Genomic DNA, 113,087 nt, shown 5'->3' with positions numbered 1-113,087 from the left:
ACGAGGAGGGCGGTCGGGAGCGGCTCGGCCCACACGTCGCCGCCGGAGTGCTGATCAGCGCTACCGTTCATTGAACTTGTTCCCTGTCGTTGTGTGCCCTAATTAGTCGGTTGCCGCGCCGGATGCCAGCCTTCACGCTGCGTATCTGGTTCTCGAAATGCGGATGGCTGCGCCGGAAGGTCGGCCGGGCCCGCGGCAGCCCTCCGGACGCCCGGGGCGGGGGCAGGGGGCGGACATTCAATCGGCTCGCGAGCAGCGGTGCGGCCGGGACAGCAGGTTCCGGCGCGCAGCCTCGCCAATGGCAGGAAGGCCTAGGAACGTGTTGCGCGACCAGATCAACAATTCGCTGAAAGACGCCATGAAGGCGCAGGACAAGGTCCGGCTCGGCACGCTGCGCCTCGTCAACGCCGCCATCAAGGACCGCGACATCGACGCGCGCGGCCACGGCAAGGACCCGCTCTCCGACGACGAGCTGCTCGGCCTGCTGGCCAAGATGATCAAGCAGCGCGAGGAATCGGCCAAGGTCTACGAGGAGAACGGCCGCGCCGAGCTCGCCACGCAGGAGCGCGACGAGATCGCGGTCATCCAGAGCTTCCTGCCCAAGCAGCTCACCGAGGCCGAATCGCAGGCCGCCATCGCCGGCGTGATCGCCGAGATCGACGCGCACGGGCTCAAGGACATGGGCCGCACCATGGCGGCGCTGAAGGAGCGCTACACGGGCGTGATGGATTTCGCCAAGGCCAGCGGCACGGTGAAGACCCTGCTGACGGCGGGCTGACCTGTCCCGGCCGGAGCCGCCGGCCGGGCCGAATTTTCCCGCCGGAGCAACCGGCCGGGCCGAACCTTCCGAGCCTTCGTTCCAGCCGCGCGCCCGTCATGTCGTCCGCTTCCTCCCCCGATCCGCAGGCCCGCGCGGCCGATGGCGGCACGCCCGCCGGTGCCGCGCAGGCGTCGGCTACCGCGACCTTCACGTGTGCCGGATGCTGGCGCGGGGCGAAGGCGATCCTCGCCGTGCTGCCGCCGGTCTTCGTGTTCGGCGTCGCCTTCGGCATCGCCGCGCGCGGCCATGGGCTGGAGGGCTGGCTGGCGGCGCTGATGAGCGCCATCGTCTATGCCGGCGCCTCGCAGTTCGCCGTGCTCGACCTGTGGAAGACGCCGATACCGTGGCTGCCGCTGCTGGTGGCCACCTTCGCCATCAACGCCCGACATATCCTGCTCGGCGCCTCGCTGCGCGGGTTGTGCCGCGGCCTGCCGGCCTGGAAGGTCTACGGCGCGATGACGCTGCTGAGCGACCTCAACTGGGCGGCGTTGATCGCGGCCGAGCGGCGCGGCGAGCGCGACCTCGGCTATCTCCTCGGCGGCGGCCTGATGATGTGGTTCACCTGGGTCGGGTCGACCATCATCGGGGCCGTGGCCGGCGGGCTGACCCTCGACGACGTGAAGAACTACGCGCTCGACCTCGTGCTGGTGACCTTCTTTGCCACCACGCTGGTGGGGCTGCGGCGCGGGCGGATCGACGATCTGCCGTGGCTGGTCGCCGGCCTCGCCGCGATGGCGGCGGTGTGGTTCCTGCCGCCGAACTGGCACGTGCTGGTGGGTGGGCTCGCGGGCGGGCTCGCCGGGCTGGTGCGCGACGAGATGAAGCGGGCATGATGAGGCGGGCATGAGCACCACCGACGCGCTGCTCGTCGTCTTCGCCATGGCCCTCGTCACCTACGGCACGCGGGCCGGCGGCATCTTCGCGGTCGGCTTCGTGCCGATGTCGGCGCGGGTGGAGGCGTTCCTGCGCTATCTCGCCGGCTCGGTGCTGGTGGCGCTGGTGGTGCCGGCGACGGTGCGCGGCGGCACCGAGGCCTATGTCGCGGTCGGCGTCGCCATTCTCGGCACGCTGGTCCTGCGCAAGGCGCTGCCCGCCATCGCGCTCGGCATCCTCGCCGCCGCGCTGTGGCGCGCCTATATGGGCGCGACCTGACGCGGCGGCACTAAAGAGACGGCTATTCGGGCAGGCGCTGTTCGTACTCCTCGCGGTAGCGGACGACGAGCGGCCAGAAGGAGGGGCGCTCGCCCTCGCCCAGCTCGCTTTCCAGCAGGGCAAGGTGCGAGTGCCAGCCGCCGGCGACGCCGAGCAGGGTGCTGCGGCGGGCAAGGCGGGTATGGGTGACGGTGAGCAGCACCCGCTCGCCGCGCGGGGAGAGCTCGAAGGTGACTTCCGATTCGGAGGGCGAACCGGCCTCCCAGGTGAAGCGCAGCAGCCGGTTCGGCTCGCAGGCGAGCACCACGCCCGGATTGCGGATTTCGCCGGCATGGCAGGCGAAGCGCTCCGGCGGCGGCACGTTGCCGCCCAGCTCGGCATTGCGGAAGACGAGATCGACCGCGCCGCCGGTCCTCAGCTCCATCGGTCCGTCGGCGAGCCAGAGGCGGCGCTTTTCCGGTTCGGTGAGATAGGCCCAGACCCGCTCGACCGGGCCGGGCAGAAGGCGCTCGAAGCGCAGCGTGTCGGCGGCCTCGCGGGTGGCGTAGCCGTTGGCGGGGTGGGAAGTGGTATTATGGGTGTTGGCGTTCACGTGTCGTCTCCCTTGGTTTTGACGGGAAGCACGGGATCGGGATCGGGTTGGCGCAGCAGCGCGTCGAGGGCGTCGAGCCGCTCGGTCCAGAAGCGCTGGTAGAAGCTGAGCCATTGATGGGCCTCGGCGAGGCGGTCGGGCTGGAGCCGGCACAGATGCTGCCGGCCCTTTATCTGGCGGATCACCAGCCCGGCGGCTTCCAGCGACTTGATGTGCTTGGAGGCGCCGGCCAGCGACATGGCGAAGGGCTCGGCAAGCTCGCTCACCGTGCGCTCGCCGCTGGCGAGATGGTTCAGCATGGCCCGCCGCGTCGGATCGGCGAGGGCGTGGAAGACGTGATCGAGCCGGCTCGCGGCGACGTGGGCTACATGTTCAACCATGTGGTTTAATATTCATCGGCCCCGGCGAATGTCAACCATTTGGTTGAGCATCTCGCGATTTTTCCGCCGGTGGATTGCGGGGATTGCGGGATCGCCGTCCGTGCGCCACATCGGCGGCGGCGCGTCATCAAACGGCCTGCCTCTTGCCTGCTAGAAGGGGCATCCGACCGGAGAACCGATTCCGACATGCGCTTCCCGCCCTCGTTCCTCGACGAGATACGCGCCCGCCTCCCGGTCTCGGAGGTGGTGGGAAAACGCGTGCAGCTGAAGAAGCAGGGGCGCGAGTGGCGCGGGCTGTCGCCCTTCAACCCCGAGAAGACGCCTTCCTTCTACGTCAACGACCAGAAGGGCTTCTATCACTGCTTCTCCTCCGGCAAGCACGGCGACCAGTTCGACTTCCTGATGGATGTCGAGGGGCTGCCCTTCCCGGAGGCGGTGGAGCGCCTCGCCTCGCTGGCGGGCCTGCCCATGCCGGTGCAGTCGCGCGAGGAGGAACAGCGCGAGAGCCGACGCAAGACGCTGCACGAGGTGATGGAGCTCGCCGCCAAATATTTCGAGGCGGTGCTGCAGAACCGCGCCGGCGCCAAGGGGCGCGGCTATCTCGCCGATCGCGGGCTGGGCCCGGCGACGCAGGCGCGCTTCCGCCTCGGCTACGCCCTGCCCGAGCGCTTCGCGCTGAAGGAGGCGCTCGGCTCCAAGGGCGTGCCGGTCGAGGACATGATCGAGGCCGGGCTGCTGGTGCATGGCGAAGACATCGCCATTCCCTATGACCGCTTCCGCGACCGCGTGATGTTCCCCATCACCGACCTGCGCGGGCGGGTGGTCGCCTTTGGCGGGCGCGCGCTGGAGAAGGAGGTCTCGGCCAAGTACCTCAACTCGCCGGAGACCTCGCTCTTCCACAAGGGCTCGCTGCTCTACAACGGCTTCAACGCCCGCGCCGCCGCCCATAACGGCGCCACCGTCATCGCGGCGGAGGGCTATGTCGACGTCATCGCGCTGGTCGAGGCGGGCTTTGCCGGTGCGGTCGCCCCGCTCGGCACGGCGCTGACCGAGGAGCAGCTCGCACTGCTGTGGAAAATGGCGCCTGAGCCGGTGCTGCTGTTCGACGGCGACAAGGCCGGCCGGCGCGCCGCCTGGCGGGCGATGGATCTCGCTCTGCCCCACCTCAAGCCGGGCGTGAGTCTCTCCTTCGGCCTGCTGCCCGAGGGGCAGGACCCGGACGACCTCGTGCGTGCCGGCGGGCGCGAGGCGGTCGACGCGGTGCTCCAGCAGGCCCGCCCGCTCGCCGATGTGCTGTGGTCGCGCGAGATCGAGAGCGCCAGCGTCGACACGCCCGAGCGCCGCGCCGCGCTGGAGGCGCGCATCGGCGAGATCGTGCGCGTCATCGCCGACGAGACGGTGCGCAAGCATTACCGCGCCGAGCTGATGGACCGCTTCCGCCGCCTGTTCGCCCCCGCCATCGTGAATGGCGAGGGCGGCCGGCGCGGTGAATGGCAGGGTGGGCAGGGCTACGGCACCAAGGGGTTCGGCACCAAGGGGTTCGGCGCGCAGGGGCGCGGCGGCGGTTTTGCGGCGCGCGGCGGGCGCCGGCAGGCGCCGGGTCGGCCGGGCGCCGGGGTGCCGGCCGGCGAGGCGATGCGGCATTCGGCGCTGGTGCGCGGGGCGGCGAGCGAGATCCCGCGCAACGAGGCGCTGCTGCTCTTCGCGCTGATCAACCACCCCTGGCTCATCGACCGCTGCGCCGAGGAACTGGCCGGCCTGTCGTTCCAGAACCGGGAGGCGGCGGAACTGCGCCGCGCGCTCATCGACGCCCATATGGAAGGCGAGACCGAGGACGCCACGCATCTCGCCGCCCGGCTGGAGGCGCAGGGCTTCGCCCCGCTTGCCGCGCGCCTCGCCCGCGCCGCCATCGCCCGGCACGACTGGCCCGCCTTCGCCGATGCCGCGCCGGCCGATGTCGAGCTGTGGTGGCACCAGCGGATGGTCTTGCACCGGCGCGGCCACGCCCTATCTAGTGAGCTTAAGGAAGCCGAGAAACGCCTCGCCGAGGAGCCCACCGAGATGAACTGGGCACGCTTTCTCGATGTACAAAGTCAGCTCGCGGCACTTGACGGAACTGAAGCTTTGGTAGAGGGGTTCGGCGCTGCGTCGGGTCGCCCGGCGCGGTCGATGTAGAGGTCCCTGGGTCGCCCGCCCGCGCATGTCCATCATGTGTGGGGCGTGTGGCCCCGTTTGCGTCTCTCCACCGCCGTGGCGGGATGCGGGGTTGAACGATCGAAGGACGGCGCCGCAAGGACGCCGTCGCACGCCGGGGCGGTCGGTCGCCCGGCGCTTGAGGAGCACACGCATGGCGAAGCAGGCAGCGGAAGCGACGGAAGCCCCCGAGAAGGATGGCGACACCCCGGATAGCCCGTTGCTCGACCTTTCGGACGCCGCCGTCCGGAAGATGATCAAGCTCGCCAAGAAGCGCGGCTATGTGACCTATGACGAGCTGAACGAGGTTCTGCCCTCCGACCAGAACACCTCGGACCAGATCGAGGACATCTACGCGATGCTCAACGAGATGGGCATCAACGTCGTCGAGGCCGAGGAGGCGGAAGCCGAGGCCGAAGGCGAGGAAAGTGCCGGCGCCGAGGCGGCCGAGGATGAGGAAGAGGCCGGCGGCGAGATCGCCGAGGCCTCTCCGCGCGCTGTCGTGCGTTCGGAGACCAAGTCCGAGCCGGGCGAGCGCACCGACGATCCGGTGCGCATGTATCTGCGCGAGATGGGCTCGGTCGAGCTGCTCTCCCGCGAGGGCGAAATCGCCATCGCCAAGCGCATTGAGGCCGGCCGCGAGGCGATGATCGCCGGCCTGTGCGAGAGCCCGCTGACCTTCCAGGCCATCATCATCTGGCGCGACGAGCTGGTGGAGGGCAAGGTCCTCCTGCGCGACATCATCGACCTCGAGGCGACCTATGCCGGTCCCGAGGCGAAGAACGGCCCCATCGTCGAGGGCGGCTCGCTGGCGCCCGACGGCGAGGAGGAGCGCGAGCCCACCATCGGCGAGACCATCGCCGACGACGAGGACGACATGGAGAACTCCCTGTCGCTCGCCGCCATGGAGGCCGAGATCAAGCCGAAGGTCCTGGAGACCTTCGACCGCATCGCCGACGCCTACAAGAAGCTGCGCCGCCTGCAGGACCAGAACGTCGAGTCCAAGCTCAAGAACGAGAGCCTGTCGCCCTCGCAGGACCGCAAGTACAAGAGCCTGAAGGACACGCTGATCGGCGACGTGAAGTCGCTGTCGCTCAATCAGGCGCGCATCGACAACCTCGTCGAGCAGCTCTACGACATCAACAAGCGCCTCGTGTCGCTTGAGGGCCGGCTGATGCGCCTGGGCGAGAGCTTCGGCGTCGCCCGCGAGGACTTTCTCAAGCAGTATCAGGGCTCGGAGCTCGATCCGAAGTGGATCGCGCGCGTCAAGAACCTGACCTCGCGCGGCTGGAAGGGCTTCGTCGGGCAGGAGCTCGACGCCATCAAGGACCTGCGTTCCGAGATCCACGCGCTGGCCACCGAGACCGGGCTGGAGATCCAGGAATTCCGCAAGATCGTCCAGATGGTGCAGAAGGGCGAGCGCGAGGCCCGGCAGGCGAAGAAGGAAATGGTGGAGGCGAATTTGCGCCTCGTCATCTCCATCGCCAAGAAGTACACAAACCGCGGCCTGCAGTTCCTGGACCTGATCCAGGAAGGCAACATCGGCCTGATGAAGGCGGTCGACAAGTTCGAGTACCGCCGGGGCTACAAGTTCTCGACTTACGCTACATGGTGGATCCGTCAGGCGATCACCCGTTCGATCGCCGATCAGGCCCGCACCATCCGCATCCCGGTGCACATGATCGAGACGATCAACAAGATCGTGCGCACCTCGCGCCAGATGCTGCACGAGATCGGCCGCGAGCCGACCCCGGAGGAACTGGCCGAGAAGCTCGGCATGCCGCTGGAGAAGGTGCGCAAGGTCCTCAAGATCGCCAAGGAGCCGATCTCGCTGGAGACGCCCATCGGCGACGAGGAAGACAGCCATCTCGGCGACTTCATCGAGGACAAGAACGCGATCCTGCCGATCGACGCGGCGATCCAGAGCAATCTGCGCGAGACGACGACCCGCGTGCTGGCCTCGCTCACCCCGCGTGAAGAGCGCGTGCTGCGCATGCGCTTCGGCATCGGCATGAACACTGACCACACGCTGGAAGAGGTCGGCCAGCAGTTCTCGGTGACGCGCGAGCGCATCCGCCAGATCGAGGCCAAGGCGCTGCGCAAGCTCAAGCACCCCAGCCGCAGCCGCAAGTTGCGGAGCTTCCTGGACAACTGACGGCGGGCTCCTCTGCGCAAGCCATTTCGAACGGCGCCGGCCTCAGGGTCGGCGCCGTTTTTCGTTGTGCCGCAACGGGTGGCGGCGTTAGGCTGTCGCGATGCAGCCTTGACGAGCGGGTATTTCTGTATTCAACTAAAGGTTGAATGCAGGGGGCTGCCATGAATCCGTTCGTCGTGCTCGCCGGTACGCTTTTTCCTGAAATCCTCAAGCTCGTGCTCGGCCCGAAATCGGCCGGCATCACCGATGCCGTCGCGAAGGCGGTTCAGCAGATCACGGGTGCCTCGACGCCCGAGCAGGCGCAGGCGCAGATCATCGCCAATCCCGTAGTCGCCAACGATCTGAAGCTGGAGCTTGCCCGCATCGCCGCGCAGGGCGAGGAGGACCGCCGGCAGGCCGAGCTGGAGGAGCTGCGCCTCACCATCGAGCGCGAGAGCCGCGCCGCCGCCGAGGCGATGGCGCATCGCGAGCGCGACGACAAGGACCGCGGCGACGCCCGCAACATGTTCCTGACGCTCGCCAGCGCCCGCAACCCGCTCGCCTGGGCGCCGGTGGTCATCTCCCTCGTCATCGTCGCCGGCTTCTTCTGGATCCTGTGGGTGCTGATCCAGCCGGTACCTGCCGGCGTGACGTCGCCCTTCGCGCATGACGGGCCGCTGCTGCAGATCATCAACATCGTCATCGGCGGCCTTGTCGCCGCCTTCGCCACGGTGGTGAGCTATCATCTGGGCTCGTCCGCCTCCTCGCGGGCGAAGGACACGGCCTCCTTCCAGCTTCAGGAGCGCCTCGCCGACCAGACGCAGGAGGCCATTCGCACGCAACGGACCGAGGGCGGGGAATCCCGGCAGGGCGGGCCGGCGCGCAAGCCGCCGACGCCGGAGCCGCCCAAGGCGGCGAAGTTCCAGCGCTGCGCCGATATTGTGCTGGCGGCGGAGGGTGGCTTCGTCAACCACCCCAAGGACCCGGGCGGGGCGACCAATTTCGGTATCACCCTCGCGACGCTGCGCGACTGGCGCGACACCGATGTGAGCGTCGAGGACGTGCGCAACCTGACCGTCGAGGAGGCGCGCGAGATCTACCGGGTGCGCTACTGGAATCCGCTCAATTGCGACGCCCTGCCGCCGGGCGTCGATCTCGTGGTCTATGATTTCGGCGTGAACGCCGGCACGGGGCGTTCGGCCCGCACGCTGCAGACCGTCGTCGGCGCCAAGGTTGACGGCGCCGTCGGCCCGGTCACGCTGGCGGCGGTCGCCACGCGCGATCCCGCCGAGCTGATCCGCCGCTTCTCGGAGCGCCGGCTCGACTTCTACCGCTCGCTTCCCACCTGGGACACCTTCGGCAAGGGCTGGAGCAACCGCACCAGTTCCGTCGAGAAGGAGGCAATCCGCATGGCCGGCGATCTCAGCCGGGCGGCGTGACGCCGCCCGCCGCTCAGCCGAGGCTCGGGCTCACTCGCCGGGCAGCGGGTGGTTCGTCCGGCGGGTCGCCTTGGTGCTGACGTCGACATAGGCGAGCACCAGCGCGAAGCCGCCGAAGGCGGCGAGGGTGGCGGCGACGAAGATCACGGTTTCGGTCGGCATGGCGTTCCTCCTCAAATGGTGAGGGGAGGCTAGTGCCGGCGCGGCCCTCTGCCCTTGCGGTATGTCAAGGCGGGGGGCCGCAGAGGCTGGCGCGCCGTCAGGGCGTCGAGACCGCCTGGTCGATCAGCAGCGCGAAGCCGACCAGCAGCAGGAAGCCGAGGAAGAGTAGGCCGAACAGCACCAGCGAGATGCGCCGGGCGAGCGCCGAGACGCGGGTGAGGCCGATGGCCCCGGTGATCATCGAGGCGATGAGGAAGATGACGGCGTATTTCAGCATGACCCGCTCCTGTTGCCCCGCTTCAACCGCCGGGAGGCGCGGAAGTTTCCGGTAATCGCGTCGGGGCCGTCATCGAGCACCGGTATTCGCGTCAGGCGCCGTCGGAGCGCCCGTCCTGCTCGGCCGGGAAGTCCGGATCGCCGGCGGACCCGCCGTCCTTGTCACCGTCCTTGCCGCTTTCCGGCGCGCCGCTACCGGCTTCCGGGCGCGTCTTGCCCACGGGCAACGGCGGCGCCGGGCGCGGCTGCGGCTTGACCGGCGGGGCGGGCCGGCGCCAGCGGCGGAAGCGCGACACCGGGCCGAGTTCGGGCTCCGGGCGCGGCACGGTGCCGGTCGCCGCCGAGGCCATCGGTTCGCTCGACGTCTCGACGCTGCGCCCCTTCTCGTGCCGGCACAGGCGCCACACCACGAAGACCAGCAGCACCGCGAAGGCGCCGGCGGTGAAGAAGAACAGCGCCCCAGGCCCGTATTGCTGCATGGCGAGCGAGGCGAGCGAGGGGCCGACCACCGAGCCGATGCCGTAGAGCAGCAGCAGGCCGGCCGCCGTCTCCACCGCGTCGGAAGGCGGCGTGCGGTCATAGGCATGGGCGGCGGCCAGCGAATAGGCCGGCAGCGACAGGGCGCCGTAGAACAGGCCGAGCACGCTCAGCCCGACTAGATCGAACTGCAGCGCCCCGAGCGCGAGCCCCGACAGCAGGCCGCCGACCGACAGCGCGGCAAGGATGCGCCGCCGGTCCATGCGGTCCGACAGGAAGCCGATCGGCCACTGCGCCAGTGCGCCGGCGACCACCACGGCGCTCATGAAGGTGGCGGCGCCGTCGGCGGTCAGCCCGCGCCCGATGCCGAAGATCGGCCCAAGCGACCACAGCGAGCCGTTGGTGAGCCCGATCACAAAACAGCCGACCATCGCCACCGGCGCGGCGCGGAACAGCCGCACGGGCCGGATGCGCGCGGTCTCGATGGGCGCGGGCTGGCCGGCCGAGGTGATCGCCACCGGTAAAGTGGCGAGCGAGAACAGGATGGCGGCGAGCGAGAACAGCTCGAAGCCGCGCACCGGGTAGAGCGTGATCATCATCTGGCCGGCGGTCAGCGCGGCATAGTCGACCATGACATAGGCGCTCATGACGAAGCCGCGCGTCTGGTTGGTCGCGCGGTCGTTCAGCCAGCTCTCGATGACGAGGTAGAGCCCGGCGAAGCAGAAGCCGGTGATGGCGCGCAGAACGAACCAGACGATGGGGTCGATGAACACCGGATGGGCGATCATCGTCGCCACCACGCCGGAGGTCAGCGCGGCGAAGGCGCGTATGTGGCCCGAGCGGCGCACCAGGTGCGGCACGGCGAGGCAGCCCGCCACGAAGCCGAGATAATAGGACGAGCCGAGCAGGCCCAGATTGATGGCGCTGAAGCCCTCGAAGGCGCCGCGCAGCGGCAGCAGCGTGTTCTGCAGGCCGCTTCCCGTCACCAGGAAGAACACGCCGAGAAGCAGCGCGGCGACGGGTCCGAGGGTCTTGGACATCGATGCACCCGGCAGGTCGGCGAGGAAGGGATTTTTGCGCCGCGGAATCGAGCTTCCGCCGAGAGTCGGTTAACCTTGAACGGCGGTTCTGTCGAGACGGGGATTGGTATGGTCGAGGCCACGGTGAAACTGACGTCGGATTTCTTCAAGGCGGAGGTCGCCGCGCTCGGCGCCGAACTGGTCCGGCTGACGGACAAGGAGGGTCGCGAGCTGCTGTGGAACGGCGATCCCGTCTTCTGGACCGGCCGCGCGCCGGTGCTGTTTCCCATCGTCGGCCGGCTGCCGGGCGATGAGCTCGTGCATGAGGGCGTTGGCTATCCGATGGCGCAGCACGGCTTCGCGCGCCGGAGGATGTTCGAGCTGGAAGCGCACACCTCCTCCTCCGCCAGCTTCGTGCTGCGGGCGGATGAGGAGACGCGCCGGCAGTACCCGTTCGACTTCGTGCTGCGCGTCACCTACACGCTGGTGGAGGCGACGCTTACCGTGGAAGCGACGGTGGAGAACCCCGGCGCCGTGCCGCTGCCGGCGAGCGTCGGCTTCCATCCGGCCTTCCGCTGGCCGCTGCCCTATGGCGGCACGCGTGCCGATCATCAGCTCATCTTCGAGAAGGCCGAGACGGCGCCGATTCACCGCCCGGTCGGCGGCCTGCTCTCGACCGCCACCGAGGCCAATCCGGCGGTCGACACCATCGTCGAGCCGACCGATGCGATGTTCGCGCGCGACGCGCTGATCTTCCTCGACCTGCGCTCGCACCATCTGCGCTACGGCGTGCCGGGCGAGCCGGGGCTGGAGGTCGATTTCCCCGGCATGCCGCATCTGGGCCTCTGGTCGAAGCCCGGCGCGCCCTTCCTGTGCATCGAGCCATGGGCGGGCTATGCGACGCCGGAACAGGCGCCGGCCGAGTTCACGCAAAAGCCGGGCCTCAGCCACATCCAGCCCGGCGGTTCGAAGAGCTTCGGCTTCTCGCTGCGCTGGCTGCCGGATATCGGGCGCTAGCCGGCGCCGTCCGGCAGGCGCTGGCGGGCGGCGCGCAGCGCCACGGCCTGCGCGGCCGGCACCACGCGGTCGCGCCCGCCGCGCTTGGCCTCGTAGAGCGCGGCGTCGGCATCGGCGATCAGCGCGTTGATGTCGATGGCCGGTCCCTGCGCCGTCGCGACGCCGATGCTCGTGGTCAGCTGGCCGGTCTGCGGGTGGGAGAGGCCGCATTCGGCGAGCTCCTCGCGGATGCGCTCGCCCACGGCGACGGCGCCTTCCGCGTCCGCGCCCGCCAGGATGAGGGCGAACTCCTCGCCGCCATAACGGCAGCCGGTGTCATCCCGGCGGGCGGCGGCGCGCAGCACCCGCCCGAAGCCGCGCAGCGCCTCGTCGCCGGCCTGATGCCCGAGGGTGTCGTTGAGCGCCTTGAAGCGGTCGAGGTCGAGCAGCAGCAGCGAGAGCGGCTCGCCGGTGCGCTGGCAGCGGGCGCCCGCGCGCAGCAGCTCCTCGTCGAAGGCGCGTCGGTTGGCGAGGCCGGTCAGCGGATCGAGGCGGCTGAGCCGCGAGAGCTCGCTGTTGAGCGTGCGCAGCTCCAGCTCGTCGATGGCGATGGCCGCCAGCGCCTCCAGCGGCGCGATGTCGAAGCCGCTGGCGTCGCCCGCCTCCTCGCGCATGATGCAGAGCGTGCCGACCACGAGATCGGGCGCCAGCTTGATCGGCACGCCGGCATAGAAGTGAAGCGTGAGATAGGGCAGGGCGGGATGGCCAGCGAAGCGCTCGTCGCTGTGGAGGTCGCCGACCACGAGCGGCTCGCCGGAAGAGACCACGCTCTGGCACACCGTCTTGGGGCGTTCGGCGACCGGCGCAATGGCCTCCGATGTCACCGACTTCATCCACTGATGGGCGCCGTCGACGAAGCCCATAAAGGCGACGTCCGCGTCATAGATGTGCTGCGCCAGCCAGGTCAGCCGGTCGAAACGCTCCTCGCGCGGTGTGTCCATGATCCCGCAGGCGGTCAGCGCGGCAAGCCGCGCGGCCTCGTTCGCGGGAGCTTCGGGAATGCGCCACATGTCTATCCCTCACGGTCGCGCGCGTTGCGCGGCTCAGCCGCGGCGGGCCTCGCCCAGAAGGTCGGACGGACCGTCGAACTGGTCAACAGCATTCACAAGCTCATGAATGAAAGTCTCGCACCATCTGTGGATCGTGTTGGTGCGCACCTTCTCCCAATTGGCCTGCCAGCGCTCGCGCCGCTCCTCGATCGGCATGGAAAGCGCGGCATGGGCGGCTTCGGCCATGCCCTCGACATCGTAGGGATTGACCAGCACAGCCCCGGAAAGCTCGTCCGCCGCCCCGGCGAAGCGCGAGAGAATGAGCACGCCGGGATCGTCGGGGTTCTGCGCGGCGACGTATTCCTTGGCGACGAGATTCATGCCGTCGCGCAGCGGCGTCACCAGCCCGAGCCGGGCATTGCGGTAGATCGCCGCCAGCGTCGCCCGCTGGAACGGCCGGTTGAGGTAGCGCAGCGGCACCCAGTCGAACTCGGCATATTCGCCGTTGATCGCGCCGGCCAGCTCCTCCAGCTCGCGGCGCAGCGCGCGATATTCCGCGACCTCGCCGCGCGAGACGGGCGCGATCTGCATCATCGTCACCTTCGAGCGATGCTCGGGGTAGCGGTTGAGCAGTTCGCCGAAGGCGGCCAGCTTGCTCGGCAGGCCCTTGGAATAGTCGAGCCGGTCCACGCCGACGGCGAGCTGGCGGCCGCCGAGGCTGGCGGCGAGGCGTTGCTCCTCCTCGCTGCCGACGGAGGCCTGCGCGTCCGTCACGAAGGCGTCGGCGTCGATGCCGATGGGAAAGGCGGCGATGCGGAAGCGCCGCTCGCGCAGCCCCACCACGCCGCCCGGCGCGATCCAGCCGCGCGCCTCGGAGGAGATGTAAGTCAGCAGGGCGCGCACGTCCTGCTCGGTCTGCAGCCCGACCAGATCGTAATGCGACAGGTCGTTCACCAGCGCGGCATGCGAGGGCAGGCTGAGGAACACTTCCGGCGTCGGCCACGGTATGTGGTGGAAATAGCCGATGCGCCCGCCGAAGCCGAGCTTGCGCAGCTCCGCCGCCAGCGGGATGAAATGATAGTCGTGCACCCAGACGATGTCGTCCGGCCGCAGCATGGGAAAGAGCGCGCGAGCGAAATGCTCGTTCACCCGGCGATAGCCTTCCCATTCGGCGCGGCGGAAGGAAAGGGCGCCGAGCCGGTAATGGCAGAGCGGCCACAGCGAGCCGTTGGCGTAGCCGGCGTAATGGGCGCGCTGGTCGTCCGGGTCGAGGGTCAGCAGCGCGTAGGTCACACGCCCGGAGCGGAACACTTTCGGCGTGTCGGGCGGGTTGACCTGCGTCTCGCCGCTCCAGCCGAACCACAGCCCGCCATGCGTGCCCAGCGCCTCGCGCAGCGCGACCGCGAGCCCGCCCGCCTTCGCGGCACGCTCGCGCGGCGACGCCACCCGGTTCGAAACGATTACGAGCCTCGCCAGAACGCTTCCTCCCATGTCTTGGACAGCCGCATCGCCGTGTCGATCAGGCCGACCATGGAATAGGTCTGCGGAATGTTGCCCCACAGTTCGAGGGTGCGGTTGTCGATGTCCTCGGACAGAAGGCCCGCCTCGTTGCGCCGGGCCAGCAGGCTGGTGAACATCTCGCGCGCCTCCTCGCGCCGGCCGATCAGGTCGAGCGCGCCGGCGTACCAGAAGGAGCAGATGGTGAAGGAGGTCTCGGGCACGCCGAAATCGTCCTCGCCGGCGTAGCGCATCAGATAGCCGTTGCGCTTCAGCTCGCGGCCGATGGTTTCCACCGTCGCGACATAGCGCGGGTCGTCCGGCCGCACGAAGCCGAGCTCGGCGAGCAGCAGCAGGCTGGCGTCCAGCTGCCCCTCTTCCTGCGCGTCGACGAAGCTGCCCATCTCCTCGTTCCAGGCGAAGGCGAGGATGCGGGTGCGGATCTCGTTGGCCTGTTCGGACCAGAAGGCGGTGCGCTCGGGGATGTCGAGCACGCGGGCGATGCGCGAGAGCCGGTCGCAGGCGGCCCAGCTCATCACCGCCGAGAAGGTGTGGACGCGGCGTCGGCCGCGCAGCTCCCAGAGACCGGCATCGGGCTCGAAGGCGAACTCCACCGCCCGCGCCCCGACGCGCTCCAGCAGTTCGAACAGCGCGCGGTCGCCGCGGCCGGGCAGCCGCTCGTCGAAGAACATCTGCGCCGCGGCCAGCACGACGTGGCCGTAGCCGTCATTCTGCACCTGCTCGGCCGCCTGATTGCCCACCCGCACCGGCCCCATGCCCTGGAAGCCGGGCAGGGCGGTGGCGAAATGCTCCTCCAGCGGGGCGCCCGGCACGATGGAATAGACCGGCGCCAGCCGGCCCGAGGGCTCGGCGGCGATCACCGTGGTGAGGTAGCGGATATAGTCCTCCATGGTGCGCGTGGCGCCGAGCAGGTTCAGCGCCCGCACCGTGAAGTAGGAATCGCGCAGCCAGCAGTGCCGGTAGTCCCAGTTGCGGATCGAGTGCGGCGCCTCGGGGATGGAGGTGGTGAGCGCGGCGACGATGCCGCCGGTCTCCTCATAGGCGCACAGCTTCAGCGAGATGGCGGCGCGGATCACCGCGTCCTGCCACTCATAGGGAATGGAGAGGTAGCGCACCCACTCGGCCCAGTAGTCGCGGGTCTTCTCCTCGAAGCCGCGCGCCGTGTCGGCGAGGCTGGAGGCGAAGGGCTCGTCCGGCCCGAGCACGAGAGTCGCCGCCTTGCTGAGCACGAAGGGGCGTTCCTCGGTGACGTAGACGATGGGCAGGTCGGTGGTGGCGCGCAGCGTGAAATCGTCGCCGGAAAAGCGCATGTGGTTGGAGCCGCGCACCGGCTTGGGGCGTTGCTGGCCCCAGCCGAAATGCGGGCGCAGCCGCACGGTGACGCGGCAGGTGCCGGCGATCGGCTCGATCCGGCGCACCAGCATGGCCGGCCGGTAGATGCGGTCGTAGAGCTTGAAGCGCGGCGCGAAGTCGACCACCCGCAGCTTGCCGCCCTGATCGTCCTCCAGCACCGTCTCGACGATGGCGGAGTTGCGCTGGTAGCGCCGCGTCGCCTTCACCTGACCTTCGAGGCGCACCTCGAAGAAGCCGGCCTCCGGCTCCGTGCCGCCGAGCAGCGAGGAGAAGACCGGATCGCCGTCTATGCGCGGCCAGCAGCACCAGGCGATGCGGCCGTTGGCGTCGATCAGGGCGGCGATGGTGCCGTTGCCGATGGCGGCGAGGTCGAGGGAGGAACTCACGGGGCCACGCTCTCCAGACGGTGGGGAATGCGTTCCAGCCAGTCGCGCACCTGCGCGGGGCCGGCGAGATGGAAATCGGCCTGCCCGGTGGCGCGCGGGCCGACCGCGACGGCGAGCCCGCCGGCGGCACGGGCGGCGCGAAAGCCGTCCTCGTCCGTCACGTCGTCGCCGAGGAACACCGGCCGGCGCCCGGTGAACAGGGCCGTGCGCATGAACTGGTCGACGGCGGTACCCTTGTCGTGGCCGCCCTGGCGCACCTCGATGACGAAGCGGCCCTTGAGGAACTCGACCGAGCCGTCCAGCCCGCTGCCGAGATCGACCACCTTCTGCATGATCTCCTCGCCGAATTGCGGCACGGCGCGGAAATGCACCGCCAGCGACAGCGGCTTGTGCTCGACGAAGACACCCGGCCAGCTGGCCAGCACCTCGACGAGGGCCTCTTCCAGCGGACGGCGCCATTTCGGCATGGGAATGGGAACGGCCGGCGTGTCGGGCGCGAGGCGTATCTCGGCGCCGTGCTGGCCGGAGGCGGCGAGCCGCGCAGGTGCAAAGCGGCGGTCCATCCAGTCGATGGTGCGCCCGGAGACCAGCGCCACCGCGCCGTCCAGCGCGAGCTGGAGGCGGGTCAGCAGATCCGGCAGATCGTCGGGAATGCTCACGCCCTCGGGGTGGTCGGCGTGGTCGATCAGCGTGCCGTCGATATCGAGGAACAGGGCCCAGTCGGGTTCGGGCAGCGGCCGGAGGCCGTCCGCCGATGCGGTTGGTGTGCTCGCCATTCTCTCGGTATACCCGCGCCGTTTCGTGTTATTGAGGTAATAAGGTAGGCAATGGCGCCGGAGCCTCCGGTGCCCCGGTATCGTCACGCCGTCAACGCGCGACCTCCTATGGCGTTCCGTTACCCCTCGGGAAATTCTCTCGCGCGGGCGAAAGCGGGCGCCGCCGCAGGTGCCTTAGCGCGGAACGAGGCGGGCTTCCGGCTGGCACAGCCGCGCGGTGTTTCCTCCCTCCAGCTTGGCGGCATAGAGCGCCTGGTCGGCCTCCTCGATGAGCGCCGCGCGCACCGCCTCGGGCGAAAGGGCGGGAGGCTGCGCCGCTGTGCGGGCCGGCAGGCCGGCGACCCCGATGCTCAGCGTGAGCAGGCCGCCGGGGCTTCCCTCATGCGCGATGGCCAGCGCCGCCACCGCGCGCTGTATGTTGGCCGCGACCTTCATCGCTCCGTCCGCGTCGGTGTCGGGTAGCAGGACGAGGAACTCCTCCCCGCCATAGCGTGCCACCATGTCGCCCGGCCGCGTCGCGGCGCCCAGCATGGCCTGCGCCACCGCCCGCAGCGCCTCGTCGCCACCGAGATGGCCGTAATGGTCGTTATATTTCTTGAAGCGGTCGACATCGACCATCAGCACGCAGAGCGGAGTGCCCTCGCGCTGGCTGCGGGCGATCTCCCAGGGCAGCAGCTCCTCCAGCGCGTGGCGGTTCCACAGACCGGTCAGCGCGTCGGTGCGCGCCGCCTCGGTCAGCTTGTGGTTGGCTTCGCTCAGATGCCGGTTGGCGTGTTCGAGCTGGGTTTCCAGCAGCTTGCGCTCGGTGATGTCGACCAGCACGACATGGATGGCGAAGGGCGTCCCGCCCTCGGCGTGGCGCACGGGGCGCGAGGCGACGATGTAGAACCGGCCGGCGGCGGCGAACTCGTGATTGGGCACGTTGCGGCCGGCGTCGAAGGCGTCGAAGTCGCGCGCAATGTGGGCGTCGGCCAGCGCGCCGAAATGGTCGGCCGCGCGGTCGCCGACGAGCTGGCCGGCCGGGACGCCGACGAGCGCGGCGAGTTCCTCGTTCACCAGCAGGTAGCGCCCGTCGCGCCCGATGACGCAGGTGGGCACGGGGAAATTGGCATAAAGCTCGCGCAGTTCGCGGTCGGAAAGGGCGGAGAGCATGAGGCGGCCTTGCGGGGGGCGGTCAATAGCCGGCAAGCTTGCGCGGATGGCTCCCCGATTGCACTGCGTAATACCACTAGAGCGGTTTTGACCTGACGGAACACGGCGCTTCCGGGCGGCCAGCGGCCTTGCCGCCCCACGGTGCAGCGGCTACATAGCCTCCAATCTCACACCGCATCGCGACCCGGTTGGAAAGCCGCCCCGGCACGCGCGCTCGCGCAGGAACTGGCACGCAGGATTCGCACATGGCCTCTTATCAGTACGTCTACCACATGCACGGCATGACCAAGGCCTATCCGGGCGGCAAGAAGGTGCTGGAGAACGTCCACCTGTCCTTCTACCCGGATGCCAAGATCGGCATTCTCGGGCCCAACGGCTCGGGCAAGTCCACCCTGCTCAAGATCATGGCCGGCATGGACAAGGATTTCTCGGGCGAAGCCTGGGTCGCGGAAGGCGCGCGCGTGGGCTACCTGCCGCAGGAGCCGCTGCTCGACCCGACGCTCTCCGTGCGCGAGAACGTGATGCTCGGCGTCGCCAAGCAGAAGGCGATCCTCGACCGCTACAACGAGCTCGCCATGAACTATTCGGACGAGACCGCGGACGAGATGACCGCGCTGCAGGACGAGATCGAAGGCCAGGGCTTGTGGGATCTCGACAGCAAGGTCGATCAGGCGATGGACGCGCTCGGCTGCCCGGAAGAGGGCTCGGACGTCTCCAAGCTCTCGGGCGGCGAGCGCCGCCGCGTCGCGCTGTGCCAGCTGCTGCTCTCGCAGCCGGAACTGCTGCTGCTCGACGAGCCGACCAACCACCTCGACGCCGAGACCACCAACTGGCTCGAAGGCCATCTGCGCAATTATCCGGGCGCGATCCTGATCGTCACCCATGACCGCTACTTCCTCGACAATGTGACCGGCTGGATTCTCGAACTCGACCGCGGTCGCGGCATTCCCTATGAGGGCAACTATTCCTCGTGGCTGGCGCAGAAGGCCAAGCGCATGGCGCAGGAAAACCGTGAGGACGAGGCCCGCCAGCGCGCGATCGCCTCCGAGGCGGAGTGGATGGGGGCCTCCCCGAAGGCCCGTCAGGCCAAGAACAAGGCGCGTATCCAGCGCTATGACGAGCTGGTGAAGAAGGCGTCCGAGAAGGCGCCGACCACCGCGCAGATCGTCATTCCGGTGTCGGAGCGGCTCGGCAACAACGTCATCGAGTTCAACGGACTCGGCAAGTCGTTCGGCGACAAGCTGCTGATCGACGACCTCTCCTTCAAGCTGCCGCCGGGCGGCATCGTCGGCGTCATCGGCCCGAACGGCGCGGGCAAGACCACGCTGTTCCGGATGATCAACGGGCTGGAGAAGCCCGATTCCGGCAGCATCACCGTCGGCGACAGCGTGCAACTCGGCTATGTCGACCAGAACCGCGACGCGCTCGACGACAAGAAGACCGTGTGGGAGGAAATCTCCGGCGGCAACGAGGTGCTCTATCTCGGCAAGCGCGAGATCAATTCGCGCGCCTATTGCGGCGCCTTCAACTTCAAGGGCGGCGACCAGCAGAAGAAGGTCGGCATGCTCTCGGGCGGCGAGCGCAACCGCGTCCACCTCGCCCGTATCCTGCAGCAGGGCGCCAACGTGCTGCTCCTCGACGAGCCGACCAACGACCTCGACGTCGAGACGCTGCGCGCGCTGGAAGAGGCGCTGGAGGATTTTGCGGGCTGTGCGGTCATCATCTCGCATGACCGCTTCTTCCTCGACCGTATCGCCACCCACATGCTGGCCTTCGAGGGCGACGGCCATGTCGAGTGGTTCGAAGGCAACTTCCACGACTATGAGGAAGACAAGAAGCGCCGCCTCGGCGTCGACGAGATCATCCCGCACCGGATGAAGCACAAGAAGCTCACCCGCTGAGACGCGCCGCCGGCGCCCGCGAATTTAAAAGGCCCGTCCGGGGATCCGGGCGGGCCTTTGGTCTTTGAGGCGCCGCGCGGCGCGTTCAGGGCTTCAGCATGAAGCCGGCGACGGCATCGGGCGGGCGCGAGGGCGAGGCGAAGTCCTCCCAGAAGGCGGCGTTGAGCCGGCCGGGGGAGGGGGCGATGAGCACGAACTGGTTCCGGCCATTGGTGGTGAAGGCGAAGCCGTTTCCGGTGTCGCGCCTCACATTCACCTCGGTGATCGCCTTGTTGTAGGTGTAGACGATCCGGCTCGGGCCGACGAACTGGATGAAGCTGATATTGTTGGGGTCGCGCTTGCTGCGCAGCGCGCCGTTCCAGACCCAGCGGCCCTGGTAATAGCCCTTGCCCATATTGATGGCGGGCTTGGCCTGCGCCGCCGCGACCGGCACGCCGGGCGGAATGCCGGCGGCCAGCAGCGCGGCGGCGAGCGCCGCGCCGACGAATGTCTTCACGTTCATGAGGTTCTCCGGTCCCGCAAGGGTCGCCGCGCTCCGGTGCCCCCGGCGCCGCCGACGGCGCCGTCCGCCGGCACCATGGTAAGGTTAGGCGGGCGCGGGGTGGCCGTACAAGGCGGCGCAGGCGCGCAGGGCCGGCTTCGTCGGGGCCGATGCACAGGGCATTTCGCGCCGCCGCGCGTAGGGAGTTTCGCGCGGCCGGGCGGCCATTCGCGGCGACCCGCGCGTCCTCAACTCCGCGTCAGGCAGGCGGGGCCGGGCCTGCGGGCGGTTCTCATCGCGGCGCGATTCGGCTATGCCGGGGACATGCGACGCCTCCTGACTGGCCTTCTCACGCTCGCCGCCGGCGCCCTGTCCCTGGCGGGCGCAGCCCTCGCCGATGCCGGCTTCGACCGCTTCATCGCCGCGCAATGGCCGGCGGCGCAGGCCATGGGCGTCGCGCGCGCCACCTTCGAGCGCGAGACGCGCGGGCTGGAGCCGGACTATTCGCTGCCCGACCTTGCCCTTCCCGGCAAGCCGCGCAAGCCTGACGGGCAGGCCGAGTTCGTGCAGACGCCGGCCGCCTATCTCTCCGACAAGGCGATCGCCAACTACGCCGCGAAGGGGAGGGCGCTGGCGCGCCAATACGCGCCGCAACTCGTGGCCATCGAACGGCAGTTCGGCGTGCCCGGACCCATTCTGCTCGCCATCTGGGCGCGCGAGACCTCCTATGGCGGCGCGAAGCTGAACCATGACGCGCTGCGCGTGCTGGCGACGCAGGCCTATGTCGGCCGACGCAAGGACGAGTTCCGCGCCGAATTCCTCGCCGCGCTGAAGATCCTCGACGACGGGCACGTGGCGCGCGCGCAGATGAAGAGCTCCTGGGCGGGCGCTATGGGGCTCACCCAGTTCATGCCGACCGGCTATCTCACTTACGGCGTCGACCTCGACGGCGACGGCACCGCCAATATCTGGACCGACGTGCCCGAGGCGCTGGCGGCGACCGCCAGCCTGCTGCGCGAGAAGGGCTGGCAGCCGGGCCGGCGCTGGGCCTATGAGGTGGCGCTGCCCGCCGGCTTCGACTGCACGCAGGCCGAGCCCGAGACCACCGCCAGCATCGCCGAATGGCTGCGACGCGGGGTGCGCATCGTCGACGGGCGGGCGGTGCCGCCGGCCGCCATGAAGGACCCGGCGTCCCTCATCATGCCCGCTGGACCGTTTGGTCCGGTTTTTATGACGCCGGCTAACTATTTCGTCCTGAAATCCTATAATTTCGCCGATCTCTACGTGCTTTACGTCGGCCATCTCGCGGACCGGATCGAAGCCGACAAACCCTTCGTAACCCCTTGGTCCAGCATCGCTTTGACCAAGACGCGCGACCTTGAATTCATGCAGAAGGTGCTGACGCGCGAGGGATACTATGCCGACAAAATAGATGGCAAGGCGGGCATGAAAACCCGCGCCGCTCTGGGCGCCTACCAGAAGGCGAACGGACTCGCTCTCGACTGCTGGCCGGACGCCGAAGTGCTCGGTCACATGCGAAAGAGTAGCCAAGAGTAGCCGGCTACGCATCTTTGCGCATCGATCAAGCGAATCAGCCTATCGGAAGGATTATGCCCTCTGCGCCGCCCCGGCGACAGGCGCGCGCGACCTTGTCCACGCCTCCGGCGGGAGGCGGCAAGGCGCCGTTCAGCGCGCCAGCCGGCTGACGAAGCGCATGTCGCTGCCGGCGCCCGTGAGATCGGCGGCGGAAAGCCAGAACACCTCGCCCTCGCTGTCCTCGGTGTCGAGCCAGAGGAAGGGCAGATGCGGGAATTCCGCCTCCAGTATCTCCCGCCCGGTGCCGATCTCGCAGATCAACCCGCCCTGCGGCGAGAGATGGGCCGGCGCCTGCGCGAGGATGCGACGCACGATGTCGAGCCCGTCCGGGCCGCCGTCGAAGGCGAGCATCGGCTCGTGCCGGTATTCCGGCGGCAGGGCGGCCACCGCCGGCGCGTCGACATAGGGCGGGTTGGTGATGATGAGGTCGTAAACCTCGCCGGCCACCGGGGCGAACAGGTCGCCCTGCAGCAGCCGCACGCGGTCCTCCATCTCGTGCTCGGCGACATTCTCGCCCGCCAGCGCCAGCGCGTCGGGGGAGAGGTCCACCGCGTCGACCTCGGCATTCGGGAAAATCATCGCGGCGAGGATGGCGAGGCAGCCCGAGCCGGTGCACAGGTCGAGCGCCCGCGTCACCTCCATCGGTTCCGGCACCAGCGAGAAGGGCTCGCCGCCGGTCAGTTCGCCCGCCAGCAATTCGCCGATGAAGGAGCGCGGCACGATGGCGCGCGCGTCCGAGCGGAACGGCACGCCCTGGATATAGGTGCGCCCCAGAAGATAGGCGGCCGGCTGGCGCGTGGTGCAGCGCTTGTCGATCAGCCCGGCGAGGTGGATCCGCTCCTCGGTCGTCAGCCGGGCGTCGAGCCAGGGCGCAAGGTCGTCCACCGGCAGGCGCAGCGATTCCAGTACCATGAAGGCGGCCTCGTCGATCGCGCTGGTGGTGCCATGGCCGAAGACGATGCGCGCCGCGCCGAAGCGGCTCACCGCGTAGCGCACGAAATCCCGCACCGTCCTGAGCTCGTCCGCCGCCGTCATGGCGTCCTCCCCTGTCGTTCCGCCCCAGCGACAGCACGGCGCGCCGGCGAAAGCAAGCCGCCGGCGGCGGCGCGCTTGTAATCAGAACGTCACGGATCGATAGGATGGAGACCACTCACGCTTGGGGAGCGAGGCATGGCCGCGCCGGCGAACGACGAAATAACCCTGGTCATCGACCGCGCCGTGGCGGTCGTGCTGTTCGAGTTCCTCTCGCGCACGGTGGACGATGCCGACGGCGAGGCGCTGGCCGAGTTCATCGAGGACGAATCCGAGGTTCCTGCCCTGTGGGCACTGCTGGCGGGGCTGGAGAGCGTGCTGACCGAACCGCTGGCCGAGGATTACGAGCGCCGCGTGCTCGCCGCGCGCGAGGCGGTGATGAAGCGCTTCGGCGGCGCCTTCTCCGGCAAAGGTGACGACTGACCGGCGACGGCTTGACCGCGGCGCCTGCGCGGGGGCGGGGGAAAACGATGACGCAGCAGCTGTGGACCGCCGTCGACGACTATATCGCCGATGCGCTGGTGGCGCCCGACGCGGCGCTGGAAGATGCGCTCGCCGCCAGTGCCGCTGCCGGCCTGCCGGATATCGCGGTGGCGCCCAATCAGGGCAAGCTGCTGATGATATTGGCGAAGCTCGCCGGAGCGCGGCGCATATTGGAGATCGGCACGCTGGGCGGCTATTCCACCATCTGGCTCGCCCGCGCGCTTCCGGCCGACGGGCGGCTGGTGACGCTGGAAGTGGTGCCCGCCCATGCGGCGGTGGCGCGCGCCAATATCGAGGCGGCCGGGCTCGGCGAGCGGGTGGAGGTCCGGCTCGGTCCGGCGCTGGAGAGCCTGCGGGCGCTGGAGCGGGAGGGCGAGGCGCCGTTCGACCTCGTCTTCATCGACGCCGACAAGCCGAACAACGTCCACTATCTCGACTGGGCGCTGCGCTTCGCGCGCATCGGCACGCTGATCGTCGCCGACAATGTGGTGCGCGAGGGCAAGGTGCTGGATGCCGGCCATGACGACCCGCGCGTCAAGGGCGTGCGGGCGACCTATGACTGGTTCGCCCGCCAGCCGCGCGTCTGCGCCACCGCCGTGCAGACGGTGGGCGCCAAGGGCCACGACGGCTTCGCCGTCGGCCTCGTCACCGATTAAGACGGCTTCGCCGTCGGCCTCGTCACGGAATAAGTCGGCCTCGCCGTCGGCCTCGTCACCGAATAAGTCGGCTTCGCCGTCGGCCTTGTCAGGGCGTCGCGGTGCGGATCGCCGGCAGGGCGGCGGCGGGCGTTGACGCCGGCGACGCCTTGGGCGCGGCGGGCACCATGTCGGCGGAGCGCTGCTGCGATTCGATATTGGCCACCATGGCGCGGCCGAGGTCGCGGGCGAAGCAGTTATAGCCCCAGTCGTTCAGGTGGAACTTGTCCTTCCAGAGGAAGGTGTCGAACGACATGCCGGCCTTCTCGTGCCAGTCGCGCATCAGCGCGAAGCGGTGATAGACGCCGACGCCTTCCTCGGCCGCCACCCGGTCGATGGTGCCGAGCATCTGGGCGGTGTCGGCATCGTCGATCACACGCGGGGCGTATTGCGGGTCGACGAGCACGAGATCGGCGTCGAGCGCGCGCACGCGGGCCACGGCTTCACGCAGCAGCGCCTCGGCGGTGGCCGGGCCGTCGGCGCGGAACAGCGCGTTCACGCCCGACTGCCAGAGCACCAGCGTCGGCTTGGCGGCGGCGACGTCGGCATCGAAGCGCGCCAGCATCTCGGGCGCGTCCTGCCCGTTCACGCCGCGATTGACGACAGTGATGTCCGCGCCGGGAAAGCGCTCGCGCAGCATCGCCTGCAGCCGGCCCGGATAGGCGGCGTCCGCCGAGGTGGCACCGGCGCCGGCGGTGGAGGATGAGCCGATGGCGACGATGGTCACGGGCTCGCCCGCGCGCAGCTTCGCGGAGGTGCGCGCCAGCGGCACGGTGAGGCGTGCCAGCGTCTTGGCGGCCGGGCACGCGGCGGGGATCAGTGGCTGGGTGCCGGCGAGCGGCGTCGTGCCGGCGGTCAGCGTCTGCGCCCCCGCAGGCAGGGCGGTCCCGAGCGCGAGGGCGGCGGCGAGAAGAAGGCGAGCGTGGTGCATGTCAGCGGGAACCGAGGGCTCGGGTCTGGACGCCATCCACGATCATGCTGACGAGAAGCCGGCCGATGCACTGGTGGACGTCGGTGAAGAGGGAGGCGGACGGGCGGGCACTGTCGAAGTCGAAAATGCCCTCGTCCTCCCAGAAGCGCATGACGCTGTAGCGGTCGAAGAAGGGCACGCCGGCCTCGCGCGTCGCCCAGCGCAGCGCGTTGTTGTAGGGCGCGACGTCGAAGGCGAAGGCGGTGCGCGGGCTGTATTGCGGGCTCACCACGATGACGTCCGCCCCGGCGTCGTGGGCATAGCCGATGCCGGTGTCCACCGCGTCGGAGAAGGCGGAGGTGTCGGCGCCGAGAATGGTGTCGTAGGTGCCGGTCTGCCAGATCATCAGCGCCGGCTTCGTCTCCGCCAGCACGCCCGGCAGGCCGGCGAGCACCGCCTCCGCCGTGGCGCGCGGCTGGTTGTTCGTGGTGACGACGACGCCGCCGTCGGGATAGCGGGCCCGCAGCGTCTCCTCGATGTAGCTCGGGAAGCTGCGCGGGGCGTTGGTGGTCTTCTTGGCGCCGGTGGCGCTGTTCACCACGAGAATGGTGGTCGGCTCCTTGCGCTCCAGCGAGCGGGCGAGGCGCAGCAGCGGGAAGACGGCGCGCGTCAGCGCCGAGGGCGCGGCGCACACGCCCGTGCTCTCCGCACGCGCAGCTTCACCGCCCGCCGCAGCGAGGGCGATTGCCAGAAAGACACCCCAAAAGCGCCGTTTCACGATGTTCCGGTTCGTCCAGCCGATTTCCGCGCCGCCATGTCGCGCTCGACGCGACCATACCACGACAGCAGTGCCGAGAGAGCCACCATAAGGCATATGCCCGTGACGCTCAGCGCAAGCTGCATGGTCAGCGATCCTGTCACTTCGTTCAGCACGAAATGTGCGGCAAAAGAAAGGAAGACGCCGAAACAGAAGATCTCAAGAGAGTTCTGGCCGCACAAAATCATCGGCCGCAGCAGTGGCGAGCGCAGAGCGGCGGTATCCACTGGCAGTACGCGCACGATTACCACCGCCAGCGCGAGGAAATGGAGCAGCCGCAGCGGCGAGAGGTCCGTCTTGCTGATCGGGTAGATGATCGCGCCGATCGGCTCTGGCACGAAGCCTTCCATGGGCGGCCAGTACCAGCTCGTCACCACCGCCAGCGAGAGGAGGAGATAGAGCACGGAGGCGATGAGGACGAGGCGCGAATGCACCAGGAAGGACAGCCGGTCGCTGCCGCCGAGCCCGCACCAGCCGCCGAAGGTGAACAGGAGCTGCCAGGCGAAGGGGTTGAAGAACCACATCCGGTCGTCGGGATAGGCCGGCAGGTTGATGCCCCAGTAACCCGCCGCCGCCCACAGCGCAAAGGAGGCGGCCAGCGTCGCGTCCGGCCAACGCTTCAGCGCGATGAGGATCGGCGGGAAGGTGGCGAGCAGCGCGATGTAGAGCGGCAGCACGTCCATGTTGGCGGGGCGGAACTTGAGCAGCAGCGCTTGCACCAGCGCCACGTCCGGCTCGGCGAGGAACTGCAGCGCGCCCATCTCCTCCGCATAGAGCGGGTTGGAGAAGCTGCCGACGACATAGGAAATCTCGGCGAGATAGATGACGAAGAGGAAGATGAAGGCGACGTAGAGCTGCCAGGCCCGGCGCAGGATGCGCGCCGAGGTGACGATGGCGCCGCTCGAGTCGAGCTGCCGCCCATAGACCATGGCGGCGGTGTAGCCGGAGATGAAGACGAAGATCTCGGTGGCGTCCGAAAAGCCGAAATTCCGGTTGGTGATCCAGTTCGCCACATTGTTGGGCACGTGGTTGAGGAAGATGAACCACAGGGCGAGGCCGCGGAACAGGTCGAGCCGCAGGTCGCGCCCGCTGGCGACGGGCGGCGCGGGCCTCTCGGCCCCCCCGGCCGAAACCTCGGGAACAGCGGGCTTCGCGGCCGGTCGCGCCGCCGCGACGGCGGGCGCCAACCGGCTGGCCGGCTGATCGGCAACCTCGGACGGAGCCGGCCTGCCGGCCGGCTGATGGGCGACCTCGGGCGGAGCCGGCCTGCCGGCCGGCTCCGTGGGGCGTTCCGCCTGTGTGGCGGTCGAGCTCACCGGCCCCCGCTCACTTCTTCAGGCCGAGGCCGAGGAACAGCACGGCCACGCCATTGAAGATGAGGTCGATGCCGAGCAGAAGGCCGAGCACCCACATGCCGCTGACCGGCCAGCCGGCGATGATCTCGATGCCGAGCAGGATGGCGATGACCGCCGAGAAGGCGATCCAGCCCCAGCCCTGCGCCGGGCGCAGCTTGAAGGCGGCGACGAGGCGGAACACGCCGCCGACGATCAGCGAGATGCCGAGGAAGAGCGTGAGGAATTCGGCGGCGTAGAGCGGCACGACGATGGCGATGATGCCGGCGGCGAGGAACAGCAGCCCGTCGAGCAGCCAGAAGGCGAAGGCGCCCCAGGTCTTGACCTGGAAGGCATGGATGATCTGCGCGCCGCCCGACACCGCCATCATCACGCCGATATAGAGAACGGAGACCACCGTGCTGAGCACGAGGTTTCCGAGCGCGATGGCGCCGGCGATGATCATGATGAGGCCGAGCGCGACGAACCAGCCCCATTTGGCCCGGAGTTCGGAAAGCTGTCCCGCGACCAGGCTGCCGGGCGTCGGCGTCATGGAATCGGTGGAGAGAGACATGGTCGTCAATCCTCTGTGGATCGCCACGCCGGGCAGGGCGGTAACGACTTCCGGCCCCCGGAGTTCCAGCGACTCGTCCCGCGACGAGTGCCGTATCGTATAGGTATGGACGCCGGGCCTGTAGTCGGGGAATCTCGCCATCCAGAACTTGGAGGGCGCGCTTTCGGCGCGCCGGAATTTGCGCGAAGCGTGACAGGGGAGAGCCCATGCCGGGCGTCGTCGAGATTCAGGCCGATCTGTTCGGCGAGCCGGCGGGAATTCCCGCCCAGCGCTTCACCGCCCGGCTTTCCGGCACTCTGATCGCCGACGGCGCGGGCTTCGCCACCCGCCCCGTCCCGTCGCTCGCGGTGACGCTGGAGGGCGTGCCGGGCGACCGTCATGCCGGCCATTCCCGCCCCGCCGACAGCCGCGTGCCGTGGTATCCGCGCGGCACGCCGATCCGCAATGCGCGCCAGCTCTCGCTGGTGGCGCCGGACGAGCTGGCGGAGATCGCCCGCCGCCTCGGCCTGCGCGAGGTCCGGCCGGAATGGATCGGCGCCAATCTGGTGATCGAGGGCGTGCCGCGCCTCACGGCGCTGCCGCCGGGCACGCGGCTGCATTTTCCCGGCGGGGCGGCACTGGCGGTGGAGGGGGAGAACGCGCCCTGCCGTCATGCGGGGGCAGCTGTGGCCGCAGCCTGCGGCGAGGCTTCGGCAGAGCTGGACTTTCCCAGGCTTGCCGGCGGCTTGCGCGGGCTCGTCGCCTGGGTGGAGCATGCAGGCGAGCTGGTCGCCGACAGTCCCTTCGAGGTGCACGTGCCGCCGCAGCGGCTGTGGACGCGCTAGCAGGCAAGAAAACGGGCGCTATGCGCCCGCTTGTCCGGCGTCAGCGGACCGCGACGCCGGTGTCCATGACAGGCACGGCGGCGGTGGTGTTCGGCACCGAGCCGGTCGCGGTCGAAGCGGTGGCCGGCGAGTTGCCCGGCAGCACCACGACCTTGGTGCCGACCTTCACGCGCTCATACAGGTTCTCGACATCCTCGTTCAGCATGCGGATGCAGCCCGAGGACATGAACTTGCCGATCGTCGAGGGCTGGTTGGTGCCGTGGATGCGGTAGATGGTGCCGCCCAGATACATGGTGCGCGCGCCGAGCGGGTTGCCCGGACCGCCGGCCATGAAGCGCGGCAGGTAGGGCTGGCGCTCGATCATCTCCGCCGGCGGGCGCCAGTCGGCCCATTCCGCCTTGCGGCTGATCTTCTCGGTGCCGGCCCAGGTGAAGCCCTCGCGGCCGACGCCGATGCCATAGCGCTCGGCCTTGCCGCCGGGCAGCACGTAATAGAGGTAGGTGTTCGGCGTATCGATGACGATGGTGCCCGGGGCTTCCTTCGTCACATAGTCGACGATCTGGCGCTGCAGGTTGGCCGGCAGCGCCTTCACCGGGCCGGTCTCCGGCTGGTCTTCCGGCGGCAGCATGGCGACGCTGGAGCCATTGGCGCCGTAATTGTTGGTGGCGTCCGGCTGCGCGCTGGCCGAGGGGGCGACATAGCCCTGCTGGGTCGCGGCCGTGCCATAGGGCGAGGCCATGCCCGCCGGCTGCTGGCCGGAATAGGCGCCCGGCGGGTAGCCGGCCGGCTGGCTGGCCGGATTGCCATAGGGCGCATTGGCGACATGCGGCGCAGCGCCGGGGACCGCGCCGGGCACGCTGCCGGGCGGCTGCTGCACGCCCGCGCCCTGGATCGGCTGCGCATAGGGATCGCGCACGCCGGGGGGCGTGCCGTAGGTCTGCGGCTGCGGGGCGGCGCCATAGGTCTGCGGCGCGGTGCCGGGGGCCGAAGAGCCGTAGGGATCGTAGGCGGCGGGAACCTGCACGTCCTCCGCCGGACCGGTGGCGGCGTCATAGGCGGAGCCTTGCGCGGCGGGGTCCTGTTCGGCCACCGCATTGTACTGCGCGGAGGCGCTGCCCACCGTTGCGAGGACGGCAAGGGCGACAGCAGGAGCGAAACCGAGGCGAACGACCATCATCAAGCCTTAACCGAATCTGCCGGAACGGGAATGCGTGAATGCTTGTCGCGAGGGAATGACGCAGGATCAAGGCAGGTTCAAGACCAGAACCGGTCACGAAATGGCGCAGAAGGGCGCGGCATGCGTCTAGCGCATGGCCGATGCATTGATGTCACACGTCACTCAGCGGAAGAGCCCGTCGCGGCACGGTCGCGATGCCAGCCGACGACAGCCTCGGGGTGGCAGTCGGTGGAGGCGAAATAGGGCTTCACGTCGAGGAGCCTCGTGCCGTCGAGGCAGTCCAGCCCGGCGACCACCAGCCGGTCCTCGTGCAGTTCCAGCAGCCGCGTCGCGCTGATCGCGATCGGGTTCGGGCGGGCCGGGCTGCGCAGCGCGAAAGTGCCGCGCGGCTCGCCGTAATAGCGCGGCACCTGAACGACGAGGTTCCGCGGCGAGCGGTCCATGAAGTAGAGCAGCCAGACATGGCTCGTGCCCTCCAGCCCGCGCAGGGCCGGGCGGAAGGCAGGGTCGACCTCCACCGTGCAGATGGCATCCGACTGGCCGGCGTTCTTCGGGCAGTCGGCGCGATGCGTCCACGGCGTGCGGATGCGGCCGATGAAATAGAGCCCGGCATCGGGGGTGTCGGGCAGATCGACCGCGATTTCGCCCGGCCGCGCCCCGAAGGCGCCGGCATCACCGTCCGACGGGGAGGTCTTGTCCGCGCGAGAGGTCTCGTCCGCGCCGCCGCTCATCTGTCCCGCCCCACTGTCCCTCTCATGTCGCTCATGTCCCTAAAACCTGTCTCACACCGCCCACACCGCGCACTCCTTGCAGCACCCCTTGCGCGGCGCCGCGATAAGACATAAACATATCTTTATATCTTTCTTGGAGGTCACGTGTCCGCTTCGCCGCTCGGTTTCGCGCACCTGCTCGACGGTCTCAAGGCCGCCGGCGAGGACACGCGCCTGCGCCTTCTGGCGCTGATCGGCGAGGGTGAACTGACCGTCACCGAGCTTACCGAGATTCTTGGCCAGTCGCAGCCCAGGATTTCGCGTCATCTCAAGCTCCTGGCCGAAGCCGGGCTGGTCGAGCGCTTCCGCGAGGCGAGCTGGGTGTTCTACCGCCGCGCCGTCGACACGCCCGGCGCCGCGCTCACCGACGCCCTGCTCGACCTGATGGCGCCGGACGACGACGTGCTGCTGCGCGACCGCGAGCGGCTGGAGGCGGTGCGCGCCGCCCGCGCCGCCCAGGCGCAGGATTATTTCCGCGCCCACGCGCATGAATGGGACGCCATCCGCCGCCTGCACGCGCCGGAGGAGCAGGTGGAAGCCGCTATAAGATCAGCGCTTTCCGGCGTTCGTGTGGGCAGCCTTCTCGATCTCGGCACCGGCACCGGGCGCATCCTCGAACTCTTCGCCGACGAGATGGAGCGCGGCGTCGGCATCGACCTCTCGGCCGAGATGCTGGCGGTGGCGCGCGCCAATCTGGAGCGCGCCGGCGTGCGCAACGCCACTGTCCGGCAGGGCGACATCTACAATCTGGCGCTGCCGCGCGACGCCTTCGACGTGGTGATCGTGCATCAGGTGCTGCATTTCCTCGAGGACGCGCCGCGCGCCATCAGGGAGGCGGCGCGGGTGCTGCGTCCCGGCGGGCGGCTGCTGATCGTCGATTTCGACCCGCACGACCTCGAATTCCTGCGCGAGCAGCACGCCCATCGCCGCCTCGGCTTCGCGCCGGAGATCATGGAGAGCTGGCTCGTTCAGGCCGGCCTCGTGCCGCAATCCCACCGCCTGCTGGCGCCGAAAGGCGAGGGCGGGCTCACCGTTTCGCTCTGGCTCGCCCGCGACCCCCGCGTCGTGCTGGCCCAATCACCGCAGGGCCCGGCCCAACAGAACAAGGAGGTCGCCTGATGTCGTCCGAAATCGAGCGCCGCAGCCGGCGCAGCGGCGGAAAGCCGATCTCCGTGTCGTTCGAATTCTTCCCGCCCAAGACGGCGGAAATGGAGGCCACGCTATGGAACTCCATCACCCGGCTGGCGCCGCTGGCGCCGAAATTCGTCTCCGTCACCTATGGCGCAGGAGGCTCCACCCGCGAGCGCACCCACGCCACGGTCGAGCGCATCGTGAAGGAGACGCGTCTCGCACCGGCCGCGCATCTCACCTGCGTCTCGGCGACGAAAGCCGAGGTGGATGAGGTCGTCAGGGGCTATTGGGATGCGGGCGTGCGCCATATCGTGGCGCTGCGCGGCGACCCGCCGGGCGGCGTCGGCCATCATTATGAGCCTCACGCGGAGGGCTACCGCACGACGGCGGAACTGGTGGCCGGCATCCGCCGCATCGCCAATTTCGAGGTCTCGGTCTCGGCCTATCCGGAGAAGCACCCGGAGAGCCCGGGCTTCGACACCGATCTCGACATCCTTGCCGCCAAGGTCGATGCCGGGGCGACGCGCGCCATCACCCAGTGCTTCTTCGATAACGACCTCTATTTCGACTATCTCGACAAGGTGCGCGCGCGCGGCATCGATGTTCCTGTCGTGCCGGGCATCCTGCCCGTTTCGAACTTCAAGCAGGCCAAGAACTTCTCGGAGAAGACCGGCACCTACATGCCGGACTGGCTGGCGGCGCGTTTCGAGGGCCTCGACAACGACCCCGAGACGCGCAAGCTGATCGCCGCCGCGGTGGCGGCCGAGCAGGTGTTCGATCTTGTGGACCGCGGCGTCACCGAGTTCCATTTCTACACGCTGAACCGCGCCGATCTCGTCTACGCCATCTGCCACCTTCTGGGCATCCGCCCGCCGCAGGAAGCGGGGCAGGCAAGCGGGCAGGCGGCGGCATGAGGCCTGCGGCGGCGTAGGTAAAGGCGTGCGTTGCCCTATATAGTAGGGGCATTCCACGGAGACGGTCGATGAGCGAGCCGGATGACGAGATCGTCGCCGAATTGACGGCAATGATGCATGACATTCAGGCTGGCTTCATGTCGCTTGAACACCGATTTGACGCCTCAGAGGCTCGCCTTGATGGGCTCGCGCAGAAACTCGACGCAGCGCTCGCCGAGGCCAAGAAGCGTCACAATACGTTTTGAAAGGCCCACTCAATCGACGCCATTTAACCTCTCCCCGTGGGGGAGAGGTCGGCGCGCAGCGCCGGGTGAGGGGGGATGAAGGGCAGCATTTCGGGAGCGCGGCGGCTGAGACGATGTCAGACGGACGCCGAAGCGCTCCTCTGGTCGCGCTTGCGCGACCGCCGCCTCGGCGGATGGAAATTTCGCCGGCAGGTGCCCGTCGACACATACATCGCCGATTTCCTCTGCGTCGATGCGAAACTGGTAATCGAACTCGACGGTGGTCAGCATGCCGCCGAGACCGATGAGGAAAGAACACGGACGATTGAAGCCTGTGGCTATCTGGTCATCCGTTTCTGGAATAACGACGTGCTGACAAACATGGACGGTGTCCTGCTGACCATCGTCGACGCGATGCGCGCAGGCGCCCCTCACCCCAACCCTCTCCCCGACGGGGAGAGGGAGTAGAAAGTGCTCTGTCATGGTCAACGCTCCGACCTTGCCCGCCGACACATTCGACGCCCTCACCGCTGCCGCGCGCGAGCGCATCCTCGTGCTCGACGGCGCCATGGGCACGATGATCCAGCAGCTCAAGCTGGACGAGGCGGGCTATCGCGGCGCGCGGTTCAAGGACTGGCCGCAGGACGTGAAGGGCAATAACGACCTGCTCAACATCACCGCCCCGGACGCGGTGCGCGACATCCACCTCGCCTATTTCATGGCCGGGGCGGATATCGTCGAGACCAACACCTTCTCCGGCACCACCATCGCCATGGCCGATTACGGCATGGAAAGCCTGGTGCGCGAGATCAATTTCGAAGGCGCGCGGCTGGCGAAGGAGGCCGCGACGCTGGCGCAGGCGAAGGACGGCCGCCGCCGCTTTGTCGCCGGTGCCATCGGGCCGACCAACCGCACCGCCTCGATCTCGCCTGACGTGAACGACCCCGGCTTCCGCGCAACCTCCTTCGACGAACTGGCCACCGCCTATGGCGAGCAGGCTTCGGCGCTGCTTGACGGTGGGGCGGACCTCCTGCTGATCGAGACCATCTTCGACACGCTGAACGCCAAGGCGGCGGTGTTCGCCATCGAGCGCCTGTTCGCCGAGCGCGGCATCCGCGTGCCGGTCATGATCTCCGGTACCATCACCGACCTCTCCGGCCGCACCCTGTCGGGCCAGACGCCGGCGGCGTTCTGGAATTCGCTGCGCCACGCCCAGCCCTTCTCCATCGGCCTGAACTGCGCGTTGGGCGCCAAGGAGATGCGCGCCCATATCGACGAGCTGTCGCGGATCGCCGACACGCTGGTCTGCGCCTATCCCAATGCCGGCCTGCCCAACGAATTCGGGCTCTATGACGAGAGCCCGGAGGCGATGGCGAAGCTGGTCGGCGAGTTCGCCGCCTCCGGCCTCGTCAACATCGTCGGCGGCTGCTGCGGCACGACGCCGGACCATATCCGCGCGCTGGCGCAGGCGGTGGCCCCGCATGCCCCGCGCGAAATCCCCGAGGTCGAGCCGCGTCTGCGGCTGTCCGGGCTGGAGCCGTTCGAGCTCACGCCCATCATCCCGTTCGTGAATGTCGGCGAGCGTACCAACGTCACCGGCTCAGCGCGCTTCCGCAAGCTGATCACCAATGGCGACTACGCCGCCGCGCTGGCGGTCGCGCGCGAGCAGGTGGAGAACGGCGCGCAGGTCATCGACATCAATATGGACGAGGGCCTGCTCGATTCCGAGAAGGCCATGGTGACGTTCCTTAACCTGCTCGCCGCCGAGCCGGACATCGCCCGCGTGCCGGTGATGGTCGACTCATCCAAGTGGAGCGTCATCGAGGCGGGGCTGAAGTGCATCCAGGGCAAGGGGATCGTGAATTCGATCTCCATGAAGGAGGGCGAGGAGGCCTTCCGCCACCATGCAAGGCTGGTGCGCGCCTATGGCGCCGCCGTCGTCGTGATGGCCTTTGACGAGAAGGGCCAGGCCGACACCTATGAGCGCAAGGTGGAGATCTGCTCGCGCGCCTACCGCATCCTCGTCGACGAGGTCGGCTTTCCCCCCGAGGACATCATCTTCGACCCCAACATCTTCGCGGTGGCGACCGGCATCGAGGAGCATGCGGGCTATGGCGTCGCCTTCATCGAGGCGACCCGCGCCATCCGCCAGCAGCTTCCGCACGCCCACATCTCGGGCGGCGTTTCCAACCTGTCCTTCTCGTTCCGCGGCAACGAGCCGGTGCGCGAGGCGATGCACGCCGTGTTCCTGTATCACGCCATCGCGGCGGGCATGGATATGGGCATCGTCAATGCCGGCCAACTCGCGCCCTACAGCGAGATCGAGCCGGAACTGCGCGAGGCCTGCGAGGACGTGGTGCTCAACCGCCGTGAGGACTCCACCGAGCGCCTGCTGGCGCTGGCCGAGCGCTTCAGGGGCGGCGGGCGCGAGAAGAAGGAAGCCGATCTCACCTGGCGGACGTGGGCCGTGGAGAAGCGACTGGCGCATGCGCTGGTCAATGGCATCACCGATTTCGTCGAGGTGGACACGGAGGAGGCGCGCCTCTCCGTCGCCCGCCCGCTGCACGTGATCGAAGGCCCGCTGATGGCCGGCATGAATGTGGTCGGCGACCTGTTCGGGGCCGGCAAGATGTTCCTGCCGCAGGTGGTGAAGTCCGCCCGGGTGATGAAGCAGGCAGTGGCCTATCTCATGCCCTTCATGGAGCAGGAGAAGCTGGACAACGGCACGACGGAGGATTCCTCCGCCGGCAAGGTGCTGATGGCGACCGTGAAGGGGGACGTGCACGACATCGGCAAGAACATCGTCGGCGTCGTGCTCCAGTGCAACAATTACGAGGTGATCGACCTCGGCGTCATGGTGCCGACGGCGAAGATCCTCGAAGTCGCCCGTGCCGAGAAGGTGGACGTGATCGGGCTTTCAGGCCTCATCACGCCCTCGCTCGACGAGATGGTGCATGTCGCCTCCGAGATGGAGCGCGAGGGCTTTGACGTGCCGCTGCTGATCGGCGGGGCGACGACCTCGCGCGTCCACACGGCGGTGAAGATCGCCCCGCAATATGTGCGCGGCCAGGCGGTCTATGTCACCGACGCCAGCCGGGCGGTGGGCGTGGTCTCAAACCTGCTCAACGACAACACCCGCGCCGACTATGTGGCGAACCTGCGCGCCGAATACGCCAAGGTGGCGGACGCGCACGCCAAGTCCGACCGCAACAAGGTGCGCGTCAAGCTGGAGGACGCGCGCGCCAACCGGCTGGCGCTCGACTTCGCCGCCTATCGCGCGCCGGTGCCGACCTTCCTCGGCACGCGCGTGTTCGAGAGCTACGACCTCGGCGAGCTGGTGCCCTATATCGACTGGACGCCGTTCTTCCAGTCCTGGGAGCTGAGCGGGCATTATCCCGCCATCCTCGACGACCCCAAGGTCGGCATCGCCGCCCGCGCGCTCTATGACGACGCCCGCAAGATGCTGGAGCGGATCGTCGCCGAGAAGTGGCTCACCGCCCGCGCCGTGGTCGGCTTCTGGCCGGCCAATGCGGAGGGCGACGACATCGTGCTCTACACAGATGAGGCGCGCGCGGAAGAGCTCGCCACACTGCACACGCTGCGCCAGCAGATGGCCAAGCGCGAGGGGCGCACCAATCTCGCGCTGGCGGACTTCGTCGCCCCGAAGACGGCAGCGGTGGCCGATTATGTCGGCGGCTTCTGCGTCTCCACGGGCTTCGGCGAGCACGAGCGCTCGGAGGCCTTCAAGGCGGCGCATGACGACTATTCCGCGATTCTTCTCAAGGCCTTGGCGGACCGTCTTGCAGAAGCGTTCGCGGAGCGCATGCATGAGCGGGTGCGCAAGGAATTCTGGGCTTATGCACCGGATGAAGAACTTGAGAATGAGAATCTGATTCAGGAAGCCTATCGCGGCATCCGCCCCGCGCCGGGCTATCCGGCGCAGCCCGACCACACGGAAAAGGCGATTCTTTTCAAGCTGCTCGACGCGACTTCTCGGATCGGAGTCGAGTTGACCGAGAGCTTTGCCATGTGGCCCGGCGCGGCAGTCTCCGGTCTCTATTTCGCCCATCCGGACGCCTCCTATTTCGGCGTCGGGCGCATCGAGCGCGACCAGGTCGAGGACTACGCGGCCCGCAAGGGGATGAGCGTGGAGGAGGCCGAGCGCTGGCTGGCGCCGATCCTCAATTACGATCCGCTGGCCTACAAGCCGGTGGCGGCCGAGTAGGGCGTCCATGGCGGTGGTGGAGAAGGAGCGGCGCATGTGGCACTGGGTGCTGCTTGTCGTGCTGGCATGGGCGGGCCTCGCCTATATCCTCCTGCCGCGCCTGTGGACGCATCACGAGCGCCAGCCCGGCATCGCGCATCTGCCGATGGTGACGCAGACGAAGCAGGGTATTCCGGGCGATCCGATCGATGTCGGCCTCGTCGGCACGCGCGATGACGTGGTGCGCGCCATGATCGCGGCGGGCTGGACACCGGCCGACCCGGTGACGCTGAAATCGTCCATCGAAATCGTCGGTTCGGTGCTGCTCCGCCGCCCCGATCCGAAGGCGCCGGTCAGCCCGCTCTATTATGACGGCCGGGTAGAGGACCTCGCCTTCGAGAAGGAAATCGGCCGCAGCGCCGACCGCCGCGACCATGTGCGCTTCTGGAAGGTGCTCGACGCGGGCGAGGAGGGCGCGCCGGTGTGGCTCGGCTCGGCGACCTATGACAAGGGGGTCGGCCTCAGCCACTACACCGGTGCCGTCACCCACCATATCGGCCCGGATGTCGACGCGGTGCGCGACCTGCTGGTCGACGATCTGAAGGCCGCCGGCATGGTGCGCACGCTCTATCAGGTCACGGGCGTCGGACCGACCCTGTTCGGCCGCAATGGCGGCGGCGACCGCTACTACACCGACGGCGAGGTCTGGCTCGCGCGCCTGACGGTGAACGGCGAGAAGAACGCGAACCCTCCCACCATCGTCAGCCCGCCGCCGGCGGTGCTGATGAAGGACAATCTGTGGCGGCAGATCGCCGGCCTCGTCGGCGACCGCTGAGCCGACGGGGCAATGAAAAAGGCCGGCGCGCGCAGGCGGCCGGCCTTTCCGTCAGATGCGCAGGGGCGCTCAGAACTTGTAGTTCACGCCCAGCTTCACGGTCTGCAGCTTCACGTCGATGCTGGTGTTGGCGGCGCTGTCCCAGTTGATGTCGCCGAGATCCGCGTAGAGATATTCCGCCTTCACCGTCCAGTTGTCCGTCACGGCATATTCGAGGCCGCCGCCGATCGTCCAGCCCCACAGGGTCTGGCTCTTGGACGCCGAGCCCGAGAAGAACGGGTCATAGGCGCCGTCGGTGAAGCTGCTCCAGTTCTCGGAGACCTTCACCGTGCCCCAGGCGAGACCGCCGGTGACATAGGGGAGGAACCGGTCCATGGCGTAGCCGAGGCGCGCGCGCACCGTGCCGAAGGTCTCGATCTTGGTCTCGATCGAGCCGAAGTCCTGGTCGGCGAGGCCCGCATCGAAGGCCGAGTAGTTGAGCTTGTCGTTGAGCGAGCCGAACTCGAAATCGGCCTCGACGCCCAGAACGACATTGTTGGTGAACTGGTAGTTATAGCCGGCCTGAACGCCGCCGAACCAGCCCGTGGGGTCCGAGCCGCCGCTGTAGCTGGTGGCGTCCCAGCCGGCATAGTGCCAGGCGAGATAGTTGTCCCAGGGCGCCGAGCCCTCGCCCCAGCCATAGCCGACATTGGCGCCGGCATAGAGGCCGGTCCAGGTGAAGACCGGCGCATAGACCAGCGGCGGCGCCTTCACGGCGATGGGAAGGTCGGCCGCGAGCGCCGGCGCCGTCAGCAGCGCTCCGGTGGCGGCGCCCAGAAGCAGAGCCTTGATACGCATGTGGGTATGCCCCCCGATGAAGATGACCAACAGTAACGTAAACCGCAGGGTCCTAACAACCCGTGCACCCTACCACCGGCAGAGCTTTGCAGAGGTTCCCTGACGTCTCAGGCCGCAGCGATGGCTCGCTCCAGGAAGCGCGCCAGCGTGAGCGTCTGGCGGTCGCGGCCGAATCGGCCGACGAGCTGGATGCCGATCGGCAGGCCGGTGGCGCCGGCAAGGCCGGTGACGTTGACGCAGGGCGCCCCGGTCAGCGTCCACAACCGGTTGAAAGCCGGCGAGCCGGTCGAGCCGAGGCCTTCCGGCGCCTCGCCGGTGGTAGAGAAGGTGAGCACCGCGTCGAAATCGGCGAACAGGTCGGCGAGCGCGTAGCGGGCACGGCGGGCGGCGCGGCGGGCGGCGTCATAGTCCTCCGGCGTCACGCGCGCGGCGCCTTCCAGATAGGCGGCGAGCGTCGGCGAGAGCGCCTCGCGGTGGCGGTCCCACTCGTCGGCGAAGGCGAGCGCGGCTTCGTAAGCCTGCAGCGGCACGCTGGCGGCGTCGCCCGCCTCCAGCGCCTCGGGCAGCTCGATCTCGCGCAGATGCGCGCCGGCGAGCGCGGCGGCGGCAATCGCGGCGTCGAGCGCGGCATGGGCATCGGGCGCCGCCAGATGCGCGCGCGCGGTGCGCACCACGGCGAAGCGCGGTGCCGGCGTGTCTTCCTCGAAGCCGAACTCGCGGCCGGTGAGCGCGCCGGCGGCGAAGGCGACATCGGCGACATGGGCGCCGAACAGGCCGATCGTGTCGAGCGACCAGGCGAAGGGCTTGAGCCCGAGCACCGGCAGGAGCTTGAAGGACGGCTTGTAGCCGGTGACGCCGCAATAGGAGGCCGGACGGATGATCGAGCCGCCGGTCTGGGTGCCGATGGTGATGGGCAGCATGCCTGCCGCCACCGCCGCCGCCGAGCCGGCGGAGGAGCCGCCCGGCGTATGGCCGGCATGGCGCGGGTTGCGGGTGACGCTGGGCGTCATGAAGGCGAACTCGGTCGTGACGGTCTTGCCGGCAATGAGCCCGCCCGCCCGTGCGGCCATGCGCACCACGGCGGCATCCGTCACCGGGCGGTATCCCGCGAAGAGCGGCGTGCCTCGGCCGGTGCGGAAGTCCACCGTGTCGAGAATGTCCTTCACGCCGAGCGGCAGGCCGGCCAGCGGCTTCTGCGCGAGGCCGGGTGCTTTCGCGGCCGCCAGCAGCGCGTCGAGGTCGAGGCTGGCGAAGGCGCGGATATCACCTTCGCGCGCGCGGATGGTCGCGGCGCAGCGCTCGGCGACGTCGGCGGGGGAGAGGTGGCCGGAGCGGACGGCCTGGGCGAGGGCGGCGGCGGAGAGCATCTCGGTCATGGCCTCGGCTGTCGCACGGGCCGGGCCGGCGTGCAAGACGGCGCGCGCGGACGCACACGAGGAACTCGGCGAGTCCTGCGTGGAGCTATGCGTTCGGCCGCCATGCGCATGCGAAATGCGGGGGCGAAGCGGAAAGGTGTGGCATGCCGTATGCAATAAACTCCGGCGTAAACATCCTCCGAGAGGGTTCGCGCCGATGCAGATCGTCCTGAACTGTTCCGCAGACCTCGCCCGCCGGCTCATGCTGTCGCCGCGTCCGAGCTACTGGGGCAATCTTCACGCCATACTGATCAAGGCCCACGATCCGTCCGAGGGTGTCTATCACTGGCCGCGCGTCGCCGAGACCGACGAGATGAAGGGCATGGGCAGTGTCGGGCCCGCGGGCGAGACGGGGAGGGCGTCATGAGCCACCTCATCCTCACCATCTGCCTGCTGGCCGACCCGTCCGCCTGCCGCGAGGAGCGGGTGGCGACACAGGCGCGCGCTGCGCTGCCCCTCGAATGCACCGCCGCCATGACGGAGTGGGCGACCACCCACCCGGCCTGGCGGGTGGTGAAGTGGCGCTGCGGTCTCGTCGAGCGCGACATCTGAGCCGACCGCCCGCCCGAAAAGGCGTGGGCAGGAGGGGCCGGGGAACGTTCCGCCCGCGCCCGCCGGCCGCTGCCATGCGCGGCCTTTCCGGCGCGCCTTGATCCGCACAGCCGCGCCTGCGCTTCCTCGCTGGCCAGGCCCGGCATGGAGTTGCCACCATGTCCTTCGCCATGTCTTTGCTGGCCTTGCCCACGCTGGTCCTGGGTTCGCTGCCGTCTCTCAGCCCGTCGCCGTTCGCCACGGTGGCCGCGATGTATGTGGTGGGGTGCGCCGGCCTCGTCCTCGTCGCCTTCGACGCGGCGGCCGACACGAGCGAGGACGAATAGCGGGAACCGGCGCCCGCCCGCCGGGGCCTCGCGGTGCGGTGCCGCGTCGCAAGCGGAAGATGGCGCCGGGCCGCCGGCATCCGCTAGAGTGAGGCGGGCGGCGCCGGGCTGCCCGATTCCCGACCGAGAGATGCGCGGCGCCACTTTCCTCCTTGTCGTCAACTTCTTCATCGGCCTGTCCTTCGCCGCCGCCTTTCTCGGCGTGGCGCGGCAGTCGCGTTCCAGCCTCGGGCGCTGGTGCACGGCCGGCTTCCTGTGCGCGGCGGGAACCGTGACGGTGGAGGCACTGGCGCCGCTGCTGTCCTCGGAAGCGGAGATCTCGCTCCTCTCCTCCAGCCTGCTGCTGGCGGGCGTCACGCTGATTGCGGCGGGGATCGCCCGGCACTACCGGCCGGACGCTTCGATCCTCCCCATCCTTGCGCTGTTCGTCGCCGCCGAAGCGCTCAACCTCGCGCTGCGCCCCGGTCTGCCACGCGGCACGCTGGCCTATACGCTGCTCTACCAGATGCCCTATGCGGCGATGCTGGCGCTTGCCGCCGGATTCGTGCTCGACGCGCGCCGCCGCCGCACGGTGGATGCCGCGCTCGCCGCCGTTCTGGCCGCCGGGGCGCTGCATTTCCTCGCCAAGGCGCTGCTGCCGCTGGTGGAAGGCCTGCAGGCGCCCGGCGTGCGCGACTACATCCTCAGCGCCTATGGCTATTACTCGCAGACGCTCGGCGCGGTGCTGTCGCTGCTGCTCGGCCTCGCCCTGCTCGGGGTGCTCGTCGACGAGGTGATGAGCGAGACGCGCCATGCGCTCCAGCGCGACGGGCTCTCCGGCGCGCTCAATCGCGCGGCCTTTATCGAGCGCGCCGGTGTGATGCTGGCGCGCCTCGCGAACGGGCGGACGGCCTGCCTCGTGATGGTCGATCTCGACCATTTCAAGTCGATCAACGACCGATTCGGCCATGCCGCCGGCGATGAGGTGATCCGTGCCGTCGGTGCCGTGCTCACGCGGGCGGCGGGCGGCGATGCGCTGTGCGGACGGCTCGGCGGCGAGGAATTCTGCCTATTGCTGCCGGAGGAGGGCACCGAGGGCGCCCGCCGCCGTGTCGAGGCAATCCGCGCCGCCCTCGCCGGGCTCGTCTTTGCGCGATTGCCGCCGGGGGAACGGGTGACGGCGAGCTTCGGCATGGCGCTCGCCCGTGAGGGCGCGGTTCTCGATGAGGTGCTCGACGCTGCCGACAGGGCGCTCTATGCGGCCAAGCAGGCCGGCCGCGACCGCTACGCGCTGGCCGTCGAGGCAGATGGCGCGTCGCTCGCCGCCGCTCGGCTGCGCCCGCGCTGAACGCCGTTCCGCCCGCTGCCGCAGCGGCGCGGCCACACCTGCCGTTTCATCGTATTTCCTGATGGCCAACCGCGCGGAATTTCGTTTGAGTGCTTGCGCGCGGGGCGCTAAGCGCGGATCGTCCTACCAACGCTGCGGGGCGCGCGCATGAACATCCTCTCGATCCAGTCCTGGGTTGCCTACGGCCATGTGGGCAACGCCTCGGCCATGTTTCCCATCCAGCGCCTCGGCCACGAGGTGTGGGGGCTGCACACGGTGCAGTTCTCCAACCACACCGGCTACGGCGCCTGGCGCGGAGAGGTTTTTGGCGCCGGGCTGATCCGCGACCTCGTGGGAGGCATCGAGGAGCGTGGCGTGCTGCCGCGCTGCGACGGGGTGCTGTCGGGCTATATGGGCTCGGCCGAGATCGGCGACGCCATCCTCGACACGGTGGGGCGCGTGAAGGCGGCCAATTCCGCCGCGCATTACTGCTGCGATCCGGTCATCGGCGATGTGGGACGCGGGGTCTTCGTGCGGCCGGGCATTCCCGAATTCATGCGCGACCGCGCCGTGCCGGCGGCCGACATCATCACGCCCAACCAGTTCGAACTCGACTACCTCGCGGGCCGCGAGACGACGACGCTGGCCGAAGCGCTGGCCGCCTGCGACGCGGTGCATGCGAGCGGGCCGCGTGTCATCATGGTCACGAGCCTGCACACGGAGGACACGCCGGCCGATTCGATCGACCTCCTCGCCTCCGGTCCGGACGGGCGCTACCGCGTGCGCACGCCCAAGCTGGACATCTCGGTGAACGGGGCCGGCGACGCCATCGCGGCGCTGTTCTTCGTGCACTGGAAGGCGACGCATTCGACCGCCGAGGCGCTGTCGAAGGCGGCGTCCTCGGCCTATGGCTTGCTTGCCCGGACGGCGGCGGCGGGATCGCGCGAGATCCTGACCGTTGCCGCCCAGGATGAATTCGTCACGCCGTCTCGTGTCTTCACGCCGGAGAAGATCTGACCGCCATGGCCCGCCGCTTCGTCGTCCTCGACGTCTTCACCGACCGGACGCTGTCCGGCAACCCGCTGGCCGTCGTGCTCGATACCGAGGGGCTCGACGGCAACCACATGCAGGCCATTGCCCGCGAATTCAACCTCTCCGAGACGGTCTTCGTCCTGAAGCCGCAGGAAGAGGAAAGCCGGGCCCGGCTGCGCATCTTCACCACAAATCACGAGTTGCCCTTCGCCGGGCATCCCACCGTCGGTGCGGCAGTGCTGCTGGCGATCCGCGACGGGGTGGAGACCTCGACGGATTTCGTGCTGGAGGAAAATGTCGGACCGGTGGCCTGCCATGTCACCGTGCGGCGCGAGCGCTCCGGCAGCGCCACCTTCACCGTGCCGCGCATCCCCGAGATCGTCGACGCCGCGCCGATGAGCCGGGAGGCCTGCGCGCAGGCGCTCGGCCTCGACACCTCCGACATCGGCTTCGACGATTATGTCCCGGTCATCGCCTCGGCCGGGGTGCCCTTCGTCTGCGTGCCGCTCGCCTCGCGCTCGGCGCTGGCCCGCATCAGTCCGAGCGCCGCGCGGCTGATCTCGACCTTCGGCGGCGGGGCAGACTCGGTCTACGTGTTCTGCCGCGACGAGGACGGCGAGGGCGATTTCCGCGCCCGCATGTTCGCCGCCAATATGGGCATCGACGAGGACCCGGCCACGGGCTCGGCGGCGGCCTCGCTGGCGGCGGTTCTGCTGGCCGGCGAGAAGCCGGCCGACGGCTTCCACGCCTTCGACATATTGCAGGGCGTCGAGATGGGCAGGCCGAGCCTCGTGCGCCTCGGCCTGCAGGTGGCGGACGGGGCGCTGACCGCCGTCACCATCGGCGGCGGGGCGGTGATCGTCTCGGAGGGCGTCGTGCATGTGTAAAGCCGCCCGCGCCTCGGTGCGGGCGTGAGCGGGGAAGAGCCTTCCGTCGTCGCGCTTGACCGGGTGGAGATGCGCCTCGCGCCCGTGCCGCATGTCTTTCCGCCCGACGAGCGCGCCGTCATCGACGCCCATTTCGCCGCGCGGCAGCGCGCCAATCCCGCGCTTTGGAACGGGCAGGTGCTGGTGCTCGAATCCTTCGGGATCGACGGGGGCGTGCTCGCTGGCCGCTACACCCCCGCCGATTTCGCCAGCCTGCTCTGGGTGCTGGAAGGCCCGCAGCCGCACGCGCATCTGCGCAACTGCTTCGCCATGGGTGCGCTGCGCGGGGCCGATGGCGGCTTCGTCATGGCGCGCATGGCGCCGTGGACCGCCAACGCCGGCAAGGTCTATTTCGCCGCCGGTACACCCGATGCGGGTGACGTGACACCCGATGGCCGCGTCGACCTTGAGGGCAGCCTGTTGCGCGAGCTGTTCGAGGAGACCGGCATCGCCGCCGGCGAGGTGACGCCGGCGCCCGGCTGGACGGCGGTGATCGACCGGCGCCGCGTCGCGCTGCTGCGCGAGATCGTCGTGCAGGAGGAGGCGGCGGCGCTGGCCGCGCGGCTCACGGACTTCGCCGCCCGCGAGACGCGTCCCGAGATCGACGCGGCGGTCGTGGTGCGGGGCCCGCAGGACCTGCCCGAGGGGGCGCCGCCTTTTATCGGTGCCTATCTCGCAGCCGTCTGGGGACGGGATAGAATGGAGCCGTGACTTTTCGGACTGAACAGTTCGAAAATGGCACGCGGCTCGCATGTGCGGGCGCACCACGGGGCCCGCGTTGGGGCGGACCGCCGTCCTTTGATCGGGGAGGTCATTCACATGCCGGTTAAATCGTCTGGGTCCGTGCCGCTTTTTTCGTCATCCCTGCTCGATAGGCGGCAGTTGCTGGCGCTCGGCGCCGGCGCCGCCGCGCTCACGGCCTTCGGCGGCGAGGCCTTCGCGGCCAAGGCCAAGCCGATCAAGGTCGCGGCGATTTACACCGTGCCGGTGGAGCAGCAGTGGGTCTCGCGCATCCACAAGGCGCTCAAGGCCGCCGAGGCGCGCGGCGACATCACCTATAAATTCTCCGAGAACGTCGCCAACACCGACTATGAGCGCGTGATGCGCCAGTATTCGCAGGAAGGCGCCGACCTCGTGGTGGGCGAGGTGTTCGCGGTGGAGCGTCCCGCCCGCAAGGTGGCGGCCGACTATCCCAAGACCGCCTATCTGATGGGGTCGTCCTTCGGCCCGACCAAGCCGAACTTCTCGGTGTTCGACAACTTCATCCACGAGCCGTCCTTCCTGACCGGCATGGTGGCCGGCAAGACCACCAAGTCAAACGTCATCGGCCTCGTCGGCGGCTACGCGATCCCCGAGGTGAACCGGCTGATGCAGGCCTTCATGGAAGGCGCCAAGTCGGTGAACCCGGACGTGAAGTTCATCGTGACCTTCATCAACTCCTGGTACGATCCGCCCAAGGCCAAGGAGGCCGCCTTCGCCCAGATCGACAAGGGTGCGGACGTTCTCTACGCCGAGCGCTTCGGCGTGTCGGACGCCGCCAAGGAGCGCGGCGTTAAGGCGATCGGCAACGTCATCGACACCTCCGGCCAGTATCCCGGCACGGTGATCGCCTCGGCGCTCTGGCAGATGGAGCCGACCATCGACAAGGCGATCAAGGAAGTGATGGACGGCACCTTCGTCGCGGCGGATTACGGCCCCTACAGCTACATGGCCGAAGGCGGCGCCAGCCTCGCCCCGCTCGATCCCAAGGTCGTTTCGCCGGAGGTCATCGAGATGGTCCTTCTCAAGGAGAAGGAGATCAAGGACGGCCTGTTCCGCGTGAACGTGAACGACGCCGAGCCCAAATCGACGCTGTAGCACGGGTGTCTTCCAAAACGACGTCATCCCCGGGCCTGGCCCGGGGATCCACGCCTTTAGCCGATGAAGACGTGGATGGCCGGGACGAGCCCGGCCATGACGGCCTGTTCATACGGATCCTCCCATGCACCCCGATCCCCGCCCCCTCGTCCTCTCACTTACCGGCATCACCAAGCGGTTCGGGCCGCTGACGGCGAACGACCATATCGACCTCGACGTGCGCGCCGGGGAGATCGTGGCGCTGCTGGGCGAGAACGGGGCGGGCAAGACCACGCTGATGAGCATCCTTTTCGGCCACTACATCGCCGACGAGGGCACGGTCTTCATCGCCGGAGCGGACGGGCAGCTCGCGCCGCTGCCGGGCGGCTCGGCGGAGGTCGCGCTGGGGGCGGGCATCGGCATGGTGCACCAGCATTTCGCCCTCGCCGAGAATCTCACCGGCTTCGAGAACATCGTGCTCGGCACGCAGTCGCTGTGGAGCCTCGGGCTGCGGAGCGGGACGGCGCGCGCCAAGATCGAGCGGCTGATCGCCGACAGCGGCCTTGCGGTCGACCTCGACGTGCCGGTGGCGCGCCTTTCGGTCGGCGAGCAGCAGCGCATCGAAATTCTGAAGGCGCTCTTCCGTGACGTGCGCGTGCTGATCCTCGACGAGCCGACCGCCGTGCTGACGCCGCAGGAGGCGGACGGGCTGTTCGCGACGGTAAGGAAGCTGGCGGCGAAGGGGCTCGCCGTCATTTTCATCAGTCACAAGCTGCACGAGGTGCTGGCGCTGTGCGAGCGTGTCGTCGTGCTGCGGGGCGGCGCCAAGGTCGCTGACCGGCCGAGCGCCGGGGCGGACCGGGCAATGCTCGCCGAGCTGATGGTCGGGCGTGCCATTCCCGCCCGCGAGCGCCCGCCCTCGACGCCGGGCGCGGCGGTGCTGAGCCTGCGCGGCGTGAGCGTCGGCGCGCCGGGCCAGCGCGACCGGCTGGAGCAGGCGGACCTCGACGTGCGCGCCGGCGAGATCGTCGGCATTGCCGGCGTCTCCGGCAACGGGCAGGGGGCGCTTGCCGCCCTCGTTGCCGGGCTGGCCGCTGCCCGTGCCGGGGAGGCCCGCCTTTCCGGCGTGGCGCTGACCGGGGCCGACCCCGCCGGGCGCGTCGCCGCGCAGGTCGGCCGCATCCCCGAGGATCGCCACCGCGACGGCACCATCGGCGCGCTGTCGGTGGCCGAGAACTACGTGCTGGAGACGATCTCCGCGCCGGAGAACCAGCGCGGCGGGGTGATGCGCCGCGCCGACATCCGCGCCCGCGCGGCGGCGGCGATCCGGGCCTATGACGTGCGCTGTCCCGGTCCCGACGCGGCCATCCGCGCGCTCTCAGGCGGCAACATGCAGAAGGTGGTGCTCGCCCGCGTGCTGGAGCGCGAGCCGAAGCTGGTGCTGGCGCATCAGCCGACGCGAGGGCTCGACATCGGCGCGACGACGGATGTGCACCGCCGCCTGATCGCCGCGCGCGGGCGCGGGGCGGCTGTGCTGCTGATCTCGGAGGATCTCGACGAGTTGTTCGCGCTGTCCGACCGCATCGCCGTGGTGCATGCCGGTCATCTGTCGCCGGCGATGGACGCCGCCGGTCTCGACGTGCGCACGGTCGGACTGATGATGGCCGGGCATTCGGCGGGGGAGGCGGCGTGATGGTGACGTCTCTCGCGCATCCGCCGCTGAACGGCGTCATCCCCGGGCTTGACCCGGGGATCCACGCCTTCGGGTACGCGTGTTTCAAGTCAAAAGACGCGGATGGCCGGGTCGGGCCCGGCCATGACGTTCGATGGATGCTTCGCCGAAGCGTGCCTGCAACCGGAGCCTCCGCATGATCCGCTTCGTCCCCCGCGAGCGCACGCCGGTCTGGCTCACGCTCACGGTGTCCATCGGTTCCGGACTGGCGGCGCTGCTCCTTACCGCTATTCCGCTGGCGCTCACCGGGGCGCCGGTCTTCACCGCCTTCGCGCTGATGGCGGCCGGGGCGGCGGGCGACGGCTTCGCGCTGGCCGAGACGTTGACCCGCGCCACGCCGCTGATCTTCACCGGCCTCGCCGCCGCCGTCGCCTTCCGGGCGAAGCTGTGGAACATCGGCGCCGAGGGGCAGCTCTATGCCGGTGCGCTCGCCACCGTGGCGCTGGGCGCCGGGCTGATCGAGGCACCGTCCTATGTGCTGGTACCGCTGGTGCTGGTTGGCGCGGCGGCGGCAGGCGCCGCGCTGCTGCTCGTGCCGGTGCTGTTCAAGACCCGGTTCGGCGCCGACGAGGTGGTGGTGACGCTCTTGATGAACTTCATCGTGCTGCTCTTCGTGCAGATGATGCTGGAAGGGCCGATGAAGGACGAGATGGCACTCGGCTGGCCGCAATCGGCCCCCGTGCTCGACGAGGCGACCCTGCCCAAGCTGGTCGAGGGGCTGCGCCTGCATGCCGGCCTCGTGCTGGCGCTGGTGGCGGCGGTGGGGCTGCATGTCTTCATCAACCGCACCGTCTGGGGTTTCCGCATCCGCGCCGTGGGCGAGAATGCCCGTGCCGCGCGTTATGCCGGCCTGCCGGTCGGAAAGGCGATGGCGCTGGTCGGCATTCTCTCGGGGGGGCTCGCGGGGCTCGCCGGCGCCAGCGAGGTGGCGGGGCTGAAGGGCTATCTCACCTCGGATCTGTCGCCCGGCTTCGGCTATGCCGGCATCGTCGTGGCGACATTGGCCAATCTTTCGCCGCTCGGCGTCATCCCTGCCGCCATCTTCGTCGCCGGCGTCTTCGTCGGGGCGGATTCGATGAGCCGGGCCATCGGCGTCTCCAACTATCTCGCCGATCTCGTGGTCGCCTTCGCCCTGCTCAGCGTGCTGGTGGGCGGACTGCTCACGCGCTTCCGCATCGTTCTCGTCCGCCGGGAGGCTGCGTGATGCTGTGGTCCGCGCTTGAAATCCTGACGCAGGCCAATTTCTGGGCGGCGACCATCCGCATCGCCACGCCGCTGATCTTCGGCGTGCTCGGCGCGCTGCTGTGCGAGCGGGCGGGCGTGCTCAATCTCGGCATCGAGGGCATCTTCGTCGCCGGCGCCATGTCGGGCTGGCTCGCCGTCTATCTCGGCGCCCCGCTCTGGGGCGGCGTGGCTGTGGCCGCGCTTACGGGAGCGGCTTTCGGGCTGGTGCATGGCGTGCTCACCGTGCCGCTGGGGCTTTCCCAGCATGTCACTGGCATCGGGGTCACGCTGCTGGCCACTTCCGCCGCCTATTTCGGCTACCGCGTTGCATTTCCCAATGTGGCGACGCCGCCGCGCATCGAGCCGTTCCCGCCGCTCGACGTGCCGGTGCTGGGCGACCTGCCGTTCATCGGGCCGATCCTCGCCCAGCAGACGGCGCTCACCGTCTTCGCCTTCGCCTGCGTCGGCATCCTCGCCGTGGTGCTCTCGCGTACGCCGCTGGGCCTCGCCATCCGTGCGGTGGGCGACAACCCGGAGGCGGTGGAGGCGCAGGGGCTTTCCGTCGTCGCGCTGCGCATCGGCGCTGTCATGGCCGGTTCGGCGCTGATGGCGCTGGGCGGGGCCTTCCTCACCCTCTCGGCCTTCAACGCCTTCTATTTTGGCATGATCAACGGACGCGGCTGGGTGTGCATCGCGCTCACCGTCTTCGCCTCCTGGCGGCCGGGCAAGGCGCTGCTCGGGGCGCTGCTGTTCGGCGCGCTCGACGCCTACCAGCTGCGCATCCAGACCATCGCCGGCGGGGCGGTGCCGAGCCAGATATTCCTGATGCTGCCCTATATTTTCTCCATTGCCGCGCTTGTTCTGGTTGCCCGCCGCGCCGACTATCCGCGCGCGCTGATGAAGCCTTACTTCAAGGGCCAAAGGTGAGTTTGCACGCATGAGCTTCGACCTCCTCGTGAAGAATGCCCGCCTGCCGGACGGGCGCACCGGCATCGACATCGCCTGCGACGAGGGCCGCATCGTCGCGGTCGAGCCGGCTATCGAAGCCGAGGCGGGCCGGGTGATCGAGGCCGGCGGCAAGCTGGTCTCGCCGCCCTTCGTCGACCCGCATTTCCACATGGACGCGACGCTTTCGCTCGGCCTGCCGCGGCTCAACACGTCAGGCACGCTGCTGGAAGGCATAGCGCTGTGGGGCGAGCTCAAGCCGCTGCTGACCCATGAGGCGGTGATCGAGCGGGCGCTGCGCTATTGCGACCTCGCGGTCAGCCAGGGCCTGCTCGCCATACGGTCTCATGTCGACATCTGCGACGACAGGTTGTTGGCGGTCGAGGCCTTGTTGGACGTCAGGGAACAGGTGAGGGACTATATCGACCTTCAACTCGTCGCCTTCCCGCAGGACGGCTATTACCGCTTCCCGACCTCCGTGCAGAACCTCGAACGCGCGCTCGACATGGGCGTCGACGTGGTGGGCGGCATTCCCCATTTCGAGCGGACGATGGCGGACGGCGCGGCCTCGGTGAAGGCGCTGTGCGAGATCGCGGCGGCGCGCGGCCTGCTCGTCGACATGCATTGCGACGAGACCGACGACCCGCTCTCGCGCCATATCGAGACGCTGGCCTATGAGACGCAGCGGCTGGGATTGCAGGGGCGGGTGACGGGTTCGCACCTCACCTCCATGCATTCGATGGACAATTACTACGTCTCCAAGCTCATCCCCCTGATGGCGGAAGCGCAGGTGCACGCCATCGCCAACCCGCTGATCAACATCACTATTCAGGGCCGGCACGACACCTATCCCAAGCGCCGGGGCATGACGCGCGTGCCGGAGCTGAGGGCGGCCGGCGTCAATGTCGGCTTCGGCGGCGACTGCGTGATGGACCCCTGGTACTCGCTCGGCTCGGGCGACATGCTGGAGGTCGCCCATATGGCGATCCATGTCGGGCTCATGACGTCGCGCGAGGCGATGGAATGGTGCTTCGAGGCGGTGACGACCAACTCCGCCCGGTTGATGCATCTCGACGGCTACGGGCTGGAGCCCGGCTGCAACGCCGATTTCGTGGTGCTGCAGGCGTTCGATCCCATCGAGGCGCTGCGCCTCAAGGCGGCGCGGCTCTTCGTGGTGCGGCGGGGCCGGGTGATCGCCGAGGGCGCCCCGCGCGTCTCCGCGCTCGACCTGCCCGGCCGCCCGGCGCTGGTCGACCCGGCGTCCTATGCGCCGAAGGCCGCCGGCTAGCCGTCATCCCGGACGGCCGGAACGGCCGATCCGGGATCGCGCGTGGAACGGAGAGCGATCCCGGCTCTCCGCTTCGCTCCGGCCGGGATGGCGCAATCAATAAAGGCTGCCCGGCAGCACGATGACGGTCGGCTTCATCGGCAGCGTCTCGCGCGAGAGGACGAGTTCGGGGCTCTCGCGCCGTTCGATCGTGTACTGGCTGCTGGCGAAGCGGTCGAGGAAGCGGTTCAGCGTGCCCTCGTTGAAATAGTGCATCGGGATGACGAGCGGCGCCTCCAGCGCCTTCAGCACCTCCACCATGCCGTCGACATCCAGCGTGTAGCTGCCGTCGACCGGCGCCAGCACCACGTCGATGCGGCCGAGCGCGCCGAGGTCCTCCTCGGTCAGCGTGTGGTGCAGATGGCCGAGATGCGCGATGCAGATGTCGGCGGCGCGGAAGACGAAGATCGAGTTGCCGTTGCGGATCGTGCCGCCTTGATAGTCGCGGATGTTGGTCGGCAGGTTGCCGATCCAGAGGTCGCCGACATCGAGGTCGTAGCGCACCGGGTCACGATCCTCGCGCCAGCCCTTGAGCACGTATTCGATGCCGGGATCGGGGTTGAGCGAGTAATGGGTCGAATGGGCCCGGTTCATGGTCGCGACGCGGGGCACCACGCTCGGTCGCACATAGTCGTTGTAGTCGGTCGCCACGGTGACGCCGCCGGCGGTCTCGATCAGGAAGGTGGAGTGGCCGATATAGGTCAGGCCGACCTGCCGTTCCCCCACATAGGCGGCGGGCACGATGCGGGGGCCGGGCGGAGCGATGAAGGGGCTCTTCGCGACAAGCTTGGGGCAGCGGTCCGCCTGCGCGGCGGCAGGCGTCGCCACCGGCAGCGCGGCGAGGGGCATCGCCAGCGCGAGGGCGAGGCCCGTCGCGAGGGCATGTGCGGTCGAGGCGACGATGCTGCGGATCATGCGGCGCTCCCCGTTTTTCGACGGGCATGATCGGCATTGCCCGCGTGCTGGGCGAGTCACTTTTTCGCGCACGGGCGGCGCGGCAAAGCTCCGATCCGCCGGCCCGTGAGCGGGAGGTTCACGGGCCGGCGGCCTTGGGCCGTTCAGTTTATGGTGACGCCGACCATGCCCGACAGGCTGTCGCGGAAGGCGTGGACCTTCTGCTCCAGCGTCTCGATCGCCTGCGCGGTCTGGCGGGCGCCGGCCTCGCCGAGGAAGAAGAAGTGGTTCCCCGGAACAGAGACGCTTAGCAGTTCCGGCGAGGTGCGGGTCAGCTCGATGACGCCGCGCCACTTCTCCGGCGGCAGCGCCTCCGGCTTCACCTTGTTGCCGGCGATGTAGCGGTTGAAGATCGTGTTGGCGTTGTAGAAGCTCCAGTTCGCCAGATCCGTCACATTATGGCGGGCGTCCTCGGGCGAATCGTTGAGGATCATCGCCACCAGCGGGAAGTCCTCCAGCGCGAAGGCGCCGTTGTCCTGCGTGCCCTCCATCAGGTCGCCGGCGAACGCCCCGTCGCGGTAGCGCAGCTTGTAGCCCTCGACGTTGATGGAGCCGTCGCCGATATAGTCGTTGTAGTAGATCTCCTTCGGGATGATCTCGTGGCCGGCGATCCTCGAATCCGTCTGCACCTGCGAGAACCAGTTCGCCTGATCCTTGCGGCGGCTGGCATAGCCGGAGGGCAGCATCTCGAACTTTCGGTCGGGGTTGACGACGCCGGGGATGGCGGGCGTCGCGGCGAAGGACAGGTAGAAGTCGAGGTCGATCTTCTGATCCTTGGCGGCGGCGTAGGCGGACTGGGCGATCTTGCCGCCCATCGACCAGCCCACCACGATGACGCGGCCCTTGAGTTGGTTCTCGTCGATGGCCCGCCGCGCCAGCTCCATGGCCTGGCGCCCCCAGTCGCGCACGGTGAAGTCCGGCTGCGGCTTGGGGAAGACGCCGCTCTTCACGTCGAGAGGGTAGGAGATGGCGAGGAAATTGTAGCCGCTCTGCTGGACCCAATGGGCGAGGAAGTCCTCCGGCCGGCTGCCCTTGTGCCCGCCATAGGCGATGCGCGCGAGATGATTGCTGCCGGGAATGAAGACGATCAGCGCCTTGGCGGGGTCTCCCTTGACGAATTTCGTGATGGCCGGTCGGCCTGCGGCCTCGGTGGCGACCTCGCCGGCGAACAGCGGAGCCGAGGCTTCCTGCGCCGAAACGGCAAATGTAGCCGATGAAATGACGCCGAATACGAGCGCCTGGTAAAGATGTCTCCTCAGTATGTTCATGGCGTTTCCTCCAGTCCCTGGCGTTTATTGTTCGATCCAGGCCCGGGAGGACGGTAGCGTGCGTAAATGACAACTGTCAACAGTACGCAATGGATATTTACCAGGCCTTCGATGTTATTAGGGATGAGGTATCCGGTATGTCGAATACTGGCATTCCAGCGGCGGCGGAGAGGGGGCCGACGCGCGGCCTCTCCCGCCGGCCATGCCCGCCGGCAGAGTGGAGGCCGTCGCCAGACGGTTGCCCGAGGACATGTCTCTTCCGCCGCGGCGCGGGGCCGTCGGGGAGGGCAGGCGTCGAGGGATAGGGCGTCGGGGAGGGGCGTCAGCGCAGGAAGGGGTTGGTGCGCTTTTCCTCGCCGATGGTCGAGGCGTTGCCGTGGCCGGGCAGGATGGTGACGCCGTCGCCGAGCGGCAGCAGCTTGCCCTTGATGCCCGCGATCAGCAGCGCAGGATCGCCATAGGGGAAATCGGTACGTCCGACCGAGCGCTGGAACAGCGTGTCGCCGACGATGGCGAAATCGGCCGGCTTGTGCACCAGTACGATATGCCCCGGCGTATGGCCGGGCACGTGCAGCACGTCGAAGACGATGCCGCCGATATCGACCGTATCGCCCTCGTTCAGCCAGCGGCCCGGCGTCACCGCGCGGCCGGGAATGCCGGTGCGCACGCCGTCGGCGGGCAGGTTGTCGAGCAGGAACCGGTCGCCCTCATGCGGACCCTCGACCGGGATCTTCAGCGTCTCGGCGAGCTCGGCGGCGCCGGCGGCATGGTCGATATGGCCGTGGGTGAGCACGATCTTCTCGGCATTCACCTCCAGTTCCTCCAGCGCGGCAAGGATGCGCGGGATGTCGCCGCCCGGATCGATCACCGCCCCCCGCTTGCTGGTCTCGTCCCAGACGATGGAGCAGTTCTGCTGGAACGGGGTGACGGGGACGATGGCGACCTTGAGATCGGGCATGGAGGCTCCTCGGAGGACAGGCCGGCGGAATGTGGTCGAACATATGCCTGCGCGCAAGGCGGCGGCGGGTGTGCCGCCTTGTGGGGCACCGGCGCCAATGCTATCCCGCGCCCCATGAGCACCGAGCCGATTTCCAACATCCGCAATTTCTCCATCGTCGCCCATATCGACCATGGGAAGTCGACCCTCGCCGACCGCCTGATCCAGATCACGGGCGGGCTGTCCGAGCGTGAGATGTCGGAGCAGGTGCTCGACAGCATGGATATCGAGCGCGAGCGCGGCATCACCATCAAGGCGCAGACGGTGCGTCTGTCCTACAAGGCGCATGACGGCAAGGAATACGTCCTCAACCTCATCGACACGCCCGGCCATGTCGACTTCGCCTATGAGGTGAACCGCTCGCTGGCCGCCGTCGAGGGCTCGCTGCTGGTGGTCGACGCGTCGCAGGGCGTGGAAGCCCAGACGCTGGCCAACGTCTACCAGGCCATCGACAACAATCACGAGATCGTCCCGGTCCTCAACAAGGTGGACCTGCCGGCCGCCGAGCCGGACAAGGTGAAGGCGCAGATCGAGGATGTGATCGGCCTCGACGCCTCAGACGCCATTCTCATCTCCGCGAAAACCGGCATCGGCATTCCCGATGTGCTGGAGGCCATCGTCACCCGCCTGCCGCCGCCCAAGGGCGACCGCGAGGCGCCGCTGAAGGCGTTGCTGGTCGACAGCTGGTACGACGTCTATCTCGGCGTCGTCGTGCTCGTGCGCATCGTCGACGGGGTGCTGAAGAAGGGCCAGCGCATCAAGATGATGGGCTCGGGCGCGGTCTACGACATCGACCGCGTGGGCGTGTTCACCCCCAAGCTCACCGTCATGTCGCAGCTGGGTCCGGGCGAGATCGGCTTCCTCACCGGCTCGATCAAGGAAGTGGCGGATACGCGCGTCGGCGACACCATTACCGAGGAGAAGCGCCCGACCGAGGCGGCGCTGCCGGGTTTCAAGCCGGCGCAGCCGGTGGTGTTCTGCGGCCTGTTCCCGGTCGACGCCGCCGATTTCGAGGATTTGCGCGCGGCGATGGGAAAGCTGCGCCTGAACGACGCGAGCTTCTCCTTCGAGATGGAGACGAGCGCGGCGCTGGGTTTCGGCTTCCGCTGCGGCTTCCTCGGGCTCCTGCACCTCGAAATCATCCAGGAGCGGCTGGAGCGCGAGTTCAATCTCGACCTCATCGCCACCGCCCCGTCGGTGATCTATGAGATCGAGATGAACGACGGCTCCGTGCTCGACCTGCACAATCCGGCCGACATGCCGGACGTGGTGAAGATCAAGGAGATCCGCGAGCCGTGGATCCGCGCCACCATCCTGACGCCGGACGACTATCTCGGCGCGGTGCTGAAGCTCTGCCAGGACCGGCGTGGCAACCAGATCGAGCTGACCTATGTCGGCTCGCGCGCCATGGTGACCTATGACCTGCCGCTCAACGAAGTCGTGTTCGACTTCTACGATCGGCTCAAGTCGATCTCGAAGGGCTACGCTTCCTTCGACTACCAGATCACCGACTACCGCGTCGGCGACCTTGTGAAGATGTCCATCCTCGTCAATGCCGAGCCGGTCGACGCGCTTTCCATGCTGGTGCACCGCACCCGCGCCGAATATCGCGGCCGGGCGATGTGCGAGAAGCTGAAGGACCTGATCCCGCAGCACCTGTTCCAGATCCCGATCCAGGCCGCCATCGGCGCCAAGATCATTGCCCGCGAGACCATCAAGGCCCTGCGCAAGGACGTCACCGCCAAGTGCTATGGCGGCGACATCACCCGCAAGCGCAAGCTGCTGGAGAAGCAGAAGGAGGGCAAAAAGAAGATGCGCCAGTTCGGCCGCGTGGAGATCCCGCAGGAAGCCTTCATCGCCGCCCTCAAGGTCGACGACTGAGGCACCCGCTACCCACGCTCGCGGTTTCGTGCTGACATGGCCTCGCCCAGCTTCAACAAGGGGGAGGCAGCCCATGGCGTACAAGTTCGAAGTCTACAAGGACAAGGCCGGCGAGTTCCGCTTCCGCTTCCGTGCTTCGAACGGCGAGGCGATGTTCTCGTCCGAGGGCTACAAGGCGAAGGCCTCGGCAATGAGCGCGATCGAGTCGATCAAGAAGAACGCGCCGGGCGCCGAGACGGACGACACCACCAAGGAATGACCGGCCCGGCCGGGTCGCGCGTTCCACGCCAACGAAAAAGGCCGGGCTCGCGCCCGGCCTTTCCGTCTGTAACCCGTGTCGGCCGCGTCAAATGACGTAGGGCGGCACGTGGTAATAGTCGTTCACCTTGCGATCCCAGTCGCGGTCCTGCCAGGAATGCTCGTCGGCGCTGGCATGGTGCGGCGCGCCGCTGAGCTGCTCCTCGGTGAGGTCCACGACGTAGCCGTCGAGGCCCTCGTCATACTTCAGCAGCGACCACGGCAGCGGGTAATAGTCCTCGCCGAAGCCGAGGAAGCCGCCGAAGCTCATCACCGCATAGGCGCTCTGGCCGCTGAGCTTGTCGATCATGACCCGCGCGATGGAGCCGATACGGTCGCCATTGGGGCGGTAGACGGCGGTGCCTTCCACCTTGTCGCTGCCGATCAGGGTACGCGTCTCGCGCGCGTCGAGATTGTGTTGAGTGCTCTGCATTTTAATGCCTCCCTTGGTTGTCGTCGGTCGGAGGGGAAACGTGCGATGCAGCGCCGAGGTTCCGCAGGGGATAGCGGTAAACTGCGGTGAGGACGCGAGAAATTGCCCTTGCGGTGGCCCGTGACCGGGCCGGCGGTATCGACGGGAGCCGGGCTGCCCGCTGGCGCGCCGGCCTGCCGGCCGATATCGTCGCGCCGACCGAGGGAGAATCACGTCATGCGCCGCGACCCGAGCGATCCCGTCATCCGCGAGCCGAACGACCGCGCAGACGCCATCGCGCCCAGCCGTCGCGGCCTGCTGCGGCTCGCCGGCGGCGCGGCGGCTCTCACGCTGGGCACGGCCCTGCTGGAGGGCCGGCCCGCCGCGCGGGCGCAGGAGGTCAATGCCGACGACCTCAAGCCCGGCCAGTACGCCTGGTATCCCGACCGCGCGCCGGAGGGCTTCGTCGCCATCATCGTCTCGCTGCCGGACCAGCGCTGCTACGTCTACCGCAACGGCGTGCGCATCGGCGTGTCGACCTGCTCCACCGGCAAGCCGGGCCATCAGACGCCGGTCGGCGTGTTCACCATCCTGCAGAAGGACGTGGACCACCATTCCTCGATCTATAACGACGCCTCGATGCCGTTCACCGAGCGCCTCACCTGGTCGGGCGTCGCGCTGCACGCGGGCGGTCTGCCGGGCTACCCGTCCTCGCATGGATGCGTGCACCTGCCGCTGGAATTCTCCAAGCTGCTCTTTGCCGTCACCCATTACGGCACGCCTGTCATCATCGCGGATTCGCACTCGCAGCCGGTCGATGTGCTGCATCCCGGCCTCGTCATGCCGGCGGATGCGACGACGGCGATCCAGAAGGACGACCCCAAGAACGCCAACGGCACGCCCGACAAGGAGGCGGCGCCCGATCCGGCGCAGGACGCGGTGGCGATGATCATCAGCGGCGCCAGCAAGGAACTCACCGTCATCAAGGACGGGGTGACAGCCTTCACCGCGCCGGCCACCATCAAGGACGCGGATATCCCGCTCGGCAATGTCGTCTATGTGCTCAAGAGCGTCGGCGGCGAGGTGTCGTGGACGGCGCTGTCCTTCGAGGGCAACGGCGCCTCCGGCGGCAAGGCCGCAAGCGCCATCGACCGCGTGACCGTCTCGGCGGCGGCCAACCAGCAGCTGGCCAAGCTGCTGGTGCCCGGCTCGACGCTGTTCATCACCGACCTTCCCGCGACCCCGGACACGCGCTCGGACAAGGACTTCGTCATCCTGTCCCAGGCGACGAGCTGAGGGGAATGGGCGTGCGTGTGGCGCGCGGTAAGGTAGCGGCGCTTGCGGGCGCGCTGTGGCTGTTCGCGGCGGGCGGGGCCTTCGCCCAGCAGGCCACGCCGACCAAGCTCGACGAGCGGCCGGCCAAGCAGGTGTTCGGCGCGCTGAAGACGCCGGCGCCGCTGGAGGCGCGCGCCATCGGCTTCTATTCCAAGGGCTGCCTCGCCGGCGCCGAGGCGCTGCCGGTGAACGGCAGGACCTGGCAGGCGATGCGCCTGTCGCGCAACCGCAACTGGGGCCATCCCGAGCTCGTCGCCTTTCTGGAGCGCTTCTCCGCCAAGGTGCCGACCGTCTCCAGCTGGCCGGGCATCCTCGTCGGCGACATGGCGCAGCCACGCGGCGGGCCGATGCTGACCGGCCATGCCTCGCACCAGATCGGCCTCGACGCCGACATCTGGCTCACCCCTATGCCGAAGCGCGAATTCACCAATGAGGAGCGCGAGAAGGTCTCCGCCACCATGATCGTGCGGCCGGACCGGCTCGACGTCGACCCCAAGGTGTGGACGCCCTCCGTTCTGGCGGTGATCCGCGCGGCGGCGCAGGACAGCGAGGTGGAGCGCGTGCTGGTCAATGCGGCGATCAAGAAGGCGCTGTGCCGCGACGCCACCGGCGACCGCTCCTGGCTGCAGAAGGTGCGGCCCTATTGGGGGCACGACTACCACATGCATGTGCGCATCGGCTGCCCCGCCGGCAGCCCGGACTGCCGGGCGCAGGACCCGGTGACGCCGGGCGAGGGCTGCGGCAAGGAGCTGGACTGGTGGTTCTCCGACGCCAACCTGCACCCCAAGCCGCCCAAGGAGCCGCCCAAGCCCAAGCCGCCCATGCTGATGAAGGAACTGCCCGAGGCCTGCCGTCAGGTCGTGGTGGCGCCATAACGGCTCCCGGGACGGCTGTCGGCGCACATGACCGTGGTTGCTCCCTCTCCCCGTCGGGGAGAGGGTTGGGGTGAGGGGCTCTGCGATCGTCAGCCTGTCGCCCCTCACCGACCCGCTTCGCGGGCCACCTCTCCCCGACGGGGAGAGGGAAATTGCTTCGGCCTTGCCCGGAAGCACCGGCACTACCCCCGCGCGTCCTCTAGAATCATCCCGGCCGCCTTCTCGGCGATCATGATGGTGGGCGAATTGGTGTTGCCCGACACCAGCGTCGGCATGACCGAGGCGTCGGCCATCCGCAGCCCCTCCATGCCGAAGACCCGGAGCCGCGCGTCGACCACCGCCATGGGGTCGGAGGCGAGGCCCATCTTGGCCGTGCCGACGGGGTGGAAGATGGTGGTGCCGATGTCGCCGGCAGCGCGCGCCAGCGCCTCCTCGCTGTCGTCGACAGAGGCACCGGGCAGGAACTCTTCGGGCGCATAGGGCGCGAGCGCCGGCTGGCCGACGATGCGGCGGGCGACGCGGATGCTGTCGGCGGCCACGCGCCGGTCCTCCTCCGTGGCGAGGTAGTTCGGCCGGATGCGCGGGGCGGCGGCGGCGTCCGCGCTCGCCAGCGTCAGGGCGCCCCGGCTGGTGGGGCGCAGATTGCACACGCTCATGGTGAAGGCCGGAAAGCGGTGCAGCGGCTCGCCGAACTTGCCGAGCGAGAGCGGCTGCACGTGGAATTCGAGGTCGGCGCGCTCGATCTCGGCGCGCGAGCGGGTGAAGATGCCGAGCTGCGAGGGCGCCATGGTCAGCGGCCCGCGCTGGAACAGGGCGAAGTCAAGCCCCATCTTCGCCCGGCCGAACAGCGAATGGTACTGCTCGTTCAGCGTCGGTACGCCGGAGACCTTGTAGATCATCCGCAATTGCAGATGGTCCTGCAGATTGGTGCCGACGCCCGGCCGGTCCAGCACCACCGGGATGCCGTGTTTGGAAAGCTCCGCGCCCGGCCCGATGCCCGACAGCTTGAGCAGATGCGGCGAGCCGATGGCGCCGGAAGCGAGCACGACCTCGCCGCGCGCCCGCGCCACATGGCGCACGCCGTCCTTCACATAGGCGACGCCGACGGCGCGGCCGTTCTCCACCAGCACGCGCTCGGTGCGCGCGCCGGTCTCCAGCCGCAGATTGGCGCGCGACAGGGCGGGCTTGAGGAAGCCGCGCGCGGCGCTCCAGCGGAAACCGCGCTTCTGGTTCACCTGGAAATAGGAGGAGCCTTCATTGTCGCCGGTGTTGAAGTCCGCAATCGGAGCGATGCCGGCCTGCCGGGCGGCCTCGCGCACCTCGTCGAGCAGCTTCCAGGTGAGGCGCGGGAATTCGACGCGCCATTCGCCGCCCGCGCCGTGGAAGGCGCCGGCGCCGAGATAATGGTCCTCGTGCCGCTTGAAGACGGGCAGCACGTCGTCCCAGCCCCAGCCGGTGAGGCCGAGCTGGCGCCAGTGGTCGTAATCGCCCGCCTGGCCGCGCATGTAGATCATGGCGTTGATGGCGGAGGAGCCGCCGATGGTCTTGCCGCGCGGGTAGTTCAGCGCGCGTCCGTTCAGCCCGGCCTCGGCCTCGGTCCTGAAGCACCAGTCGGCGCGCGGATTGCCGATGGCGAAGAGATAGCCGACCGGGATGTGGAACCAGATCCAGTTGTCGCGCCCGCCCGCTTCCAGCACCAGCACGCGGTTCGTCGGATCGGCCGAAAGCCGGTTCGCAAGCACGCACCCCGCCGAGCCGGCGCCGACCACGATGTAGTCATAGGTTTCGGAAGAGGCGGGGCTGACGGCGGACATGAAACACCTGCGGGGAAAAGTGGCGTCGGCAAACTGCCGGCCGCCACCTTCCCCCGCAATGTGAAAATCCGCGCAACGGCTGTGGGCGGGGTCCGTGTCGCCCCGCGCCGAAGCGTCAGAACTTGTAGCTCAGGCCGAGACGCACATCGTTGCTGGTGTACTTCTGGTCCATCCCGACCGTGATGAAGGGCGGCACCACCACGTTCGAGGAGATGTCGCCATAGTCGGCATAGCGATATTCGATGCGGGCTATGATGTTGTCGGTGAAGGCATATTCGAGGCCGCCGCCGATGGTCCAGCCCGACAGGGTTTCGGAGACGCTGACCCTGTCGCCGAACGGGATATCGTCCGCATAGGTGGTCTTGGCCGAGCCGAACGCATAGCCTGCGGTCACGAAGGGCAGGAAGCGGTCGAAGGCGTAGCCGATGCGCGCGCGCACCGAGCCGAACCATTCCAGCTCATGCTCCGCATGGGCAAACAAGCTCTCGACGCCGAAGATCGAGATGGAGTCGGTCGAGCTCAGGCTGCCGCCGTTGATGTCGGCTTCGATGCCGACGACGAGATTGGACTCGAACTGGTAATTGTAGCCGACGAAGCCGCCGCCGAACACGCCGCTCGGGCTGCCCGAAGAGGTGGCGTAGTTCGGCGAGAAGCCCTGCGAGAGGCCGCTGTCCGCGTCCACCCAGCCATAGCCGACCTGGCCGCCGAGATAGAGGCCCGTCCAGCTGAAGGCGGGAACGTAGGCCGGCGCCTTCAGGACGGGCGCGGCCGACGGCAGGTCCGCCGCGAGGACGGCGCCGGAAGAAACGAGCAACATGCCAGCGATCGCCAAGGCCTTCATGACTTCCCCCAGTCGTTACACGGCCCCGCTTCCCGGAGCCCACGCGTTACACATGATGGCAAGCGCGAGCCTGCAAATGTCCGGGCTACTCAAGACCCTGTGCAACTATTGCGTCAAGCGCGACCGCCGCGCCGGCCTCGAACTCTTTCAAACTGGTGCGCGGCGGCAACTATTCGGAGCATTGGGTGGTAATTCGATGCCGGATGCGGAGAAAAGCCGGCGAGGCTTGTTTGGACGCGAACGAGCGAGGCGACCCGGCGTCAGCGGGTGAGCCGGCTGGCGAACAGGCCGATGGTGCGGGCATAGACCTCGGCCTTGTTCCAGCCGAGCAGCGCCTGATAGTTCGGCTCGCCCGGTTCCCAGCCGGCACCGGCCCGCCAACCATAGCCGCGCAGATAATTGGCGGTGGAGGCCAGCACGTCCGGCGCACTGCGCACGAGGTCGGCGCGGCCGTCGCCGTCGAAGTCGACCGCGAACTTCACGTAGGACGAGGCCATGAACTGGGTCTGGCCGATCTCGCCGGCCCAGGCGCCGCGCATCTCGTCGAGGGTGAGGTCGCCGCGCTGGTAGATGCGCAGCGCGTCGAGAAGCTGCGCGGTGAAGAAGGCAGTGCGCCGGCAGTCATAGGCGAGGGTGGAAAGCGAGCGCAGGATCGGCATCTTGCCCTGGTTGACGCCGTAGTCGGTCTCCAGCCCCCAGATCGCCACCAGCACCTCGCCCGGCACGCCGTAGCGCTGCTCGATGCGCTTGAGCGTGGCACCGTATTGCTGGAGCTTCTGCCTGCCGGTGGCGATGCGACCCGCGCTGATGCGGTTGGCGGCGAACTGCTCGAAGCTCTGCTTGAAGTGCTTCTGGTTGCGGTCGAGGCTGATGACGCGCGTGTCGTAGGTCACGCCGTCCAGCACGCGCAGCGCGCCCGGCGAAATGCCCTGCGAGGCGGCCTCGCGGCGGAAGGTGCTCTTCCAGCCATCGAAGCCGGAAGCGTCGTCGCCGCACGGCGCGGCGAGGACCGGCGAAGCGGCGAGGCACGCCAGAAACGTGGCGCCCAGCCCCGCCCGGACGCTGCGGATGATGCGGTCGATCATGGTGCTCCCCCGAGGATCGGCCGGCCCAGCATGCACGAGGGGGCCCGGCGCGGGTAGACGAAAAAGGGCCGCGCCGGTGGCCGGTCAGATGCCGATCCGGCCGAAGCCGGGCAGCTTGATGCCGGGCCGGCGGATATCCAGCCCGGCGATGGCGCCGAGGATATTGATCTCGACGCCCTCGACCCAGGCCAGCGTCAGCCCGGCATAGCCGTCGAGCGTCACCCGCAGCCCGGTGCGCGAGGGGGCGAGGCCGATCCAGTCGCCGTCGACCGGGAAATCCTTGCCGATGGCGGTGGGGGGCAGGGCGACCGCCATCTCCGGCACCTGTCCCAGCACATAAGCGGTGAAGCTGTTGGAGTTCGGGCCCGGCCAGACATGGTAGTCGCCGGCGCGGCCATAGGGGTAGGAGTCGATGGCGACGCGCAGCTTCGGGATCAGCGCCTCGGCCTCTGCGCCCGTCGCCTCGAAGACGATTTCCGGGTCGTTGCCGTACCAGCGTCCGTCCGGGGCGTAGCCATTGTGGCGGATGGGCCGGCCCCAGCCGACCTTGTCGTAACGCTCATAGGCGCGGGCGCCGTCCTCCTTGAAGACGATCCAGCTGTGCACCGCGAAGATGCCGCGCCAGCGCCCGACGCGGGCGGCATAGACCCGCACCATTGCGTCGGGATGCGCGTTGGCGGCAGGCAGCGTGCCGGTGCTCGACCAGTCCGCCGTGCTCCAGCTCCGCGTCCAGTCGACCTCGTGCCATTGCACGAGGGCATGGGCGCCGAGCGGCAGGGCGAACAGCAGGAGAAAGCCGAGAAGCGAGAGGCGGAGGGCGCGCAGCATCCCCGGAAAGTGCCCGCGCCGGCGGGCGGTTCCAAGGCATCGCGGGGCTGCGCGCGAAAACGTGTCCGCTCTGCCGCTCCACGTCGGGCTTAGTTGCAATTCGTTCGCAACTGCATTGACATTTCCGTGCGCTGCGTCATGTTTAATGCAACTCATTCGCAATAGCGGTTCACGGGCGATGCTGGACAAACTTCAGGCGGGCGGCGGCGAGGGTCTTGGCTGGCGGCGCGAGCGCGGCGATCCCGCGCTTTCCGAGGTGCATGGCAGCATCGCCGTGCCGAAGAAGCGCGGCTTCTGGCGCTTCGCCGCCTTTCTCGGCCCGGGCTATCTCGTCGCCACAGGCTATATGGACCCCGGCAACTGGGCGACCTCGCTCGCCGGCGGCTCGCGCTTCGGCTACAGCCTGCTGGTCGTCGCGCTGCTCTCCAACATGATCGCCATCCTGCTGCAGGCGCTGTGCTCGCGGCTCGGCATCGCATCGGGGCGCGACCTCGCCCAGGCTTGCCGCGACGCCTTCCCGCGCTCGGTTGGCTTCGTGCTGTGGATCCTCGCCGAGGCGGCGATCTGCGCCACCGATCTCGCCGAGGTGATCGGCACCGCCATCGGCCTGAACCTGCTCTTCGGCATCCCGCTGGAAATCGGCGTGGTCATCACCGCGCTCGACGTTTTCCTGATCCTGTGGCTGCAGAATCTCGGCTTCCGTTTCGTCGAGGCGCTGATCGTGGCGCTGCTCTTCGTCATCGCCACCTGCTTCGGCATCCAGATCGCGCTGGCCGATCCGAACTGGGGCGACGTGATCCGCGGCTTCGCGCCGACGACCGACATCGTGACCAATCCGGACATGCTCTATCTCGCGCTCGGCATCCTCGGCGCGACGGTGATGCCGCATAATCTCTACTTGCACTCGGCCATCGTGCAGACGCGCCGGCATGAGGACACTCTGGAGGGCAAGCGCGAGGCGATCCGGCTCGCCACCTGGGATTCGACGCTGGCGCTGATGTTCGCGCTGACCATCAACGCCTCCATCCTCATCCTCGCCGCCTCGACCTTCCATGCCGGCGGCACCGGCGAGATTGCCGATCTGGGCAAGGCGCACGAACTGCTCAACCCGCTGCTCGGCAGCGCCCTCGCCCCGACCCTGTTCGCCGTCGCGCTGCTGTGCTGCGGGCTGAGCTCGACGGTGACGGCGACCATTGCCGGGCAGGCGGTGATGGAAGGCTTCCTCAACATCCGCCTCGCGCCATGGCTGCGCCGGCTGATCACCCGCGCCATCGCCATCGTGCCGGCGGCCTCGGTCACGATCGCCTATGGCGAGAGCGGGGCGGGGGCGCTCCTCATCCTCAGCCAGGTCATACTGAGCCTTCAACTGCCCTTCGCCATCGTGCCGCTGATCATGTTCACCTCCGACAGGCGCAAGCTCGGCCCGCTCGTCGCGCCGCGCTGGCAGATCGTGCTGGCCTCGCTGGCGGCGGCGCTGATCATCGCGCTGAACATGAAGCTGCTGTTCGACTTCATCACCGGCGCTTGATCGCCGGAGCGGGCGGGGGACGAAGGTCCGTCTTGCGTCCGTCGCCGTGCGGGGGTCTCATCGTTCCGTCGGGCCGCTTCGGGCCGGGGACGAGGGCGAGGGTGGACAGCGGAACCAGCTTCTTCGGCGACCTGCTCGGCTCGATCGCCGAGCGCGGCCGTGCGCTTCTCGACATTGGTCGCGAGCGCCGGCCGGCCGGTGCGGTGCGCGCCGCCGGGGTGGCGGAGCTGTGCGAGCGGCTGCTCTCCGGTCAGGGCGAGGCGTCGGGCGTGGCGCTGGCCCGCGAAATCCTTATCGCCTATCGCGGCCTGAAAACCGGCGAGCGCGTCGCCTTTTTCGAGGCCCTGCTGTCGGCCTTCGGAGCGGATGCGGCACGGCTCGACAAGGCCATCGCCGCCCATGTCGCCGCGCCCTCCGGCCGCACCGTCGCCGAGCTGCACGCCGCCAGCGAGCCGCGCCGGCAGGAGCTGGTGCGCCGGCTCAACCTCGCGCCCGGCGCCACCGGCCAGCTCGTCGCCATGCGGGCCGATCTTCTCGAAGCCCTGCCGCGCCGCCCCGATCTCGCCGGAATCGACCGCGATTTCACCCATCTCTTCGCTTCCTGGTTCAATCGGGGGTTCCTCGTGCTCCGCCGGATCGACTGGTCGACCCCTGCCAACGTCCTCGAAAAGATCATCCGCTACGAGGCGGTGCACGAAATCCGCGACTGGAACGACCTGCGTGCGCGCGTCGATTCGCCGGACCGGCGCTGCTACGCCTTCTTCCATCCCGCGCTGGTCGACGAGCCGCTGATCTTCGTCGAGGTGGCGCTGACCAAAGACGCGCCCCCTGCCATCGCCCCGATCCTCGACGTGAAGCGTACGCCGCTCGACCCGCAGACGGCGCGCACGGCGGTGTTCTATTCCATCTCGAACTGCCAGAAGGGGCTGGGCGGCGTCACCTTCGGCAACTTCCTCATCAAACAGGTGGTGGAGGAGATTTCCCGCGAATTCCCAGAGCTGCGCACCTATGTGACGCTCTCGCCGGTGCCCGGTTTCCGGGGCTGGCTCGATGCCGAGATCGCCAGCGAGGCCTCGCTCGTCGTCACCGAAGCCGACCGCGCCGCGCTGGCCCCGCTCGCCGCCGTCGTGCCGGACGAAGAGGCGCGCGCGGCGCTGCAGCCGCTGATCGAGGCGCTGGCGGCGCATTATTTCCTGATCGCACGCTCGGCCAAGGGCAAGCCGCTCGACCCGGTGGCGCGCTTCCATCTCGGCAACGGGGCGCGTCTGGAGCGCATCAACGCTTTCGGCGACCTCTCTTCGCGCGGCATGAAGCAGGCCTACGGGCTGATGGTGAACTACCGCTACGTGCTGGAGGACATCGAGAAGAACCACGAGGCCTTCTTCGACCGCGGCACCGTCGTCGCCAGCCCGCCGGTGAAGAAGCTGCTGCGCGCGGAAAGCCAGCAGAAGCTGCCGGCTGTGCGCGAGAGCGCGGGGTAGGGCGGGGCCGCCGTCCTCCTTGACAGGGCCGTCCCCGCTGTGCCCGATGCCGGCGGTATCCTGTCGGGCGTGCGGAGCGGTCCATGCGGTTTCTTCCCCATCTGCTGAAGCGCTTCGTGCACAAGGGCCAGCTCGTCGTGATCGAGCCGGCCGGCCAGCGCACCTATTTCGGCAGCGGGGAGGACGGGCCGACCGTCGTCATGCGCCTGCACGACGACAGGCTCGACCGCGAGCTGTTCTTCAACCCCGAGCTGGTCGCCGCCGAGGCCTATATGGACGGCAGGCTGACCTTCGAGGACGGGTCGAGCGTCTACGACTTCCTCTACCTGTTCTCGATCAACCGGCGCGGCCTCGCCTCGCATCCGGTACAGCAGGCGCTGCGGCGGAGCTGGCGCGCCCTCAAGAGGTGGCACCAATCCAACCCGCTCGGCCGCTCGGCGACCAATGCGCAGAGCCATTATGACCATCCCCCGGAGTTCTACGCGCTCTGGCTCGACAGCCGGATGATCTATTCCTGCGCCTATTTCCCCACCCCCGACGCCTCGCTGGAGGAGGCGCAGGAGGCCAAGCTGCGCCATATCGCGGCCAAGCTGAAGCTGGAGCCCGGCATGCGGGTGGCGGAGATCGGCTCGGGCTGGGGCGCGCTCGCCATCTATCTGGCGAAGCTGGGCGTGCATGTCACTGCCATCAACGTCGCCACCGAGCAGCTCGCGGAATCGCGCAAGCGCGCCGAGGCGGCGGGCGTCGCCGACCGCATCACCTTCTTCGAGCGCGACTATCGGGAGCTGACCGGCACCTATGACCGCATCGTCTCCGTGGGCATGATGGAGCATGTCGGCGTCAACCATTTCGACGAGTATTTCGGCACCATCAAGCGCCTGCTGGCGCCCGGCGGCTTCGCCATGATCCACGCCATCGGCCGCATGTCGCCGCCCGGCTCAACGGCGCCCTTCATCCGCAAATACATCTTCCCCGGCGGCTATGTGCCGGCGATGTCGGAGGTGTTCGCCTCGCTGGAGCGGGTGGGGCTGTGGACCGGCGACTGCGAGATCCTGCGCCTGCACTATTACTGGACCATCCGCCACTGGCGGGTGAACTTCGAGGCGAAGCGCGCCGAGGTGGTCGAGATGATGGGCGAACGCTTCGCCCGCATGTGGGAGTTCTACCTGGTCGCCGTTGAGCTCGGCTTCCTGCACGGCTCGAACATGGTCTACCAGCTCCTGCTCTCGAACGAGCGCGACGACGTGCCCGTCATCCGGGACTTCATCGTCGACGAGGAGCGCGCGCTGGCAGGGCAATAATCTCGCAATGCCGGCCGAGCGCGGCGCGCGCCGGGATTGCTGAGATGCTTGTGCGATCCAGGATCGGCCTTTGGCCGTCCGGGATGACGATCAGGAGCGGGCGCCGTAAGTGGCGAGGAAGGCGCGCACGCCGCGGTCGACATGTTCCTCGATCTGCGCCGCGCTCGGCTGCTCCCCGACGCCGAAGAGCAGGCCCTTCACCGCGTTGCTCTGGCACATGTTGAAGAACATGTAGGCCGCAGCGAGATCGTCGTCGAGTTCGAGGCGGCCGAGATCGGCCTGCCGGCGCAGCAGCTCGGCGAGGCGCTGGCCGCCATGGCAGGGGCCGGCATCGAAGAAGGTGCGGCCGACGCGCGGGAATTTCTCCGCCACCGCGATGACCATGCGGATCAGCTTGATGTGGTCGGGCTGAACCATCATCGTCATGAAGGACACGCCGATGCGCCGCAGCAGGGCCTCGACATTGTCGATGGAGGGGTCGACCTCGAACAGGTGCTCGGCGGAGCGGGCGCGGTCGTTCTGCACGAGCGCCTCGAACAGCTCTTCCTTGCTGCCGAAATAGACATAGATCGTCGCCTTCGAGACGCCGGCGGCGCGGGCCACCTCGTCCATGCTCGCGCCGTCGAAGCCCTTGTCGAAGAAGACGCGGCGGGCGCCGTCGATGATATCGCGGCGCTTGGCGGATTCGGCATCCGGTCGCGCAGGTGCCGTGTCGGTCATGCTCATTGCTGTCTCCCGGCCTCCTGATAGGGCGATCCGGCCTCTTTTGTCAAAGCAGTTGACTAAACGGTTTAGTTTGATATGTAAAGCAGGAAATGAACTGAACGGTTTAGTTGACGTACCGGAGGGCGGCATGGCTCAGGCAGATATCAAGATCGTGGACGAGGCCGGGGCGGATCGCCCGCGCGGCAGCGAGCCGGTGCCGATCACCTCGCGCCGGCCCGGCCCCGCGTCACCGGCAGGGGAGGCGGCACCGCCCCAGGCTTCCGCCACCGCCACAGAGGAGGCACCGGCCCGTCCGCGCTCGCGTCGCAGGGTGGTCATTGCCGCCGTGCTGGCGCTGGTACTGGCGGGCGGTGGCTATTACGGGCTCGACTGGTGGCGCACCGGGCGCTTCCTTGTCTCCACTGACGATGCCTATGTCGGCGCCGACACCTCGGTGCTGGCCGCCAAGGTGGCCGGCCATATCGTGGCGGTGGAGGTCGACGCCAACCAGCCGGTGAAGGCCGGCGACGTCATCGCCCGTATCGACGATGGTGACTACCGGCTCGCCCTGCAGGCCGCCGAAGGCAAGATCGCCACCCAGCAGGCCGCCATCGACCGCTTCGGCCAGCAGATCGAGGCGGCGCGGGCCGGCGTCGATCAGGCGAAGGCCCAGCTCGTCGCCGACGAGGCCGAGCTGAACCGCACGCAGCTCGAATTCGACCGCCAGACGGAGCTGGTGAAGTCGCAATATTCCAGCCGCGCCACGCTCGACAACACCCGCGCCGACCGCGACAAGGCGCAGGCGACGGTGGATGCCGCCCGTGCCGCGCTGGCCTCGGCGCAGGCCAATATCGCCGTGCTCGACGCCCAGCGCACCGAGGCGGCGCGCGTGCTCGACGAATACCGCACCGCTCGCGACCAGGCCCAGCGCGATCTCGACTTCACCGTGGTGAAGGCGCCCTTCGACGGCATCGTCGGCAACCGCGCCGTGCAGGTGGGCGAGCTGGTTCAGGCCGGCACGCGGCTGGCGGCGCTGGTGCCGCTGTCGCAGGTCTATGTCGACGCGAACTTCAAGGAAACCCAACTCGGCGCGCTGCATGCGGGCCAGACCGTTCATGTCGAGGTCGACGCCTATCCGGACGAGGATTTCCACGGCCGGGTGGTGAGCGTGGCGCCGGCCTCGGGCTCGGTGTTCAGCCTGCTGCCGCCGGAGAATGCGACCGGCAACTTCACCAAGATCGTCCAGCGCGTGCCGGTGCGCATCGAGCTCGACGCCGCCGCCCGCGCCAAGGCCGAGCTGCGGCCGGGCATGTCGGTGGTCGCCACCGTCGATACGCGCACCGCCGACTAGGCCGGAGGCCGCCATGTCCGACATCACAGCGGGATCAGCACCGGGAGCGGCGCCGCGCGCGGCCTCCAGCGAAGGACGGCGCATGTTCGCCTTCCTGTGCATGGTGTTCGGCATGTTCATGGCGATCCTGGACATCCAGATCGTCTCGGCCTCGCTCTCCGAGATCCAGGCGGGCCTCGCCGCCTCCTCGGACGAGATTTCCTGGGTGCAGACGAGCTACCTCATCGCCGAGGTGGTGATGATCCCGCTCTCCGGCTTCCTGTCGCGGGCGTTGTCGACCCGCTGGCTGTTCGCCGCGTCGGCGGTCGGCTTCACCGTCATGAGCTTCATGTGCGCGACGGCGACCTCGATCCACGAGATGATCATCTACCGCGCGCTGCAGGGCTTCCTCGGCGGCGGCATGATCCCGACCGTGTTCGCCGCCGCCTATTCGGTGTTCCCGCGCGAGAAGCAGTCGGTCGTCACCCCGCTGATCGGGCTCGTGGCGACGCTGGCGCCAACCATCGGCCCGACCATCGGCGGCTATCTCACCGACCTGTTCTCCTGGCACTGGCTGTTTCTCGTCAACATCATTCCCGGCATCTTCGTGATCATCACCACGGTGACGCTGGTCGATTTCGACGAGCCGGACTTCGCGCTGCTCGACCGTTTCGACTGGTGGGGGCTACTTTTCATGGCCGGCTTCCTCGGCAGCCTCGAATTCGTGCTGGAGGAGGGGCCGACCAATGACTGGTTCGAGGACCAGTGGATATTCCTCTTCGCGATCGTCGGCGTCGTTTCGGCGGTGGCCTTCTTCGCCCGGGTGTTCATGGCGCGCGAACCGGTGGTCGACCTGCGCGCGTTCGCCAACCGCAATTTCTCGGTCGGGTCGGCCTTCTCCTTCGTCGTCGGCATCGGCCTCTACGGGCTGACCTATCTCTACCCGCTCTATCTGGCGCGGGTGCGCGGCTACTCGGCGCTGATGATCGGCGAGACCATGTTCGTCTCGGGCCTCGCGATGTTCCTGTGCGCGCCCATTGCCGGCCGGCTGATGGGCAAGGTCGATCCGCGCGCCATGATCGCCTTCGGCTTCGGCGCCTTCGCGGTCGGCACCTGGCAGGTCACGGGGCTGACCAAGGACTGGGACTTCTGGGAGCTGCTCGTTCCCCAGATCCTGCGCGGCGTCGGCATCATGATGGCGATGATCCCGGTCAACAACATCTCGCTCGGCACCCTGCCGCCGGCGCAGCTCAAGAACGCCTCGGGCCTGTTCAACCTCATGCGCAATCTCGGCGGCGCGGTCGGGCTGGCGCTGATCAATACCGTGCTCAACGACCGCTGGGACCTGCATCTCGCCCGCCTGCACGAGAACGTGCAATGGGCGAACGGCGTCGCCGTCGAGCGGCTGGATTCGATGACGAAGGCGCTCGGTGCGCTGGGCTCGGACGCGCAGGTCGCGGCGCTGAAGAAGATGGCCGGGCAGGTGCGCATTCAGGCCGAGGTGATGGCGTTCGCCGATGTCTTCCTCGGGCTCACCGTGCTGTTCGCGCTGCTGCTCGTCGCCTCGCCGCTCATGAGCCGACCCGCGCGCGGCGCGGGCGGGGGCGGCGGGCACTGAGGGCAGGCAAGGGGGAGGGCGCTCGGGCGTTCTCCCTTGCCGTCCGACCCGCACTCGGGTAAACACCCGCACAGAGAGCAACCTCGCGAGAGCCGCCGTGACGATATCGTCCGCCCGCCGCTTTGCCGCGACCCCGGCCGCCCTGCGGCTCACGGGGCAGGTTCTGCTCGCGTCCGGCCTCCTTCTTAGCCGCCCCTGAGGGCCGGCCGGGCTTATGCCTGGGCGCTCAGGGGACGACGCCTCCACCATCTGCCGACCAGACCATTCGCGCCGGACGCAGCCCACGAGCTCCCGGCCGCAGGACGCCGAGAAGGAAGCCTCACCATGTCCATCGACCACGACCGCGTCGTCATTTTCGACACCACGCTGCGCGACGGCGAACAGTGCCCCGGCGCCTCCATGACGCTGGAGGAGAAGCTGGAGGTTGCCGAGCTGCTCGACACCATGGGCGTCGATGTCATCGAGGCCGGCTTCCCCATCGCCTCGAACGGTGATTTCGAGAGCGTCGCCGAGATCGCCCGCCGCACCAAGCGTGCGACCGTCGCCGGCCTCGCCCGCGCCATTCCCGCCGACATCGCCCGCGCCGGCGAGGCGGTGAAGCACGCGCACCGCCCGCGCATCCACACCTTCGTGTCGACCTCGCCGATCCATCTCGAACACCAGATGCGCAAGACGCAGGATCAGGTGATCGACATCATCACCGCCACGGTGACGCAGGCGCGCAACCTCGTCGACAATGTGGAATGGTCTGCGATGGACGCCACCCGCACGCCGATCGACTACCTCCAGCGCTGCGTCGAGACGGCGGTGAAGGCCGGCGCCACCACCATCAACCTGCCCGACACGGTCGGCTACGCCACGCCCACCGAATACGAGGCGATGTTCCGCCAGGTGCGTGCCTACATCATGGAGCGGGTGCCGAACGGCGAGCAGATTATCTTCTCCGCCCATTGCCACGACGATCTCGGCCTCGCCGTCGCCAATTCGCTGGCGGCGCTAGCCGGCGGCGCGCGGCAGATCGAATGCACCATCAACGGCCTCGGCGAGCGCGCGGGCAACGCGGCGCTGGAAGAGGTGGTGATGGCGATCAAGACGCGCGGCGACGTGCTGCCCTTCGCCACCGGCATCGAGGCGACCATGCTGACCCGCGCCTCCAAGCTGGTCTCGGCGGTGACGTCCTTCCCGGTGCAGTACAACAAGGCCATCGTCGGCCGGAACGCCTTCGCCCATGAGAGCGGCATCCATCAGGACGGCATGCTCAAGAACAACACCACCTACGAGATCATGACCCCCGACAGCGTCGGCGTGTCGAAGACCTCGCTGGTGATGGGCAAGCATTCCGGCCGCGCCGCGTTCCGCGACAAGCTGAAGGCGCTGGGCTACGAGCTGGGCGAGAACGCGCTGAACGACGCCTTCAGCCGCTTCAAGGAACTCGCCGACCGCAAGAAGGTGGTCTATGACGAGGACATCGAGGCGCTGGTCGATCACGAGATCGCCGCCGCGCATGACCGCATGAAGCTGATCTCGCTGAGCGTCATCGCCGGCAGCCACGGCCCGCAGCGCGCCACCATGAAGATGAAGGTGGACGGCGTCCTCGTGACCGAGGAATGCGAGGGCAACGGCCCGGTGGACGCGGTGTTCAACTGCATCAAGGCCATCGTCCCGCATGAGGCGAAGCTGGCGCTCTATCAGGTCCACGCCGTCACCGAGGGCACGGACGCGCAGGCGGAAGTGTCTGTGCGGCTGGAGGACGGCGACAAGGCGGTGACCGGGCGCGGTTCCGACCCCGACACGCTGGTCGCCTCGGCGCAGGCCTACATCATCGCCCTCAACAAGCTGGCGACCAAGCGCAACAGCCTGAACGCGCAGGCCCAGCCCGCCGCCGAGTGATCCTCGCGCGTCCGACGCGCGATTGAAGGACGAGAGCCCCGGCAGTGCCGGGGCTCTTTTCATTCGGACGGTGCCTATTGCGCGCCGGGGACCATGGGAGGCTGACCCGGCGGCTTGCCGCCCCCGGGGCCGCCCGCTCCGCCTCCCGGTCCGCCCGGTCCGCCGCCGGGGGCGCCCCCTTGCGGGCGCGGCTGTCCTTGAGGCGGGCGCTGCGGCTGGCCCGGCATGGGCCGGGCCAGCGCGGGCGCGGCCTGAGGCGGCCGCTGGGGCCCACCCACGCCCGGCGGCTGCTGCGCGCCCTGCTGGCGCTGCTGCACCTGCTGCTGCCGCGCGCGCTGCTGTTCCTTCTGCGCTTCTTGCCGCTCGCGGCGCTGCTGTTCCGTCTGCTGCTGCTTCTGCTGGCGCTCCTGCTGCCGGACGCGCTGCTGCTCCTGCTGGGCATCGCGCTTCTGCTGGTTCTGCTGACGTTCGGCCTCGCGCTGGCGCTCGCGGTCCTGCTGCTGTTGCTGGCGGGCGCGCTGCTGCTCCTGCTGCGCTTCCTGCTTACGCTTGGTTTCGGCTTCCTGCTGCTGGCGACGCTCCTGCTGCCGGCGCTGCGCCTCGCCCTGCTGCGGCTGGGGGGCGGCGCCGGGGGGCGCCTCGGCCGGGCGAGGTCCGGGAACCGGGCCGGGGCCGCCCGCCCCGTCCTGCACCGCGCCGGGCGGCGTGCCAGGTCGGGCGCGGTCGCCCGGACCGTTGTTCGGGCCGCCGGGAGCACCGGGAACACCCGGATTCACGCCCTGTGCGCCGGGGCCACCGGGTCCGCCGGGAGTCGTGCCGGGCGCACGGGGGCCGCCCGGCACGACGGCGGGACTACCGGGGCGGGCCGGATTGGTGCCGGGCGAGCCGGGACCACCGGGGCGCGGGCCGGGCTGGTTCTCTACACGGTCGACCACCTGCTGGGCCTTGGCGGCCTGCCCGGCGCGCAGCTTCTCATAAGCCGCGCGGCGCTTTTCAATCGCCTCGCGCTGCTGGCGCTGGAAAACGTCTGACCGCGCGTCGGCCTGCCGGCGCTCCTCTCGCAGCCGGTCGGCCCGGTCGCGCTCCAGTTCGCGCACCTGCCGGCGGTAGCGGTCGGGATCCTCGAAGCGGTGCTCGCGCAGATCGCGGCGGCCATTGGGGTCAAGCACGTTCAGGAGTGCGACTGACGGCGCGAGCAGCCCCGGCACATCGCGTTCTTCACGCACATATTGGCGGATCAGCGGGCGGCGGTCGGGCTCGATGTCGCGGACATAGCGCGGCGGCGGGCCGAGCCGGCCGCCGAAGTCGAGACGCGGCGCGTAGATGCCGAGCCGGCCGCCGCGCCCGTCGAAGAAGACGTCGTCGCGCCGGTCGACGTAATAGACTTCGCGCGTCACCAGCCGCTCGCGAACCGGCGCGTCGTAGACGCTGTAGCCGAAGCCGCGATTGACGTAATAGCCGTTATCCCAGCGCGGCTCGTAGATGTCCGGCGCGGCCGCGAGATAGACGTTGATCTGCGGGATCGGCGCGACATGGATCGCGATGTCTTCCTCCGCCATGTAGCGATCCTCGACGAAGACCCAGCTCTCCGCCACCGGCGGGGCGTAATATTGCGGCTGGCCGACGGCGAAGCCGGGCCGGTCCGGCGCCACCGGGGCCCAGCCCGTGCGGCCGCCGCCGCGCCGCCACGTCACCCAGGCCGGGGCCCAGGTATCGCCGGGTACCCAGAACCAGCCATAGGCGGGATCGTAGCCCCAGCGGCCGTAATGATAGGTGGCCCAGCCGAACGGCTCGTAGGATTCCCAGTACCAGCCATATTGCTCGGTCCACACCCAGCGCCCTTCCTGATAGGGGCGCCAGCCGGGGCCGACATTGGCGGGGATGAAGACGTAGTCATAATCGGGATGCGCCACCCAGGTGCCGAAGCGGCCGAGCTGGTCGTAGAACAGGTTGACGTCCATGGTCGCGGCGGCGTCCTGCGGGCCGGCCTGCGCCAGACGGATCGGGGCGTCCTGCGCCAAAGCGGGGAGCGTCGCGACGCTGGCGAGAAGGCTCGCGCCAAGTCCGGCCACGAGCAAGGGGCGATTGAAGCGAAGCATGGGCACCTCCGGCGGCTCTGCGGTGCTTTCTAACGCCGTCCCCGCCGGAAGGTTTCAAATAGTCGGTAGACGAGACGCGCTAATCTCCCACGAAAAATGCACGTGTGACAGAAAGCGACGAAAATATGGTCCCTTCACGTTGGGATGTTCTTCAGGAAAATCGAGTTTATCCGTTGGTTCAACTGCCGTTGTCGGCAACGCTCTGGACGATGTCTTGAAGGCTCTGAATGGTCTCGGTATCGGTGCCAAGCAGAAATCCATCAACCGAACGTACCGGACGCAGGAAGCGCACGGAATTGGTGAGGAAAACCGCGTCGGCGCCAATCAGCGCGGCGGGGGCCAGCGGGCGCTCTTCCACCGCGAGGCCGAGGGCGGGCGCCGCCTCGATCACCAGCGCGCGCATGATGCCCGGCAGGCAACCCTCCGACAGCGAGGGGGTGATCAGCCGCCCGGCGATCAGCACGAAGAGATTAGCGATGGTGGTGCAGGCGACGCGGCCGCGCGTGTTGAGGATCAGCGCGTCGTCGACGCCGGCCGTGGCGGCTTCCCGCGCGGCGAGTATGTGGTCGAGATAGCCGAGCGTCTTCAGATTGGCGGTGGGCGAGAACTCGTTGCGCCGCCCGCTGGCGGTGATCAGCCGGGCCGGCTGGCCGAGGAGGGAGGGGCTCCACGGCGCGGTCGTCACCGCAATGGTCGGCGCGCCGGTGCTCGCCGGCCAAAGGCCGCGCGCCGCACTGCCCCGCGTCAGCGTGGTGCGGAGGATGGACGGCTTGTCGGTCAGAGCAGCGTCGATGGCCTTCTCGACGAGCGCGCGCTCGACAGCGATGCCGATCGCCGTGCTGGCCGCGATCAGCCGGTCGACATGGCGGGTGCGGGCGAAGACGCGTCCGTCCAGCGCCAGCGCCGTGTCGAACACGCCGTCGCCGAGGGTGAAGCCGCGATCCTCGATGGAGACGGTGATGCTCACGCCGCGCTCTCCCGGCTGCGCGCCAGCGCGAGGAAATTGGCGAGGATGTCGTAGCCGTGCTGGGTGAGCACGGATTCGGGGTGGAACTGCACGCCGAAAGTCGGGTGCGCGCGGTGGGCGAGGCCCATGATCTCGCCGTCCTCGCTCCAGGCGGTGGCCTTGAGCGGCGATCCGTCGTCCAGTTCCACCGCGAGCGAATGGTAGCGCCCGGCCGGGAAGGGGGAGGGCAGGCCGGCGAACACATCGCTTCCCCCATGGCGCACCTGCGAGGCGCGCCCGTGCATCGGCTCCTTTGCCCGCACCACGTGCCCGCCGAAGGCCTGCCCGATGCACTGGTGCCCGAGGCAGATGCCGAGAATGGGCAGACGGCCCGACAGCGCGCGCACCGCGTCGAGCGAGACGCCGGCCTCGTTGGGTGAGCAGGGGCCCGGCGATATGATGAGCGCCTGCGGAGCGCGCGCCTCGATTGCCGCGATATCGAGGGCGTCGTTGCGCACGACCTCCACCTCTTCGCCGAGTTCCGCGAGGTAGCGCGCCACGTTGAAGACGAAGCTGTCGTAATTGTCGATCAGCAGGATCATGCCGATGCCTCCGGCGTGAAGGCGCGGAACAGCCGCTCGGCCTTGGTGAGACTTTCGGCGTGCTCGGCGGCGGGATCGGACAGGGTGGTGATGCCCCCGCCGACGCCGAAGCTCGCCACTCCGTTCTCGACCGTCACGGTGCGGATGGCGATGTTGAGGTCGATGGTGCCGTCGAAGCCGATATAGCCGATGGAGCCGCAATAGACGCCGCGCGGCCGGCCTTCCAGCTCGTGGATGATCTCCATGGCGCGAATCTTCGGCGCGCCGGTGATCGAGCCGCCGGGGAAGGAGGCGGCGATCAGGTCCAGCCCGTCGCGACCTTCGGCCAGTTCGCCCGTCACCACCGAGACGAGGTGATGGACATTGGCATAGGTCTCCAGCCCGCACAGGCGCGGCACCTTCACCGTGCCGGGCCGGCACACGCGCGAGAGATCGTTGCGCAGCAAGTCGACGATCATCACGTTCTCGGCGCGGTCCTTTTCGCTGGCGGTCAGCTCGCGGCCGCGAAAGGCGTCGAGCGTCGGTTCCACCGAGCGCGGCACCGTGCCCTTGATCGGTCGCGTCTCCGCCTCGCGGCCGGCGATCTTCACGAAACGCTCGGGCGAGGAGGACGCGACGATGCGGTCCCCATTGACGATAAGCGCGGCGAAGGTCGCGGGGTTGGCGTGGCGAAGTTGCTCGTAGAGGGCGAGCGGGTCGACATCGCCGACTTCCGCCTCGAAACGCTGGGTGAAATTGGCCTGGAAGATGTCGCCGGCGCGGATGTAGTCGATCGCCCGGCTCACGGCGGCCTTGTAGCCCGCGGCGTCGAAATTCGAACGCCAGCCCTGCGCGACGACCGGGGCGCCGGACGCGGCCGCTGGCGTCGCCAGCCTGGCCGTCGCGTCGGCCAGACGCTCCTGCGCGCGGCGGGCGCGGCGGGCGGGATCGGCCTCCGGCCAGCCGGTGGAGACAAGGAAGGCGCGCTCCGCCACCACGTCGAAGGCAACGACGAGGTCGTAGAAGCCCAGATCGATCTCGGGGCCTTCGCCGGGCTCCGGCGCGAGGGTCGGAAAACGGTCGAACAGGCGGCCGGCCTCATAGGCGAAATAGCCCGCCGCCCCGGCCTGAAAGCCGGCGCCGCCCGGCAGCCGGGGCTGGGTATGGGCCGCGAGCCGGGCGCGCAGCGCTTGCAGCGGCGGCGCGCTCTCGCGCTCGCCGTTCCAGCGGGCCACGCCCGCCTCGACGCGGAAGCGGCCGAACGGCTCGGCCATCGCATAGGACCAGCGCCCGAGGAGCGGATGGCGCATCGCGCTGTCGAGGAAGGTCAGGCCGGGCACGCGCGCGCCGTCGCGCCGCGACAGGCGGCGGGCCGCCTGCCAGGGATCCTGCCAGGCGATTTCGACGACGAGGGGAGGCGGCTCCTGAATCATCCCCCGAATATGGAACGTAGCGGCGCGGCTTCCTAGGGTCCCCACGCGCCCGGCGCGCGGTAGCCTCGAACCGGCGCGGCTCTTGTGCGTTGCGGGGCAGGCCTTTCCGTCGAAAGAGAGGCTTGACGGTTGGGTAAGCCGATGATGGCCTAGGCAAAATAACAACACGCGTCCGCTGCGGCGGCACACTCCGCATACAACGCAACAGAAAGTCTCGGGAGGAACATATGAAGAGTTTCAAGGGCGCGGCGGTCGCGCTGGCCGCTCTCGCGCTGGCGGTCGTGCCGTTCGCCGGCGCCAGGGCGCAGGACTATCCCAACCGGCCGATCACCATGGTGGTGCCCTTCGCGGCCGGCGGCCCGACCGACACGGTCGCCCGCCTCGTCGCCGAATCCATGTCGCGCACGCTCGGCCAGCAGGTGATTGTGGAAAATGTCGGCGGCGCCGGCGGCACCCGCGGCGCCGGACAGGTCGCCAAGGCGACGCCCGACGGCTACACGGTTCTCCTGCACCATATCGGCCAGGCGACCTCGGCGACGCTCTACCGCAAGCTGCCCTACAACGTGCTCACCGACTTCGAGACCGTCGGCCTCGTGACCGACGTGCCGATGACCATGATCGGCAAGTCGACGCTGGAGCCCAAGACCGCCGCCGAGCTGATCGCCTATGTGAAGGACAAGAAGGATGCGGTGATCTACGGCAATGCCGGCGTCGGCTCCGCCTCGCATCTGTGCGGCATGCTGTTCATGTCGGCGCTGGGCACCCAAGTGACGACGGTTCCCTATCAGGGCACCGGCCCGGCGATGAATGACCTCGTCGGCGGCCAGATCGACCTGATGTGCGACCAGACCACCAACACCACCGGCCAGATCAAGGCGGGCAAGGTGAAGGCCTTCGCCGTCACCACCAAGGACCGCGTGAAGTCGCTTCCCGATCTGCCCACCTTCCAGGAGGTCGGTCTGCCCGGCTTCGAGGTTGCGGTGTGGCACGGCATGTACGCGCCCAAGGGCACGCCGAAGGCGGAGATCGACAAGCTCAATGCCGCGCTGAAGGCGGCGCTGCAGGATCCCAAGGTCATCGCCCGCTTCGCCGATCTCGGCACCGAGCCGGTCTCGCAGGAGCGCGCGACGCCGCAGGTCCACAAGGAGTTCCTCGCGGCCGAAGTCGCCAAGTGGAAGCCGGTGATTGAGCAGGCCGGCGTCTTCGCCGACTGACGCGCCCTCTCCCGTCCCTGGCCGCCGCGCCCCCGCAAGGTTGGCGCGGCGGACGGCCTTATGCACCCCGTCCCCGGGAAAACGGCTCCATGACGCGCTTCGTCAAAAGTCCCAAGGATGTCGCCAGCGGCCTCCTGCTGATCCTGCTGGCCGCCTTCTTCGCCTGGCAGGCGCTCGACCTGCCGATGGGCAGGGCCATCCGCATGGGGCCGGGCTATTTCCCGATGATTTTGGCCGGGCTGCTCGGGTTCCTCGGGCTGCTCGTGCTGATCGGCGGGCTGACCGTCCCGGCGGCCGAGGAGGATGCCGGCATCGGCTTCCGGAGATGGCCGTGGCAGGCGCTGGGGCTGGTGACGCTGGCGGTGGTGGTGTTCGGTCTCGGCATCCGCCCGCTCGGCCTCGGGCCCTCCATGGGCCTTGCCGTCTTCCTCTCCGCGCTGGCCAGCCGGCGCTTCAACATCGTCACCGGCCTCGCCTCGGCGGCGATCATGGTGGCGTTCTCCTGGGCGGTGTTCATCAAGGGCCTCGGCCTGCCGCTCCCTTTGCTCGGGCCCTTGCTCGGCGGCTACTGATCGGGAGCGGCGACGATGGAAATCTTCGACAATCTGGCGCTCGGCTTCTCCGTCGCCGTCACCTTCCAGAACATCTTCTACTGCTTCATCGGCGTGCTGCTCGGCACGCTGATCGGGGTGCTGCCGGGTCTCGGCCCGGTGCCGACCATCGCCATGCTGCTGCCGATCACCTTCGGCCTGCCGCCGGTCTCCGCGCTCATCATGCTGGCGGGCATCTATTACGGCGCGCAATATGGCGGCTCGACCACGGCCATCCTCATCAACCTGCCGGGCGAGAGCTCCTCGGTGGTCACGGCCATCGACGGCTACCAGATGGCGCGCAAGGGTCGCGCCGGCGCCGCGCTCGCCACCGCCGCCATCGGCTCCTTCTTCGCCGGATCGGTCGCGACCTTCCTGCTCGCGGTCTTCGCGCCGCCGCTGGCCGACCTCGCGCTGAAATTCGGCCCGCCCGAATATTTCGCGCTGATGGTGCTCGGCCTCGTCGCCTCGGTGGCGCTGGCCGCCGGCTCGGTCATCAAGGCACTGGCCATGGTGGTGCTGGGAATCCTGCTCGGCCTCTCCGGGCAGGACGTCTACACCGGCACGCCGCGCTTCACTTTCGACATGCTGGAACTGGCGGACGGTATCGAGTTCGTCGCGCTCGCCATGGGCGTGTTCGGCATCGGCGAGATCGTGCGCAACCTGGAGGACGAGCACAGCCGAAAGGTGATGGTGCAGAAGGTGAAGGGGTTGCTGTTGTCTAAGGAGGACATCAGGCGGATCGTCGGCCCGATCCTGCGCGGCACCTTCATCGGCTCCTTCCTCGGCATCCTGCCGGGCGGCGGGGCGATCCTGTCCTCTTTTGCCGCCTATTCGATCGAGAAGAAGATTTCCCGGCATCCGGAGGAGTTCGGCAAGGGCGCCATCGAGGCGGTCGCCGCGCCGGAGAGCGCCAACAATGCCGGCGCGCAGACCTCCTTCATCCCCATGCTCACGCTGGGCATCCCCTCCAACCCTGTCATGGCGCTGATGATCGGCGCGCTGATCATCCAGGGCATCGTGCCGGGACCGAACGTGGTCAACGAGCAGCCGAGCCTGTTCTGGGGAATCATCGCCTCGATGTGGATCGGGAACCTGATGCTGGTGGTGCTCAACCTGCCGCTGATCGGCATGTGGGTGCGCCTGCTCACCGTGCCCTACCACATCCTTTTCCCGCTCATCGTCGGCTTCTGCTGCATCGGCGTCTACAGCGTGAACAACAACGCGCTGGACGTCTTCACCATGGCCCTGTTCGGGGTGGTCGGCTACGTGCTGGTGAAGCTCGACTGCGAGCCCGCGCCGCTGCTGCTCGGCTTCATCATCGGCCCGATGCTGGAGGAGTATCTGCGCCGGGCCATGCTGATCTCGCGCGGCGACCCGACCGTGTTCTTCACCCGCCCGATCTCCGCGACCATGCTCGCGCTGGCCGTGCTGGCGCTCGCCGTGGTCCTGCTGCCCTCCGTGCGGCGTCGCCGCGAGGAAGCTTTCAAAGAATGAGGATGACGGGCTGTCACGGTATGGACACGCCCGAATCCCTCTGCTACACGACCCCCCGTTCGCGGCGCCACGGCCTCGCGACACCCGGTTCGGGCGCATAGCTCAGTTGGTAGAGCAGCTGACTCTTAATCAGCGGGTCCTAGGTTCGAGCCCTAGTGCGCCCACCATTCCATCCCTGATGGTGGTTTCCCGAACGGTGACGGCGGCAGCGCCGCTTTCGACATACGGTCGCTCGCCGCGCAACCGATATGTGCGCATGCGAATTGATCCGATAATATGAGTCGCGACCCGCGCTTGGCGCGCAACCTGCTGCGCGTCGGTGGGCGGGGCCATCGGAGACGTGATTTCCGACCCATGTTCGAGTGGATCGACGGCGTGGATACGCCGCTGCTGATCGTCGATATCGGCGCGTCGCTGATTGTGGCGGCGAACCGCCCGGCGCGCGCCTTCTTCGATGGCGCCCTCGACCGCGCATTGCCGGCGCCCTTCGCCGAGATCGTGCACGTCGCCGGCGCGGTGCCGTGGCCGGAACTGGTCCAGCCGGAGCTCGATGGGCGCGCGCGGGCCTTCCCGATGCTGCTGCCCGGCAATGGCAGGACGGTCCATTGCAGCGTCCGGCCGCTGACCGACACGCACCGTCTGATCAACCTGATGCCGGCGGTCGGCCGCGACTTCCAGAACACGCTGCTGGAGATCCTCGACGACCTGCCGGTCGGCATCGAGATCTATAACAGGGACCTCATCGGCACCTTCTACAACAAGGCCTCCGACGAGCTCTTCCTCTACGACCAGAAGCCCATCGTCCATCATGACGACTGGTGGGAATTCGGCTTCCCCGATCCGCAGGAGCGCGCGGCCGCCTATGCCGAGTGGAAGGCGAAGACCGAGCTGTCGCGCCAGAACCCCGCGCAGGTCCAGTACAGCGAATGGAAGGTGCGCTGCAACGACGGCTCCACGCGGAACGTGCAGTTCCGCTATCGCTGGGTGCGCGATCATTACGTGCTCGCGCTGTGGGACGTGACCACCGAGCGCGAGACCGAGCGCCACCTGCGCGATCTCGCCGTCTCGGACCCGCTCACCGGCCTGTGGAACCGGCGGCGGCTGGTCGAGGACGGCCATCGTGCCCTCGCGCTCGGGCAGTCCGAGGGCTCCACCTGCTCGCTGCTGATGCTCGACCTCGACCGCTTCAAGCAGATCAATGACGGCCACGGCCACGCGGCGGGCGACGAGGTGCTGCGCGCGGTGGCCGAGCGCGGGCTGGCGCAGCTGCGCCGTTCGGACATCATGGCGCGCATCGGCGGCGAGGAATTCGCGGTGTTGCTGCCGCGCACCAGCGGCGAGGACGCCCGCGCCATCGCCGCGCGCATGCTGGAGGCGCTGAGCGTGCCGGTGGCGCTCGGCGACGGCACCGTCATCGAGGTCACGGCGAGCATCGGCGTCACCTGGACCGGGCCGGCGGGCGAGGATTTCGCCGCTCTGCTGCGCCGTTGCGACCAGGCGCTCTACGAGGCGAAATCGGACGGGCGGAACCGCATCGTGGTCTTTCCCCCGCCGGCACCGTGACGGGGCGGCCTTTCGCCGAGGCGGGGTCGTCCCCATATCCGCAGCGGTCGCGGCCTGCCGCCGTCGTCCGCACGCCGGGAGAGCCCAGATTTCCGACCGCCTTTCCATGCTCTGCGCCCATTGCCAGCGTTGCGGGCGCCGTTCCGCGCTCGGGCGGGCCGATGCCGGCGCGCTGGAGGCGCGCGGGCCGGACGAGCCGGCGCCGCGCCTGCGTTGCGACATGTGCGGCGGGCGCCGCGTGAAGCTGTTCAATGCGCGCGGGCCGACCGAGATGCTCGCCTTTCTCACCGGCCGGCTCTAGCCACCGAACCAAACGCCTCCGCCCGCGTTTACTCGCCGACAGGCGCACGATGCGCCGCAGACAGCAAGGTGAGGCGCGAGAGCGATGGTCGAACCCAAGATCAGCAACGGAATCCACAAGGATGAGGCGGAGGCGCCGGCCACGGGGGCGATGACGCATGGCGAGACGCCGGCAGGGGAGAGTTCCGCCTCGGCGCCCATGTCGGCCACCACGCGTCCCCGCATCGCCGGCCGTCCCGGCCGCGAGGAGGGTGATGAGGAGCGTAGCGCCCGCCGCGCGGCCCGTGAGCTCTGGGCGATGGCGGATGGCCATCCGCTGCGATCCTATTCCTTCGGCACGGTGGTCACCGCCGGCCTCCTCGGCTTCGTGATCGGTCGGCTGTTCGCTCGTTGACCTCACACCGCCCTGACAGTTATCGACCGGGCGGCGCATTGGCGCCGTCCGGTGTCGCTATTTATGGAACCTGTCCATGCAGACCCTCACCGTCCGCCATGTCACGCGCTACAACTACGCCAATCCCGTCGTCTTCCAGCCGCACCGGCTGATGCTGCGCCCGCGCGACAGCCACGATCTGCGGATGGTGAATGCGAGCCTCGTGCTGTCGCCGCACGCCAATGTGCGCTGGGTGCACGATGTGTTCGGCAATTCCGTCGCCTTCGTCGATTTCATCGAGCCGTCGAACGAGCTGACGATTGAGAGCGTGCTGGCCATCGAGCGTTACGGCGCGGGCGGGCTGGTGTTCGAGCTCGACGAGAGCGCCAAATCGTATCCCTTCGTGTACTCGCCCGACGACCGCATCGACCTCGGCCGCATGCTCGACTGCCACTATCCCGACCCCGGCAACGAGCTGGAGAACTGGGCGAAGGGCTTCGTCGCCGCGCGGCCGACCGACACGATGGCGCTGCTCACCGACCTCAACAACGGGATCAACCAGGGCTTCGCCTACAGGCTACGCCACGAGGAGGGCACGCAGACGCCGCAGGAAACGCTGAAGCTCGGCACGGGCTCGTGCCGCGATTTCGCGCTGCTGCTGATCGAGGCGGCGCGCGCGCTCGGCTTCGGCGCCAGGTTCGTCACCGGCTATCTCTACGATCCGGCGCTGGATGGCGACGCGTCCGTCGTGGTCGGTGCCGGCGCGACCCATGCCTGGGCGGACATCTACCTTCCGGGCGCCGGCTGGGTGGAGTTCGACCCGACGAACGGCACCATCGCCGCCGACAATCTCATCCGCGTCGCCGTGACGCGCGACCCGACCCAGGCCGTGCCGGTGGCGGGCGGCTTCACCGGTGGCACGGGCGACTATCTCGGCATGACGGTGGATGTCTCGGTGCGCTCGGTCGCGCCCGCTCCGATGGCGGCCTGATCCTCTGCGCCCGACCAAGAAAAAAGGCCCGCCGCGAGGCGGGCCTTTCCTTTTGAGGCGGAAAGGGCGTCAGGCGCCCACGCTCTCCAGTGTCGGGTAGTCGGTATAGCCCTTGGCGCCGCCGCCATAGAGCGTGTCGCGGTCGAGCTCGTTGAAGGGTGCGCCACGGCGCAGTCGGTCCACCGCGTCCGGCGAGGAGATGAACGCCTTGCCGAAGGCGACGAGATCCGCCTTGCCGCTGGCGACCACGGTCTCGGCCATCGCCTTGTCATAGCCGTTGTTCACCATCCAGGTGCCGCTGTAGCGCTTGTGCAGCGCCTCGAAGTCGAAGTCCGGCACGATGTCGCGCGGGCCACCGGTGGCCCCTTCGATCATGTGGACATAGACCGGGTGGAAGCTCTCCACCACGTCGAGCACATGGGCGAACAGCGCCTGCGGATCGCTGTCGGAAAGGTCGTTGGCCGGGGTGACGGGCGAGAGGCGGATGCCGGTGCGCGCGGCGCCGATCTCGCCGGTGACGGCGGCCAGCACTTCCTTCAGGAAGCGGGTGCGGTTCTCGATGGAGCCGCCATAAGCATCGGTGCGCCTGTTGGCGCCGTCGCGCAGGAACTGGTCGATCAGATAGCCATTGGCGCCGTGGATCTCGACGCCGTCGAAGCCGGCGCGGATCGCGTTGGCGGCGGCCTTGCGGAAGTCGTCGACGATGCCGGGGATCTCTTCCAGCGTCAGCGCACGCGGCTCGTCCACCTCGGCGAAGCCGTTATTGACGAAGGTCTTGGTGTTGGCGCGCACGGCGGAGGGGGCCAGCGGCGCGGCGCCGCCCGGCTGCAGCGAGCGGTGCGAGACGCGCCCGACATGCCAGAGCTGCACGAAGATGCGCCCGCCCTTGGCGTGCACGGCGCCGGTGACGGCTTTCCAGCCATCGACCTGCGCGTCGGTGAAGATGCCGGGCGTGTCCTGATAGCCCTGCGCGGTGTCGGAAACCTGCGTCGCCTCGGTGACGATGAGGCCGGCGGAGGCGCGCTGGGCGTAATATTCGGCGGCGAGCGGGGCGGGCACGAGGCCGGCGCCGGCGCGGTTGCGCGTCAGCGGGGCCATGACGATGCGGTTCGACAGCTCGATGTCGCCAAGGCGGTAGCTGTCGAAGAGCGAGGGATGGGCGGTCATGGAATGTCCTGTCCTGAAACGAGGAGCGTTGTGGCTTTCGGCGATCACTTAAGCATTCGCTGCCGAGTTCCAAGAGATGCCGCTGCGGCGTGGCGGCGTTGCAACATCGGCATGGGATCGGTCGGTCTGGCGGTTTATGCGGGCTTTACGTTCGGGCGCCCCAACTCACATCGAAATCCAATCCGGCCGTGTCTAGCTTCCATCGCGCGGCGCACGCATCGCGCCGTTCATTGTCGATGGAATCCATGCGCACTCTCGAAAAGCGCCTGTTGAACCCGCAAACCCGCCTTCCTGCCTCGTCGCGCGGCCCCGTGCGCATCGTCCGGATGGCGGTGGAGAAGATCGCCGTCGCCGCCCGCCATCTGCATTTCCTTGTCGGCCAGGACCGGCAGGGACACTGGCTCGCGGTCGAGCGCCACGGCCTGGCCGGCGGGATATTCGCCACCCGTGAAGCCGCCCTGCGCTATGCGAGGGACGAAACCGGTCGCCGTCCCGGGACCGTCCGGCTCACGCGCCGGACCATCGCCTTCCGACTCTGAGTCGGACGCCCCGCCGGGCGCGTCCCGCCGCCCGGCGGGCAGCTGCCGCCGACGCAGGAGGAAACCCATGTTCAGCGGAATTCTCACGACGCTTCTGACGCCCTTCGACGGCGCCGAGATCGATGAACGCGCCTTCGCCGCGCTCATCGACTGGCAGCTTGCCGAGGGGGTCAACGGGCTGGCGACCGGCACCGTCGCCGGCGAGGGCCCCACTCTGTCCCCGGCCGAGCGCTATCGCCTCTGCCGCATCGCCGTGGAGGGGTCTGCCCGGCGCGTACCCGTGCTGGCGGCGACCGGCACCAACTGCACAGCCGCGACCGTCGAGCTGACGCGCGCGGCGCGCGCCGCCGGCGCCTCGGCCGCCATCCTTGTCGCGCCCTATTACAACAAGCCCTCGCAGGAGGGCATCTTCCGCCATGTCGAGGCGGTGGCGCGCTCCGTCGACCTGCCGCTGATCGTCGAGAACGCGCCTTCGCGCACGAACATCATCATCGCGCCCTCGACCATCGAGCGGCTAGCCGGGCTCGCGGCCGTGGTCGGCTTCCTCGACGGGACGCCCGACGCGGGGCAGGCGAGCGACAATGCGGAAGCCTGCGGCGGACGGCTGGCGCGGCTTGCGCCGCGCGAGGACGCCATGCTGCCGGGGCCGGGCGTATACGGCTGCCTGTCGCTCGCCGCCAATCTCGCGCCCGCCCTGTGCCGCGCGGCCTGGGAGGATGGCATCCGCCTCGGCATCGGAGGTGAAGGCTCGCCCGCCACACGCCTGCGTCGGCTCTATCGCGCGCTCGACGCCGAGCCCGAGCCGGCGGCGGTGAAATACGCGCTCTCGCTCATTTGCCCGGAACTCGATCCGCGTCCGCGCCTGCCGCTGGTTCCGCCCTGCGAGGCGGGCCGCGCGCGGCTCCGCGTGGCGGTGGCCGGCCTCTGCGATGCGATCGCGCCCGCCGCGCCGGCTTTCGCCTGACGAAAGCCCGATCCCATGAAAGCTCTGGTCTGGATACGTCTCATGCGCCGCCCGAGTTCGCCCTACACGTTAGGGCGCGCCGTGATCGCGCGCCTCGCGCTCACCCTCTCGCTGGTCTTTGCCCTCGCCATGCTGCTCTCCTGGCTCGGGCGCAGCTAGGGCGTTCGCACGGCCTGCAATTTCGCGGCGCATGCTCTAGAAGGGGAGGCCGGCAAACGGGGCCTTCCGCATGATCGACATCGCGACGCGCGTCTACAACCACACCTGGAAGATCGACCCCATCGTGCGGTCCGTGCTGGACACGGATTTCTACAAGCTCCTGATGGCGCAGACGATCTACCGCCGGCATTTCCAGACACGCGTGACCTTCGGCATCATCAACCGCACGAAAAGCGTGCGGATCGCCGATTTCGTAGACGAGGGCGAACTGCGCGAGCAGCTCGACCATGTGCGCTCGCTCAGCCTGACGCGCGGGGAGAGCACCTGGCTGCGCGGCAACATGTTCTACGGCAAGCGGCAGATGTTCTCGCCCGACTTCATCGCCTGGTTCGAGGGTTTCCGCTTCCCCGCCTATCACCTCGAAAAGCGCGATGGCCAGTATGAGCTGACCTTCGAGGGGCCGTGGATCGAGACCACCATGTGGGAGATTCCCGCGCTTGCCATCATCAACGAGCTGCGCTCGCGCGCCGTGCTGCGGTCCATGGGGCGTTTCGAACTGCAGGTGCTGTACGCCCGCGCCATGACGCGGGTGTGGGAGAAGGTGGAGCGCATCAAGGCGCTGGGCGGCGCCAGCGTCGCCGATTTCGGCACGCGGCGCCGGCATGGCTTCCTCTGGCAGGACTGGTGCGTGCAGGCGGTGATGGAAGGGCTCGGCGAGCGATTCCTCGGCACGTCGAACTGCCTCATCGCGCTGCGCCGCGAGGTGGAGGCCACCGGCACAAACGCGCATGAGCTGCCCATGGTCTATGCCGCGCTGGCCGATAGCGACGCCGCGCTCGCCCGCGCGCCCTACGACGTGCTGGCCGACTGGCAGAAGGACTATGAAGGCAACCTCCTCGTCATCCTGCCGGACACCTTCGGCACCGCGAACTTCCTCGCCCACGCGCCGGACTGGGTGGCGAACTGGACCGGCATGCGCATCGACAGCAAGGAGCCCGTCGAGGGCGGCGAGGAGGCCATCGCCTGGTGGCGCGCGCGGGGGCAGGACCCGACGCAGAAGCTCGCCATCTTCTCGGACGCGCTCGACGTCGACGACATCGAACGCATCTATCGCCATTTCCAGGGCCGGGTGCGAATGGGCTTCGGCTGGGGTACGCTGCTGACCAACGACTTCCGAGGCTTCGCGCCGGACGGCCGGTTCGACCCGATCTCCATCGTCTGCAAGGTCATTTCGGCCGACGGGCGCCCCACCGTGAAGCTCTCCGACAACCCCACCAAGGCGATGGGTCCGGCGGAGGAGATCGCTCGCTACCGGCGCATCTTCGATTCGGTGGATCAACCGGCACGCACGGTGCTGGTGTAGGGCGTGGCCGTAACGGGCAACCCTTTGAAGGTATTCCAATAAACATACTGCACGAAGGAGCCTTCCGGCCCAGAGTTGCCGCATTCCTTGTTCATAAGGAAATTTCCGGCATGTGACATTCTTGCATCAAGTACCAATTTGCCGGTAATGTGCGGCTCGTCGCATCCGAGACGGGTTACGAACGCGGCGGCCTCCTTCCGGGGAGACAGCCTGAACGGACTGGAAGCAACGCATGCGAAGTGGTCAGCACCGCGCCACCGACCCGACGATGAAGGAGCCCGGCGCGCGCCGGTGCCCGTCCCGATCCGAGTGCCGAGCCGATGCCGACGCCTCCCCGGTGGTTTTCCTGCCGGTCCCTGCTTCCCGTCGTGTAGCGTAGAGTTCCCAGCGCCATGCCCACGTCATCGCAAGAGCCGCGCGGTCCCGGGCTCTCCTCGTCGCTGGTCACAGATTTTCGGGCCATCCTCAGTTCCCTTGAGCAGGAGAAGTCGGGCCAGCCGGGCGCGGTCGAGCGGCCGCTTGCGGCCGTCATGACGCAGCCCGCTGCGAACCCGCCGCGCGCCTCCGACGATGCCACCGCGGCACCCGGCGCGACGCCGCCCGGCATGACGCCCGGTGGCGCGGCGCCTGCCGGGACGCCGCGACCCTATGGCGAGGTGCGCGAGCGCATCGCTGCGCTCGGCGAGGTGAGCGACCTGCTGGCCCGCCGTCCGGTTTCCCCCACCTCCGCCCGACAGACGGGCACCGAGGGTTCCGTGAAAGGCTCTGCCGGCGGTTCCGCCAAGGACGCTGCGCGCAGCGAGCCGCGCCGGCGCGGCTTCGGCACCTCGGCCCGCGAGGCGGAGGTGCGCCGCAAGCGCGGCTCCTCCAAGGACGTCATCACCTGGCAGCGGCTCGGCGCGCTCGCGGTGTTCATCGCGGTCGTCGGCGGCGGCGCGGTGATGCTGCAGTCGCTCGCCGCCCGCGAGGAGGCCAAGGTCGCCGACGAGGTGATCGGCAACGCCGCGGTCGCAAGCGTGGCGCCCTCCGCGCCGATGCCCGTCGCAGCGGCGGCCCCGGCCGCTCCCGCCCGCCCCACGCCCGTGCAGACCGCCCAGCTCCAGCAGGCCGCGCCGACCCATAGCGCGGCCCCGGTCACCGGCTCGCTGGCCGACACGCTGCCGCCGGTGTTGCGTGATACCGCCTCGCCCTTCGATGCCAGCACGCCCGTCGCGGTGACGGCCTTCGCCGCGCCGGCCACCGCTGCGCGCTCGGACGCCGCTGCCGCCGATACGGCGCCCGCTGCGGCACCGCCGGAATCGCCGCCTCAGGCCGCCGCGCCCAAGCCGGTGGCGATGCCGAAGGAAGCGCCGCTGCCGCCCGCCCGCCCGGCGGTCGTGGCCAGCGCGGAAGCCACCCCCGCCCGCGCCGCCGACGCCGAGCCGGTGTCGGACGATGCGGAATCGCAGGCCGGCTTCGGCGGCGATCCGGTCGGCACCGCCACCATCCGCTCCTCGGTGACGATGCGCGGCGCGCCGCGCAAGGGCGCCGCCCCCATCGGCAACCTCTCGGCCGGCCAGAAGGTGGAGCTCGTGGCCTGCCACGGCTGGTGCGAGGTCATCTCCGAGGGCAAGCGCGGCTTCATCTACAAGAGCTTCGTCAACGCCGGCACCTCCGCGCGTGCCGATACGGAAGCCGAGCCGGACGCCGCCACCCAGTGAGCGGGGGCGGTAACACGTTGAAGCAATTAGTGAAGCCTTTGCGCCGGCTTTGCGAATCCCGCCGTCTCGCCACGCCTGCGGGTGCATGTTAGACCGCCGGTCGGCTTTATTACGTGAGGAATGATCGAATGGTTCAGGGCCCGAGCGGGGCAGTCAAGCCCGTTCGCGTCGGCGTCGTCGGCGTCGGCATCATGGGTTACAACCATGCCCGCGTGCTGGGCGGCCTGCCCGATGCCGAGCTGGTCGGCATTGCCGATCCCGATCAGGCGCAGCGGGAGAAGGTCGCCGCCATGCTCGGCTGCGCGGGTTTCGCCAGCCTCGACGATCTGGTCGCCGCCGGCGCCGAGGCGTTGGTGATCGCTGCCCCGACCCATCTCCACCACGACGTCACGCTGGCCGCCATCGCCGCCGGCCGCCACGTGCTGGTGGAGAAGCCCATCGCCCCGACCGTCGCCGAGGGCGAGGCCATCGTCGCCGCCGCCCGCGCGAAGGGCGTGGCGCTGATGGTCGGCCATGTCGAGCGCTTCAATCCGGCGGTGGAGGCGGTGAAGAACGCCATTCGCGACCAAGAGATCCTCTCCATCGGCATTACCCGCGTCGGCCCGTTCCCGCCCCGCATGTCGAATGTCGGCGTGGTGATCGACCTCGCCGTGCACGACATCGACCTGATCTGCCATTTCACCGGCTCGCACATCACCGAGGTGCAGCCGCAGGTGAAGGCCGCCGTCGCCGAGCGCGAGGACATCGCGCTGCTGCAGTTCCGTACCGCCAATGGCGTGCTGGCCCACATCAACACCAACTGGCTGACGCCCTTCAAGGCGCGCACGGTGCATGTCGCCACGCGCCAGAAATACGTCATCGGCGACCTGCTGACCCGGCAGGTCACGGAGTATTTCGACTACAAGCCGGACGGCAGCTACTCGATGCGGCATCTGCCGGTCGCCTATGCCGAGCCGCTGCGCCTCGAACTCACGCGCTTCCTCGAAGCGGTGCGCGGCGAGCGCGCGCCCGCCGTGACGGGCGAGGACGGCGTCGCCGCCATCGCCACCGCCATGCGTTGCCTGGCGACCCCCGAATCGTCCGCCGACCCGGTGCCGCTGCGCGCCGCCGGCTGAGAGGAACCCGATGAACTCGCATGTGAAGACCGAACTGGCGCCGATCCCCTTTATCGACGTCGCCTCCCAGCGGGCCCGGCTCGGCACGCGCATCGACGAGGCGGTGGCGCGGGTGCTCGACCATTGCCGCTTCGTCAACGGCCCGGAAGTGACCGAGCTGGAGCAGAAGCTGGCCGCCTTCGCCGGCGCGAAGCATGCCATCGCCTGTTCCAGCGGCACGGATGCGCTGGCGCTGCTGCTCATGGCCTGGGGCGTGAAGCCGGGCGACGCGGTGTTCTGCCCGGCCTTCACCTTCTGCGCCACCGCCGAGGTGGTACCGTGGGTCGGCGCCACGCCGGTCTTCGTCGACGTGCTCGACGACACGTTCAACATGGACCCGGCGAGCCTCGAAGCCGCGATCAAGGTCGCGGTGGCCAAGGGGCTCAACCCGAAGGTCGTCATCCCGGTCGACCTGTTCGGCCAGCCCGCCGACATGGACGCCATCGAGCCCATCGCCCGTGCACACGGGCTGAAGATCCTGTGCGACACCGCGCAGGGCTTCGGCGCGACGTGGAACGGCAGGCGCACGGGCTCCTTCGGCGATGCCTCGGCAACCAGCTTCTTCCCCGCCAAGCCGCTCGGCTGCTTCGGCGACGGCGGCGCGGTGTTCACCGATGACGACGAGCTCGTGACGGTGCTGAAGAGCCTGCGCGAGCATGGCCAGGGCGTCGATAAATACGAGAACGTGCGCATCGGCATGACCGGGCGCCTCGACACCATCCAGGCCGCGATTCTCCTGGAAAAGCTGACCATCTTCGAGGACGAGATCGCCGCCCGCCAGCGCGTCGCCGACCGCTACAACGCGGCGCTGGCCGACGTCGCCGTGGTGCCGGCGGTCGATCCGCGCGCGACCTCGGTCTGGGCGCAGTACACGATCCGCCTGCCGCACGGCGTGCGCGACGGGCTCGCGGCGGCGCTGCAGAAGGAAGGCGTGCCGACGGCGGTCTATTACCGCATCCCGATGCACCGTCAGCCGGCCTATGCGCAGTACCCTGCCGCCGGCAACGGCCTGCCGGTCTGCGAGCGACTCGCCGGCGAGGTGATCAGCCTGCCGATGCACGCCTATCTCGACGAGGCGGCGCAGGACCGCGTGATCGCGGCTGTAAGGCGGGCGCTGGCCGGCTGAGGGCGCGCTTCAAGGGCAGTCGTCATCCCGGACCGCTGCATGCCGATCCGGGATCGCATGCCATTCGCGGATGACGATCCCGGCGCTTCGCTGCGCTCGGCCGGGATGACGGGTGGGATAAAGCCACGTCATGCCCGGGCATGACGTGCGGCGCGCATTTTTGTACAATGGTCGGGTCTCGCAGGAGCCCACCCGATGGCACCGCCCGCACTCAAGCGCATGACGCCGGAAGAGTTCTATCGCTGGCCGGGCGAGGAAGGCGTGCGCTACGAGCTTGTGGACGGCGTTCCCGTCAAGGCGATGACGGGCGCGAGCCAACAGCATGACGGGATCGTCGTCAATGCGTTGACAAGCCTCAGGACGAAGCTGCGCGGTTCGCCCTGTCGTCCGTCGACCGACGATATCGCCATCCCGGTAATGAGCGGCAACATCCGCCGTCCCGACGTTTCGGTAGACTGCGGCGATCGAAGCCGGACCGCCTACGAAGCCACGTCGCCCCGCCTCGCGATCGAGGTTCTTTCGCCCTCGACACGCCAGACCGACCTCGTGCGCAAGCTGGAGGAATACAAGGCGCTGCCCTCGCTCGCCTATATCCTCCTCGTCGAGCCCGACCTGCCGCGCGTGCTGCTGTGGTGGCGCGCGCCCGGCGATTTGTGGGAGCTGGCGCAGTTTGACGGGCTCGACGGCGTGATTGGCCTGCCAGAGATCGGCGTCGAGCTCGGCATGGCGGAGCTTTACGAGGACGTCGCTTTTTCCGATCCGCTGGCGGGAGAGGCCGGGCTCGGATAGCTTCCGCCCCGCTCGTTGCCGCCGGATTTGTCATGATTCGCTCCATCTTCACCGTCGGCGGCTGGACGCTGCTCTCGCGCCTGACCGGCTTTGCGCGCGACATCGTCATGGCGGCCGTGCTCGGCGCCGGCCCCCTGGCGGACGCGTTCTACATCGCCTTCCGCCTGCCCAATCATTTCCGCTCCATCTTCGCCGAGGGGGCGTTCAACACCGCCTTCATCCCCGCCTATGCCCGCGTGAAGACGGTCGAGGGCGACGCGAAGGCGCGCGGCTTCGCCGACGGCATCCTCACCGCCGTGGTGCTGGTGCAGCTCGCCATTCTTGCCTTCGCGCTGCTGGCGACCGACTGGGTGGTGGCGACGCTGGCGCCCGGTCTGTCGGACGATCCCGAGCGCTTCGGCCTAACCGTCGACTTCACCCGCATCACCTTCCCCTATCTCGGCCTGATCGCCGTGGTGACGCTGGTCGGCGGGGTGCTGAATGCCAATGATCGCTTCTGGGCGGCGGCGGCGGCCTCCATCCTGCTCAACGTCGCGATGGTCGGTACGCTGAGCGCCGCGGGCCTGTTCCCGACCGCCGGCCATGCGGCGGCGTGGGGCGTGCTGATCTCCGGCTTCCTTCAACTCGGGCTGCTGGTGGTCGACGCCGAGCGGCACGGGCTCGGCCTGCGCTTCGGCCGGCCACGGCTCGATCCGGAGATGCGCGCCTTCCTGGTGGCGCTCGGCCCGGCGATCATCGGCTCGGCCGGCGTCCAGCTTGCCATCTTCGCGGACACCATCATCGCCTCGTTCCTTCCGCAGGGCGCCGTCGCCGCGCTGTTCTATGCCGACCGCATCAACCAGCTGCCCATCGGGGTCGTCGGCATCGCCGCCGGCATCGTGCTGCTGCCGGAAATGTCGCGGCGCATCTCCGCCGGGGATATCGAGGGCGCGCGCCATGCGCAGTCCCGCGCCATCGAGCTGACGCTGCTGCTGGTGCTGCCCTTCCTCGCCGCCGCGCTGACCATCCCCGAGATCATCATGCGCGGGCTGTTCCTGCGCGGCGCCTTCACCGGCGAGGCCGCTTCCGCCGCCGGGGCGACGCTCGCCGCCTACGGCATCGGGCTGGCGCCCTTCGTGGTGATGCGGGCCTTCATGTCGCCCTTCTACGCGCGCGGCGACACCCGCACGCCGGTACTGGCGACGCTGGGCGCGGCGGTGGTGAACATCGCCATCAAGATCGCGCTGATGGGCAGCCTTGCACAGGTCGGGCTCGCCTTCGCCACCTCCATCGGCGCCTGGATCACCGTGATCGTGCTCGCCATCCTCGCCCGCCGGCGCGGCTATGAATGCGGCGACGCGCAGCTGCTGCGCGCGCTGCCGAAGCTCGGGGTCATCGGCCTTGCGCTCGCGGCCACCCTTCTGGCGGCAGCCACCTTCGGGGGACCCTATGCGGAGCGGCTGACGCATGGAGCGGACGAAGCCCTGCTCGCCTTGTGCGTTGCAGCGGGCGGGGCCGTCTATGTCGGCCTTGTGATGGCCCTCATCGGTCCGCGTTACCTAAGGGGGCTGCTGCGCGGACGGCCCTGACGGCGCCACATTCGGAAACCTTTTAGAGCTTACGCAGTGCAGCGGAACTGTGCTAGTGCCGCAGGGCGCGATGCTCTGCCATTGCGCATGCGTTCCCGAGGCGGGCCGGGTCGTATCGCATACTTCGGGCGGCGGACCCGAAGACGCTTGATGCCTATCTCGGAGACGGATGAATGACCAACGCGGTGCCGCGTCTTTCCCTCGTTGCCCTCGCCCTTGCCGCCGCGACGCTGGCCGGCTGCTCCGAGCAGAACCAGTCGCAGCAGGGCGCGCCCCCGCCACCGACCGTCACCGTTGCCAAGCCGACGACGCGCTCCATCACCGACTACGACGAGTATGTCGGTCGCTTCGCCGCCGTCGACCTCGTGAACGTCTATGCCCGCGTCTCGGGCTATCTCGACAAGGTGGCGTTCAAGGACGGCGAACTCGTCAAGCAGGGCGAATTGCTGTTCTCCATCGACAAGCGCCCCTTCCAGGTCGCGCTCGATCAGGCGAACGCCAACCTCTCGCGCTCGCAGGCCGAGCTGGACTTCGCCCAGTCGGACCTCCAGCGCGCCCAGACGCTGATCGACGACAAGACCTCGAACGCCATCTCCAAGCAGGCCTATGACCAGCGCCTGCAGAGCGAGCGCACGGCGCGCGCCAGCGTGGCGGCGGCGCAGGCGGCGGTGCACGCCGCCCAGCTCGACCTCGAATTCACCGATCTGCGATCCCCGGTGACCGGTCGCATCGGCGACCGCAAGGTCTCCGTCGGCAATCTCGTCACCGGCGGCTCGGGCGGCACCAACACGAACACGCTGCTTGCCACCATCGTCTCGCTGGACCCGATCTATTTCGAGTTCACCTATGACGAGGCCTCCTATCTGCGCTACCAGCGCATGTCGAAGGATCTCGGCGCCGCCGGCCAGTCGATCCCGGTGCGTCTCCAGCTCATCGACGAGAAGGGCTTTGCCCACAAGGGCACGCTCGACTTCGTGGACAATACGATCAGCCAGGACACCGGCACGATCCGCGGCCGCGCCTCCTTCGCCAATCCGGACGGCGTGTTCACCCCCGGCATGTTCGGCCGCGTCGAGGTGCCGTCCTCGGCGCCGCACGACGTGCTTCTCGTGCCCGACGTCGCCATCGGCACCGAGCAGACGCGCAAGTTCGTCTACGTCATGCAGCCCGGTGACCAGCCGCAGGCCCCGCAGATCAAATACGTCACGCTCGGGCGGGTCTATGACGGCCAGCGCGTGATCAACGAGGGCATCGGCAAGGACGACCTCGTGGTGGTGAACGGGCTCATGCGCATCCGGCCGGGCGCGCAGGTTGTCGGCAAGGCCGAGCCGCCCGCGACCGCTCCGGCTGCGGGCGCTTCGGCGCCGGCGGCGGCTCCCGCCAAGACGCCGGCGAACTGAGCCCGGGAGCCGGCCTCATGAAACTCTCGCACTTCTTCATCGACCGCCCGATCTTCGCCTCGGTGGTGTCCATCGTGGTGATGATCCTGGGCGCGGTCGCCTTCGTCTCGCTGCCCGTCGCGCAGTACCCCGACATCGCGCCGCCGGTGGTGAACGTCACCGGCCAGTATCCCGGCGCCAGCGCCGAGACGGTCGCCGACACCGTGGTCGCGCCCATCGAGCAGCAGATCAACGGCGTCGAGGGGATGCTCTACATCTCCTCCAACTCGACGGCGGACGGGCGCTTCTCCATCGCCGTCACCTTCGACATCGGCACCGATCTCGACATCGCGCAGGTGCAGGTGCAGAACCGCGTCTCCACCGCGACGCCGCGCCTGCCGCAGGATGTGCAGCAGATCGGCGTCACGGTGAACAAGGCCTCGCCCGACATATTGATGGTGGTGAGCCTGTTCTCGCCCGACGATTCGCGCGACAGCCTGTTCATCTCCAACTACGCCAACCTGCAGATCAAGGATCAGCTCCAGCGCGTGCCGGGCGTCGGCTCGATCACCGTGTTCGGCTCGCGCGACTACGCCATGCAGGTCTGGCTCGATCCGACCAAGCTTCAGGCGCTGAACCTGACCGCCGGCGACGTGACCGCCGCGCTGCAGGCGCAGAACCTGCAGGTCGCCTCGGGCGTGCTGAACGCGCCGCCGGTGCCGAACCAGCTCGCCTTCCAGGTGGCGGTGCGCACGCTGGGGCGCCTGTCGACGCCGGAGGAGTTTGGCAACATCGTCGTGCGCGAGACCGGCAACGCCGTGGTGCGGTTGCGCGATGTCGCGCGCATCGACATTGAGGGGCAGGACAACTCGTCGATCTCCTATTTCGACTCCAGGCCCTCGGTGGCGCTGGGCATCTTCCAGCTGCCCGGCTCGAACGCGCTCGCCACCGGCGAAGCGATCGAGAAGGAGATGGCGATCATCGCCAAGAACTTCCCGCCGGGCCTCACCTATTCGACGGCGTACAACCCGACGCAGTTCATCGCCGAATCCGTTCGGGCGGTGGAGGACACGATCCTCGAAGCCATCGTGCTGGTGGTGATCGTGGTGGTGCTGTTCCTGCAGACCTGGCGGGCGGCGATCATCCCGATCCTCGCCATCCCGGTCTCGCTGATCGGCACCTTCTTCATCATGAGCCTGTTCGGCTTCTCGCTGAACAACCTGTCGCTGTTCGGGCTCGTGCTCGCCATCGGCATCGTGGTCGACGACGCCATCGTCGTGGTGGAGAGCGTGGAGCACAACATCTCCACCGGCCTGTCGCCGCGCGAGGCGGCCTACAAGACCATGGACGAGGTGGGCGGCGCGCTGGTCGCCATCTCGCTGGTGCTGGCCTCGGTGTTCATCCCCTCGGCCTTCATCACCGGCATCTCCGGCGAGTTCTATCGCCAGTTCGCGCTCACCATCGCGGGCTCGACGCTGATCTCGCTGCTGGTGTCGCTCACCCTGTCGCCCGCCATGTGCGCGCTGCTTCTGAAGCCGCACAAGGGGGCGGACCACAAGCCGGCCTGGTACGCGCGTCCCTTCACCGGCTTTTTCTATTATTTCAACAAGGGCTTCGACGGCGTCTCGCGCGGCTATGGCTGGCTCACCAGCAAGCTGGTGCGCATCGCCGTCGTGGTGCTCTTGGTCTATGTCGCCATCCTCGCCGGCGGCTTCAAGCTGTTCCAGTCGACGCCGCAGGGCTTCATCCCGGCGCAGGACCGCGGTTATCTCATCGTCGCCGCACAGCTCCCCGGCGGCGCGGCGCTCTCGCGCACCAATGCGGTGATGACGCAGGCGGCGCAGGAAGTGCTGAAGACGCCGGGCGTGGCGCATGTGGTGAACATCGTCGGCTTCTCCGGCGCCACCTTCACCAACGCGCCGAATGCTGGCGCCATGTTCGTCATCCTCGGGCCGGCGGCCGAGCGCGCGCAGCACGCCGACCAGTCGGCCGCCGCCATTCAGGGCATCCTGTTCGGCAAGCTGGCCTCGGTCGAGGAAGCGCAGATGATCGTCGTCATGCCGCCGCCCGTCTCGGGCATCGGCAATGCCGGCGGCTACCGCATGATGATCGAGGATCGCGGCGGGCGCGGCTATGGCGCCTTGCAGGGCGCGGTCTATGCGATGATGGGCAAGGCGAACCAGACGCCGGGCCTCAAGCAGGTCTACTCGCTGTTCGAGACCTCGACGCCGCAGCTCTTCCTCGACATAGACCGCACCAAGGCGCAGCTTCTCGGCGTCAACATCGCGGACGTGTTCTCGACGCTGCAGATCTATATCGGCTCGTCCTACGTCAACGATTTCAACCTGTTCGGCCGCACCTACCGCGTGCAGGCGCAGGCCGACGCGCCCTACCGCCTGACGCAGGAGGACCTGCTGCGCCTCAGGGTGAAGAACGCCGACGGCCAGCTCGTGCCGCTCGGCTCCTTCACCACGGTGCACGACATTTCCGGTCCCTACCGCGTACCGCGCTACAACCTCTATCCCGCCGCCGAGCTCGACGGCGACACCATGCCCGGCACCTCGCAGGGGCAGGCGATCCAGAAGATGCAGCAGCTCGCCGCCGAGACGCTGCCGGACGGCTTCGCCTATGAGTGGACGGCGCTCGCCTACCAGCAGGTGAGGGCGGGCAACACCGCCATCTTCGCCTTCGGGCTGGGCGTGGTGTTCGTCTTCCTCGTGCTGGCGGCGCAGTATGAGAGCCTGACCCTGCCGCTGGCGGTCATCCTCATCGTGCCGATGTGCCTCATCGCGGCGGTGACGGGCATCCTCCTGCGCGGGCAGGACAACAACATCCTCAGTCAGGTGGGCTTCATCGTGCTCATCGGCCTCGCGGCCAAGAACGCGATCCTGATCGTGGAGTTCGCCAAGCAGCTGGAGGATCGCGGCGAGAACCGCTTCGCCGCCGCGACCCAGGCCGCGCAGCTTCGCCTGCGGCCGATCATCATGACCTCGCTCGCCTTCATCTTCGGCGTGGTGCCGCTGGTGATCGCGCGCGGCGCCGGCGCCGAGCTGCGTCAGGCGCTGGGCACGGCCGTGTTCTCCGGCATGATCGGCGTGACGGTGTTCGGCCTGCTGTTCACCCCGACCTTCTATGTGGTCTGCCGCTGGCTCGCCGGCTTCGGCGAACGCCGGCGCGCCCGCAAGCAGGGCTCGCCCCCCGCACCGACACCGGCGCCCACACCGCACTGAGTTTGCCGCCCGGCGACGGCGGCAGCGTCGGCCAGACAAGACAAACCCCGCCGCTCCTCCGAGCGGCGGGGTTTGTTTTTGCGACAGGCGAGGGTGAACCGGACGAGGAAGGGGTGTAACGCGACGTGTCGTCTGCGCCCGACACTGCGCCGGTGCCCATCCCTGCGCCTTCACCTCACACCGCGTCATGGCCGGGATCGAGCCGCCCGCCCGCGCCGCTCTGAGCGAGCCAGGCGGGCGAGAGGGGCCTGGCCTGCAGGCTCTTCCGCCCGCCGGCCAGCATGACCAGACGATCGGACCCCGTCGCTTCCCGTGCGGCGGGGTCTTCTCTTTCATTGCCCTTGGGCGAGGCCCGGCCATCCACATCTCCGGCCGACGGCGAAGGCCTGGATCCCCGGGTCGAGCCCGGGGATGACGGTGTGACGGGTGGGGCACGCAGGCGCGAGCCCCGCAGGCGAAGTTCCCTGTACCGAACGGACGGCGCGGACCGCGCCGCGCGATCCAAGGTGCCCCTGACCCCCTCCAAACGAAAAAGGCCCCCGCGCGGGGCGGGGGCCTTTGTCTCTGGAGCGCCGGGCTACTGGCGGAAGCCCTGGCTAAGCTGCCGCCTTGAACCCTGTCCGTCCGCCGCTCAGTCGAAGCGGCCGGCGGCGTGGGCGAGCAGGGTGTAGACCTTGCCGGTGTCGGAGGTCAGGTAGGTCTTGGTCAGAGCCTGTCCGCGCTCGTCGCGCGAGACCTGCTCCAGCAGGCGCTCGAACTCGCCGATATAGCGGTCGACCGTGTCGCGGAATTCGAGGTCGCGCCGGTACTTGCGGCGGATCTCCTCGAAGGTCTGCTGGCCCTGCATGGTGTAGAGGCGGCGGGTGAAGACGTTGCGCTCACCCATCTTGTAGCGCTCCCACAGGTCGACCGCTGCCTCGTGGTCGATCATCCGGGCGATGTCGACCGAGAGCGAGTCGAGCGACTCGATGGCGTGGTGCACCGGGCGCTCGGGCTGGCTCTGCCGGCTGTCATAGCTCGCCGCATTGCCGCGCGAGCCGCCGGAAGAGGCGTTGCCGCGCGGGGCGTTGCCGACGGACGGCCCATCGCCGTCCGAGGCGCGGGCGAGCAGCTCGGAGAGCCAGCCGCCCTTGTCGCCGGCGCCGAGATTACCGCCACCCAGATTGCCGCCGCCGAGGCTTCCGCCGCCCAGATTGCCGCTGTTGCCGTTGCGCTCGGGAACGAGGTTCGAGCGGCGCGGGGGAACGGTGCTGCCGCCGCCGAGGCTCGAGGGACGCGGCGGCTCGAAATAGGAGCTCTGCGGCGCGCGGCTTGGCTCGCTGCGCGGGGCCGGGGGCTGGCTGCGCTGCACCGGAGGCGGCGCAACCGGGGCGATCGGCGCCGCCGGCAGGGCCGGGGCGGAGGCCACCGGCGCCGGGGTGCGGGGGCGCGAGCCCGTATCGACGTCGAGCGTGCGGCCGTGGCGCGAGACGATCTCGTTGAGCTCGGCCAGGGCCTTGATCTGCTCGGCGACGGTGCGGCGCATGGCCGAGGCGTTGGCCTCGGTCTCCTCGGGCAACTCCATGATGCCGCGCTTGAGTTCCTCGCGGGTCGTCTCCAGCAGGCGCTGGATGTCGAGCACGGAGGCGCGCAGCGCCTGGGCGGCGCCGGAGAAGCCCTGATTGGCCTGATGCATCAGCGTGTCGACCTCGCGCACCGCCTGCTCATAGGTCTGGTGCAGGGAGGCGAGGGTGCGCTGGCGCTCCGCCTCGGTGGTGGAGCGCAGCTCTTCCTGCTGGCGCACGACCTGCTCGGTGGAGGACGTCGCGGTGCTGATGATGGCGCGCGAGATTTCCGCCACGCGCTGTTCGGCGCGGCCGAAGGTGCCTTCCAGCGTGCTGGTGTACTGCGACAGCCGGTTGTCGAGCTCGACGGTGCGCGCATTGACCTGCTCGGCCAGTTCGATGAGCGCCTCGTGCCGGCCGCCCAGCGTGCCGTCGAGGTTCTCATGCGCGGCGCCGAGCGCGGTCGCGACATTGGTGATGATGCCGGCCTGCTCGCCGAAGCTGGTGCTGAGCCGGGCGACATCCTTCAGCACGTCGGTCGAGACCGAGCGCAGGTCGCGGATCTGCTCGTCGAGCCGGGTCGAGGCGAGGCGGCTGGCCTCGTCGACGTTGGTGACGGTCGAGCGGAAGGCGCCAAGGCGGTCGGTGATGGTCTTCTCGATCTCGGCGAGGTTGGTGACGGAGGAGGCGAGCACGTCCTGAAGCTGGACGTTGACGTCGCCGAGCCGCTCCAGCAGGCCGGAAACGTCGCCCTGCAGCGCCTCGTTGGTGGCGGCGATCTCGGAGACCGCCGCGCGCCCGCTCTCGGCGATGGCCGAGATGAGGCCCGTGCCGCGCCCTTCCAGCGAGTTCGAGAACTCGTCGGCGAGGCGGCCGAACTCCGTCGAGGCGAGTTCGGTGGCGCGCCGGGCGCTGTCGACGAACTGGGCGCCGCGACCGTCGAACTCGTCCGCGAGGCGGCCGAATTCGGTCGAGGCGATCTCCGTCGCCCGCCGGGCACTGTCGACAAACTGGGCGCCGCGGCCGTCGAACTCGGTGAGCAGGGAGTTGCCCGCCTGCGCGATCTCCTGCGTGACCTGGCCGCCGATCTGCTGCAGCGAGGAGGAGACCTCGCTGGTGATCTGCTGCAGCGAGTTATTGACGTCGCCGCTGACCGACTGGATCGAGGTGGTCAGCTCGCCGCCGATGTTCTGCAGCGAGGAGGTGACTTCGCCGCTGATCTGCTGGAGCGAGGCGACCACCTCGCCGCTGAGCTGCATGAGCTGGTCGGCGCGGCTGCTGGTCGTGGTCTCGAAGGCTGAGACGATGGCGTCGGAGCGGACTTCCAGCGTGTTCAGCAACTCGTCGCTGGCGCGCATGATGTCGCTGATGGCGCCGTTGCGGGTGTTGTCGAGCGCCTGCACCAGACCTTCGCGATGGTCGTCGATGGCCGAGAGCAGTTCGGTGCTGGCGCGCGAGATTTCGCTGGTGATGCCGATGCTGCGGTCTTCCAGCGCCGCGAGAAGCCCGTTGCCGCGCTCCTCGACGATGCGGGCGATTTCCTCGGTGCGGCTGTCGAACAGGGACGTCACCTCGCCGGCGCGGTCGACCAGCGTACGGCTGACATTGTCGACCAGCGTGGTGAGGCTGTTCTCGATCTCGGTCGCCTCGTTGCGCAGCTGGCCGGCCACGGCGCCGATGCGCTGGCCGAGCAGGTCGGCCATGGCGGCGCCGCGCACCTCGACGGAGGTGGCCACATTGTCGATGCGGCCGATGATGGTCTCCTCGAAATTGCCGACGCGGTCGTCGAGCGTCGAGGCGATCTCCTGCGCGCGGGCCGCCAGCGTGCGGTCGGCCTGCTCGATGTGCTGGGAGAGCTGCTCGGTGATGGCGCCGGCGCGGTCGTCGAAGAAGCCGTTCAGCATTTCCAGCGAGTGGCTCATCGCCTCGTTCGCCTGGCGGGCACCTTCCGAGAGGGTCTGGGCGAACTCGACGGTACGGCTGCCCAGCGTCTCGTTGAGGCCGTCGACGCCACGGTCGAGAACGCCCTCGATATTGGCGATGCGCATGTCGAGCGAGGCGGCCACCTGTTCCGCCTTGGCCGAGACCTGATCGTCGAAGCCGGACAGGTTGGTGTCGATGGCGCGGGTGACGGCTTCCACCCGGTCGGCGATGCGCTGCACGAGGTCGACGCCCTGCGTCTGCAGCACGTGGTCGAACTCGCCGAGGCCTTCGACGATCTGGCGGCCGAGCGCCGCGCTGTCGCCGGAGATGCGGTCGGCGATCTCGGCGCCGCGCACGCCCACAACGTCCTCGAAGGCACGCAGCTGCTGTTCCAGCTGGTCGCGCACATGCTCGCCCCGCACCGTCAGGTCGGAGGTGAGGATGTCGGCGGCCTCGCGGAACTGGTCGGTGACGCGGGCGCCGTTGACGGCGAGGTTCTGCGCCGCTTCCGCGCCGACATGCGCGAGCTGCTCGGTGAGCACCTGCGTGCGGTAGTCGATGTCCTGCGACACGCGCCCGGCGGCTTCCGCCAGTGTGTCGTGGATGCCGGTGCCGGCCTGCGAGAGCTGGTGGACGACGCGCTGGCCGGTCTCGCCCAGCAGGCGCTCCAGCTCGGCGCCGCGCACGGCGACGGCGTCGTAGATGCGGTTGCCGGTGTCGGCGATACGGTCGGCGAGGTCGTCGCCACGCACGGTGATGGTGTCGGCGACCCGGTTGCCGGTCTCTTCCAGCTTGCGCACGACGTCGCCGCCGCGCACCGAGAGGTCGAGCACGAGGGCATCGCCGGTGCTCTTGAGGGTCTGGTTCACCTCGCTGGCGCGGATGGCGATCTCGTCGGCAAGGCGCGTGCCGGTGTTGACCAGCGCGTCGGTGATGTCATCCGAGCGGGCGGTCAGCGTGGCGGTGAGGTTGTGGGTGGTGGCGGCGAGCTTGTCGCCCATCTCCTCGGTGCGCAGGTTCACCACATGCGACAGCTCCGCGGCGGTGCGCAGCAGCCGGTCGCCGATCTCGTCGGTACGGGTGGCGAGCGTGTCGGTGAGGTTCTCGGTGACGCCCGAGAGCTGGCGGCTGATCTCGTCGGTACGGTTGGCGAGCGTGTCGGTCAGGCGCTCGGCGACCCCCGAAAGGCGATGGCTGATCTCGTCCGTGCGGGTGGCCAGCGTGTCCGTCAGCGTCGAGGTGACGCCCGACAGGCGGCGGCCGAGCTCGTCGGTGCGGGTGGCGAGCGTGTCGGAGAGGTCGGTGGTGACGCCGGAGAGGCGCTGGCTGATCTCGTCGGTGCGGCTCGCCAGCGTCTCGGACAGGTTGGAGGTGACGCCCGAAAGGCGCTGGCTGATGTCGTCGGCCTGCACCGAGAGCGTCGAGATGAGGTGCTCGCTGGCGTCGGACAGGTTGGTGTTGACCTCCGAACCGGTGGCCTGGAGGCGGTCGATCAGGTCGCCGCCCTTGTCGGTCAGCGCCTCGATGATGGTGTCGCCGACGCGGCCGAGGGCGAGCGTGATGTGCTCGCCCCGGTCGGAGAGGGTGGTCGCCACGCGGTCGGCGGCGATCATCACCGTCTCGTTGATCCGCTCGCTGACGCTGCCGACCTCCTGCGCGAAGGCGTAGTGCGAGGTGGCGATGGATTCCCTGATGTGCTCGGTCTGCGCCAGTATGGCGTCGCGCTCGGCCTGCAGCCGCTCGACGAGCTGGTGCATGCGGCGGCTGTTGTCGTCATAGGCCTCGGCGAGCGCCGCGACCTCGCTGCGCACGAAGGCTTCCGTCTCGCTGGCGCGGGCGGCGGCCTGTTCAAGCTCGGCGAGCTGATCGGCGCCGGCGCTGGCGATCCCGCCCGGCGCGGGCGCCGAGACGATGGCCGCCGGCTGGGGAGCCGGAGTGGGGACCGGGGCGGGCGCCGGAGCCGGCTGCGGCTCGGCGAGGCGGATGGCGACCTGCGCCATCGAATGGGCGACGATGCGCATCTCCTGCATGCGGCGCACCATGGCGGCCAGCACGAAGAAGAACACCGCCGGCACGATGAGCGCGGCGACGCCGCTGAGGAAGCCGGGGGCGGCGAGCAGCGCGTCGAGGCCGGGGAAGGGGTTGGCGTACTGCGAATAGAGCAGCGCCCCGCCGGCGCCGATCCAGGCGACCGAGGCGAAGGCGGCGAGGAAATAGGGCGCCGGCGAGGGGCGGCGCTGCAGCGCCGAAAGAAGCTGGCCGATGCTCTGGCGGTCGTCATTGGCCGCCGCGCGGCGGCCCTGCCCGGAGGCCGAACGGGTATCGCGGGCGTCGCGGGCGCTTTCGCCGGCGGATTCCGTCTGCACCGGCTCGCGGGTCTCGCCCCGTGGCATCGCCGCTGCGGCGGTGCCGGCGACAGCGGAGCCGGCCACGGCGCTGCCGGCCATGGCGGCGGCGAGCGGGTCGACGGCCGGCTTTTCGGCGGCGGGTTCGGCGAAGTCGAAATTCGGCTCGTCGGCACGCTCGGTGACGAGGGAGGGCTCGTCGAGTGGGGCGTCCTGCAGCTCGAAGGCGGCGCGGCCGAGGGTCTCGGCGGGATCGGATTCGTGACCGAACAGGTCGAGGTCGCTCAGATACAGGGAGGCGTCGACGCTGCCCTCGTCGTCGTCCTCCTCCACGCCGGAGCGGTTCTCGATGCGCGGCCCGTCCGGCTCGCGGGCCGGCGGCAGCTCGAACTCGTCATGGTCCCCCGCGTCCGGGGCGGCATACCCGTCATCGCTCGTCAGGTCGAGACTCAGGGCCTCCTCGATGGCCGAAAGTGCGGCCTCCGCGGGATCCTGGTGAACCTTCTTCGTATTCGTCGACATGGGCAGATGCCTCCGGTCCGTACGCTACTCCGACCGGCTTGCGCCGTCGGGCCGGGGTTTCGCGAGTTATGGCCTCCCCGTCCGCCCGGAAAACTCCGGCACTTGACGAGAGGAAAGCCAGTCCCCCGCACCGTTATCCTACGCTCTTGACCTATAAAAATGGAACTGGGGTTAATTCGGCGATTTGAGTTATCGTTAACGGGCTGTTCACCATGTCCGGAAACGTTTGATTCATAAACATCGCGGCACCGCACACAAGCACGCCCGGCCGATCGAATCGGCCTGCAAGGAGGCCAGCCGACCCTTCTCGCGGAACTCTGGCATTCCACGCCGCCGGGAGCTATCTAGAGCGGCCTGCCTGTAATCCTTCCAGAACATCGAAGCCGCTTCCCATGCCCAAGATCACCTATATCGACGCCGCCGGCACCGAGCGCACCGTCGACGCTCCGGTCGGCTCCACCGTGATGGAGGCGGCGATCCGCAACGGCGTGCCGGGAATCGACGCCGAGTGCGGCGGCGCCTGCGCCTGTGCCACCTGTCACGTCTATGTGGACGAAGCATGGCGGGCGGCGACCGGCGAGCCGGGGCCGATGGAGGAGGACATGCTGGACTTCGCCTCCGACGTGCAGCCCAATTCGCGCCTGTCCTGCCAGATCAAGGTGACGGACGCGCTGGACGGGCTGGTCGTGCGTACCCCCGAGCATCAGGGCTGACATCGCTCAGCCCGCCGTTTCCTCGCCCCTGCTGACCAGCCCCGACGCGACGTCGGAAAGGGCGGGAGCGGGCAGGGCGGCGAAGGGCATGGGCCGCGTCACCTCGATGGCCGCGAGGCCGAGCCGCGCGGTCAGGAGGCCGTTCACCACGCCTTCGCCGAGCCGCGCCGAGAGCTTGGCCGCGATGCCGTGGCCGACCACCTGCTGCACCAGCGAATCCCCCGCCGCCATGCCGCCGGTGACGGCGAGATGCGCCAGCACCTGGCGGAACAGCCGCACCATGCCGAGCGCACCGGGCCGGCCGCCATAAAGCAGCGCCAGCCGGCGCACGAGGCCGATGGCGGTCAGCAGAACGAAGATCAGGTCCACCGCCGCGCGCGGCGATACGGCGGTGACCACCGAGACGCGCTTGGCGGCGTTCGACACCAGCTTCGTCGCCTCGGCGTCGAGCGGGGCCATGAGCTGGCGCTCGGTGAGGCGCACGAGGTCGGCGCCGTCGATGATGGCGCCCAGATGACCCTTCAGCTCGGCGCGCGCGCGGAACAGGCGCGGTGAGGCCTCCGCGATGCCCAGCAGTTCCTTCGTCAGGCTCTCGGCAAGGCGCCGGTCGTCCTTGGCCAGTGCCTGCGCCGCCTGCTCGCGCAGATGGTTGAGCGTGCGCAGTCGCATCAGCCCGAACACCTCGCGCGCGAGGATGGCGAGGCTCGCAAAGGCGAAGGCGGCGGCAAAGCCGAGGCCGGCATAGCCGAGCCAGTCGGCGCGGGCGAACAGGTCCTCGATCAGCTTCGACACCGCCAGCCCGATGCCGAGGCTGACGAGGCCGCCGAGCCCGGTCCAGAACAGCGCCCCCCAGCGCGAGGCCTTCGGCAGCGGCGCCGGCAGCTCGATCACCTCCTCGGCCGGCTCGGCCGGGGCGGGCGTGACCACCACGGCGCCGCGCTTGGCCGGACCGCCGTCGCCGGCGAGCACGACGTCGGGGTCGTCGAGGCGGAAGGCCTGCGGGCGGCGGGAGGTGCGCTCGCTTTTGGTGCGCTCGTTCATCGTGTCCTATTTCAGCCGGTCGCCGAGGAGGAATTCCAGCGCGCGATCGAGACGTATATGGGGCATCGGCAGGGCAAGGCCTTCGGCGTTGCGCTCGACCGGGGGCGGACGGAAGCGCAGGAAGCGGAAATCGCCGCCAGCCGCGTCGGACAGGCCGGCGAAGCCTAGCGCCGGATCGAACAGGGCCGCGGGGTTTTCCGGGAGGTCGCCGGGAAAGACGGCGGCCTCGGCCAGCCCGTCGAAATCGTCGGCGCCGTGCTGGCCGGCCTCCGGCACGCCGACGATGGCGGGCAGATGGATGCGCCCGCGCTTCACCATAGCTTCGCGCGTCGCCCGCACGGCGGCGAGCGCCACCACGTCGATCTCGGCGCCCGCATCCGAGGCGCGCGCCAGCGCCCGCTCGACGAGGCGGCGCAGGATCGCCTCCAGCGGATCATGGCTGGTGTGGTGCAGATGGTCGGCCTTGGTGGCGGCGAACAGCACGCGGCCGATGCGGTGCCGGAACAGCGCGGAGAGCCAGGAGTTCCGGCCGGTGCGGAAGGCGGCGAGGATGCCGTCGAGCGCGGCCTCCAGGTCCGCCAGCGCCGCCGGCCCGGCATTGAGCGCGGAGAGCACGTCGATCAGCACGATCTGCCGGTCGAGCCGGGCGAAGTGGTCGCGGAAGAAGGGGCGCACGACGCGCTCCTTATAGGCCTCGTAGCGGCGCTGCATCATGGCGTGCAGCGATCCGGCCGGCGCTTCGGCGCCCTCGGAGAGGTCGAGCGGGGCGAAGGTGAGGGCGGGCGAGCCTTCGAGGTCGCCCGGCATGAGGAAGCGGCCGGGCGGCAGCAGGCTCATCGAGACCGTCTCGGCGCGGCAGGCGGCGAGATAATCGGTGAACAGGGCGGCCAGCCGTCGCGCCTCACCCTCATCCGCCGGGGCGTCCGGGTCGGCGCCCTCCAGCGCGGCATGGAAGGGGCCGGCGAGCGGCCGGCGCGCCGGGGCGCGGGCGAGCGACAGGCTGCGGGCGGAGAACTCCGCGAAGCTCTGGTCGAGCAACGGCAGATCGAGCAGCCATTCGCCGGGATAATCCACGATGTCGAGGGTCAGCGTGCGCCGGCCCCCGCGCGCAGGGGCATAGTCGATGGCGAGGCGCAGCTCGCTGATGCGCCGCGTCGATTCCGGCCAGCGCCGTTCGTCGATCAACGTGGCGAGGTGCCCCTCATAGTCGAAGCGCGGCACGCCGTCGTCGGGCTGCGGCTCCAGCCGGGCCCCGGCGATGCGCCCCTCATGCATGGCGCGGAACACCGGCAGCCGCCCGCCGCGCGTCAGCGCGTGCACCAGCGCGGTGGTGAACACCGTCTTGCCCGCCCGCGAAAGGCCGGTGATGCCGAGGCGCAGGGTCGGGCTGGCCAGGTCCTCGGCACGGTCGATCACCGTACGCGCGGTCAGCAGTGCCTCGTCGATCAGCCAGTCGAAGCGGGAAGCCACGTCTACTCCTTGCCCTTCTCGACGCCGAGCGCGCGCGGGGTGACGAAACGCTCCAGCGTGCCGCAGCCGGGGCGCAGTTCGGCCCAGCTCTCGATCGGCATGTCGATGACGGCGAGCGCGCCGGTTGGGTATTTCGGCAGCACCTTCGCCCGCTGCTCACGGCGCAGCAGCAGGGCGGCCAGCTCTTCCATGCCGGGATTATGGCCGACCAGCAGGAGGGGGGAGAGCGCTTCCTGCTCGCGGATCAGCTTCAGCAGGTTCTCGGCCGGCGCCTCGTAGATCGCGTGCTCATAGGCCGGCTGCACATGGGTCGGCCAATCCTTCGTGGCGATCTCCCAGGTCTCGATGGTGCGCCGCGCCGGCGAGACGATGGCGCGCGCCGGCAGCAGCGCCTCCTCCACCATATAGGCGCCGATGGCCTTGGCGCCGCGCCGGCCCCGCGCGGCGAGCGGGCGGTCGGGATCGGGCACGCCTTCGGGCCAGTCGGATTTGGCATGGCGGAGCAGCAGGAGGCGGAGCATGGTCGCGGGGGTTCCGGTGATGTCGGCCCCGAACATATAGGCAGGCCGGCCCGCCACGCGAGCGCGCCGACGTCGCAACATTTGTGTGACGCCAAATTCCGTTAAGTGACTTTTCCGCAACCACAAGCGACGTATCGTGCTGTAATGAAGGGTGACAGGTTTCAAAGGATGGCGGCGATGCGGGCAATCGGCTGGGCGGGTGTTGTGTTGGTCGCCGGGGCGATGGGGATGTCGGCGACCGCCGCCCTTGCCGCCGATCCCGCCTACCAGACCGATCCGGCCTATGCGAAGGCGGAAGCCCGCGATCGCGAGTGGACGCTGACCGTCGGCGGCTACGTGATGGCGCAGCCCACCTGGACGGGCTCGGACGATTACGAGTTCGGCTTCAAGCCGATCATCAGCATCACCCGCGCCGACCGGCTGAGCCGCTTCACCAGCTTCAACGACAACCCCAGCATCGCTCTGTGGGACACCGGCGTGTTCGAGGCCGGCATCGTCGGCAAGCTCGACATGAGCCGCGATTCGGGCAGCGCCCATGCGCTGTGGGGCCTGAACGACATCGACTACGCCTTCGAGGTCGGCGGCTACGCCCAGTGGTTCCCGGCGGACTGGCTGCGCCTGCGCGGCGAACTGCGCTACGGCTTCGGCGGCTTCGACGGCGTGGTGGCCGACATCGCGCTCGACGCGATCCACTTCAGCCCCGAGCTGTGGGGCGCCACCTTCTCGGCCGGCCCGCGCATGACGCTGGCGAGCTCGGGCTACATCGACACCTATTACGGCATCTCGCCGCTCGAATCGGTTCGCGCCACCGCGCTCGGCAACCCGCTGCTGCCCTATCAGGCCGGCGGCGGCATCTATTCGGTGGGCTTCGGCGGCCAGGTGATGAAGCGCTTTACCGAGAACATCACCGGATCGGTCTTCGCCGAGTACAAGTATCTGATGGACGACGCGGCGGACAGCCCGCTCGTTGTGCAGAACGGCGACCGCAACCAGTTCCAGGCCGGCGTCTCGCTCTCCTACACCTTCTTCCTCGGCTTCGAATAACGGCGCGCCTTTGCGGCGGCGGGCCTTGCCCGCCCTTCGCCCGCAGCGCCGCCTTGCGCTCGAGCGCCTTTGGCGCATGCCTCGAATCGGCGCGCAAGCTGCTGAAAAATCCAGCATTTCGTGTCACGTCGATGACGATGACAGCTGTTGTGCCGGGCAAGGCGTGGCGATATAAGCTGCGGCCCACAGGGGTGCCCCCGGAACACGAGGACGAAGGCCGATGTCGATTGAGATCGACCAGGAGTACCGCCCCCGCGAGGACGAGCCTTTCATGAACGAGCGGCAGCGGGAGTATTTCCGCCACAAGCTGCTCCAGTGGAAGGAGGACATCCTGCGCGAGGCGAAAGAGACGCTGCAGCACCTTCAGGACGAGAATCAGAACCACCCGGACATCGCCGACCGGGCCTCTTCCGAGACCGACCGCGCCATCGAACTTCGGGCGCGCGACCGCCAGCGCAAGCTGATCGCCAAGATCGATTCCGCGCTGGAACGTATCGACGACGGCTCCTACGGCTATTGCGAGGAGACCGGCGAGCCGATCTCGCTCAAGCGCCTCGAAGCCCGCCCGATCGCCACGCTGTCCATCGAGGCGCAGGAGCGCCACGAGCGGCGCGAGCGCGTCTACCGCGACGACTGAACGCGCGACGACTGACGGGGTATCGCCCGGCCGATGGCCGGACGTCCCGCGCTTCCGGCGGATATGAAAACGGCGACCCTCGCGGGTCGCCGTTTTGTTTTGTCGGCCCTGCCGGCAGTGGGCAGTTCAGCGCTGGCGGCTCAGGGGCGCCGGCCGCGTCCCAGAAGATTTGCCATCTCTTCCTCGAACGGATCGGACAGGTCGCCGCCGGTCTCGGCCGGTGCGCGAATGTCGGGCGCCCGCAGCTCCGGGGTGCGCGGCTCGGGGGCGCGCAGTTCCGGCGCGCGGAGCTCGGGCGCACGGCGCTCGGCGGCGCGCGGCTCGGGCGCGTGAGCCGCCGGCTCCTGCGTCTCGGCCACCCGCACATCTCCCGCCCGGAGGTCGACAGCGCGGAATTCGACGGCGCGGAACTCGGCGCCGCGCGGCTCGGCGGCCATCGGCGCGGGCGAGGGCGCGGCAATGATTGGCGCCGGCGCCTCGGGCTCGGCCGGCCTGCGCTCCTCAGTGACGCGCGGCGCCGCGACGGGCGGCGCCATGACCGGCGGGGCCATGACCGGCGGCGCCGGGCGTTCCGTCAGCACCGGCTCGGCGACGCTCCGGCGCACGGGCGCGAATTCCGGCGCGGCGGCGCGGCGCAGCAGCGCGCTTTCCAGCTCGTCGCCCAGGCTGGCGGGTGCCGTCGGTGCAGGAGCGGGCTGCGCGGGAGCGTGCGGCGGGGGCGCGACGGCGCGCGGGGGGCGCGGCGGCGGCGCGGCGCGGTGAGGAAGGCGTTCCGCGCCGCGCCGGCCGCGTGAGGCGACACGCCAGCGCGTAGCGCGCCGACGGGGCCGGCGCTGTCGACAGAGACCCGCACTGCCAGCCCAATGCGTGGGGTTTGCGTCGATCGGCTGGGCATCGCCGTGCGCAAGGTCTCGGTGCGCGCTGTGCTACC

Annotated in this window: 100 protein-coding genes and 1 tRNA gene (1 of these 101 running past the window's edge); 61 read left to right on the top strand and 40 right to left on the bottom strand. The window is 68.9% G+C overall.

Annotated elements, in window-relative coordinates; translation table 11 throughout:
* Positions 1-71 carry the 5' portion of a glutamine-hydrolyzing carbamoyl-phosphate synthase small subunit gene (gene carA / locus MWN33_RS14540; protein WP_247201759.1) on the bottom strand. It extends 1,135 nt beyond the left edge of the window, so 71 of the gene's 1,206 nt are visible here — the first part of the coding sequence; its start codon is at positions 69-71; the stop codon falls past the left edge of the window.
* 248 nt (positions 72-319) lie between these two features.
* Between carA and MWN33_RS14535 the strand changes: the two genes are divergently transcribed.
* From MWN33_RS14535 to MWN33_RS14525, 3 genes are all read left to right on the top strand, one after another.
* The gene (locus tag MWN33_RS14535; protein ID WP_247201758.1) at positions 320-778 is read left to right on the top strand and encodes a GatB/YqeY domain-containing protein; all 459 of its coding nucleotides are present in this window, start codon (positions 320-322) and stop codon (positions 776-778) included.
* A 98-nt stretch (positions 779-876) separates the two neighbouring features.
* Positions 877-1,653, top strand: a complete 777-nt coding sequence (locus MWN33_RS14530) for an AzlC family ABC transporter permease (RefSeq protein ID WP_247201757.1) — start codon at positions 877-879, stop codon at positions 1,651-1,653.
* 10 nt (positions 1,654-1,663) lie between these two features.
* Positions 1,664-1,972 (top strand): AzlD family protein, encoded by a 309-nt coding sequence (locus MWN33_RS14525; RefSeq protein ID WP_247201756.1) that lies wholly within the window; start codon positions 1,664-1,666, stop codon positions 1,970-1,972.
* Positions 1,973-1,994: 22 nt separating this feature from the next.
* Here MWN33_RS14525 and MWN33_RS14520 read toward each other — a convergent pair whose 3' ends face one another.
* Together MWN33_RS14520 and MWN33_RS14515 are read right to left on the bottom strand one after the other, a co-directional pair.
* On the bottom strand, positions 1,995-2,564 hold the full coding sequence (locus MWN33_RS14520; protein WP_247201755.1) for an SRPBCC family protein: 570 nt from the start codon (positions 2,562-2,564) through the stop codon (positions 1,995-1,997).
* Positions 2,561-2,944 (bottom strand): ArsR/SmtB family transcription factor, encoded by a 384-nt coding sequence (locus tag MWN33_RS14515; protein WP_247201754.1) that lies wholly within the window; start codon positions 2,942-2,944, stop codon positions 2,561-2,563. The genes MWN33_RS14520 and MWN33_RS14515 overlap by 4 nt, the downstream gene beginning before the upstream one ends.
* 186 nt (positions 2,945-3,130) lie before the next feature.
* Here MWN33_RS14515 and dnaG point away from each other — a divergent pair, with 186 nt between their 5' ends.
* The 3 genes from dnaG (at position 3,131) to MWN33_RS14500 (ending at position 8,710) form a co-directional block, all read left to right on the top strand.
* Complete coding sequence (dnaG, locus tag MWN33_RS14510; RefSeq protein WP_247201753.1) at positions 3,131-5,119, top strand: DNA primase; 1,989 nt, start codon at positions 3,131-3,133, stop codon at positions 5,117-5,119.
* Positions 5,120-5,291: 172 nt separating this feature from the next.
* Entirely contained in the window at positions 5,292-7,292 is a 2,001-nt protein-coding gene (gene rpoD, locus MWN33_RS14505; RefSeq protein WP_247201752.1) for an RNA polymerase sigma factor RpoD, read from the top strand.
* Positions 7,293-7,453: 161 nt separating this feature from the next.
* On the top strand, positions 7,454-8,710 hold the full coding sequence (locus tag MWN33_RS14500; RefSeq protein WP_247201751.1) for a glycoside hydrolase family 108 protein: 1,257 nt from the start codon (positions 7,454-7,456) through the stop codon (positions 8,708-8,710).
* Positions 8,711-8,740: 30 nt separating this feature from the next.
* On the opposite strand, the gene MWN33_RS19085 is transcribed toward MWN33_RS14500, so the two are convergent.
* The 3 genes from MWN33_RS19085 to MWN33_RS14490 form a co-directional block, all read right to left on the bottom strand.
* Positions 8,741-8,872: a hypothetical protein gene (locus tag MWN33_RS19085; protein ID WP_281493786.1), complete on the bottom strand. Its 132-nt coding sequence runs from the start codon at positions 8,870-8,872 to the stop codon at positions 8,741-8,743.
* Positions 8,873-8,969: 97 nt separating this feature from the next.
* Positions 8,970-9,149 carry a DUF1328 domain-containing protein gene (locus MWN33_RS14495; protein ID WP_247201750.1) on the bottom strand — a complete coding sequence of 60 codons (180 nt, stop codon included), beginning with the start codon at positions 9,147-9,149 and terminating at the stop codon, positions 8,970-8,972.
* Between the two features lie 91 nt (positions 9,150-9,240).
* The gene (locus MWN33_RS14490) at positions 9,241-10,665 is read right to left on the bottom strand and encodes an MFS transporter (protein WP_247201749.1); all 1,425 of its coding nucleotides are present in this window, start codon (positions 10,663-10,665) and stop codon (positions 9,241-9,243) included.
* Positions 10,666-10,788: 123 nt separating this feature from the next.
* Here MWN33_RS14490 and MWN33_RS14485 point away from each other — a divergent pair, with 123 nt between their 5' ends.
* Entirely contained in the window at positions 10,789-11,661 is an 873-nt protein-coding gene (locus MWN33_RS14485; protein WP_247201748.1) for an aldose 1-epimerase family protein, read from the top strand.
* Here the strand turns inward: MWN33_RS14485 and MWN33_RS14480 are convergent.
* The 5 genes from MWN33_RS14480 to MWN33_RS14460 form a co-directional block, all read right to left on the bottom strand.
* Entirely contained in the window at positions 11,658-12,710 is a 1,053-nt protein-coding gene (locus tag MWN33_RS14480) for a GGDEF domain-containing protein (RefSeq protein ID WP_247201747.1), read from the bottom strand. The genes MWN33_RS14485 and MWN33_RS14480 overlap by 4 nt on opposite strands.
* Before the next feature lie 33 nt (positions 12,711-12,743).
* Positions 12,744-14,165: an alpha,alpha-trehalose-phosphate synthase (UDP-forming) gene (locus tag MWN33_RS14475; RefSeq protein ID WP_247201883.1), complete on the bottom strand. Its 1,422-nt coding sequence runs from the start codon at positions 14,163-14,165 to the stop codon at positions 12,744-12,746.
* On the bottom strand, positions 14,150-15,946 hold the full coding sequence (locus MWN33_RS14470) for a glycoside hydrolase family 15 protein (protein WP_247201746.1): 1,797 nt from the start codon (positions 15,944-15,946) through the stop codon (positions 14,150-14,152). The genes MWN33_RS14475 and MWN33_RS14470 overlap by 16 nt, the downstream gene beginning before the upstream one ends.
* Positions 15,943-16,722, bottom strand: a complete 780-nt coding sequence (gene otsB / locus MWN33_RS14465) for a trehalose-phosphatase (RefSeq protein WP_247201745.1) — start codon at positions 16,720-16,722, stop codon at positions 15,943-15,945. Before otsB ends, MWN33_RS14470 begins: the two co-directional genes overlap by 4 nt.
* Before the next feature lie 174 nt (positions 16,723-16,896).
* Positions 16,897-17,874, bottom strand: a complete 978-nt coding sequence (locus MWN33_RS14460) for a GGDEF domain-containing protein (RefSeq protein WP_247201744.1) — start codon at positions 17,872-17,874, stop codon at positions 16,897-16,899.
* Positions 17,875-18,119: 245 nt separating this feature from the next.
* On the opposite strand from MWN33_RS14460, the gene ettA reads away from it, so the two are divergent.
* Positions 18,120-19,775, top strand: coding sequence for an energy-dependent translational throttle protein EttA (gene ettA, locus MWN33_RS14455; protein ID WP_247201743.1), 1,656 nt, complete (start codon positions 18,120-18,122; stop codon positions 19,773-19,775).
* 85 nt (positions 19,776-19,860) lie between these two features.
* On the opposite strand, the gene MWN33_RS14450 is transcribed toward ettA, so the two are convergent.
* A complete protein-coding gene (locus tag MWN33_RS14450) occupies positions 19,861-20,277 on the bottom strand; it encodes a hypothetical protein (protein WP_247201742.1) in 417 nt (138 codons plus the stop codon).
* Between the two features lie 303 nt (positions 20,278-20,580).
* Between MWN33_RS14450 and MWN33_RS14445 the strand changes: the two genes are divergently transcribed.
* Positions 20,581-21,813 (top strand): lytic murein transglycosylase, encoded by a 1,233-nt coding sequence (locus MWN33_RS14445; protein WP_247201741.1) that lies wholly within the window; start codon positions 20,581-20,583, stop codon positions 21,811-21,813.
* Between the two features lie 129 nt (positions 21,814-21,942).
* Here MWN33_RS14445 and prmB read toward each other — a convergent pair whose 3' ends face one another.
* On the bottom strand, positions 21,943-22,887 hold the full coding sequence (prmB, locus tag MWN33_RS14440) for a 50S ribosomal protein L3 N(5)-glutamine methyltransferase (RefSeq protein ID WP_247201740.1): 945 nt from the start codon (positions 22,885-22,887) through the stop codon (positions 21,943-21,945).
* Positions 22,888-23,022: 135 nt separating this feature from the next.
* Here prmB and MWN33_RS14435 point away from each other — a divergent pair, with 135 nt between their 5' ends.
* Together MWN33_RS14435 and MWN33_RS14430 are read left to right on the top strand one after the other, a co-directional pair.
* Entirely contained in the window at positions 23,023-23,307 is a 285-nt protein-coding gene (locus MWN33_RS14435; RefSeq protein WP_247201739.1) for a hypothetical protein, read from the top strand.
* Between the two features lie 47 nt (positions 23,308-23,354).
* Positions 23,355-24,023, top strand: a complete 669-nt coding sequence (locus tag MWN33_RS14430) for an O-methyltransferase (RefSeq protein ID WP_247201738.1) — start codon at positions 23,355-23,357, stop codon at positions 24,021-24,023.
* An 88-nt stretch (positions 24,024-24,111) separates the two neighbouring features.
* Here the strand turns inward: MWN33_RS14430 and MWN33_RS14425 are convergent, their stop codons facing one another.
* The 4 genes from MWN33_RS14425 to MWN33_RS14410 form a co-directional block, all read right to left on the bottom strand.
* On the bottom strand, positions 24,112-24,993 hold the full coding sequence (locus MWN33_RS14425) for an SGNH/GDSL hydrolase family protein (RefSeq protein WP_247201737.1): 882 nt from the start codon (positions 24,991-24,993) through the stop codon (positions 24,112-24,114).
* A gap of 1 nt (position 24,994) precedes the next feature.
* Positions 24,995-25,666: an SGNH/GDSL hydrolase family protein gene (locus tag MWN33_RS14420; protein WP_247201736.1), complete on the bottom strand. Its 672-nt coding sequence runs from the start codon at positions 25,664-25,666 to the stop codon at positions 24,995-24,997.
* Positions 25,667-25,746: 80 nt separating this feature from the next.
* A complete protein-coding gene (locus MWN33_RS14415; protein WP_281493792.1) occupies positions 25,747-26,976 on the bottom strand; it encodes an OpgC family protein in 1,230 nt (409 codons plus the stop codon).
* 139 nt (positions 26,977-27,115) lie between these two features.
* Positions 27,116-27,673, bottom strand: coding sequence for an HdeD family acid-resistance protein (locus MWN33_RS14410; protein ID WP_247201882.1), 558 nt, complete (start codon positions 27,671-27,673; stop codon positions 27,116-27,118).
* Positions 27,674-27,900: 227 nt separating this feature from the next.
* Here MWN33_RS14410 and MWN33_RS14405 point away from each other — a divergent pair, with 227 nt between their 5' ends.
* Positions 27,901-28,518: an MOSC domain-containing protein gene (locus tag MWN33_RS14405; RefSeq protein WP_247201734.1), complete on the top strand. Its 618-nt coding sequence runs from the start codon at positions 27,901-27,903 to the stop codon at positions 28,516-28,518.
* A gap of 40 nt (positions 28,519-28,558) precedes the next feature.
* On the opposite strand, the gene MWN33_RS14400 is transcribed toward MWN33_RS14405, so the two are convergent.
* Positions 28,559-29,695 (bottom strand): L,D-transpeptidase, encoded by a 1,137-nt coding sequence (locus MWN33_RS14400; protein ID WP_247201733.1) that lies wholly within the window; start codon positions 29,693-29,695, stop codon positions 28,559-28,561.
* A 158-nt stretch (positions 29,696-29,853) separates the two neighbouring features.
* Positions 29,854-30,426 (bottom strand): tRNA (N6-threonylcarbamoyladenosine(37)-N6)-methyltransferase TrmO, encoded by a 573-nt coding sequence (tsaA, locus tag MWN33_RS14395; RefSeq protein ID WP_247201732.1) that lies wholly within the window; start codon positions 30,424-30,426, stop codon positions 29,854-29,856.
* 144 nt (positions 30,427-30,570) lie between these two features.
* Between tsaA and MWN33_RS14390 the strand changes: the two genes are divergently transcribed.
* The 6 genes from MWN33_RS14390 to MWN33_RS14365 all read left to right on the top strand — a co-directional run bounded on the left by MWN33_RS14390 (position 30,571) and on the right by MWN33_RS14365 (position 37,773).
* A complete protein-coding gene (locus tag MWN33_RS14390) occupies positions 30,571-31,584 on the top strand; it encodes an ArsR/SmtB family transcription factor (RefSeq protein WP_247201731.1) in 1,014 nt (337 codons plus the stop codon).
* Positions 31,584-32,510 (top strand): methylenetetrahydrofolate reductase [NAD(P)H], encoded by a 927-nt coding sequence (metF, locus tag MWN33_RS14385; RefSeq protein ID WP_247201730.1) that lies wholly within the window; start codon positions 31,584-31,586, stop codon positions 32,508-32,510. Before MWN33_RS14390 ends, metF begins: the two co-directional genes overlap by 1 nt.
* Positions 32,511-32,578: 68 nt before the next feature.
* Positions 32,579-32,755 (top strand): hypothetical protein, encoded by a 177-nt coding sequence (locus MWN33_RS14380; protein WP_247201729.1) that lies wholly within the window; start codon positions 32,579-32,581, stop codon positions 32,753-32,755.
* 75 nt (positions 32,756-32,830) lie between these two features.
* Positions 32,831-33,202, top strand: coding sequence for an endonuclease domain-containing protein (locus MWN33_RS14375; RefSeq protein ID WP_247201728.1), 372 nt, complete (start codon positions 32,831-32,833; stop codon positions 33,200-33,202).
* 13 nt (positions 33,203-33,215) lie between these two features.
* Entirely contained in the window at positions 33,216-36,959 is a 3,744-nt protein-coding gene (gene metH, locus MWN33_RS14370; protein WP_247201727.1) for a methionine synthase, read from the top strand.
* Between the two features lie 7 nt (positions 36,960-36,966).
* Positions 36,967-37,773 carry an LssY C-terminal domain-containing protein gene (locus MWN33_RS14365; RefSeq protein ID WP_247201726.1) on the top strand — a complete coding sequence of 269 codons (807 nt, stop codon included), beginning with the start codon at positions 36,967-36,969 and terminating at the stop codon, positions 37,771-37,773.
* A 69-nt stretch (positions 37,774-37,842) separates the two neighbouring features.
* Here MWN33_RS14365 and MWN33_RS14360 read toward each other — a convergent pair whose 3' ends face one another.
* Positions 37,843-38,610, bottom strand: a complete 768-nt coding sequence (locus MWN33_RS14360) for an outer membrane protein (protein ID WP_247201725.1) — start codon at positions 38,608-38,610, stop codon at positions 37,843-37,845.
* Positions 38,611-38,717: 107 nt separating this feature from the next.
* Entirely contained in the window at positions 38,718-39,986 is a 1,269-nt protein-coding gene (locus tag MWN33_RS14355) for an amidase family protein (protein ID WP_247201724.1), read from the bottom strand.
* A gap of 196 nt (positions 39,987-40,182) precedes the next feature.
* On the opposite strand from MWN33_RS14355, the gene MWN33_RS14350 reads away from it, so the two are divergent.
* The 12 genes from MWN33_RS14350 to MWN33_RS14295 all read left to right on the top strand — a co-directional run bounded on the left by MWN33_RS14350 (position 40,183) and on the right by MWN33_RS14295 (position 51,192).
* The gene (locus MWN33_RS14350; protein WP_247201723.1) at positions 40,183-40,392 is read left to right on the top strand and encodes a hypothetical protein; all 210 of its coding nucleotides are present in this window, start codon (positions 40,183-40,185) and stop codon (positions 40,390-40,392) included.
* Positions 40,389-40,577, top strand: a complete 189-nt coding sequence (locus tag MWN33_RS14345) for a hypothetical protein (protein WP_247201722.1) — start codon at positions 40,389-40,391, stop codon at positions 40,575-40,577. The genes MWN33_RS14350 and MWN33_RS14345 overlap by 4 nt, the downstream gene beginning before the upstream one ends.
* Before the next feature lie 158 nt (positions 40,578-40,735).
* A complete protein-coding gene (locus MWN33_RS14340; RefSeq protein ID WP_247201721.1) occupies positions 40,736-40,903 on the top strand; it encodes a hypothetical protein in 168 nt (55 codons plus the stop codon).
* A gap of 130 nt (positions 40,904-41,033) precedes the next feature.
* The gene (locus MWN33_RS14335) at positions 41,034-42,230 is read left to right on the top strand and encodes a GGDEF domain-containing protein (RefSeq protein WP_247201720.1); all 1,197 of its coding nucleotides are present in this window, start codon (positions 41,034-41,036) and stop codon (positions 42,228-42,230) included.
* A 147-nt stretch (positions 42,231-42,377) separates the two neighbouring features.
* Positions 42,378-43,226, top strand: coding sequence for a pyridoxal kinase PdxY (pdxY, locus tag MWN33_RS14330; protein WP_247201719.1), 849 nt, complete (start codon positions 42,378-42,380; stop codon positions 43,224-43,226).
* 5 nt (positions 43,227-43,231) lie between these two features.
* Complete coding sequence (locus tag MWN33_RS14325; protein WP_247201718.1) at positions 43,232-44,128, top strand: PhzF family phenazine biosynthesis protein; 897 nt, start codon at positions 43,232-43,234, stop codon at positions 44,126-44,128.
* Positions 44,129-44,152: 24 nt separating this feature from the next.
* Positions 44,153-44,878, top strand: coding sequence for an NUDIX hydrolase (locus tag MWN33_RS14320; protein WP_247201717.1), 726 nt, complete (start codon positions 44,153-44,155; stop codon positions 44,876-44,878).
* A gap of 108 nt (positions 44,879-44,986) precedes the next feature.
* Positions 44,987-46,024 (top strand): BMP family protein, encoded by a 1,038-nt coding sequence (locus MWN33_RS14315; RefSeq protein WP_247201716.1) that lies wholly within the window; start codon positions 44,987-44,989, stop codon positions 46,022-46,024.
* A gap of 124 nt (positions 46,025-46,148) precedes the next feature.
* Positions 46,149-47,696, top strand: coding sequence for an ABC transporter ATP-binding protein (locus tag MWN33_RS14310; RefSeq protein ID WP_247201715.1), 1,548 nt, complete (start codon positions 46,149-46,151; stop codon positions 47,694-47,696).
* 175 nt (positions 47,697-47,871) lie between these two features.
* Positions 47,872-48,939 carry an ABC transporter permease gene (locus tag MWN33_RS14305; protein WP_247201714.1) on the top strand — a complete coding sequence of 356 codons (1,068 nt, stop codon included), beginning with the start codon at positions 47,872-47,874 and terminating at the stop codon, positions 48,937-48,939.
* Between the two features lie 2 nt (positions 48,940-48,941).
* Positions 48,942-49,886, top strand: a complete 945-nt coding sequence (locus MWN33_RS14300) for an ABC transporter permease (RefSeq protein WP_247201881.1) — start codon at positions 48,942-48,944, stop codon at positions 49,884-49,886.
* Between the two features lie 10 nt (positions 49,887-49,896).
* Entirely contained in the window at positions 49,897-51,192 is a 1,296-nt protein-coding gene (locus MWN33_RS14295) for an amidohydrolase family protein (RefSeq protein WP_247201713.1), read from the top strand.
* 96 nt (positions 51,193-51,288) lie between these two features.
* Here the strand turns inward: MWN33_RS14295 and MWN33_RS14290 are convergent, their stop codons facing one another.
* The 3 genes from MWN33_RS14290 to MWN33_RS14280 all read right to left on the bottom strand — a co-directional run bounded on the left by MWN33_RS14290 (position 51,289) and on the right by MWN33_RS14280 (position 54,411).
* Entirely contained in the window at positions 51,289-52,146 is an 858-nt protein-coding gene (locus MWN33_RS14290) for an MBL fold metallo-hydrolase (RefSeq protein WP_247201712.1), read from the bottom strand.
* A gap of 143 nt (positions 52,147-52,289) precedes the next feature.
* Positions 52,290-53,453: an alpha/beta fold hydrolase gene (locus tag MWN33_RS14285; RefSeq protein WP_247201711.1), complete on the bottom strand. Its 1,164-nt coding sequence runs from the start codon at positions 53,451-53,453 to the stop codon at positions 52,290-52,292.
* Between the two features lie 322 nt (positions 53,454-53,775).
* Positions 53,776-54,411, bottom strand: a complete 636-nt coding sequence (locus tag MWN33_RS14280; protein WP_247201710.1) for an MBL fold metallo-hydrolase — start codon at positions 54,409-54,411, stop codon at positions 53,776-53,778.
* A 114-nt stretch (positions 54,412-54,525) separates the two neighbouring features.
* On the opposite strand from MWN33_RS14280, the gene lepA reads away from it, so the two are divergent.
* Positions 54,526-56,331, top strand: coding sequence for a translation elongation factor 4 (gene lepA / locus MWN33_RS14275; RefSeq protein ID WP_247201709.1), 1,806 nt, complete (start codon positions 54,526-54,528; stop codon positions 56,329-56,331).
* A gap of 73 nt (positions 56,332-56,404) precedes the next feature.
* Positions 56,405-56,590: a YegP family protein gene (locus tag MWN33_RS14270; RefSeq protein ID WP_247201708.1), complete on the top strand. Its 186-nt coding sequence runs from the start codon at positions 56,405-56,407 to the stop codon at positions 56,588-56,590.
* An 87-nt stretch (positions 56,591-56,677) separates the two neighbouring features.
* Here the strand turns inward: MWN33_RS14270 and MWN33_RS14265 are convergent, their stop codons facing one another.
* Positions 56,678-57,061 carry a PRC-barrel domain-containing protein gene (locus MWN33_RS14265; RefSeq protein ID WP_247201707.1) on the bottom strand — a complete coding sequence of 128 codons (384 nt, stop codon included), beginning with the start codon at positions 57,059-57,061 and terminating at the stop codon, positions 56,678-56,680.
* A gap of 216 nt (positions 57,062-57,277) precedes the next feature.
* Between MWN33_RS14265 and MWN33_RS14260 the strand changes: the two genes are divergently transcribed.
* Both MWN33_RS14260 and mepA read left to right on the top strand, forming a co-directional pair.
* Positions 57,278-58,336 (top strand): L,D-transpeptidase, encoded by a 1,059-nt coding sequence (locus MWN33_RS14260; protein WP_247201706.1) that lies wholly within the window; start codon positions 57,278-57,280, stop codon positions 58,334-58,336.
* Between the two features lie 5 nt (positions 58,337-58,341).
* Positions 58,342-59,250, top strand: a complete 909-nt coding sequence (gene mepA, locus MWN33_RS14255; protein ID WP_247201705.1) for a penicillin-insensitive murein endopeptidase — start codon at positions 58,342-58,344, stop codon at positions 59,248-59,250.
* 182 nt (positions 59,251-59,432) lie between these two features.
* Here the strand turns inward: mepA and MWN33_RS14250 are convergent, their stop codons facing one another.
* From MWN33_RS14250 to MWN33_RS14235, 4 genes are all read right to left on the bottom strand, one after another.
* Entirely contained in the window at positions 59,433-61,064 is a 1,632-nt protein-coding gene (locus MWN33_RS14250) for a GMC family oxidoreductase (RefSeq protein WP_247201704.1), read from the bottom strand.
* A 115-nt stretch (positions 61,065-61,179) separates the two neighbouring features.
* Complete coding sequence (locus MWN33_RS14245) at positions 61,180-61,881, bottom strand: outer membrane protein (RefSeq protein ID WP_247201703.1); 702 nt, start codon at positions 61,879-61,881, stop codon at positions 61,180-61,182.
* Between the two features lie 284 nt (positions 61,882-62,165).
* Positions 62,166-62,990: a lytic murein transglycosylase gene (locus MWN33_RS14240; RefSeq protein WP_247201702.1), complete on the bottom strand. Its 825-nt coding sequence runs from the start codon at positions 62,988-62,990 to the stop codon at positions 62,166-62,168.
* 84 nt (positions 62,991-63,074) lie between these two features.
* The gene (locus MWN33_RS14235) at positions 63,075-63,818 is read right to left on the bottom strand and encodes a DUF3750 domain-containing protein (protein ID WP_247201701.1); all 744 of its coding nucleotides are present in this window, start codon (positions 63,816-63,818) and stop codon (positions 63,075-63,077) included.
* Between the two features lie 178 nt (positions 63,819-63,996).
* Between MWN33_RS14235 and MWN33_RS14230 the strand changes: the two genes are divergently transcribed.
* From MWN33_RS14230 to MWN33_RS14220, 3 genes are all read left to right on the top strand, one after another.
* Complete coding sequence (locus MWN33_RS14230) at positions 63,997-65,346, top strand: Nramp family divalent metal transporter (protein ID WP_247201700.1); 1,350 nt, start codon at positions 63,997-63,999, stop codon at positions 65,344-65,346.
* A 101-nt stretch (positions 65,347-65,447) separates the two neighbouring features.
* The gene (locus MWN33_RS14225; RefSeq protein ID WP_247201699.1) at positions 65,448-66,827 is read left to right on the top strand and encodes a malonyl-CoA decarboxylase; all 1,380 of its coding nucleotides are present in this window, start codon (positions 65,448-65,450) and stop codon (positions 66,825-66,827) included.
* A gap of 83 nt (positions 66,828-66,910) precedes the next feature.
* Positions 66,911-68,128, top strand: a complete 1,218-nt coding sequence (locus MWN33_RS14220; protein WP_247201698.1) for an SAM-dependent methyltransferase — start codon at positions 66,911-66,913, stop codon at positions 68,126-68,128.
* 90 nt (positions 68,129-68,218) lie between these two features.
* Here MWN33_RS14220 and MWN33_RS14215 read toward each other — a convergent pair whose 3' ends face one another.
* Positions 68,219-68,854 carry a TetR/AcrR family transcriptional regulator gene (locus tag MWN33_RS14215; protein WP_247201697.1) on the bottom strand — a complete coding sequence of 212 codons (636 nt, stop codon included), beginning with the start codon at positions 68,852-68,854 and terminating at the stop codon, positions 68,219-68,221.
* A 127-nt stretch (positions 68,855-68,981) separates the two neighbouring features.
* Here MWN33_RS14215 and MWN33_RS14210 point away from each other — a divergent pair, with 127 nt between their 5' ends.
* The 3 genes from MWN33_RS14210 (at position 68,982) to MWN33_RS14200 (ending at position 73,671) form a co-directional block, all read left to right on the top strand.
* On the top strand, positions 68,982-70,184 hold the full coding sequence (locus MWN33_RS14210) for an HlyD family secretion protein (RefSeq protein WP_247201696.1): 1,203 nt from the start codon (positions 68,982-68,984) through the stop codon (positions 70,182-70,184).
* Between the two features lie 13 nt (positions 70,185-70,197).
* Entirely contained in the window at positions 70,198-71,781 is a 1,584-nt protein-coding gene (locus MWN33_RS14205; protein WP_247201695.1) for a DHA2 family efflux MFS transporter permease subunit, read from the top strand.
* Positions 71,782-72,105: 324 nt separating this feature from the next.
* The gene (locus tag MWN33_RS14200; RefSeq protein ID WP_247201694.1) at positions 72,106-73,671 is read left to right on the top strand and encodes a 2-isopropylmalate synthase; all 1,566 of its coding nucleotides are present in this window, start codon (positions 72,106-72,108) and stop codon (positions 73,669-73,671) included.
* A 74-nt stretch (positions 73,672-73,745) separates the two neighbouring features.
* On the opposite strand, the gene MWN33_RS14195 is transcribed toward MWN33_RS14200, so the two are convergent.
* The 4 genes from MWN33_RS14195 to pabB all read right to left on the bottom strand — a co-directional run bounded on the left by MWN33_RS14195 (position 73,746) and on the right by pabB (position 78,730).
* Positions 73,746-75,770, bottom strand: a complete 2,025-nt coding sequence (locus MWN33_RS14195; protein ID WP_247201889.1) for a DUF6600 domain-containing protein — start codon at positions 75,768-75,770, stop codon at positions 73,746-73,748.
* 178 nt (positions 75,771-75,948) lie between these two features.
* Positions 75,949-76,737, bottom strand: coding sequence for an aminotransferase class IV (locus MWN33_RS14190; protein ID WP_247201693.1), 789 nt, complete (start codon positions 76,735-76,737; stop codon positions 75,949-75,951).
* Positions 76,734-77,318 (bottom strand): anthranilate synthase component II, encoded by a 585-nt coding sequence (locus MWN33_RS14185; RefSeq protein ID WP_247201692.1) that lies wholly within the window; start codon positions 77,316-77,318, stop codon positions 76,734-76,736. Before MWN33_RS14185 ends, MWN33_RS14190 begins: the two co-directional genes overlap by 4 nt.
* On the bottom strand, positions 77,315-78,730 hold the full coding sequence (gene pabB / locus MWN33_RS14180) for an aminodeoxychorismate synthase component I (protein WP_247201691.1): 1,416 nt from the start codon (positions 78,728-78,730) through the stop codon (positions 77,315-77,317). The genes MWN33_RS14185 and pabB overlap by 4 nt, the downstream gene beginning before the upstream one ends.
* Before the next feature lie 227 nt (positions 78,731-78,957).
* Between pabB and MWN33_RS14175 the strand changes: the two genes are divergently transcribed.
* The 8 genes from MWN33_RS14175 (at position 78,958) to MWN33_RS14140 (ending at position 85,258) form a co-directional block, all read left to right on the top strand.
* Complete coding sequence (locus tag MWN33_RS14175; protein WP_247201690.1) at positions 78,958-79,944, top strand: tripartite tricarboxylate transporter substrate binding protein BugD; 987 nt, start codon at positions 78,958-78,960, stop codon at positions 79,942-79,944.
* Between the two features lie 89 nt (positions 79,945-80,033).
* The gene (locus MWN33_RS14170; protein ID WP_247201689.1) at positions 80,034-80,516 is read left to right on the top strand and encodes a tripartite tricarboxylate transporter TctB family protein; all 483 of its coding nucleotides are present in this window, start codon (positions 80,034-80,036) and stop codon (positions 80,514-80,516) included.
* A gap of 15 nt (positions 80,517-80,531) precedes the next feature.
* Positions 80,532-82,031, top strand: coding sequence for a tripartite tricarboxylate transporter permease (locus tag MWN33_RS14165; RefSeq protein ID WP_247201688.1), 1,500 nt, complete (start codon positions 80,532-80,534; stop codon positions 82,029-82,031).
* Positions 82,032-82,122: 91 nt separating this feature from the next.
* Positions 82,123-82,198: transfer RNA gene (locus MWN33_RS14160), tRNA-Lys, on the top strand.
* A gap of 187 nt (positions 82,199-82,385) precedes the next feature.
* A complete protein-coding gene (locus MWN33_RS14155) occupies positions 82,386-83,594 on the top strand; it encodes a sensor domain-containing diguanylate cyclase (RefSeq protein WP_247201687.1) in 1,209 nt (402 codons plus the stop codon).
* Between the two features lie 106 nt (positions 83,595-83,700).
* Complete coding sequence (locus MWN33_RS14150; RefSeq protein ID WP_247201686.1) at positions 83,701-83,895, top strand: hypothetical protein; 195 nt, start codon at positions 83,701-83,703, stop codon at positions 83,893-83,895.
* Between the two features lie 84 nt (positions 83,896-83,979).
* Positions 83,980-84,288 carry a hypothetical protein gene (locus MWN33_RS14145; RefSeq protein WP_247201685.1) on the top strand — a complete coding sequence of 103 codons (309 nt, stop codon included), beginning with the start codon at positions 83,980-83,982 and terminating at the stop codon, positions 84,286-84,288.
* 76 nt (positions 84,289-84,364) lie between these two features.
* Positions 84,365-85,258, top strand: a complete 894-nt coding sequence (locus tag MWN33_RS14140; protein ID WP_247201684.1) for a transglutaminase family protein — start codon at positions 84,365-84,367, stop codon at positions 85,256-85,258.
* A 69-nt stretch (positions 85,259-85,327) separates the two neighbouring features.
* Here the strand turns inward: MWN33_RS14140 and MWN33_RS14135 are convergent, their stop codons facing one another.
* Positions 85,328-86,425: an alkene reductase gene (locus MWN33_RS14135; protein ID WP_247201683.1), complete on the bottom strand. Its 1,098-nt coding sequence runs from the start codon at positions 86,423-86,425 to the stop codon at positions 85,328-85,330.
* 245 nt (positions 86,426-86,670) lie between these two features.
* Here MWN33_RS14135 and MWN33_RS14130 point away from each other — a divergent pair, with 245 nt between their 5' ends.
* From MWN33_RS14130 to MWN33_RS14085, 10 genes are all read left to right on the top strand, one after another.
* Positions 86,671-86,964: a hypothetical protein gene (locus tag MWN33_RS14130; protein ID WP_425532010.1), complete on the top strand. Its 294-nt coding sequence runs from the start codon at positions 86,671-86,673 to the stop codon at positions 86,962-86,964.
* A gap of 67 nt (positions 86,965-87,031) precedes the next feature.
* Complete coding sequence (locus tag MWN33_RS14125; RefSeq protein WP_247201682.1) at positions 87,032-87,928, top strand: dihydrodipicolinate synthase family protein; 897 nt, start codon at positions 87,032-87,034, stop codon at positions 87,926-87,928.
* Between the two features lie 229 nt (positions 87,929-88,157).
* The gene (gene pncB / locus MWN33_RS14120; RefSeq protein WP_247201681.1) at positions 88,158-89,450 is read left to right on the top strand and encodes a nicotinate phosphoribosyltransferase; all 1,293 of its coding nucleotides are present in this window, start codon (positions 88,158-88,160) and stop codon (positions 89,448-89,450) included.
* A gap of 530 nt (positions 89,451-89,980) precedes the next feature.
* Complete coding sequence (locus MWN33_RS14115; protein WP_247201680.1) at positions 89,981-91,150, top strand: SH3 domain-containing protein; 1,170 nt, start codon at positions 89,981-89,983, stop codon at positions 91,148-91,150.
* A gap of 128 nt (positions 91,151-91,278) precedes the next feature.
* Positions 91,279-92,265 carry a Gfo/Idh/MocA family protein gene (locus MWN33_RS14110; RefSeq protein ID WP_247201679.1) on the top strand — a complete coding sequence of 329 codons (987 nt, stop codon included), beginning with the start codon at positions 91,279-91,281 and terminating at the stop codon, positions 92,263-92,265.
* Positions 92,266-92,275: 10 nt separating this feature from the next.
* The gene (locus tag MWN33_RS14105) at positions 92,276-93,430 is read left to right on the top strand and encodes a DegT/DnrJ/EryC1/StrS family aminotransferase (protein ID WP_247201678.1); all 1,155 of its coding nucleotides are present in this window, start codon (positions 92,276-92,278) and stop codon (positions 93,428-93,430) included.
* A gap of 195 nt (positions 93,431-93,625) precedes the next feature.
* Positions 93,626-94,219 carry a Uma2 family endonuclease gene (locus MWN33_RS14100; RefSeq protein WP_247201677.1) on the top strand — a complete coding sequence of 198 codons (594 nt, stop codon included), beginning with the start codon at positions 93,626-93,628 and terminating at the stop codon, positions 94,217-94,219.
* 32 nt (positions 94,220-94,251) lie between these two features.
* Positions 94,252-95,787, top strand: a complete 1,536-nt coding sequence (murJ, locus tag MWN33_RS14095; RefSeq protein ID WP_247201676.1) for a murein biosynthesis integral membrane protein MurJ — start codon at positions 94,252-94,254, stop codon at positions 95,785-95,787.
* 173 nt (positions 95,788-95,960) lie between these two features.
* The gene (locus tag MWN33_RS14090; protein WP_247201675.1) at positions 95,961-97,187 is read left to right on the top strand and encodes an efflux RND transporter periplasmic adaptor subunit; all 1,227 of its coding nucleotides are present in this window, start codon (positions 95,961-95,963) and stop codon (positions 97,185-97,187) included.
* Positions 97,188-97,204: 17 nt separating this feature from the next.
* Complete coding sequence (locus MWN33_RS14085) at positions 97,205-100,396, top strand: efflux RND transporter permease subunit (RefSeq protein WP_247201674.1); 3,192 nt, start codon at positions 97,205-97,207, stop codon at positions 100,394-100,396.
* A 631-nt stretch (positions 100,397-101,027) separates the two neighbouring features.
* Here the strand turns inward: MWN33_RS14085 and MWN33_RS14080 are convergent.
* A complete protein-coding gene (locus MWN33_RS14080; RefSeq protein ID WP_247201673.1) occupies positions 101,028-106,730 on the bottom strand; it encodes an apolipoprotein A-IV repeat region-like domain-containing protein in 5,703 nt (1,900 codons plus the stop codon).
* Between the two features lie 392 nt (positions 106,731-107,122).
* Between MWN33_RS14080 and MWN33_RS14075 the strand changes: the two genes are divergently transcribed.
* Positions 107,123-107,443, top strand: coding sequence for a 2Fe-2S iron-sulfur cluster-binding protein (locus MWN33_RS14075; RefSeq protein WP_247201672.1), 321 nt, complete (start codon positions 107,123-107,125; stop codon positions 107,441-107,443).
* 6 nt (positions 107,444-107,449) lie between these two features.
* On the opposite strand, the gene MWN33_RS14070 is transcribed toward MWN33_RS14075, so the two are convergent.
* Genes MWN33_RS14070 through MWN33_RS14060 form a run of 3 tightly spaced genes read right to left on the bottom strand, consistent with a single transcriptional unit; the run spans position 107,450 to position 110,475 of the window.
* A complete protein-coding gene (locus MWN33_RS14070) occupies positions 107,450-108,484 on the bottom strand; it encodes a YcjF family protein (protein ID WP_247201671.1) in 1,035 nt (344 codons plus the stop codon).
* Between the two features lie 6 nt (positions 108,485-108,490).
* On the bottom strand, positions 108,491-109,954 hold the full coding sequence (locus tag MWN33_RS14065) for a YcjX family GTP-binding protein (RefSeq protein WP_247201670.1): 1,464 nt from the start codon (positions 109,952-109,954) through the stop codon (positions 108,491-108,493).
* Between the two features lie 2 nt (positions 109,955-109,956).
* Positions 109,957-110,475, bottom strand: a complete 519-nt coding sequence (locus MWN33_RS14060; protein WP_247201669.1) for a SixA phosphatase family protein — start codon at positions 110,473-110,475, stop codon at positions 109,957-109,959.
* 228 nt (positions 110,476-110,703) lie between these two features.
* Here MWN33_RS14060 and MWN33_RS14055 point away from each other — a divergent pair, with 228 nt between their 5' ends.
* Both MWN33_RS14055 and dksA read left to right on the top strand, forming a co-directional pair.
* The gene (locus MWN33_RS14055) at positions 110,704-111,519 is read left to right on the top strand and encodes a MipA/OmpV family protein (RefSeq protein ID WP_247201668.1); all 816 of its coding nucleotides are present in this window, start codon (positions 110,704-110,706) and stop codon (positions 111,517-111,519) included.
* Positions 111,520-111,739: 220 nt separating this feature from the next.
* Complete coding sequence (gene dksA / locus MWN33_RS14050) at positions 111,740-112,156, top strand: RNA polymerase-binding protein DksA (protein WP_247201667.1); 417 nt, start codon at positions 111,740-111,742, stop codon at positions 112,154-112,156.
* Positions 112,157-112,296: 140 nt separating this feature from the next.
* Here dksA and MWN33_RS14045 read toward each other — a convergent pair whose 3' ends face one another.
* Positions 112,297-112,761 (bottom strand): hypothetical protein, encoded by a 465-nt coding sequence (locus tag MWN33_RS14045; RefSeq protein ID WP_247201666.1) that lies wholly within the window; start codon positions 112,759-112,761, stop codon positions 112,297-112,299.
* Positions 112,762-113,087: the final 326 nt, after the last annotated feature.

The sequence above is a fragment of the Ancylobacter koreensis genome (genome assembly GCF_023016525.1).
GTDB classification, from domain to species: domain Bacteria; phylum Pseudomonadota; class Alphaproteobacteria; order Rhizobiales; family Xanthobacteraceae; genus Ancylobacter; species Ancylobacter koreensis.
The sequence above is the reverse complement of the archived record's forward strand: the minus strand, read 5'-3'. Positions and strand labels throughout refer to the sequence as shown.

What these genes read in the sequence shown, in the direction of transcription:
- MWN33_RS14530 (WP_247201757.1), top strand. Translation starts at nt 877, where the DNA reads ATGTCGTCCGCTTCCTCCCCCGATCCGCAGGCCCGCGCGGCCGATGGC.
- MWN33_RS14525 (WP_247201756.1), top strand. Translation starts at nt 1,664, where the DNA reads ATGAGCACCACCGACGCGCTGCTCGTCGTCTTCGCCATGGCCCTCGTC.
- MWN33_RS14515 (WP_247201754.1), bottom strand. Translation starts at nt 2,944, where the DNA reads ATGGTTGAACATGTAGCCCACGTCGCCGCGAGCCGGCTCGATCACGTC.
- dnaG (WP_247201753.1), top strand. Translation starts at nt 3,131, where the DNA reads ATGCGCTTCCCGCCCTCGTTCCTCGACGAGATACGCGCCCGCCTCCCG.
- rpoD (WP_247201752.1), top strand. Translation starts at nt 5,292, where the DNA reads ATGGCGAAGCAGGCAGCGGAAGCGACGGAAGCCCCCGAGAAGGATGGC.
- MWN33_RS14500 (WP_247201751.1), top strand. Translation starts at nt 7,454, where the DNA reads ATGAATCCGTTCGTCGTGCTCGCCGGTACGCTTTTTCCTGAAATCCTC.
- MWN33_RS19085 (WP_281493786.1), bottom strand. Translation starts at nt 8,872, where the DNA reads ATGCCGACCGAAACCGTGATCTTCGTCGCCGCCACCCTCGCCGCCTTC.
- MWN33_RS14495 (WP_247201750.1), bottom strand. Translation starts at nt 9,149, where the DNA reads ATGCTGAAATACGCCGTCATCTTCCTCATCGCCTCGATGATCACCGGG.
- MWN33_RS14490 (WP_247201749.1), bottom strand. Translation starts at nt 10,665, where the DNA reads ATGTCCAAGACCCTCGGACCCGTCGCCGCGCTGCTTCTCGGCGTGTTC.
- MWN33_RS14480 (WP_247201747.1), bottom strand. Translation starts at nt 12,710, where the DNA reads ATGTGGCGCATTCCCGAAGCTCCCGCGAACGAGGCCGCGCGGCTTGCC.
- otsB (WP_247201745.1), bottom strand. Translation starts at nt 16,722, where the DNA reads ATGGCGAGCACACCAACCGCATCGGCGGACGGCCTCCGGCCGCTGCCC.
- MWN33_RS14460 (WP_247201744.1), bottom strand. Translation starts at nt 17,874, where the DNA reads ATGCTCTCCGCCCTTTCCGACCGCGAACTGCGCGAGCTTTATGCCAAT.
- ettA (WP_247201743.1), top strand. Translation starts at nt 18,120, where the DNA reads ATGGCCTCTTATCAGTACGTCTACCACATGCACGGCATGACCAAGGCC.
- MWN33_RS14450 (WP_247201742.1), bottom strand. Translation starts at nt 20,277, where the DNA reads ATGAACGTGAAGACATTCGTCGGCGCGGCGCTCGCCGCCGCGCTGCTG.
- MWN33_RS14445 (WP_247201741.1), top strand. Translation starts at nt 20,581, where the DNA reads ATGCGACGCCTCCTGACTGGCCTTCTCACGCTCGCCGCCGGCGCCCTG.
- prmB (WP_247201740.1), bottom strand. Translation starts at nt 22,887, where the DNA reads ATGACGGCGGCGGACGAGCTCAGGACGGTGCGGGATTTCGTGCGCTAC.
- MWN33_RS14435 (WP_247201739.1), top strand. Translation starts at nt 23,023, where the DNA reads ATGGCCGCGCCGGCGAACGACGAAATAACCCTGGTCATCGACCGCGCC.
- MWN33_RS14430 (WP_247201738.1), top strand. Translation starts at nt 23,355, where the DNA reads ATGACGCAGCAGCTGTGGACCGCCGTCGACGACTATATCGCCGATGCG.
- MWN33_RS14425 (WP_247201737.1), bottom strand. Translation starts at nt 24,993, where the DNA reads ATGCACCACGCTCGCCTTCTTCTCGCCGCCGCCCTCGCGCTCGGGACC.
- MWN33_RS14410 (WP_247201882.1), bottom strand. Translation starts at nt 27,673, where the DNA reads ATGACGCCGACGCCCGGCAGCCTGGTCGCGGGACAGCTTTCCGAACTC.
- MWN33_RS14405 (WP_247201734.1), top strand. Translation starts at nt 27,901, where the DNA reads ATGCCGGGCGTCGTCGAGATTCAGGCCGATCTGTTCGGCGAGCCGGCG.
- MWN33_RS14400 (WP_247201733.1), bottom strand. Translation starts at nt 29,695, where the DNA reads ATGATGGTCGTTCGCCTCGGTTTCGCTCCTGCTGTCGCCCTTGCCGTC.
- tsaA (WP_247201732.1), bottom strand. Translation starts at nt 30,426, where the DNA reads ATGAGCGGCGGCGCGGACGAGACCTCTCGCGCGGACAAGACCTCCCCG.
- metF (WP_247201730.1), top strand. Translation starts at nt 31,584, where the DNA reads ATGTCGTCCGAAATCGAGCGCCGCAGCCGGCGCAGCGGCGGAAAGCCG.
- MWN33_RS14380 (WP_247201729.1), top strand. Translation starts at nt 32,579, where the DNA reads ATGAGCGAGCCGGATGACGAGATCGTCGCCGAATTGACGGCAATGATG.
- MWN33_RS14375 (WP_247201728.1), top strand. Translation starts at nt 32,831, where the DNA reads ATGAAGGGCAGCATTTCGGGAGCGCGGCGGCTGAGACGATGTCAGACG.
- metH (WP_247201727.1), top strand. Translation starts at nt 33,216, where the DNA reads ATGGTCAACGCTCCGACCTTGCCCGCCGACACATTCGACGCCCTCACC.
- MWN33_RS14365 (WP_247201726.1), top strand. Translation starts at nt 36,967, where the DNA reads ATGGCGGTGGTGGAGAAGGAGCGGCGCATGTGGCACTGGGTGCTGCTT.
- MWN33_RS14360 (WP_247201725.1), bottom strand. Translation starts at nt 38,610, where the DNA reads ATGCGTATCAAGGCTCTGCTTCTGGGCGCCGCCACCGGAGCGCTGCTG.
- MWN33_RS14355 (WP_247201724.1), bottom strand. Translation starts at nt 39,986, where the DNA reads ATGACCGAGATGCTCTCCGCCGCCGCCCTCGCCCAGGCCGTCCGCTCC.
- MWN33_RS14350 (WP_247201723.1), top strand. Translation starts at nt 40,183, where the DNA reads ATGCAGATCGTCCTGAACTGTTCCGCAGACCTCGCCCGCCGGCTCATG.
- MWN33_RS14345 (WP_247201722.1), top strand. Translation starts at nt 40,389, where the DNA reads ATGAGCCACCTCATCCTCACCATCTGCCTGCTGGCCGACCCGTCCGCC.
- MWN33_RS14340 (WP_247201721.1), top strand. Translation starts at nt 40,736, where the DNA reads ATGTCCTTCGCCATGTCTTTGCTGGCCTTGCCCACGCTGGTCCTGGGT.
- MWN33_RS14335 (WP_247201720.1), top strand. Translation starts at nt 41,034, where the DNA reads ATGCGCGGCGCCACTTTCCTCCTTGTCGTCAACTTCTTCATCGGCCTG.
- pdxY (WP_247201719.1), top strand. Translation starts at nt 42,378, where the DNA reads ATGAACATCCTCTCGATCCAGTCCTGGGTTGCCTACGGCCATGTGGGC.
- MWN33_RS14325 (WP_247201718.1), top strand. Translation starts at nt 43,232, where the DNA reads ATGGCCCGCCGCTTCGTCGTCCTCGACGTCTTCACCGACCGGACGCTG.
- MWN33_RS14315 (WP_247201716.1), top strand. Translation starts at nt 44,987, where the DNA reads ATGCCGGTTAAATCGTCTGGGTCCGTGCCGCTTTTTTCGTCATCCCTG.
- MWN33_RS14310 (WP_247201715.1), top strand. Translation starts at nt 46,149, where the DNA reads ATGCACCCCGATCCCCGCCCCCTCGTCCTCTCACTTACCGGCATCACC.
- MWN33_RS14305 (WP_247201714.1), top strand. Translation starts at nt 47,872, where the DNA reads ATGATCCGCTTCGTCCCCCGCGAGCGCACGCCGGTCTGGCTCACGCTC.
- MWN33_RS14295 (WP_247201713.1), top strand. Translation starts at nt 49,897, where the DNA reads ATGAGCTTCGACCTCCTCGTGAAGAATGCCCGCCTGCCGGACGGGCGC.
- MWN33_RS14290 (WP_247201712.1), bottom strand. Translation starts at nt 52,146, where the DNA reads ATGATCCGCAGCATCGTCGCCTCGACCGCACATGCCCTCGCGACGGGC.
- MWN33_RS14285 (WP_247201711.1), bottom strand. Translation starts at nt 53,453, where the DNA reads ATGAACATACTGAGGAGACATCTTTACCAGGCGCTCGTATTCGGCGTC.
- MWN33_RS14280 (WP_247201710.1), bottom strand. Translation starts at nt 54,411, where the DNA reads ATGCCCGATCTCAAGGTCGCCATCGTCCCCGTCACCCCGTTCCAGCAG.
- lepA (WP_247201709.1), top strand. Translation starts at nt 54,526, where the DNA reads ATGAGCACCGAGCCGATTTCCAACATCCGCAATTTCTCCATCGTCGCC.
- MWN33_RS14270 (WP_247201708.1), top strand. Translation starts at nt 56,405, where the DNA reads ATGGCGTACAAGTTCGAAGTCTACAAGGACAAGGCCGGCGAGTTCCGC.
- MWN33_RS14265 (WP_247201707.1), bottom strand. Translation starts at nt 57,061, where the DNA reads ATGCAGAGCACTCAACACAATCTCGACGCGCGCGAGACGCGTACCCTG.
- MWN33_RS14260 (WP_247201706.1), top strand. Translation starts at nt 57,278, where the DNA reads ATGCGCCGCGACCCGAGCGATCCCGTCATCCGCGAGCCGAACGACCGC.
- mepA (WP_247201705.1), top strand. Translation starts at nt 58,342, where the DNA reads ATGGGCGTGCGTGTGGCGCGCGGTAAGGTAGCGGCGCTTGCGGGCGCG.
- MWN33_RS14250 (WP_247201704.1), bottom strand. Translation starts at nt 61,064, where the DNA reads ATGTCCGCCGTCAGCCCCGCCTCTTCCGAAACCTATGACTACATCGTG.
- MWN33_RS14245 (WP_247201703.1), bottom strand. Translation starts at nt 61,881, where the DNA reads ATGTTGCTCGTTTCTTCCGGCGCCGTCCTCGCGGCGGACCTGCCGTCG.
- MWN33_RS14240 (WP_247201702.1), bottom strand. Translation starts at nt 62,990, where the DNA reads ATGATCGACCGCATCATCCGCAGCGTCCGGGCGGGGCTGGGCGCCACG.
- MWN33_RS14235 (WP_247201701.1), bottom strand. Translation starts at nt 63,818, where the DNA reads ATGCTGCGCGCCCTCCGCCTCTCGCTTCTCGGCTTTCTCCTGCTGTTC.
- MWN33_RS14230 (WP_247201700.1), top strand. Translation starts at nt 63,997, where the DNA reads ATGCTGGACAAACTTCAGGCGGGCGGCGGCGAGGGTCTTGGCTGGCGG.
- MWN33_RS14220 (WP_247201698.1), top strand. Translation starts at nt 66,911, where the DNA reads ATGCGGTTTCTTCCCCATCTGCTGAAGCGCTTCGTGCACAAGGGCCAG.
- MWN33_RS14215 (WP_247201697.1), bottom strand. Translation starts at nt 68,854, where the DNA reads ATGAGCATGACCGACACGGCACCTGCGCGACCGGATGCCGAATCCGCC.
- MWN33_RS14210 (WP_247201696.1), top strand. Translation starts at nt 68,982, where the DNA reads ATGGCTCAGGCAGATATCAAGATCGTGGACGAGGCCGGGGCGGATCGC.
- MWN33_RS14205 (WP_247201695.1), top strand. Translation starts at nt 70,198, where the DNA reads ATGTCCGACATCACAGCGGGATCAGCACCGGGAGCGGCGCCGCGCGCG.
- MWN33_RS14200 (WP_247201694.1), top strand. Translation starts at nt 72,106, where the DNA reads ATGTCCATCGACCACGACCGCGTCGTCATTTTCGACACCACGCTGCGC.
- MWN33_RS14195 (WP_247201889.1), bottom strand. Translation starts at nt 75,770, where the DNA reads ATGCTTCGCTTCAATCGCCCCTTGCTCGTGGCCGGACTTGGCGCGAGC.
- MWN33_RS14185 (WP_247201692.1), bottom strand. Translation starts at nt 77,318, where the DNA reads ATGATCCTGCTGATCGACAATTACGACAGCTTCGTCTTCAACGTGGCG.
- pabB (WP_247201691.1), bottom strand. Translation starts at nt 78,730, where the DNA reads ATGATTCAGGAGCCGCCTCCCCTCGTCGTCGAAATCGCCTGGCAGGAT.
- MWN33_RS14175 (WP_247201690.1), top strand. Translation starts at nt 78,958, where the DNA reads ATGAAGAGTTTCAAGGGCGCGGCGGTCGCGCTGGCCGCTCTCGCGCTG.
- MWN33_RS14170 (WP_247201689.1), top strand. Translation starts at nt 80,034, where the DNA reads ATGACGCGCTTCGTCAAAAGTCCCAAGGATGTCGCCAGCGGCCTCCTG.
- MWN33_RS14165 (WP_247201688.1), top strand. Translation starts at nt 80,532, where the DNA reads ATGGAAATCTTCGACAATCTGGCGCTCGGCTTCTCCGTCGCCGTCACC.
- MWN33_RS14155 (WP_247201687.1), top strand. Translation starts at nt 82,386, where the DNA reads ATGTTCGAGTGGATCGACGGCGTGGATACGCCGCTGCTGATCGTCGAT.
- MWN33_RS14150 (WP_247201686.1), top strand. Translation starts at nt 83,701, where the DNA reads ATGCTCTGCGCCCATTGCCAGCGTTGCGGGCGCCGTTCCGCGCTCGGG.
- MWN33_RS14145 (WP_247201685.1), top strand. Translation starts at nt 83,980, where the DNA reads ATGGTCGAACCCAAGATCAGCAACGGAATCCACAAGGATGAGGCGGAG.
- MWN33_RS14140 (WP_247201684.1), top strand. Translation starts at nt 84,365, where the DNA reads ATGCAGACCCTCACCGTCCGCCATGTCACGCGCTACAACTACGCCAAT.
- MWN33_RS14135 (WP_247201683.1), bottom strand. Translation starts at nt 86,425, where the DNA reads ATGACCGCCCATCCCTCGCTCTTCGACAGCTACCGCCTTGGCGACATC.
- MWN33_RS14130 (WP_425532010.1), top strand. Translation starts at nt 86,671, where the DNA reads ATGCGCACTCTCGAAAAGCGCCTGTTGAACCCGCAAACCCGCCTTCCT.
- MWN33_RS14125 (WP_247201682.1), top strand. Translation starts at nt 87,032, where the DNA reads ATGTTCAGCGGAATTCTCACGACGCTTCTGACGCCCTTCGACGGCGCC.
- pncB (WP_247201681.1), top strand. Translation starts at nt 88,158, where the DNA reads ATGATCGACATCGCGACGCGCGTCTACAACCACACCTGGAAGATCGAC.
- MWN33_RS14115 (WP_247201680.1), top strand. Translation starts at nt 89,981, where the DNA reads ATGACGCAGCCCGCTGCGAACCCGCCGCGCGCCTCCGACGATGCCACC.
- MWN33_RS14110 (WP_247201679.1), top strand. Translation starts at nt 91,279, where the DNA reads ATGGTTCAGGGCCCGAGCGGGGCAGTCAAGCCCGTTCGCGTCGGCGTC.
- MWN33_RS14105 (WP_247201678.1), top strand. Translation starts at nt 92,276, where the DNA reads ATGAACTCGCATGTGAAGACCGAACTGGCGCCGATCCCCTTTATCGAC.
- MWN33_RS14100 (WP_247201677.1), top strand. Translation starts at nt 93,626, where the DNA reads ATGGCACCGCCCGCACTCAAGCGCATGACGCCGGAAGAGTTCTATCGC.
- murJ (WP_247201676.1), top strand. Translation starts at nt 94,252, where the DNA reads ATGATTCGCTCCATCTTCACCGTCGGCGGCTGGACGCTGCTCTCGCGC.
- MWN33_RS14090 (WP_247201675.1), top strand. Translation starts at nt 95,961, where the DNA reads ATGACCAACGCGGTGCCGCGTCTTTCCCTCGTTGCCCTCGCCCTTGCC.
- MWN33_RS14085 (WP_247201674.1), top strand. Translation starts at nt 97,205, where the DNA reads ATGAAACTCTCGCACTTCTTCATCGACCGCCCGATCTTCGCCTCGGTG.
- MWN33_RS14080 (WP_247201673.1), bottom strand. Translation starts at nt 106,730, where the DNA reads ATGTCGACGAATACGAAGAAGGTTCACCAGGATCCCGCGGAGGCCGCA.
- MWN33_RS14075 (WP_247201672.1), top strand. Translation starts at nt 107,123, where the DNA reads ATGCCCAAGATCACCTATATCGACGCCGCCGGCACCGAGCGCACCGTC.
- MWN33_RS14070 (WP_247201671.1), bottom strand. Translation starts at nt 108,484, where the DNA reads ATGAACGAGCGCACCAAAAGCGAGCGCACCTCCCGCCGCCCGCAGGCC.
- MWN33_RS14060 (WP_247201669.1), bottom strand. Translation starts at nt 110,475, where the DNA reads ATGCTCCGCCTCCTGCTGCTCCGCCATGCCAAATCCGACTGGCCCGAA.
- MWN33_RS14055 (WP_247201668.1), top strand. Translation starts at nt 110,704, where the DNA reads ATGTCGGCGACCGCCGCCCTTGCCGCCGATCCCGCCTACCAGACCGAT.
- dksA (WP_247201667.1), top strand. Translation starts at nt 111,740, where the DNA reads ATGTCGATTGAGATCGACCAGGAGTACCGCCCCCGCGAGGACGAGCCT.